The 80783-nt window shown below is 62.3% G+C and carries 88 protein-coding genes and 5 pseudogenes (1 of these 93 running past the window's edge); 25 read left to right on the plus strand and 68 right to left on the minus strand.

The annotated features are described in order from the left end of the window. On the plus strand, positions 1 to 1045 hold the 3' portion of the coding sequence (locus X757_RS146695) for a SulP family inorganic anion transporter (RefSeq protein WP_023726769.1). It extends 677 nt beyond the left edge of the window; 1045 of the gene's 1722 nt are visible here — the last part of the coding sequence; its start codon lies beyond the left edge, outside the window; it ends in the stop codon at positions 1043 to 1045. 18 nt (positions 1046 to 1063) lie between these two features. On the opposite strand, the gene X757_RS146690 is transcribed toward X757_RS146695, so the two are convergent. Beyond that, entirely contained in the window at positions 1064 to 1921 is an 858-nt protein-coding gene (locus X757_RS146690) for an SMP-30/gluconolactonase/LRE family protein (protein ID WP_023726770.1), read from the minus strand. 115 nt (positions 1922 to 2036) lie between these two features. On the opposite strand from X757_RS146690, the gene X757_RS146685 reads away from it, so the two are divergent. Beyond that, positions 2037 to 2837, plus strand: coding sequence for a helix-turn-helix transcriptional regulator (locus X757_RS146685; RefSeq protein ID WP_023726771.1), 801 nt, complete (start codon positions 2037 to 2039; stop codon positions 2835 to 2837). Between the two features lie 174 nt (positions 2838 to 3011). Continuing rightward, complete coding sequence (locus X757_RS146680; protein ID WP_023726772.1) at positions 3012 to 4388, plus strand: adenylate/guanylate cyclase domain-containing protein; 1377 nt, start codon at positions 3012 to 3014, stop codon at positions 4386 to 4388. A gap of 50 nt (positions 4389 to 4438) precedes the next feature. Here X757_RS146680 and X757_RS146675 read toward each other — a convergent pair whose 3' ends face one another. The 3 genes from X757_RS146675 to X757_RS146665 form a co-directional block, all read right to left on the minus strand. Further along, entirely contained in the window at positions 4439 to 5266 is an 828-nt protein-coding gene (locus X757_RS146675; RefSeq protein WP_023687509.1) for a hypothetical protein, read from the minus strand. Between the two features lie 41 nt (positions 5267 to 5307). Continuing rightward, positions 5308 to 6246 (minus strand): CHAD domain-containing protein, encoded by a 939-nt coding sequence (locus tag X757_RS146670; RefSeq protein WP_023726773.1) that lies wholly within the window; start codon positions 6244 to 6246, stop codon positions 5308 to 5310. A gap of 86 nt (positions 6247 to 6332) precedes the next feature. Then, a complete protein-coding gene (locus X757_RS146665) occupies positions 6333 to 6830 on the minus strand; it encodes a CYTH domain-containing protein (protein ID WP_023726774.1) in 498 nt (165 codons plus the stop codon). A gap of 92 nt (positions 6831 to 6922) precedes the next feature. Between X757_RS146665 and X757_RS146660 the strand changes: the two genes are divergently transcribed. The 4 genes from X757_RS146660 to X757_RS146645 are packed head-to-tail and all read left to right on the plus strand — an operon-like array spanning position 6923 to position 10627. Beyond that, positions 6923 to 7627, plus strand: a complete 705-nt coding sequence (locus tag X757_RS146660; protein WP_023726775.1) for a CerR family C-terminal domain-containing protein — start codon at positions 6923 to 6925, stop codon at positions 7625 to 7627. Next, complete coding sequence (locus X757_RS146655; RefSeq protein ID WP_023726776.1) at positions 7624 to 8577, plus strand: HlyD family secretion protein; 954 nt, start codon at positions 7624 to 7626, stop codon at positions 8575 to 8577. Before X757_RS146660 ends, X757_RS146655 begins: the two co-directional genes overlap by 4 nt. Further along, positions 8574 to 9494 carry an ABC transporter ATP-binding protein gene (locus tag X757_RS146650; RefSeq protein ID WP_023726777.1) on the plus strand — a complete coding sequence of 307 codons (921 nt, stop codon included), beginning with the start codon at positions 8574 to 8576 and terminating at the stop codon, positions 9492 to 9494. Before X757_RS146655 ends, X757_RS146650 begins: the two co-directional genes overlap by 4 nt. Continuing rightward, positions 9491 to 10627 carry an ABC transporter permease gene (locus tag X757_RS146645; RefSeq protein ID WP_023726778.1) on the plus strand — a complete coding sequence of 379 codons (1137 nt, stop codon included), beginning with the start codon at positions 9491 to 9493 and terminating at the stop codon, positions 10625 to 10627. The genes X757_RS146650 and X757_RS146645 overlap by 4 nt, the downstream gene beginning before the upstream one ends. 4 nt (positions 10628 to 10631) lie before the next feature. Here X757_RS146645 and X757_RS146640 read toward each other — a convergent pair whose 3' ends face one another. The 3 genes and pseudogenes from X757_RS146640 to X757_RS146635 all read right to left on the minus strand — a co-directional run bounded on the left by X757_RS146640 (position 10632) and on the right by X757_RS146635 (position 12614). After that, entirely contained in the window at positions 10632 to 11231 is a 600-nt protein-coding gene (locus tag X757_RS146640) for a DNA-3-methyladenine glycosylase (protein WP_023726779.1), read from the minus strand. A gap of 17 nt (positions 11232 to 11248) precedes the next feature. Continuing rightward, positions 11249 to 11628, minus strand: a pseudogene (locus tag X757_RS01000000164960) (nuclear transport factor 2 family protein). Positions 11629 to 11636: 8 nt separating this feature from the next. Further along, positions 11637 to 12614, minus strand: coding sequence for a threonine/serine dehydratase (locus X757_RS146635; RefSeq protein ID WP_023673293.1), 978 nt, complete (start codon positions 12612 to 12614; stop codon positions 11637 to 11639). 195 nt (positions 12615 to 12809) lie between these two features. On the opposite strand from X757_RS146635, the gene X757_RS146630 reads away from it, so the two are divergent. Continuing rightward, positions 12810 to 14831 carry a hydantoinase/oxoprolinase family protein gene (locus X757_RS146630; RefSeq protein ID WP_023726780.1) on the plus strand — a complete coding sequence of 674 codons (2022 nt, stop codon included), beginning with the start codon at positions 12810 to 12812 and terminating at the stop codon, positions 14829 to 14831. Positions 14832 to 15077: 246 nt separating this feature from the next. Here the strand turns inward: X757_RS146630 and X757_RS146625 are convergent. The 5 genes and pseudogenes from X757_RS146625 to eno all read right to left on the minus strand — a co-directional run. Then, positions 15078 to 15381 (minus strand): annotated as a pseudogene (locus X757_RS146625) (biotin/lipoyl-containing protein); the annotation flags it as partial. An 18-nt stretch (positions 15382 to 15399) separates the two neighbouring features. Beyond that, entirely contained in the window at positions 15400 to 16824 is a 1425-nt protein-coding gene (locus X757_RS146620) for a pyruvate dehydrogenase complex E1 component subunit beta (protein ID WP_023726782.1), read from the minus strand. A gap of 15 nt (positions 16825 to 16839) precedes the next feature. Beyond that, positions 16840 to 17886, minus strand: a complete 1047-nt coding sequence (gene pdhA, locus X757_RS146615; RefSeq protein ID WP_023682559.1) for a pyruvate dehydrogenase (acetyl-transferring) E1 component subunit alpha — start codon at positions 17884 to 17886, stop codon at positions 16840 to 16842. A gap of 195 nt (positions 17887 to 18081) precedes the next feature. Continuing rightward, positions 18082 to 18405 (minus strand): septum formation initiator family protein, encoded by a 324-nt coding sequence (locus X757_RS146610; RefSeq protein WP_023706543.1) that lies wholly within the window; start codon positions 18403 to 18405, stop codon positions 18082 to 18084. A 138-nt stretch (positions 18406 to 18543) separates the two neighbouring features. After that, positions 18544 to 19818: a phosphopyruvate hydratase gene (gene eno / locus X757_RS146605; protein ID WP_023706542.1), complete on the minus strand. Its 1275-nt coding sequence runs from the start codon at positions 19816 to 19818 to the stop codon at positions 18544 to 18546. A gap of 309 nt (positions 19819 to 20127) precedes the next feature. Here eno and X757_RS1000000168560 point away from each other — a divergent pair, with 309 nt between their 5' ends. Then, complete coding sequence (locus X757_RS1000000168560; protein WP_198020369.1) at positions 20128 to 21495, plus strand: hypothetical protein; 1368 nt, start codon at positions 20128 to 20130, stop codon at positions 21493 to 21495. A 109-nt stretch (positions 21496 to 21604) separates the two neighbouring features. Beyond that, on the plus strand, positions 21605 to 21727 hold the full coding sequence (locus X757_RS1000000169420) for a hypothetical protein (protein ID WP_023668910.1): 123 nt from the start codon (positions 21605 to 21607) through the stop codon (positions 21725 to 21727). A gap of 82 nt (positions 21728 to 21809) precedes the next feature. On the opposite strand, the gene X757_RS146600 is transcribed toward X757_RS1000000169420, so the two are convergent. The 7 genes from X757_RS146600 to X757_RS1000000169425 form a co-directional block, all read right to left on the minus strand. Further along, on the minus strand, positions 21810 to 22175 hold the full coding sequence (locus X757_RS146600; RefSeq protein ID WP_023668909.1) for a PRC-barrel domain-containing protein: 366 nt from the start codon (positions 22173 to 22175) through the stop codon (positions 21810 to 21812). Positions 22176 to 22259: 84 nt separating this feature from the next. Then, positions 22260 to 22463: a dodecin family protein gene (locus X757_RS146595; protein ID WP_023668908.1), complete on the minus strand. Its 204-nt coding sequence runs from the start codon at positions 22461 to 22463 to the stop codon at positions 22260 to 22262. Between the two features lie 97 nt (positions 22464 to 22560). Next, positions 22561 to 23439 carry a 3-deoxy-8-phosphooctulonate synthase gene (gene kdsA / locus X757_RS146590; RefSeq protein WP_023706540.1) on the minus strand — a complete coding sequence of 293 codons (879 nt, stop codon included), beginning with the start codon at positions 23437 to 23439 and terminating at the stop codon, positions 22561 to 22563. Continuing rightward, positions 23436 to 24308, minus strand: a complete 873-nt coding sequence (locus X757_RS146585; protein ID WP_023726783.1) for a VOC family protein — start codon at positions 24306 to 24308, stop codon at positions 23436 to 23438. The genes kdsA and X757_RS146585 overlap by 4 nt, the downstream gene beginning before the upstream one ends. Positions 24309 to 24363: 55 nt before the next feature. Beyond that, entirely contained in the window at positions 24364 to 24501 is a 138-nt protein-coding gene (locus X757_RS1000000169015; RefSeq protein WP_373432845.1) for a Dabb family protein, read from the minus strand. Then, complete coding sequence (locus X757_RS1000000165790; protein WP_155922396.1) at positions 24473 to 24730, minus strand: Dabb family protein; 258 nt, start codon at positions 24728 to 24730, stop codon at positions 24473 to 24475. The genes X757_RS1000000169015 and X757_RS1000000165790 overlap by 29 nt, the downstream gene beginning before the upstream one ends. Positions 24731 to 24844: 114 nt before the next feature. Continuing rightward, positions 24845 to 24979 carry a hypothetical protein gene (locus X757_RS1000000169425; RefSeq protein WP_023688440.1) on the minus strand — a complete coding sequence of 45 codons (135 nt, stop codon included), beginning with the start codon at positions 24977 to 24979 and terminating at the stop codon, positions 24845 to 24847. A gap of 260 nt (positions 24980 to 25239) precedes the next feature. Between X757_RS1000000169425 and X757_RS146580 the strand changes: the two genes are divergently transcribed. Beyond that, a complete protein-coding gene (locus X757_RS146580; protein WP_023726784.1) occupies positions 25240 to 26490 on the plus strand; it encodes a cyclopropane-fatty-acyl-phospholipid synthase family protein in 1251 nt (416 codons plus the stop codon). 60 nt (positions 26491 to 26550) lie between these two features. Here X757_RS146580 and X757_RS146575 read toward each other — a convergent pair whose 3' ends face one another. Together X757_RS146575 and X757_RS146570 are read right to left on the minus strand one after the other, a co-directional pair. Next, on the minus strand, positions 26551 to 28530 hold the full coding sequence (locus tag X757_RS146575; RefSeq protein WP_023726785.1) for a bifunctional 2',3'-cyclic-nucleotide 2'-phosphodiesterase/3'-nucleotidase: 1980 nt from the start codon (positions 28528 to 28530) through the stop codon (positions 26551 to 26553). 141 nt (positions 28531 to 28671) lie between these two features. Continuing rightward, entirely contained in the window at positions 28672 to 29937 is a 1266-nt protein-coding gene (locus X757_RS146570; protein WP_023691271.1) for an NAD(P)/FAD-dependent oxidoreductase, read from the minus strand. Positions 29938 to 30118: 181 nt separating this feature from the next. Between X757_RS146570 and X757_RS146565 the strand changes: the two genes are divergently transcribed. Continuing rightward, positions 30119 to 30784, plus strand: coding sequence for a 5-formyltetrahydrofolate cyclo-ligase (locus X757_RS146565; protein WP_023726786.1), 666 nt, complete (start codon positions 30119 to 30121; stop codon positions 30782 to 30784). Here X757_RS146565 and X757_RS146560 read toward each other — a convergent pair. Continuing rightward, positions 30781 to 31254 (minus strand): Lrp/AsnC family transcriptional regulator, encoded by a 474-nt coding sequence (locus tag X757_RS146560; protein ID WP_023668897.1) that lies wholly within the window; start codon positions 31252 to 31254, stop codon positions 30781 to 30783. The two genes, X757_RS146565 and X757_RS146560, sit on opposite strands and share 4 nt — an antisense overlap. Before the next feature lie 155 nt (positions 31255 to 31409). Here X757_RS146560 and ald point away from each other — a divergent pair, with 155 nt between their 5' ends. Further along, on the plus strand, positions 31410 to 32537 hold the full coding sequence (gene ald / locus X757_RS146555) for an alanine dehydrogenase (protein ID WP_023726787.1): 1128 nt from the start codon (positions 31410 to 31412) through the stop codon (positions 32535 to 32537). A 387-nt stretch (positions 32538 to 32924) separates the two neighbouring features. On the opposite strand, the gene X757_RS146550 is transcribed toward ald, so the two are convergent. The 3 genes from X757_RS146550 to sseA form a co-directional block, all read right to left on the minus strand. After that, positions 32925 to 33392 carry a DUF1203 domain-containing protein gene (locus X757_RS146550; RefSeq protein WP_023726788.1) on the minus strand — a complete coding sequence of 156 codons (468 nt, stop codon included), beginning with the start codon at positions 33390 to 33392 and terminating at the stop codon, positions 32925 to 32927. 172 nt (positions 33393 to 33564) lie between these two features. Continuing rightward, entirely contained in the window at positions 33565 to 34128 is a 564-nt protein-coding gene (locus tag X757_RS146545) for a GNAT family N-acetyltransferase (protein ID WP_023726789.1), read from the minus strand. A 5-nt stretch (positions 34129 to 34133) separates the two neighbouring features. Next, positions 34134 to 34985: a 3-mercaptopyruvate sulfurtransferase gene (sseA, locus tag X757_RS146540; RefSeq protein ID WP_023701756.1), complete on the minus strand. Its 852-nt coding sequence runs from the start codon at positions 34983 to 34985 to the stop codon at positions 34134 to 34136. Positions 34986 to 35191: 206 nt separating this feature from the next. On the opposite strand from sseA, the gene X757_RS146535 reads away from it, so the two are divergent. Genes X757_RS146535 through X757_RS146525 form a run of 3 tightly spaced genes read left to right on the plus strand, consistent with a single transcriptional unit; the run spans position 35192 to position 37310 of the window. Then, positions 35192 to 35623: a hypothetical protein gene (locus X757_RS146535; RefSeq protein ID WP_023672793.1), complete on the plus strand. Its 432-nt coding sequence runs from the start codon at positions 35192 to 35194 to the stop codon at positions 35621 to 35623. Further along, a complete protein-coding gene (locus X757_RS146530) occupies positions 35623 to 36489 on the plus strand; it encodes an alpha/beta fold hydrolase (protein WP_023701757.1) in 867 nt (288 codons plus the stop codon). The genes X757_RS146535 and X757_RS146530 overlap by 1 nt, the downstream gene beginning before the upstream one ends. Before the next feature lie 32 nt (positions 36490 to 36521). Beyond that, positions 36522 to 37310, plus strand: a complete 789-nt coding sequence (locus X757_RS146525) for a Stf0 family sulfotransferase (RefSeq protein WP_023701758.1) — start codon at positions 36522 to 36524, stop codon at positions 37308 to 37310. 9 nt (positions 37311 to 37319) lie between these two features. Here the strand turns inward: X757_RS146525 and X757_RS146520 are convergent, their stop codons facing one another. Continuing rightward, on the minus strand, positions 37320 to 38432 hold the full coding sequence (locus X757_RS146520) for a cytochrome P450 (protein ID WP_023726790.1): 1113 nt from the start codon (positions 38430 to 38432) through the stop codon (positions 37320 to 37322). Between the two features lie 219 nt (positions 38433 to 38651). On the opposite strand from X757_RS146520, the gene X757_RS146515 reads away from it, so the two are divergent. Both X757_RS146515 and X757_RS146510 read left to right on the plus strand, forming a co-directional pair. Continuing rightward, entirely contained in the window at positions 38652 to 39578 is a 927-nt protein-coding gene (locus X757_RS146515) for an Lpg1974 family pore-forming outer membrane protein (protein WP_156933445.1), read from the plus strand. 51 nt (positions 39579 to 39629) lie between these two features. After that, a complete protein-coding gene (locus X757_RS146510; RefSeq protein ID WP_023701761.1) occupies positions 39630 to 40487 on the plus strand; it encodes an alpha/beta fold hydrolase in 858 nt (285 codons plus the stop codon). 53 nt (positions 40488 to 40540) lie between these two features. Here the strand turns inward: X757_RS146510 and X757_RS01000000164965 are convergent. Both X757_RS01000000164965 and X757_RS146505 read right to left on the minus strand, forming a co-directional pair. Then, a pseudogene (locus X757_RS01000000164965) lies at positions 40541 to 41284 on the minus strand (alanyl-tRNA editing protein). Further along, on the minus strand, positions 41284 to 42318 hold the full coding sequence (locus X757_RS146505) for a cysteine synthase A (RefSeq protein ID WP_023726793.1): 1035 nt from the start codon (positions 42316 to 42318) through the stop codon (positions 41284 to 41286). The pseudogene X757_RS01000000164965 and the gene X757_RS146505 overlap by 1 nt, the downstream one beginning before the upstream one ends. 214 nt (positions 42319 to 42532) lie before the next feature. On the opposite strand from X757_RS146505, the gene X757_RS146500 reads away from it, so the two are divergent. After that, a complete protein-coding gene (locus tag X757_RS146500) occupies positions 42533 to 43354 on the plus strand; it encodes an SDR family oxidoreductase (RefSeq protein ID WP_023726794.1) in 822 nt (273 codons plus the stop codon). Positions 43355 to 43418: 64 nt separating this feature from the next. Further along, positions 43419 to 44492 (plus strand): carboxylesterase, encoded by a 1074-nt coding sequence (locus X757_RS146495; protein WP_023726795.1) that lies wholly within the window; start codon positions 43419 to 43421, stop codon positions 44490 to 44492. Here X757_RS146495 and X757_RS146490 read toward each other — a convergent pair whose 3' ends face one another. Beyond that, positions 44493 to 45929, minus strand: coding sequence for a DEAD/DEAH box helicase (locus X757_RS146490; RefSeq protein ID WP_031251372.1), 1437 nt, complete (start codon positions 45927 to 45929; stop codon positions 44493 to 44495). 410 nt (positions 45930 to 46339) lie between these two features. Between X757_RS146490 and X757_RS146480 the strand changes: the two genes are divergently transcribed. Both X757_RS146480 and X757_RS146475 read left to right on the plus strand, forming a co-directional pair. Further along, positions 46340 to 47872, plus strand: coding sequence for an acyl-CoA carboxylase subunit beta (locus X757_RS146480; RefSeq protein WP_023726798.1), 1533 nt, complete (start codon positions 46340 to 46342; stop codon positions 47870 to 47872). A 6-nt stretch (positions 47873 to 47878) separates the two neighbouring features. Beyond that, on the plus strand, positions 47879 to 48949 hold the full coding sequence (locus tag X757_RS146475; RefSeq protein ID WP_023726799.1) for a M48 family metallopeptidase: 1071 nt from the start codon (positions 47879 to 47881) through the stop codon (positions 48947 to 48949). Between the two features lie 25 nt (positions 48950 to 48974). Here X757_RS146475 and X757_RS146470 read toward each other — a convergent pair whose 3' ends face one another. Beyond that, positions 48975 to 50975 carry a hypothetical protein gene (locus X757_RS146470; RefSeq protein ID WP_023726800.1) on the minus strand — a complete coding sequence of 667 codons (2001 nt, stop codon included), beginning with the start codon at positions 50973 to 50975 and terminating at the stop codon, positions 48975 to 48977. Next, positions 50972 to 52525 carry a bifunctional ADP-dependent NAD(P)H-hydrate dehydratase/NAD(P)H-hydrate epimerase gene (locus X757_RS146465; RefSeq protein WP_023726801.1) on the minus strand — a complete coding sequence of 518 codons (1554 nt, stop codon included), beginning with the start codon at positions 52523 to 52525 and terminating at the stop codon, positions 50972 to 50974. The genes X757_RS146470 and X757_RS146465 overlap by 4 nt, the downstream gene beginning before the upstream one ends. A 384-nt stretch (positions 52526 to 52909) precedes the next feature. On the opposite strand from X757_RS146465, the gene X757_RS146460 reads away from it, so the two are divergent. Both X757_RS146460 and glnA read left to right on the plus strand, forming a co-directional pair. Further along, a complete protein-coding gene (locus tag X757_RS146460; RefSeq protein ID WP_006205430.1) occupies positions 52910 to 53248 on the plus strand; it encodes a P-II family nitrogen regulator in 339 nt (112 codons plus the stop codon). A gap of 58 nt (positions 53249 to 53306) precedes the next feature. Further along, positions 53307 to 54716, plus strand: coding sequence for a type I glutamate--ammonia ligase (gene glnA / locus X757_RS146455; RefSeq protein ID WP_023672775.1), 1410 nt, complete (start codon positions 53307 to 53309; stop codon positions 54714 to 54716). A gap of 137 nt (positions 54717 to 54853) precedes the next feature. Here the strand turns inward: glnA and X757_RS146450 are convergent, their stop codons facing one another. Next, the gene (locus tag X757_RS146450; protein WP_023691256.1) at positions 54854 to 55894 is read right to left on the minus strand and encodes a glutamine synthetase beta-grasp domain-containing protein; all 1041 of its coding nucleotides are present in this window, start codon (positions 55892 to 55894) and stop codon (positions 54854 to 54856) included. A gap of 316 nt (positions 55895 to 56210) precedes the next feature. On the opposite strand from X757_RS146450, the gene X757_RS146445 reads away from it, so the two are divergent. Continuing rightward, positions 56211 to 56408 (plus strand): DUF2735 domain-containing protein, encoded by a 198-nt coding sequence (locus X757_RS146445; protein WP_023726802.1) that lies wholly within the window; start codon positions 56211 to 56213, stop codon positions 56406 to 56408. 93 nt (positions 56409 to 56501) lie between these two features. Here X757_RS146445 and X757_RS146440 read toward each other — a convergent pair whose 3' ends face one another. The 36 genes and pseudogenes from X757_RS146440 to tuf form a co-directional block, all read right to left on the minus strand. Next, the gene (locus X757_RS146440; protein WP_023726803.1) at positions 56502 to 58388 is read right to left on the minus strand and encodes an MFS transporter; all 1887 of its coding nucleotides are present in this window, start codon (positions 58386 to 58388) and stop codon (positions 56502 to 56504) included. Between the two features lie 177 nt (positions 58389 to 58565). Then, the gene (locus X757_RS146435; protein WP_023691254.1) at positions 58566 to 59357 is read right to left on the minus strand and encodes an ATP12 family chaperone protein; all 792 of its coding nucleotides are present in this window, start codon (positions 59355 to 59357) and stop codon (positions 58566 to 58568) included. A gap of 11 nt (positions 59358 to 59368) precedes the next feature. Further along, complete coding sequence (locus X757_RS146430; RefSeq protein ID WP_081726945.1) at positions 59369 to 60226, minus strand: DMT family transporter; 858 nt, start codon at positions 60224 to 60226, stop codon at positions 59369 to 59371. Positions 60227 to 60288: 62 nt separating this feature from the next. Next, positions 60289 to 61269 carry an RluA family pseudouridine synthase gene (locus tag X757_RS146425; protein WP_023726804.1) on the minus strand — a complete coding sequence of 327 codons (981 nt, stop codon included), beginning with the start codon at positions 61267 to 61269 and terminating at the stop codon, positions 60289 to 60291. 133 nt (positions 61270 to 61402) lie between these two features. Then, positions 61403 to 61777, minus strand: a complete 375-nt coding sequence (gene crcB, locus X757_RS146420; protein ID WP_023726805.1) for a fluoride efflux transporter CrcB — start codon at positions 61775 to 61777, stop codon at positions 61403 to 61405. 53 nt (positions 61778 to 61830) lie between these two features. Next, positions 61831 to 62661 (minus strand): aspartyl/asparaginyl beta-hydroxylase domain-containing protein, encoded by an 831-nt coding sequence (locus X757_RS146415; protein WP_023726806.1) that lies wholly within the window; start codon positions 62659 to 62661, stop codon positions 61831 to 61833. 183 nt (positions 62662 to 62844) lie between these two features. Next, positions 62845 to 64155, minus strand: coding sequence for a replication-associated recombination protein A (locus X757_RS146410; RefSeq protein WP_023726807.1), 1311 nt, complete (start codon positions 64153 to 64155; stop codon positions 62845 to 62847). Positions 64156 to 64202: 47 nt separating this feature from the next. Then, positions 64203 to 65696, minus strand: a complete 1494-nt coding sequence (locus tag X757_RS146405; protein WP_023726808.1) for a DegQ family serine endoprotease — start codon at positions 65694 to 65696, stop codon at positions 64203 to 64205. A 197-nt stretch (positions 65697 to 65893) separates the two neighbouring features. Continuing rightward, complete coding sequence (gene rplQ, locus X757_RS146400; protein WP_023682598.1) at positions 65894 to 66325, minus strand: 50S ribosomal protein L17; 432 nt, start codon at positions 66323 to 66325, stop codon at positions 65894 to 65896. Positions 66326 to 66430: 105 nt separating this feature from the next. Further along, positions 66431 to 67441 (minus strand): DNA-directed RNA polymerase subunit alpha, encoded by a 1011-nt coding sequence (locus X757_RS146395; protein ID WP_023682599.1) that lies wholly within the window; start codon positions 67439 to 67441, stop codon positions 66431 to 66433. A 102-nt stretch (positions 67442 to 67543) separates the two neighbouring features. After that, complete coding sequence (gene rpsK / locus X757_RS146390; RefSeq protein WP_006205444.1) at positions 67544 to 67933, minus strand: 30S ribosomal protein S11; 390 nt, start codon at positions 67931 to 67933, stop codon at positions 67544 to 67546. A 127-nt stretch (positions 67934 to 68060) separates the two neighbouring features. Beyond that, a complete protein-coding gene (rpsM, locus tag X757_RS146385) occupies positions 68061 to 68429 on the minus strand; it encodes a 30S ribosomal protein S13 (protein WP_006205445.1) in 369 nt (122 codons plus the stop codon). 211 nt (positions 68430 to 68640) lie between these two features. Next, a complete protein-coding gene (locus X757_RS146380; protein ID WP_023726809.1) occupies positions 68641 to 69249 on the minus strand; it encodes an adenylate kinase in 609 nt (202 codons plus the stop codon). Continuing rightward, a complete protein-coding gene (gene secY, locus X757_RS146375) occupies positions 69246 to 70586 on the minus strand; it encodes a preprotein translocase subunit SecY (protein WP_023672761.1) in 1341 nt (446 codons plus the stop codon). Before secY ends, X757_RS146380 begins: the two co-directional genes overlap by 4 nt. Before the next feature lie 257 nt (positions 70587 to 70843). Beyond that, a complete protein-coding gene (gene rplO / locus X757_RS146370) occupies positions 70844 to 71314 on the minus strand; it encodes a 50S ribosomal protein L15 (RefSeq protein WP_023672760.1) in 471 nt (156 codons plus the stop codon). 22 nt (positions 71315 to 71336) lie between these two features. Next, on the minus strand, positions 71337 to 71534 hold the full coding sequence (gene rpmD / locus X757_RS146365; RefSeq protein ID WP_006205449.1) for a 50S ribosomal protein L30: 198 nt from the start codon (positions 71532 to 71534) through the stop codon (positions 71337 to 71339). Between the two features lie 24 nt (positions 71535 to 71558). Further along, positions 71559 to 72122: a 30S ribosomal protein S5 gene (rpsE, locus tag X757_RS146360; RefSeq protein ID WP_006333394.1), complete on the minus strand. Its 564-nt coding sequence runs from the start codon at positions 72120 to 72122 to the stop codon at positions 71559 to 71561. A gap of 87 nt (positions 72123 to 72209) precedes the next feature. Further along, positions 72210 to 72569: a 50S ribosomal protein L18 gene (gene rplR, locus X757_RS146355; protein ID WP_023726810.1), complete on the minus strand. Its 360-nt coding sequence runs from the start codon at positions 72567 to 72569 to the stop codon at positions 72210 to 72212. A gap of 140 nt (positions 72570 to 72709) precedes the next feature. Beyond that, positions 72710 to 73243 carry a 50S ribosomal protein L6 gene (gene rplF / locus X757_RS146350; protein WP_023682603.1) on the minus strand — a complete coding sequence of 178 codons (534 nt, stop codon included), beginning with the start codon at positions 73241 to 73243 and terminating at the stop codon, positions 72710 to 72712. A 41-nt stretch (positions 73244 to 73284) separates the two neighbouring features. Beyond that, entirely contained in the window at positions 73285 to 73683 is a 399-nt protein-coding gene (rpsH, locus tag X757_RS146345) for a 30S ribosomal protein S8 (protein ID WP_006205453.1), read from the minus strand. 12 nt (positions 73684 to 73695) lie between these two features. After that, positions 73696 to 74001, minus strand: coding sequence for a 30S ribosomal protein S14 (gene rpsN, locus X757_RS146340; protein WP_010909282.1), 306 nt, complete (start codon positions 73999 to 74001; stop codon positions 73696 to 73698). Between the two features lie 27 nt (positions 74002 to 74028). After that, positions 74029 to 74628, minus strand: coding sequence for a 50S ribosomal protein L5 (rplE, locus tag X757_RS146335; RefSeq protein ID WP_023672755.1), 600 nt, complete (start codon positions 74626 to 74628; stop codon positions 74029 to 74031). Next, positions 74621 to 74935: a 50S ribosomal protein L24 gene (gene rplX, locus X757_RS146330; RefSeq protein ID WP_013531428.1), complete on the minus strand. Its 315-nt coding sequence runs from the start codon at positions 74933 to 74935 to the stop codon at positions 74621 to 74623. The genes rplE and rplX overlap by 8 nt, the downstream gene beginning before the upstream one ends. A 12-nt stretch (positions 74936 to 74947) precedes the next feature. Then, the gene (rplN, locus tag X757_RS146325) at positions 74948 to 75316 is read right to left on the minus strand and encodes a 50S ribosomal protein L14 (protein WP_006205457.1); all 369 of its coding nucleotides are present in this window, start codon (positions 75314 to 75316) and stop codon (positions 74948 to 74950) included. Between the two features lie 72 nt (positions 75317 to 75388). After that, positions 75389 to 75628 (minus strand): 30S ribosomal protein S17, encoded by a 240-nt coding sequence (gene rpsQ, locus X757_RS146320; protein ID WP_010909280.1) that lies wholly within the window; start codon positions 75626 to 75628, stop codon positions 75389 to 75391. A gap of 11 nt (positions 75629 to 75639) precedes the next feature. Continuing rightward, positions 75640 to 75840 (minus strand): 50S ribosomal protein L29, encoded by a 201-nt coding sequence (gene rpmC, locus X757_RS146315; RefSeq protein ID WP_006205459.1) that lies wholly within the window; start codon positions 75838 to 75840, stop codon positions 75640 to 75642. Between the two features lie 13 nt (positions 75841 to 75853). Next, positions 75854 to 76267 carry a 50S ribosomal protein L16 gene (rplP, locus tag X757_RS146310; RefSeq protein ID WP_006205460.1) on the minus strand — a complete coding sequence of 138 codons (414 nt, stop codon included), beginning with the start codon at positions 76265 to 76267 and terminating at the stop codon, positions 75854 to 75856. A gap of 26 nt (positions 76268 to 76293) precedes the next feature. After that, positions 76294 to 77019: a 30S ribosomal protein S3 gene (rpsC, locus tag X757_RS146305; RefSeq protein WP_023672753.1), complete on the minus strand. Its 726-nt coding sequence runs from the start codon at positions 77017 to 77019 to the stop codon at positions 76294 to 76296. Continuing rightward, complete coding sequence (rplV, locus tag X757_RS146300) at positions 77019 to 77408, minus strand: 50S ribosomal protein L22 (protein ID WP_006205462.1); 390 nt, start codon at positions 77406 to 77408, stop codon at positions 77019 to 77021. The genes rpsC and rplV overlap by 1 nt, the downstream gene beginning before the upstream one ends. A 2-nt stretch (positions 77409 to 77410) precedes the next feature. Next, positions 77411 to 77689, minus strand: a complete 279-nt coding sequence (gene rpsS / locus X757_RS146295; RefSeq protein ID WP_006205463.1) for a 30S ribosomal protein S19 — start codon at positions 77687 to 77689, stop codon at positions 77411 to 77413. A gap of 16 nt (positions 77690 to 77705) precedes the next feature. After that, positions 77706 to 78469: pseudogene (gene rplB, locus X757_RS146290) on the minus strand (50S ribosomal protein L2). Positions 78470 to 78492: 23 nt separating this feature from the next. Beyond that, positions 78493 to 78786: a 50S ribosomal protein L23 gene (locus tag X757_RS146285; RefSeq protein WP_023672751.1), complete on the minus strand. Its 294-nt coding sequence runs from the start codon at positions 78784 to 78786 to the stop codon at positions 78493 to 78495. Then, positions 78783 to 79403, minus strand: coding sequence for a 50S ribosomal protein L4 (gene rplD, locus X757_RS146280; protein ID WP_023672750.1), 621 nt, complete (start codon positions 79401 to 79403; stop codon positions 78783 to 78785). The genes X757_RS146285 and rplD overlap by 4 nt, the downstream gene beginning before the upstream one ends. Further along, a complete protein-coding gene (rplC, locus tag X757_RS146275; protein ID WP_023682606.1) occupies positions 79403 to 80131 on the minus strand; it encodes a 50S ribosomal protein L3 in 729 nt (242 codons plus the stop codon). The genes rplD and rplC overlap by 1 nt, the downstream gene beginning before the upstream one ends. 61 nt (positions 80132 to 80192) lie before the next feature. After that, complete coding sequence (rpsJ, locus tag X757_RS146270) at positions 80193 to 80501, minus strand: 30S ribosomal protein S10 (RefSeq protein ID WP_010909272.1); 309 nt, start codon at positions 80499 to 80501, stop codon at positions 80193 to 80195. A gap of 69 nt (positions 80502 to 80570) precedes the next feature. Continuing rightward, positions 80571 to 80783: pseudogene (tuf, locus tag X757_RS146265) on the minus strand (elongation factor Tu); the annotation flags it as partial.

Genomic DNA, 80783 nt, shown 5'->3' on the forward strand with positions numbered 1-80783 from the left:
CGGACTGGCCTCCCTTGTCGTGGCGCTGCTTTCGCTGCCGGCGGAAACGATCGGCACCCGCTATGGCGGCATTCCGCGCAGCCTGCCGTTGCCGGCACTGCCGGGACTCAACCTCGACAAGGCGATTGCGGTGCTGCCGGATGCGGTGGCTTTTGCGCTGCTCGGCGCCATCGAATCGCTGCTCTCGGCCGTGGTCGCCGATGGCATGACCGGGCGGCGTCACCGTTCCAATTGCGAACTGGTGGCGCAAGGCTTTGCCAACATCGCGTCTGCCCTGTTCGGCGGCATCTGCACCACCGGCACCATCGCCCGCACCGCCACCAATGTGCGGGCCGGCGCGCATGGGCCGGTTTCCGGCATGCTGCATTCGCTTTTTCTGCTGGTCTTCATGCTGGTGGCCGCACCGCTGGCCAGCTACATCCCGCTTGCCGCCCTTGCCGGGGTGCTGGCGGTTGTCTGCTGGAACATGTTCGAGAAGCAGGCCTTCGCCACGTTGCTGCGCGCTTCGCGCGGCGATGCCCTGGTGCTGATGGCAACCTTCCTGATCGTCGTCTTCCGCGACCTCACCGAAGGCATCGTCGTCGGCTTCGCGCTAGGCTCGATCCTGTTCATCGACCGCATGGCCAAGTCGATCGCCGTGGAGGCGGATTTGCCGCTGGTGCAGGACGATGTCGCCGACAGCAGCGGCCGCGCCTACGATGCAAGCGAGGCAAGCGACGCCGACACCGTCGTCTATCGCATCTCCGGCGCCTTCTTCTTCGGCGCCGCCTCTACTGTCGGCACGGTGCTCGACCGCATCGCCGACCAGCGCAAGAACTTCATCCTCGATTGCTCGGCGGTGCCGTTCTTCGATTCCACCGCGGCCAATGTCATCGAGGGCGCGGCGCACAAGGCGAAGCGCGCAGGGGTGCGTTTCATCATCGCCGGTGCCTCGCCGCAGACACGGCGCATGCTGATCAACCACGGCGTCAAGCGCCCGCTGGTGACCTTTGCCGCTTCGATCAAGGATGCGCGGGCGCAACTCAAAGCCGCGCCCGTTGGCTGAGCCGGCAAATGTGCGCCGTCAGTCCAGGCTCAGCACCACGATCTCGCCCTCATTCATCAGCGGCACGAAAATCCGCGTGCCGTCTGTGCCGATATCGGCGCTGCCCGGCTTGAACTGCTCTACAGCCTCCGGCGCCTCGCCGACTTTGTACCGATAGAGCGTGCCGGTCATGAAGGCGGTGGCGTAGATGCTGTCGCCGATGGCGACGACGCCATCGAGGTCGGCAAAGTTTTGTGCGCCAGGCAGCGGCGTCACTGCTTTCGTCGCGAGATCGACCGACAGCAGGCCCCCGGGCGCGGCAGTGCTGAAGTCCGGCTTGATGCCCTTGCCCCAGGATGCCACGATCAGCCGATCGCGATCGGCAAAGATGCCGTTGGGTGCGGCGAGCTTCGCATCCTTCACGAACAGTTCCGGCTTGTCGCCGTCAATGCGGTAGATCGCATCGGCAAGCATGTCGGTGACATAAACCTTGCCCGAACTGTCCGATGTCACGTCATTGAGGAAAACGGCGCCGGGCACATCGATGGTCGAGATGAGCTTGCCGCTGGCGAGATCGACGATGCGCACCTTGGTGATATCGGCGACGTAGAGCTTGCCGCCGGAGATCGCCAAGCCTTTTGGTGCATCCATGCCGTCGGTCCAGTGCCGGCTAACGACCTTGCCGTCCAGCGACAGCACCGAGAGATAGCCGTTGCCGTCGGCCTCGCCGGGATTGCCGACGATGTTGGAGACGATGATGCGATTGTTGGCGGCATCGAACAGCGCCGATTCGGGTTGCTCGAAGCCCGAGGCGCGCCAGAGTTCGGCGGCCTCGGCCGCAGGCACAAGCGCGATACCGAAGGCGGCGAGACAAATAGAGGGGATGAGGGTTTTCATGGCCAGGTCTCCTGTGGTGGATGGCGGAGAGCTAGGAGTTTCGATACTTTTCCGGAAGGGCGATTCGAGCTAGTATCGGAAACCGATACGAAATGGCGCAAAAGAGGTGCATCCCATGAACGGCCTGATCTTCGAGGCGCTGAAGCGGACGCTGAAGGCCAAGGGCGTCACCTATCGTGAGCTAGCCGGGCGGGTGGGCGTTTCCGAGCCGACGGTGAAGCGCATCTTCCACGAGCGCAACTGCAAGCTCGACCGTCTCGTCGGGATCTGCGCTGCCGCCGGCGTCGAGCTGGAAAACGTGCTGGGGTCGATGAACCGGGGGCCGGGACCGGTCAACCGCATCGCGCCAGAGGTCGAGCGCAAGCTTGCCGGCCGGCCGGCGTTGCTGTTCATCTTCGTCATGCTGTCGGAGAAATTCACGCCCGAGGGCGTCATGCGCTCGCAAGGCTTGAGCGAAGCGTCGATGTTCCTCTATCTGCGCGATCTCGAAGCGCTCGGCCTCATTGCGCTGGGCAGCGGGTTGTCGGCACGGCTGCTGGTCGACACACCGATCCAGTGGAATTTCGAAGGGCCGCTCAGGCCGCTGTTCGAGATGACAAACAAGAATTTCATCGGCTGGGCGATCACCCATCTGGAGCGGGAAGCGACCTTCGTCTCTTTCTCCAGGCGGATGCGGCCGGAGACGGCGGAGATGGTGAAGCGCGAGGCAGAGGAACTGGCCGAGCGCGCCAAACTGCTCGCCCATCACGACCAGCACACGACGCCGGAAGACGGGCTGACCGGCTACAAATGGACATTTGCTTTTGGCGCAACCCCGTTTCCGGCGATCATGCCGATCGGCCCGCACCCCAGGGATGCCGGGGCGTCAGACCGGCCCGCCGCTGCTGCAAAAGGACGCCGTCCTTTGCCGGCTTGAGTGGGCCATCATCCGAGCAGGATTGCATCTGGCGGCTGAGCTTGTCGCGCTCCAGTCCGGAGGTGCTTCAAAAATGAAGCCACATTCATGATAGAGTTCGCGCGCTGATTTGCCAGACTGTACGGGGCGGGTTTGCCGAATGCGTGACCGTCCCCGCAAAATCGAAGTGATCCTATGCCGACCGCGCCAACACTTGAACTTCGCCGCTATTCGCGCCTGAAAAATTTGCGGGAGCGCGCAGAACGCCAGGGTGCTGCATTGCAGTTCTGGGCGCGCACGGCATCGCTCGCCGTGATCTCCTGCTTCTTTTCATTGATCAGCCGCTGGGATGCCTCGCTGCTCTTCGTGCTGGCGGGCCTCGCGCTGTTCCAACTCGTCGGCCTGATCCAGTTTCGCTTTGCGCGCCGTCGCAACGCGCCATGGTGGATCGGTTACCTCGTCGGTACGCTGGACATCATTCTGTTGACCGTTCTGCTGGTAACGCCCAACCCGTTTTCCCTCGAGGTCGCGCCGGCCGCGATGCAACTGCGCGAGGGCAGCTTCAAATTCCTGCTGATTTTCGTATGCCTTGGCGCGCTGACCCTTTCGACACGATTGGCGCTCTATCTCGGCGCGCTCGCGGCCTTGACGTGGACGATCGGGGTGGGATGGGTGGTTTTTCATGCGGGAACCGTCATTCCGGCAACGAACCTCTATTCGCTGCCGATGACAGAGCGACTGAATCTCTATCTCAACCCCAATTTCGTCGATACGTTCGCGCAGGCGACCAATGTGTTGGTTGTGCTGATTATCGGCGCGATCATGGCGCTGGTCGTCTCCCGTTCCCGGCATCTGTCGGAAGACTATGTCAAGGCAGAGCGCGCCCGCGCCAATCTCGCCCGGCATTTTTCGCCCAATGTCGTCGACCAGCTCGCCTCGGATGACGAGCCCTTCGGTCCGGTCCGCCGGCAGGATATCGCGGTGCTGTTCGCCGACATCGTCGGCTTCACACACTATTCCGAGGATCATCCGGCCGAAGCAGTGTTCGAACTACTGCGTCAGTTCCACCGTCGCATGGAGCAGGTCGTTTTCGACCACCATGGCACCGTCGACAACTATATCGGCGATTGCATCATGGCGACCTTCGGGGTTCCGCAAGCCAGCCATGACGACGCAACCCGGGCCATCCGGTGCGCTGAAGCGATGATCGCCGCTATCGAAGACTGGAATGTCCAGCGGGTGTCCAGAGGATATCCGCCGCTGGACGTTCGGATCGGTGCACAATATGGCGCCGTCGTCCTCGGCGCGGTCGGCAGCGAGCGCAACCTGTCCTTCGCGGTGGTGGGCGACACCGTCAACGTCGCCAGCCGTTTGCAGGCGCTCTGCCGTGAGCTTCAGGCGAATATTTGCTTTGGGTCACGACTGATCGAGGCCGCGAAGGCGGAATCGCCAACGACACGGTTGAATGCGCGCGATCATGGGCCGGTGAGCATCCGCGGCCGGGACGAACCGGTCCATATCTGGGTCGAACACAGAGCCGAAAACCAGGGCGCCATTGCGGTTTCGGCGTGATGCCGGCCACCATGTGAAATGCCTGCACCTCATGACTCAGGCCGAACCCATCACGTGTCTGAGGCGATTGCGCCAGCCTTCGCGGCTGCGGCGTCGGTGCCTGCCTTGTCCTCCCAGGTCACCGCCCGGTAGTCGAACCCAAATTCCAGCGTCGGTTTCACGATGCGGAAGAAGGGTGACAGGTCGAAGTCGCGCGGCGTGTAGAGCGAGTGGTGGCGGATGTGCAGGATTTCGCGGCGCGAATAGTTCGACTGCGCCGAGGCGCGGCCGGGCGCGCGGGTGATCTCGGGCAGGATTGGGTAGCGGATCTCGCCATAGGCTTCGGCGATCAGCGTCGAGCAAATGGCGCGCGTCGGATCGCCGGAACCGAAAGCCAGCATGCGGCGGCGCCAGCGCACCGGCACCGGTGGCGTCGGCAGGAAAAAGCGCAGCATGTCGAAAATGTTCTTGAGATCGTATTTCAGGCCGAGCTTGCCGATCATGAAGGCGACGACATGGTCGCGGTCTTCCGGCGCCAGCCCGCTCGCCCGGCAGATACGGGTGTTGTAGGTGCGGTAGCGCGACAGCGGCACGGCGACACAGCCTTCGCCGAGCGTGACTTCGATCAGCCGACGCCGTTCCGATCCGTCCTCCGGTTCGGACAACGCATCGCCGATATAGAAGGCCGCATGCGACCAGGTCGACTGTGTCAGGTATTTGATCGCCGCGGAGATCTTCTGGTTGCCTTCGATGAGCAGGATGTCGCCGGGTTCGAGCGTGCGCCGCAACGTCTCGGCGTCGGACGGCGTGTAGGGCTCATAGCCCGAGGATTCGTCCTGCAGCCGGCCGGCAAGCCAGCGGCCAAGTCGGTCGAGAAGCGTGTCGCGCGGCGCGGTCATGGCAAAGTGTGACTAGCACGAGGTGACGTCCTCGGCCATGATCAACCGACCGGGACCTCTTTCGACAATACCGGGCCGGCGAGGTCGTCGCGCGCATTGCGCGCGAGTTTCTTTGTCGAGCGCTTGGGGCTGTCGCCGAACAGCTCGGCCGCTCCGGCGAGGCAGCTCTTCTTCAGGCTTTTTTCCGAGCGCTTCAAAAGCTTGCCAAGAAGCCTTGTATCCTGCGCATCGCCGAGCGGCTCACCGTCGGCCTCGAGCAACACGCGCATGACGAAGACGTCGTGCAGTTCGCCGAGCCTTTCGCCCAGTTCGTCGACCGCCTTGCGCCGCACCTTGATCGGCGTCGGCCACAGCCGGCCGAGCAGCGACAAATGCATCGAGTGGGTCTTGGCAGCCTTGCGCAGATCGTGGAAATCCTCTGCTTCGCCGCGCGATCCCGCCCGGTCCAGCGCCTTCCTGGCACGGCGCAAGGTCTTGCGAGCGCCTTCCGCAAGCACATCGGCTGCATGCTCAGGCAGATCGGGGAGCAGCAGCCGCTCTATCCTGATGAGGCCTTCCTCGCAGGCGGCGGTGGCCGCGCCTATGGCGGCGTCGAGGCCGGCGCCGGCATGCGTTTCATGCTGGCGGGCAATCAGCCGGTCGCGCACGCTGTCGAGGCCGCCGCCGGCAACCTGCTCGGGAAAGGCGGCTGCCAGCCGGTCGACGGTCTCGACCAGCGCGGTCGCCTCGCGCGGCCCGGCAAGCAGCGCCGCCACCTGACGGTAGCATTGGTTCTCAGTCCGACAGAATGTTTCATTTCCGGAACGGACCAGCCGCAGCAAGGCGCGCGCGCTCTTCAGCCGCTTGCGGCATTTGTGCAATGCCTGCTCCGGCTGGTCGCGCGCGACGGCCAGATGGGCAAGCGCCTTGCCGATGTCCTCGCCAAGGATACGCCTGACCTCGCCGGTCAGCGGCAGGCGCGGATCGATGCGAAAGCTCATGCGGCGATCTCCGGAATCCCCCTAGAGCATGATGCCGAAAAGTGTGAAGCGGTTTTCGGACGACATCATGGTCCATCTCTTTTGATTTAGAGCCGGATTCCGATTTTAGGTCGACCCGACCTAAAATCATCCGGCTCTAGGGCGAGCGACGCGTTGTAAAATCTCTGCTCGCCGGTCACTTCGCGGCCGAGCCAATCAGGCAGCATTTCGTCAGGTACATCCTCCGGCGTCTCCAGTTCGGCCACCACAAGGCCGGCTAGAATCCCGCCGAAAACATCGACTTCGTAGAGATAGCCGCGATGCCTAACATGGTGGCGTGTCTTCTCGATGACATGTCCGACGGCGAAGGCCAGCATCTCCTCTGCGTCCGCCAGTGGAATTTCATATTCGTATTCGTCACGCTCGCGGATCTTGCTGCCGAATTTGAGCGTCAGCTTCGCCGAACTGCCGTCGCTGATGCGCACGCGCACGGTGCGGCCAGGTGCTGCGGCAAGGTAGAACTGGCGAATGCGTATATTTGCCTCGGCCATTTCTAGCCATTCGGCGGTGGAGACCAGGAACTTGCGTTCGACTTCCTTGCCCATGGCCGCGCACTAAAGCGTCTGCGGCCCGACATGGCAAGCGGCCGTAGATAATCAATTTGACTTTAATCAATCGATTGATTAAACACGCCGACATGATCAAATCCGCGCCCGACAAAATGCCCCGCCAGGAGACATCGCCCGCCGAGCAGACGCGCGCCGCACTGGTGCTGGCCGCGCTCAAACTGTTCGGGCGGCAGGGCTTCGACGGCACCTCGACGCGCGAGATCGCGGCGGAGGCGAAGGCCAACATCGGCTCCATCGCCTATCATTTCGGCGGCAAGGAAGGGCTGCGCGGGGCCGCCGCCGACCACATCGTTGAGACCATCCAGGCGGTTGCCGGCCAGGCGCTCGGCGGCATGCAGCTGCAAGGTCAAGCCAGTTCAGAGACGGCGCGGGCGCAGCTCTCGACCGCATTGGAGCGGATGGTAGGATTTGTCGTCGCCAGGCCGGAGGCGGGCGAGATCGTACAATTCGTACTTAGAGAGTTGTCGCATCCGACGGCCGCCCTCGACCGCATCTATGACGGGGTGTTCGAACCGACGCATCGCCGCCTCTGCCAGATCTGGGAACAGGCGACGGGCGAGCCGGCCGAAAGCGAGGCCACCAAGCTCGTGGTCTTCACGCTGATCGGCCAGGTCATCTATTTCCGCATCGGCCGCGAAGCAGTGATGCGTCGTATGGGCTGGCGCGAGATCGGTAACACCGAAGCCGCCAAGGTGGCGGCGGCGGTCACAAGCAATCTTGGCGCCATACTGGCGGCCCGAAATCCGGTCGCCCGCAAGGAGGGCAAGCGATGAGTTTTCTCTGTTCCCTGCCGCTCGCAGCCCAGCTGTTCGGCGCCTGCGCGCCGGCAGCGCCGCTTGCCGTCGGCTATGTCGAGGGCGACTATGTCTTGCTGGCGCCGATCGAAGTGGCGCAGGTCGAGACCGTCGCGGTCAAGCGCGGCGACCGTGTTGTATCAGGCACGCCGGTGGTGACTCTCGAAAGCGCCGACGCAAAAATCGCCGTCGCCCAGGCAGAGGCCGCGCTCGCCCAGGCGCAGGCGCAGCTGGCCGACCTGCAGATCGGCAAGCGGCCGGAGGAGATCGCGGTGCTGAAGGCCGAGGTCGACATGGCCAAGGCCCAGGCCACGGATGCCAAGCGCAAATACGACCGCGCCGCCGACCTGTTCAAGCGCGGTGCCGGCACGCAGGCCGACTACGACACCGCCGCCGCGACGCTGGAGACCGCCAATGCGCAGGTCGGCCAGGCGCAGGCCAACCTCGCCGTCGGCGGTCTGCCTGCGCGTCCCGAAACGATCAAGGCGGCAGACAATCAGGTCAAACAGGCGCAGTCGGCGTTGGAACAGGCTGAGTGGCGGCTATCGAAGCGCGTGCTGGCGGCACCCTCGCCCGGCCGCATCAATGACGTCATCCGCAATCCCGGCGACACCGCCGGTCCGACCGCGCCTGTCATTTCGATGTTGCCGGACGGTGCGGTAAAGCTCAGCGTCTATGTCCCGGAAAGTGCGTTCTCGTCGATCAAGGTCGGCACGCTGCTTGTCGTCCATTGCGACGGCTGCGGGCCGGAGGTGAAGGCGCGCGTCAGCTATGTCTCGCCCGACCCGGAATTCACCCCGCCGGTGATCTACTCGCTCGAGAACCGGCAGAAGCTGGTCTACCTCGTCGAGGCGCGGCCTCAGGGCAAGGCGCAAGCGCTGCAGCCGGGACAGATCGTCGATGTCGAGCTGGCGGCCTCCGCAAAATGAACGCCATCGACGTTCATGGCCTGGTCAAGCGTTTCGGCGACAAGACTGTCGTCGACCATGTGACGATGACGGTGGCCGAGGGCGAGATCGTCGGCTTTCTCGGGCCCAACGGGTCCGGCAAGACGACGACCATCCGCATCATGTGCGGCCTGCTGACGCCCGACGAGGGCGAAGGTACGGTGCTGGGTTTCAACATCCGCACCGAGTCGCTCCTCATCAAGCGCGAAGTCGGCTACATGACGCAGAAATTCTCGTTCTACGAGGATTTGACGATCGGCGAGAATCTCGAATTCGTGGCGCGGCTCTACCGACTGAAGCCGGTCGAGGAGCATGTGTCGAAAACGCTGGAAGAGCTTGGCCTCACGAGCCGCCGCAACCAGCTCGCCGGCACGCTGTCGGGCGGCTGGAAGCAGCGGCTGGCACTGGCCGCCTGCATCATGCACAAGCCGAAGCTGCTGCTGCTCGACGAGCCGACCGCCGGCGTCGATCCGAAGGCGCGGCGCGAATTCTGGGACGAGATCCACCGGCTGGCGAGCGGCGGTCTGACCGTGCTGGTGTCCACCCACTACATGGACGAGGCCGAGCGCTGCCACCGCATCAGCTACATCTCCTACGGCAAGATGCTGGCCACCGGCACGGTGGACGAGGTGGTGACGAATGCCGGTCTGACCACCTTCGTGCTGCAGGGACCGCGCCTCGACCAGGTCGCCGATGCACTCAGGGACCGGCCCGGCGTCGACCAGGTGGCGCCGTTCGGCGCGACGCTGCATGTCGTCGGCTCCGACAAGGCAAAGCTCAAAAAGGCGCTCGCCGATGTCGAGAAGGAGCACAAGGGCGTCAGCGTAAAACCCGGCGAGACCAGCCTCGAGGACGTCTTCATCCAGTTCATGTCCGGCTCGAAGGACAATATGGCATGAACAGCGTCTTCTCCTTCGCCAGGCTCGGTGCGCTGCTGATCAAGGAATTCATCCAGATGCGGCGCGACCGCATCACCTTCGCCATGATGCTGGGCGTGCCGCTTTTGCAGCTGGTGCTGTTCGGCTACGCCATCAACAACGATCCCAAAAGCCTGCCTGCCGCACTGGTGGCGACCAGCAACGACCCCTACACCCGCGCCATTGTCGCGGCCCTGCAGACGACCGGCTACTACCGCTTCGACCATGTTGCGCAAAGTGCCGAGGCTGCCGAATTCCTGATGGCGCGCGGCGATGTCGCCTTCGTCGTCACCATCCCGGCCGATTTCGGCCGCCGGGTGGAGCGCGGCGACAATCCGCAGATACTCATCGAGGCCGACGCCACCGACCCGGCCGCCGCCAGCGGCGCCATCTCGACGCTAAGCAAAGTGGCCAGCCAGGCGCTGCTTCGGGCGCAAGGCATGCAGGAGGCGGCGAGTGAGGCCGCCAGGGGCCAGCTCGATGTGGTGGTGCACCAGCGCTACAATCCGGAAGGCATCTCGCAATACAACATCGTGCCCGGCCTGCTCGGCGTCATCCTGCAGATGACCCTGGTGATGATGACCTCGATCGCGCTGACCCGCGAGACCGAGCGCGGCACGATGGAAAACCTGCTCGCCATGCCGTCCAGCCCGTTCGAGATCATGCTGGGCAAGGTGCTGCCCTATCTTGTGGTCGGTGGCGTCCAGGTGGTGGTGGTGCTGGCGGCGTCGAAGCTCTTTTTCGCCATCCCCTTCACCGGTTCCATGTCGCTGCTGCTTACAGCCGTATTGGTGTTCGTGCTGGCGCTGGTGCTGCTTGGCTACACCATCTCGACCATCGCCCGCACGCAGATGCAGGCGCTGCAGCTGACCTTCTTCTTCTTCCTGCCGTCGATCCTGCTGTCCGGCTTCATGTTCCCCTATCGCGGCATGCCGGGCTGGGCGCAGACCTTCGGCGAGATTTTTCCGCTGACGCATTTTCTGCGCATCACCCGCGCGGTGATGCTGAAGGGCGCCGAACTGCCGGCGGTTGCGGGCGAGATCGCCTGGCTGGTCGGGTTCGTGGCCTTGTTTGCCGGCGTCGCATTGGTGCGGTTCAGGCGCACGCTCGACTGAGCGTTCAGGAATTGAGCGATCGCGGACCGCTGACGAACGGACTGCCCCTGACATAGAACCGCAGCGGGCGGTCCGCATCCTTCGTGATGCCGATGCGGATGCCTTGGCCGATGTCGCCGGGCTCGTGCTCGTCGGCTGCCAGCCATAGCGGGCCTTGGCGGCACAGATCGAGGCCGTCCAGCGAACGGTCGATCCGCAATGCCTGTGCGAGCCGTCCCGGCCCGCGCGCCACGTCGCGCAGGCGTTCGACGCCCCGGTTCTGCCGCATGATGGCAATGCCTTCGAGCGGTTCGAGCGCCCGGATCAGCACACCGGTGCCGGTCCCTGGCCCCTCGCTCGAAACATTGAGCATCCAGGAGACGCCATAGGCGAGATAGACATAGGCGTGCCCGGCCTCAAGAAACATCGAACGGTTGCGCGGCGTCATCCCGCGATAGCCGTGACCGGCGGCGTCGCCGGTGACATAGGCCTCGGTCTCGACGATACGGCCGCCGACGATGCCTTCCGGCAATTCCCGCACCACGAGCTTGCCGATGAGATAGCGGGCGAGATCGGCCGTATCATCAGGCAGTTCGGCACGATCGAGCGGATGGTGGCTGGTCATGCTACCGCCGCCGTGTTTCAAGGTATCCGTTCGACCCATTGCGCGCGCGCTGCCCCGGCTCGAATGGATCGCCGAAATACTGGGTCTCGCGAACCACCTTGCCATCGACGAACTCCATGATGCTCACCGTATAGGACGGAATCCCGTCATAGGTCAGGACATACTCGGTGATCCAGAGGTCGCCTGACCCGGTGATCCGCCGCAAGGCAAAGCGCTTCCGGTTGGGCTGGGCGGCGCGCGACGGCTGGATGTTGTGCCGTCCGCTGATGCGCTCGCCTGACTGCGGATAGTCAAGCACCGCGTCGTCGCGATAAATCTGATGCTCCGTCTCGAAATCATTGGCATCGGAGGCAGCCCAATGGCGATCGAGAGCCGCCCTTATCTCAGCGTCTGCCATATCGGTTCTCAGGCCGCGGCCATGATCTCGGCGTAGGTGGTGAAATCGACATTGCCGCCTGACAGCACGACGGCGACGCATTTGCCCGACAGTTCGATCTCGCCTGACGAGAGCGCCGCCAGCGCCACGCAGCCGCCGGGTTCGACCACCAGCTTGAGATGGGCCATGGCGTCGCGCACCGCCTGTGCGGCCGCCTTGTCGGAGACGGCGATGGCGCCGGCGAGGTTCTTGCGGTTGATCTCGAAGGTGATGGCACCGGGCTCTGCGGTGAGGATGGCATCGCAGATCGAACTGTGGCCGGGCTCGTTGGAAACCCTTTTTCCTTCGATCAGCGAGCGGCGGGTGTCGTCGAAATGCTCGGGCTCAACGGCCCAGACTGCTGTGGCCGGCGAGGCATCCTTGACGGCGATCGAAATGCCGCTCGTCAGGCCGCCGCCTCCACAGGGAATGACGACCGCATCGAGGCTGACGCCGAGCGCTTTTGCCTGGCGCATCAGTTCGAGACCGATCGTGCCCTGGCCGGCGATGATGGCCGGATCGTCGAAAGGAGGCACCAGCACCATGCCCTTGTCCATGTAGGGTCGCACCACCGTCATGCGGTCGTCGCGAAAGCGGTCGAACGGCACCACTTCGGCGCCCATCTTGCGGACATTGGCGATCTTCATCGCCGGCGCGTCGGCCGGCATGGCAATGACCGCCTTGACGCCGAACATGGCAGCCGCCGCGGCGACGCCCTGAGCATGGTTGCCGGAGGAGAAGGCGACGACGCCGCGGCTGCGCTCTTCTTCGCTCAGCGAAGACAGTTTGTTGTAGGCGCCGCGGAACTTGAACGAGCCGGTGCGCTGCAGCGTCTCCGGCTTGAACAGGATGCGGCCGCCGAAGCGTTTGTTGAGTTCCAGCGATTCGATCAAGGTCGTTTCGGCGATCAGGCCGGAGAGCCGCGCGGCGGCGGCATGGATGTCGGCGATGCCGGGAAGCGTGGTCATGGCGAAGTCCTGAAAGGGATGAGATCGGCGCATGGTGCACGCAAAGGCAGGCCACGCACCAATGAAAAAATGTGACCGTTACAAAGTTTGGCGGGCATGAGCGGCGACGAGGGTCAAACTGGCCCACCTCTCCCGCCTTTATCCGCCGGGCCGTATCGGCTAAGGGCGGGGGAGCAGAATCCCGGACCGCCAGACATGACCGCCAAGCCAAAACCCCTGTTCCTCGGTATCGACACCGGTGGCACCTATACCGATGCCGTGCTGTGGTCGGAACAAGGCGGGCCAAAAGGCAAGGTGCTGGCCAAGGCCAAGGCGCTGACCACGCGGCACGATCTTGCTGTCGGCATTTCCGGCGCGGTCGATGCGGTGCTGGGAAAATCCGCCACCGATCCGTCCGCGATCAAACTCGTGTCAATGTCGACGACGCTCGCCACCAATGCGCTGGTCGAGGGCCAGGGTGGGCGTGTGGCGCTCATCATGATCGGCTTTACCGGGGCCGACCTTGCGCGCGACGGGCTGAAGACGGCGCTCGGCACCGATCCGGTGGTGTTTTGTCCGGGCGGCCATGACGTGCACGGCAATGCCGCCAAGCTCGATCTGTCGGGGCTGGAAGCAGCACTCCCTGAACTCGGCGCCTCGGTGTCGGGCTTTGCCGTGTGCGCCTATTTCGCCACCCGCAACCCGGCGCATGAACTCGCCGCGCGCGACCTCATCCGCGAAAAGACCGGCCTGCCGGTGACCGCCAGCCATGAATTGTCGGCCAAGCTCGGCGGTCCGCGTCGCGCGCTCACCACCTTGCTCAACGCCAGGCTGATCTCGATGATCGACCGGCTGGTGGCGGCAACCGAAGGATTTTTGGAAGCCCGCAACATCGCAGCGCCCCTGATGGTGGTGCGCGGCGATGGCGCGCTGGTTTCGGCGGCGTTTGCCCGCCAGCGGCCGATCGAGACCATCCTCTCCGGCCCGGCCGCCAGCCTGGTCGGCGCCCGCCACATGACGGGCCTGGACAACGCCATGGTGTCCGACATTGGCGGCACCACCACCGATGTCGCCGTGCTCGACGGCGGCCGTCCTCGGCTCGATCCCGAAGGCGCCACTGTCGGCGGCTTCCGCACCATGGTCGAGGCGGTCGCCATGCGCACCTTCGGCCTCGGCGGCGATTCCGAAGTGGCGCTGGAAGATGGCGCGCTCAACCCGAAAATCCTGCTCGGGCCGCGCCGCCTGGTGCCACTGGCGCTGGCCGGCATGATGCATGGTGCTTCAGTGACATCCGAACTCGAACGCCAACTGCGCGCGCCCAATCCCGGCCGCATGGATGGCCGTTTCGCGTTGCGCACCGGCGTGCCGGACAGGCTCGCCGCCGGCCTGACCGCGCCCGAGGCGAAACTGTATGAACTGATTGGTGCCGTGCCGCTCGCCATCGACAGGCTGCTCACCTCGAACGCCCAGAACGCCACGCTGAACCGGCTGGTCTCGCGCGGTCTTGTGCATATCTCGGGCTTCACCCCCTCGGACGCCGCCCATGTGCTCGGCAAGCAGGCCAACTGGGACCCGCTTGCGGCCCGGCTCGCCGCCGAACTGTTTGCCCGCAAGCGTGATGGGCGAGGCCAGTACATCGCGCCGTCTCCGGAGGTGATTTCCGAACGCGTGCTGCTGACGCTCACGCGCTGGTCGGCAGAATACATTCTGGAGACAGCCTTTGCCGAGGATGGGCTGGATGGCGCCGCCACCGTCGCGCATGCGCTGGTGCAGCGCGCCGTCGATTCCCATCCCGGCATCGCAAGGCTCAGCGTCGCGCTCGATCGTCCGGTCATTGGCCTCGGCGCCTCGGCGCCGCTGCACTATGCCGGCTTGGCCGAGCTGGTCGGTAATGAGTGCGTGGTGCCGGAGGATACCGATGTCGCCAACGCGCTCGGCGCCGTCGTCGGCCAGGTCCGCGTCTCCGCCGAAGCCCGCGTCAGCCAGCCCAGGGAAGGTTTGTTTCGTTTGGCGTCGGGGCAAACGGTGCGCGACTTCACGGACGAGGCCGAGGCGATCGCGGCAGCGGAGGCTGATGTGCGGGCGATTGTGGCCGAGCGGGCGAAGGATGCCGGCACGGATAATGCCGAGATCGACGTTTCGACCGAGTTCAAGGTGTCTACGGTTGAGGCCCAACGGATGTTTATCGAAGCGCATGTGGTGGCGGTTGCATCGGGTCGGCCGAGGATTGCGGTTTAATGCATGTCGCCCAGAAGTGTGCCGCGGTTCTGGGACAACAACATGCATCAAAACAAAGACTTAAAGCGCGTCGTATGAATCCGTTCAGCGCGACGCGCTTTAGGGTAATCTCCCCCCTTGTGGGGGAGATGGCCGGCAGGCCAGAGGGGGGCGCGACAGACTGAGAGGTCGGCGGGGCAGCGCCCCCCTCTGTCGACTTCGTCGACATCTCCCCCACGGGTGGGGAGATTGACGCCTTATCCTGCTTGGCATCGGCTTTCGCGGGCGCGGCATCGCCACCACCCTTTGCCGCCGCCCCTGCATCCTCGCCTTCGCCGGCGAGAATGGCGATCAGCGCATTGACCTTGACGCCTTCGGTGCCGGCCGGAACGACCAGCTTGGCGACCGTGCCCTCATCGACGGCCTCGACTTCCATCGTCGCCTTGTCGGTCTCGATCTCGGCGATCACGTCGCCCGGCGAAACCTTGTCGCCTTCCTTGACCAGCCACTTGGAAAGATTGCCCTCTTCCATCGTGGGCGACAGCGCCGGCATGGTGATGTTGATTGGCATGATGTCCTCCCGACCGGCTCAGCGATACGTGACGGCTTTGACGGCCTCGATGACCTCGCCGACATTGGGCAAGGCCAGCTTTTCGAGGTTCGCCGCATAAGGCATCGGCACGTCCTTGCCGGCGATGGTGATGACCGGCGCGTCGAGGAAATCGAAGGCGCGCTGCGAAACCTGGTTGGCGATGTGGTCGCCGACCGAGTTCTGCGGGAAACCTTCTTCCACCACGATCAGGCGGTTGGTCTTTTTCACGGAGGCAATGACGGTGTCGAGGTCGAGCGGGCGGATGGTCCGGAGATCGATGATCTCGGCATCGATGCCCATGCCGCGCAGTTCGGCTTCCGCCTTGATGGCATAGGTCATGCCGATGCCGAACGAGACGATGGTGACGTCCTTGCCCTGTTTGTGAATGCGCGCCTTGCCGATCGGCAGCACGAAATCATCGAGCTTCGGCACGTCGAAGGACTGGCCGTAGAGGATTTCGTTTTCAAGGAAGATGACCGGGTTCGGATCGCGGATCGCCGCCTTGAGCAGGCCCTTGGCGTCGGCAGCCGTGTACGGCATCACCACCTTCAGGCCGGGAATATGGCTGTACCAGGCGGCATAGCACTGCGAATGCTGGGCGCCGACGCGGGCGGCCGCACCGTTCGGTCCGCGGAACACGATCGGTGCGCCCATCTGGCCGCCCGACATATAGAGCGTCTTGGCCGCGGAGTTGATGATCTGGTCGATCGCCTGCATGGCGAAGTTGAAGGTCATGAACTCGACGATCGGCTTCAGGCCGGCCATCGCCGCACCGACGCCGACGCCGGCAAAGCCGTGCTCGGTGATCGGCGTGTCGACGACGCGGCGCGGCCCGAATTCCTGCAGCAGCCCTTGCGTGATCTTGTAGGCGCCCTGGTATTCCGCGACCTCCTCGCCCATGACGAAGACATCGCCGTCGCGGCGCATTTCCTCGGCCATGGCATCGCGCAAGGCCTCGCGCACCGTAGTCGAGATCATCTCGGTGCCGGCGGGAATATCCGGATCGGCGGCAGGTTTGGCTGCCGGAGCGGCGGGAACTGCCTTCGGAGCCTCGCCGGCATCCTGGGGAGCCGCCGCCTTTGAGCCTTCCTCGGCTGCATCGGTCCGCTGACCGCCAGCGGAAACGGCATCCTGGGTTGAGGCAGGCTGGCCGCTCTTTTCGACATCGCCTGCACTTTCGCCGTCCTGCAGCAACACGGCGATCACCGCATTGACCTTGACGCCTTCGGTGCCGGCGGGAACCACGATCTTGCCGATCGTGCCTTCATCGACGGCCTCGACTTCCATCGTCGCCTTGTCGGTTTCGATCTCGGCGATGACATCACCGGCGACGACCTTGTCGCCCTCGTTCTTCAACCACTTGGAAAGATTGCCCTCTTCCATGGTCGGCGAGAGAGCGGGCATGAGAATTTCGATCGGCATGTCCTTGCCCTCCCGTTACAATACGATGTCGGTCCAGAGCTCGGACGGATCCGGCTCTGCGTCGTGCTGGGCAAATTCGGCGGCGTCGGCGACGATGTCGCGGACTTCCTTGTCGATGTTCTTGAGCTCGTCCTCGGTCGCCCACTTCTTGGCCGTCAGCCGCGCCTTGACCTGCTCGATCGGATCATGATCCGAGCGCATCTTCTGCACTTCTTCCTTGGAGCGGTATTTCGCGGGATCCGACATCGAGTGACCGCGATAGCGATAGGTCTGCATCTCGAGGATGATCGGACCGTTGCCGGCACGGCACCATTCGGTCGCCTGATCGCCGGCGGATTTGACCGCACGCACATCCATGCCGTCGACCTGAATGCCGGGAATCTTGAACGAGGCGCCGCGATGCGAAAAATTGGTTTCGGCCGACGAGCGCGACACCGAAGTGCCCATGGCGTAGCGGTTGTTCTCGATGATGTAGATCACCGGCAGCTTCCACAGCGAGGCCATGTTGAAGCTTTCATAGACCTGGCCCTGGTTGGCAGCGCCATCGCCGAAATAGGTCAGCGACACATTGTTGTTGTCGCGGTAGCGGTTGGCGAAGGCGAGACCGGTGCCGAGCGAGACCTGCGCGCCGACAATGCCGTGGCCGCCGTAAAAATGCTTCTCCTTGGAGAACATGTGCATGGAGCCGCCCTTGCCCCTCGACAGGCCACCACGGCGTCCGGTCAGCTCTGCCATGACGCCGCGCGGGGAAAGTTCCATCGCCAGCATGTGGCCATGGTCGCGATAGGCGGTGATCATCTGGTCGCCGTTGATCAGCGACATCTTCATGCCGGTGACGACCGCTTCCTGGCCGATATAGAGGTGGCAGAAGCCGCCGATAAAGCCCATGCCGTAGAGCTGGCCGGCCTTTTCCTCGAAGCGGCGGATAAGCAGCATGTGCCGGTACGCGGCAAGCTCCTCGTCCTTGGTGAAGTCAGCCGGCTTGGGGGCGGAAAGCCCCGTTGATTTGGCGGACGTCGATTTAACGGATTTGGCAGGCGCTTTTTTGGCGGCGGTGGCCATGCATCACTCCCTGTTGGCGTCTCTTTGCGGACACTAAAGCAGACCATGTCTGCTCCGGGGAGGATCAGCTCCTCCCCACCGATTGGAGGGAAGCTAACATGCGAGACCGCGTTTCGCCATGCAGAAAAATGCATGGCTGGCATGCGCCTAAACGCCCAGAATCATTAGAGATAACAGCGATTAACTGAAACTTGGTTATTTCGAATTGGCCGGCAGCATGACGGTGATTTCATCGGGCTGGGACAGATTGAGCGCCCGGCGTGCCTGCTCGTCGAGCATATCCTTTTCAAGCGTACCCTCATGCATCAGCTGGACACGCCGCTCCAGATCGACCCGGCGCGCCTTGATGGCATCGTACTTGGCCTGCAATTCGATGGTCTGCGCTTCGAGCTGATATTTGGAATTGATGCCGAACTCGCCATGATAGGCATGGAAGCCGAAATAGGCCAGGAACGCCACGCAAAGGGACGGGATGATCAGCCGGCCGGTGTTTCTCTGCTTGTGCTGGCGTGTCCACATGGTCGCAATCCTTTGACCGCCATTTGTCGCTCGATTGTGCTTAATGGACGGTTACGGACAGGTGCATTAGCCAGCGGCCGCAACGAAAAAGGGCGGGAAAATCCCGCCCTTCCATCGTTTTCGCCAGTTCGGCAGAATTTAGGCTTTGACCACCGACTTGCCAGCGTAGCGCGCCTGCTTGCCGAGCTCTTCCTCGATGCGGATCAGCTGGTTGTACTTGGCCATGCGATCCGAGCGCGACAGCGAACCGGTCTTGATCTGCCCGCAATTGGTGGCGACGGCGAGGTCGGCGATGGTCGAATCCTCGGTTTCGCCCGAACGGTGCGACATGACTGCGGTGTAGCCTGCCTTATGCGCGGTCTCGACAGCGTCGAGCGTTTCGGTAAGCGAGCCGATCTGGTTGACCTTGACCAGGATCGAATTGGCGACACCCATGCGGATGCCGTCGCGCAGCCGCGCCGTGTTGGTGACGAAGAGGTCGTCGCCAACCAGCTGCGTCTTGTTGCCGATCAGGTCGGTCAGGTACTTCCAGCCCTCCCAGTCGTCCTCGGCCAGGCCGTCCTCGATCGAGATGATCGGATAGTCGGCGGCAAGCTTGGCCAGGTACTTGGCCTGCGCCTTGGGATCGCGGGTCCTCTTCTCGCCCTCATAGACGTAATTGCCGTCCTTGAAGAATTCGGTCGCCGCACAGTCGAGACCAAGCGCGATCTCCTCGCCCGGCTTGAAGCCGGCCTTCTCGATCGATTCCATGATGAAATCGAGCGCCACCGGCGCACTCTTCAGATTGGGCGCGAAGCCGCCTTCGTCGCCGACATTGGTGTTGTGGCCGGCATCCTTCAGCTTCTTGCGCAGCGTGTGGAAGATTTCGGAGCCCCAGCGCACGCCTTCGCGCAGCGTCGGCGCGCCGACCGGCAGGATCATGAATTCCTGGAAATCGATCGGATTGTCGGCATGCGCGCCGCCGTTGATGATGTTCATCATGGGCACCGGCAGCAAATGCGCCTTGGTGCCGCCGACATAGCGGTAGAGTGGCAGGCCGGCGGCTTCCGCTGCTGCCTTGGCGACCGCCAGCGAAACGCCGAGAATGGCGTTGGCGCCGAGCCGGCTCTTGTTGGGCGTGCCGTCGAGCTCGATCATGGTCTGGTCGATGTGGATCTGGTTTTCGGCTTCCATGCCGCCGATCGCCTCGAACAGCTCGCCATTGACGGCCTCGACCGCCTTGAGCACGCCCTTGCCGAGATAGCGGGCGCCACCGTCGCGCAGTTCGACGGCCTCATGCGCGCCGGTCGACGCGCCCGACGGCACGGCGGCGCGGCCCATCGAGCCGTCTTCGAGAACGACGTCGACCTCGACGGTCGGATTTCCACGGCTGTCCAGGATTTCACGCCCGACAATGTCGATGATGGCGGTCATTGCGATGTCCCCGATTGATCGATTGAAAGCGTCGCGCCCCTCTTAGCCAAAGTGCCGCAAAAGGCAATCAGGAATGGCATGAAATAATAGTGACGATCGCCCCATGCGCTCAGGCCGTGGGGCATGGGCGACGCCATCTGAACGCAAACAGCCCGCCCAGACGTCATATGTCTGGCGCGGCATGGGGTGGGTGCCCCGCCCCTGCGGCAATGCCTTTGTCACGAAACCAGGCGGCACACAAACTCCACCCGATGCTTCAAAAGAGGCTACCGCCAACGTGACAAACTTCACAATGCAGAGAATTCGAAGATGTTAGGGTCACATCTACAACGCGAACTATTTGGCGACCACAGTGAAATCAACAAACTTGAACTCTTTGGGGAGGCGGCAATGGCAGCGATTTCAGGTACTGGCTGGGAACTTCTTATTAGTCGCCAAGTCGAGCATACGAGGGGCACCAGACGCAGGACAGTTGGTACCTATAAAGTCTTTCACAACGGCACGGCAGTAACGGGTCTATCGGGGTTCGTGTGTGAATCTCGCGGCCCAGGCGACAATTCCAAAGAAGACAATGGCAGGCGCATCGAGCCCGGCACCTATCCACTGGCGACGCAGGCCGGAGGCAAATATGTGACCATCGGCTACACTGGCGGCAAGACGCCACCCAAACCTGGACTCGAACTGCTGAAGACCAACAAGCGCACCGAAATCCTGATCCATCCGGGCGTCAATTTCCTGTCCAGCGTCGGATGCATCAACCCGACGAAGAAGGTGAGCGGTCCTCTTTCCGACATGGATTTCACGGAGAGCCGGACACGCGTAATCGCCCTCATCGACGATCTGAAAACCTTTGCCGGCGGTGGCTTCCCGAAAAGCAACGGCAAGCGAATTCCCAATGCTTCGGTGGTCGTCGAAGGCGAACCGGTGCTGTCGACCGAGAGTGTCGAGAGCGTGCTCGAAGCCGTTGCGGGCGATCCGAGCAAGGGTTTGCCAGCAGCGGTCTTCCAGAAATTCTCGCCCAGACCGGCAAGCGGTTCCAAGCGAACAATCTATGACGGTTACATCGGCGCCTTTACCTCCGAAAAAGGCCTCAAGACACTTGGCGATCATGGGGTGTGCAACAACTATGATCGGCTGATGCATTTCTTCGCTCAAGCGGCGATGGAAACCGGTGGCTTCACCCTCATTCGCGAATCCCTGACCTACACGACCGTGGCGGCAATCCGGAACGCATGGAGGTCGCGAGCCGCGGGCAAGACCGATCAGTGGATCGGGGACAACCTGCTGCGCAAGCCGCAAGCCCTGGGCGACTGGGCCTATGGCGGCCGCATGGGCAATGTGAAAGGAACGTTGGACGGCTTCAATTTCCGCGGCGGCGGCACGTTCCAGACCACCGGGCGCGACGCGTACACGGCCAAGGGCAAGCTCGCCAAGGTTGACCTCGCCAATCATCCTGAACTGATCGAGGATCCGCAGACTTCGCTGCTCGCAGCTTGCGCCGAATGGAAAGGGTCAGGCTGCAATGCCTTTGCCGATGCCGGCCTGATCAAAAAGATCTCGCGCGCGATCAACGTCGGCAACGCCAATTCCGCCACGCAGGCCAATGGCGAAGCGGATCGGATCGCCTGGCACGAAAAGGTTTTCAAGGCGGTGAAGAATGCCGGACTCCTCGGCTGAGCATGCCTCGGATCACGTTCGACAACACCACGTCATCATAATTCAGAGATAACAATCTCTGTGTCGACTAGGATGGTGATGCGCGGGGCGAAACAGGAGGAGTTTCGCCATGTCCGAGTTGAGCGGTATCGTGAGTTTGTTCCTGATCGCGGCGGCGTTCCTGACGTCCTGCGATACGCAGCAGCCGCCAAGGGCGGCGACGCAGCTGTCCACGTTTCATGCGGCAGAATAATTTAGAAACTGTCGGGTTGCACTGAAAAGGCCCCCGTTTCGGAATTCGGGGGCCTTTTCACGTCAGGCGTCAGCGCAGCTGATCAATGCCAATACGGCGTGACCTTGTAGTAATCATAGGAAGCATCACGCGCGGCCTCGCCATCGGCGCCGGCCAGTTCATTGATCGAATAGGCGGGTGCTGCCTTCAGCTGCTCCTTCGAGAACGGCACGACATAGCCGCCCTTGTCCTCGTCATAGTCGAGGCTCGCCCACGGAATGGCGTGATACTTCTCGCCAATGCCGAGAAATCCACCGAACCCGATAACCGCGAACATGATGCCGTTCGACGTCTTGTCGAGCATGATGTCCTCGATGCTGCCGATGCTCGTGCCTTCGGTGTTGTAGACCGACGTGCCGATGACGCGCGAAGCGGCGATGGCTTCGGTGTGGCCTGTCTGGGTGGTCATGGCTGCTGCTCCTCATGTCGTTGATCGATACTTTGACAATGAGGGGCGCGGGCGAAAGTTCCCGTTTTTTCGAGCGGCGGGCGGTTACTCCGCGAGGATGAACGTCACCTTCATGTTGACGCGATAGGCCGCGATCCTGCCGTCCTCGACGACGATCTTCTGGTCCTGGATCCAGGCGCCTTCCACGTTCTTCAGGGTCTTTGAGGCGCGCTCAATCCCCTTCTCGATGGCGTCCTGAAAGCTCTTTTTCGACGACGACGTGATTTCGGTGACGCGGGCGACGGACATGGCTTCCTCCTGCCAAGACGCTCATTTGCAGCAGCGAGCCTACAGCCGGCTTATGCCTTCCACAAGCAGGGCAGCGCGCGCGCCATCGCCGAATCCATCAGCCTCGGTTCAGGTCAGCAGCATTCTTGGCGATGCGGTCGAATGCCATCAGTCTTTCGAGCAGCGCCGGCATGTCCTTCAGCGGCAGCATGTTGGGCCCGTCGGAGGAGGTCGAATTGTCGGGATCCTGGTGGGTCTCTATGAACACGCCGGCGACGCCGACGGCAACGGCAGCCCGCGCCAGCGTCTCGACAAAGCGGCGCTCGCCACCGGAGGAACCGCCCTGCCCGCCCGGCTGCTGCACCGAATGGGTGGCGTCGAAAATCACCGGCGCGCCGATCTCGGCCATCACGGGCAAAGCCCGCATGTCCGACACCAGCGTGTTGTAGCCGAAGGAAGCGCCGCGCTCGGTGGTCAGCACATTGGGGTTGCCGGAGCCGGTGATCTTGGCCACCACGTTCTTCATGTCCCAGGGCGCCAGGAACTGCCCCTTCTTGACGTTGATCACCTTGCCGGTCTTGGCCGCGGCGACCAGCATGTCGGTCTGGCGCGACAGGAAGGCCGGAATCTGCAGCACATCGACATGGTGCGCTACGATCGCGCACTGCTCCTCGGTGTGGACATCGGTCAGAATGGGAAGCGAAAACGCCTTGCGCAACTCGTCGAACACCGGAAGCGCCGCGTCCATGCCGGCGCCGCGCGTTGCCGACAGCGAGGTGCGGTTGGCCTTGTCGTAGCTGGTCTTGTAGACGAGGCCGATGCCGAGCTTGCCGGTCAGTTCCTTCAGCGCGCCGGCCATGTCGAAAGCGTGCTGGCGCGATTCGAACTGGCACGGGCCGGCGATCAACGCCAAGGGCCCGCTGTTGTCGAAGACGACGTTGCCGACGGTTACCGACGAATTCGGCGCCATCGAATTAGGCCCTTGCGGCTTGCTCATGGGGTCTCCCGGAAGGTGAAAGCCGCGCCCTGTCCGGATGCCGGCTGCACGACGATTTCGTTGCCCGCTATATCGTGCCCGACGGCGTTGTCTGCAAGCAGCCTCGCGACAGCGCCGACACTGCGGGCCGAAAAGACGATCGCGGCGAAGCGAAGGTCCGTCGGCGCGCCAGCCGACATGCCGAAGCGCTCAGCGAAAGCCGCGGGCTTGAGAACGCTCAAACGCGCGTTCGCCAGGTCGAACGCCGTGCTGCTCCTCTGCCTCGAACCCGTCGCTGTCTCGATCAGGTGGCGCTTTTCGGATGGCACGCCGCTGACCGCAACGATTTCGGCAATGCCGGTCACGCCATTGGCATGAGCCTGCAGCGCCGTACGGTCGATTTGAGGGGCGTTGATCCGCTCGCAAGCGAACAGAAAGGCGTCCATCGTCTCGGCGCCGGCGGCGAAAGCCAGTTTGAACGAGGCCATGTCGCTCTTTCCGGCCGTGTCGGTGAAGGCGCGGGAAAAGCTCAGTACGTCTCCCGCCGACAGGCCGGCTTTGATAAAGCGCGCATGGTCCGCATCGGCATCGTCGGTGGCCAGCACCACGGCGGAAAAGCCCTCATCGCCCAGCCTGGCGCGATAGAGCCGGTCGCGCGCGACAAAGACATTGCCACCGGCAAATGCCTCGTCTGCAGCCTGTTCATTCCCGACCGCCAGCGGTTCGAGATAGGTGCCGTCGGCAAGGAAGACGCAGCAATTTTCGGTGCCGAAAGGGTGGATGCCGGTTGGTGCGACGATGAAGCCAAGCGATGTCAGCCGCGCCCGCGCCACGGCGAGGCTCGCCGTCGGCAACACAAGATGGTCAAGCGGATGGATCGTGCTGGTCATGCCGGCGCGGTGTGCATCATTCCGGAAATCGGTTCAAGGCCTCTTGCCAGCCCGATCAGGCCATCGCCACGACATCGGCCGAATAGCGCAATTCGCGCAATGGTTTGACCCGGCTGGTCGTCTCGGCATAGAGCGGGTGCGCCTTGTAGGCGGCAAGCGCGGCATCATCCTCGAACTCGGCATAGACGACCACGTCGATCGCATCCGNGCGGGTGCGCCTTGTAGGCGGCAAGCGCGGCATCATCCTCGAACTCGGCATAGACGACCACGTCGATCGCATCCGACAGCGGATCGACCTTGGTGTTGAGCGTCACCTCGAAGAGGCTTGAATGCGGGATCTTGCCCAGCGCGAGCAAGCCCGTGCGCACGGCCTCGACATCGTCCTTGCGCCGCGCGCTGAAGAAAACGATATGCCGGATCACGCCTGCCTCCACGTTCGATTTGCGGCATGTTTTGTGTGAGCGGGACCGTCGCGTCAACCGCCACGATGTCGCGCCCGGCAATGCCGGCAGGCGACTTTGCAGAGGCGCAAAAAGCTAGGCTTTGCCGGTGACGTAGCGCACGACGCGCGACATCTCCCTGACCGTCGTGTCGAGATAGCGGCCCTGATTGTAGAGGCCGTCCCAGATCAGGAAAAAGGCGATGGCGACGATGACGATGACATAACGCATGGCTGAAACTAACGTATGTGGCTGTTCGTAACCATAGCGATTTCACCGGCGGTCGCTCGCCCTCATCGATTCTGGCCTAGGGCACGCCACCTGGGCCAGTGCCGGGCACGGCTTGCCTCTTGAAGTTCCGGTCGATGCGGTGGAAGATTGTGGCGAAAATTTTAAGCAGGCTACGGCGTTCGCGCCTGGCGAATGAAAGTGGAGGATGTGGAGGCCGGCAGATCTTGCGCCGCCCCCGCGGAAGTCCAGGGGGGTGTGAGATGGCTGTCAGGGAATACAAAGGCATCGGCGACGCCATCAGGCTGGACGAACTCAATTTCGCCGAGATGGTCAAGGGCCTGCCGGCCAAGGCGCGCATGGTGCTGTCGGCGGCGATGAAATTGCCGCGCGGTTCGCTGAAGGTGAGGATGCCGGATGGCCGGGCGGTTCTTGTCGGCGGCAACGGACCCGGCCCGGATGCCGAACTGGTGTTGAAGAACTGGCGCCTGCCCGGCCGTGCCTTTTCCGGTGGCACCATCGGCGTTGCCGAATCCTACATGGACGGCGACTGGGAAAGCCCTGATGTAACCAGCTTCCTCGAACTGTTCGTCGTCAACTCGGCTGTTGGCGAGCGCATTGCCGGCGGCGCCAGCTGGCTCATCAACACGGTCCAGCGCATCCGCCACTGGTTCAACGAAAACACCCGCACCGGCTCGAAGCGCAACATCTCGGCGCATTACGATCTCGGCAACGCCTTCTACAAGCAATGGCTCGATCCCAGCATGACCTATTCGTCGGCGCTCTATGCGACCGGCGCCAACGACCTGGAAAGCGCTCAGGCCGCCAAATACCGCGCGCTGGCCAAGGATACCGGCATCGGCAAGAAGGACCATGTGCTCGAGATCGGCTGCGGCTGGGGCGGTTTTGCCGAATTTGCCGCGCGCGAGATCGGCTGCCGCGTCACCGGCCTGACCATCAGCCGCGAACAGCACGATTTTGCCAAGGCGCGCATCCAGAAGGCCGGGCTTGCCGACAAGGTCGACATCAAGCTGCAGGATTACCGAGATGAAACGGGCACTTACGACCGCATCGCCTCGATCGAGATGTTCGAGGCGGTCGGCGAAAAATATTGGCCGGTTTTTTTCGGCAAGATGAAGGCGTGCCTGAGGCCCGGCGGCACCGCCGGCCTGCAGATCATCACCATCAACGAGGCCGCTTACGACACCTATCGGGCGCGGCCGGATTTCATCCAGCGCTATGTCTTCCCGGGCGGCATGCTGCCGACGCCGTCGATCCTGAAGACGCTGGGCAGCGACCATGGCCTTTCCCATCTGCGCGAGCGCGTCTTTCCGGACGACTATGCCCGCACGCTTGCCGAATGGCGCAACCGCTTCTGGGCGTCGTGGGAAAAGATCGTCCCGCTCGGCTTCGACGACCGCTTCAAGAAGCTTTGGGAATTTTATCTCCACTATTGCGAAGCCGGCTTTAGAGCCAGCTACATCGACGTGCGCCAAGTGGTCTACAAAGCCTGATCCGAAGCGTGATTGAGCGGGCGTATGCCCGCTCGTTTTCCCTGTTAGCTGCACGTTGCCTCAAAGCAGGATGCGATACTTCGCAAACCCGGATTCGCCCTCGCCGGCCGGCTCGATCTTGAGCGATTTCACCCCAGATATGAAATCCTTCGCTTTGGGGCCGGTCTCGAACACGACGCTGGTGCCGGGCAGCGGCGTGAACGACCAATTGTCGTCGGCCGAGGGGTTGATCGTGCCTTCGCTGACGACGTAGCGCACGATCACGTCGCGGTTGGTGTCCGGCGCCTCGTAGATGATCTTCGAGGCATTGATGTCGGGGAAATTGCCGCCACCGCCGGCGCGGTAATTGTTGGTGGCGACGACGAATTTCGCTGCCGGATCAATCGGCTTGCCGTCGAAGCTGAGGCCGACGATGCGGTTCGAGCCGGCATTGGCGACGCCACCCTTGGCATCGTATTTCGGCAGCTGCGACAGGTCTATTCCGTAGCTGACGCCATCGATCACATCGAAATTGTAGGACGGGAATTCGGTGTCGATGAGCGCCTGGTCGGCTTTGCCCGGCTCGATCTTCCTGAAAATGCCGGCCGACATTTCCAGCCATTCCTTCACTTGCGCGCCGGTGATTTCGACGGCACGAACCGTGTTCGGATAGAGATAGAGGTCGGCGACGTTCTTGATGGCGATGTCGCCCACCGGCACGTCGGTATAGTAGTCGGCGCCGTTGCGCCCGCCGGCCTTGAAGGGCGCCGCCGCCGACAGCAGCGGCACGTCCTTCCACTGCGTGCTTTTTAATATGTCCTTGAGGTACCAGCTCTGCGCCTGGTTGACGATCTGCACCGACGGATCGTCGGCGACCAGCGCGAAATAGGAATAGAGCGGCGCCGAGGTCTTGCCGACCGGTCGGCGGACATAGGCAAGTGTCGCCTCATGGTCCGCCTTCAGCGCATCGACGACGCGCTGGTCGTCCGCCACCGTCGGCTTGTTTGCCTTGTCGACGCGCTCGTAGATCGGCCTTGCCTCAGATGTGGCCGAGGCTACGCGCCATTTCGATCCGTCCCGTTCCAGAAGCAGATCGATCAGTCCCATATGCGAGCCCCAGAAACCGCCCATCACGGCGGGCTTGCCCTGCAGCGTGCCTTTCTCGGTGTCGACGCCTTCGAGCGCCTGAAAATCCTTCTTGCCGGGGAAGACGAGATGCTGATGGCCGGTGAACACCGCATCGATGCCTTCGACGCCGGCGACGAAGAAGGAGGCGTTCTCCATGCCGTCGCCCTGCTTGATATCGATGCCGGAATGCGAGAGCGCGATGACGATGTCGGCGCCCTCCTCCTTGATCTGCGGCACCCATGCCCTGGCCGCCTCGACGATGTCGCGCGTCCTGACATTGCCTTCCAGGTTCTTCAGGTCCCAGACCATGATCTGCGGCGGCACAAAGCCGATGATGCCGATCTTGATCGGCTGCTCGGCGCCCGACCCGTCCTTGATCTTCTTGTCGAGGATGACATAGGGCTTGAGGTAGAGCTTGTCGTCGCGCGGTTTGGCGGCAAGCTCGGTGCCGCGGATCAGATTGGCGCAGACGAAGGGGAAATTGGCTCCGGCCAGCACCTTGTCGAGGAACGACAGGCCGTAATTGAACTCGTGATTGCCGAGCGTCGAGCATTCATAGCCCAGCAGGTTCATGCCCTTCATGATCGGATGCAGATCGCCTTCCTTGAGGCCCTTCTCATAGGCGATGTAATCGCCCATCGGATTGCCCTGCAAAAGATCGCCATTGTCGATCAGCATCGCATTGGTGGCTTCCTTGCGCACCGCCGCGATCAGTGAGGCCGTCCGTGACAGGCCCATCGTGTCGTTGGCTTTGTCGGCGTAGTAGTCGTAAGGCAGCACATTCACATGGATGTCGGTGGTCTCCATGATCCTCAGATGCGCCTGATTGGCCTGCGCGCGGGCGGAAAACGGATGGAGCATGATCAGCGCCCCGCTGGCGGCCGTACCGGCAAGAAAACTACGGCGGGAGACGGGGTAATTGAGATGCGGCATTGGTTTTCCTTCCCAGCGACGTGACAAGATCCCAGCCCCGGGCGGAAGCTTCGCGCCGAAAACCGGCCATGTCCATCGGGAAGTCAGTCGATCAGCAAAAGGTGACGGCTGGATGAATATCCTTGGCCGCGGTTGAGAACCTCAGCCCTTGTCATCGTCGCCCTGGGTGATCAGCCGCGCGCTGCGCTGGCCGGTGAAATAGATCCATAGCCAGCTAAGCGACACCGAGAGCCGGTTGCGGAAACCGATCAGGAAGTAGATATGCGCCACGCCCCACAGCCACCAGGCAAGCCATCCCGTGAGCTTGATCGAGCCGAAATCGATCGCGGCTGCCCACTTGCCGATCGTCGCCAGGTCGCCGGCATGTTTGTAGCGGAAAGGCCGCGGCGCGCCATCGCCGGCCAGCCGCGCCCTGATCGTCGCGGCGACATGCTTGCCCTCCTGCTTGGCCGAGGGCGCCACGCCGGGCACCGGTTTGCCGTCCGGCCGCAAGACATGCGCGGTGTCGCCGATGACGAAGATTTCAGGACTGTTCGGCACGGTCAGATCGGGCTCGACCATTACCCTGCCCGCCCGGTCCACCGGCGCGCCCAGCCACTCTCCCGCGGGTGAAGCCGCCACGCCGGCGGCCCACAGGATGGTTCGCGCCGGCAGATGCGTATCGCCAAAGACGACGCCTTCGGCATCGAGGCGCGTGACGGCGCGGCCAAGCTCGACCGTGACGCCCCGCCGCTCCAGCGCCTTGCGCGCATAGTCGGACAGCTTTGGCGCGAAATTGGCTAGGATCCTGTCTCCGGCCTCGACCAGCACCACACGCGCCTCACGCGTGTCGATGTTGCGGAATTCGCCGCGCAGCGTTTCATGCGCGAGTTCGACAATGGTGCCGGCAAGCTCCACGCCGGTCGGGCCGCCGCCGACGATGACCAGTGTCAGCAGTGCCTGGCGCTTGGCCGGATCGGTCTCGCGCTCGGCCTGCTCGAAGGCGAGCAGGATGCGCCGCCGAATGGTGGTTGCGTCTTCAAGCGTCTTCAGCCCGGGCGCGAAAGGCTCCCATTCGTCGTGGCCGAAATAAGCATGACGCGCGCCGGTGGCGAGCACCAGCGTGTCGTAGGGAACAGAACTGCCGTCCTCAAGCACCACGCGTTTGCCTGGACGGTCGACGCCGGTGACGTTGCCGAGCAGGGTCGTCACGTCCTCGCGCTTGCGCAGCAGATGACGGATCGGCCAGGCAACTTCCGAGGTCGCCAGCGAGGTGGTCGCCACCTGGTAGAGCAGCGGCTGGAAAAGGTGATGGTTGCGCTTGTCGATCATGGTGATGCGCACGGGTGCGCCGGCCAGCGCCCGCGTGAGTTCGAGACCGCCGAACCCTGCGCCGACGACAACGACATGATGGCTGGTTTCACTCATCGCATTCACCCCTGTTTGTCTCTCTTTATCTAGTGATTTTTGTGCACCGCAACAATGTCGCGGCGCGCTAGACTGCCGCGCGTAAGGCTGCCCAGGACTCGTCGCCGGATGTCGCGAATGCCTATGTCGGCAAGCCTGGACGGGTATAGCCTTGCAGGGGCTGGAACCACGGGAGTGAAGCATGGCCAACGACGATGACAAAGATCGCAAAGGGCGGGCGCAATATTCTTCGCCGCCTTACTTCTTGCACGAACTCGATCCGGAATTTCGCGCGCCATTGACCGACTGGACCGATGTGCGCCGTTGGCGCAAGGCCGAGCGCGAGCGTCTGATCGCGGCACGGTTGGCGGTTTCCGCCGATGCGCGGGTGGCGATGTCGCGGGCTATCGCCGAAGGGCTCGACGCGGCCATCGGCGACATTGCCGGCCGCATGGTCAGCCTCTATTGGCCGTTTCGCGGCGAGCCGGACCTGCGGCCGTGGATGGCGTCGATCAACGAACGCGGCGGCCGCACGGCGCTGCCCATCGTGATCGAGAAGGGCCAGCCGCTGATCTTCCGCGCTTATGTGCCTGGCGACCGGCTGGAAAAAGGCGTCTGGAACATCCCTATCCCCGCCGAAGGCGACCCGGTGCTGCCCGACATCGTCATCTCGCCGGTCGTCGGCATCGACCCGCGAAACTACCGCCTGGGCTATGGCGGCGGCTTCTTCGACCGCACGCTGGCTGCCATGCCGTTCAAGCCATTGGTCATCGGCGTCGGCTACGAACTGCAGCGTATAGCCACCATCTACCCGCAGCCGCACGACATCCCAATGGATAGGCTGGTGACCGAGGCTGCTCAGGGCTAAGCCAGTTCCGGCTTCATGCCCATGGCGGTCCGGTCGACGATCTCGCGCAAGGCAAACGACGAGTTGATCTTGGTCACATGCGGCATCGCCGATAGCCACTCCTTGTGGATGCGCTCATAGTCGACCAGATCCTTGGCGGCGATGCGCAGGATATAGTCGTATTCGCCCGACATCAGGTGGCACGACAGCACATTGGGGCAGCGCTTGATCGCCGCCTCGAAATCCGACAGCGTCTTTTCGAATTGCCCCGACAGCGATATGTGCACGATCGCCGTCATCTGGTGGCCGAGCGCGGCATTCGAAAGCCGGGCGTGATAGCCGCGGATGGTGCCGGATTTCTCCAGATTGTCGAGCCGGCGCGAACAGGCCGACTGCGACAGGCCGACCCTTTCGGCGAGCGCCGCATTGGGTATGCGCCCATCCTTCTGCAGAGCCTCGAGAATGGCGATATCGATCCTGTCGAGCGGCATTTCTCGTGATTCCTGCGAAATTTCCTTGATTTCGCGCAACGATTATCGAAACGCGTGACCCCGCGCAAGCGCATTCGCAAACACCTGCGCAACGATTCGTGGTTCACTCGGTTGATACAGGGAACGAGCCCAAAGGGCCGGATCAGGAGAGAAATATGCGCGTCGGCTGCCCCAAGGAAATCAAGAACCACGAATACCGCGTCGGCCTGACGCCGGGCTCCGTCCGCGAATATGTCGCGCATGGTCATGAAGTGCTGGTCGAAAGCGGCGCCGGCGCCGGCATCGGCGCCGATGACAATGCCTACCGCGCCGCCGGCGCCACCATCGCCAGGACCGCCGCCGACGTGTTCGCCAAGTCCGACATGATCGTCAAGGTCAAGGAGCCGCAGCCCAACGAATGGGCGCAGCTGCGCGACGGCCAGATCCTCTACGCCTATCTGCACCTGGCCCCGGATCCGGAGCAGACCAAGGGCCTGCTCGCGTCCGGCGTCACCGCAATCGCCTATGAGACCGTAACCGACGACCGCGGCGGCCTGNGGGGCGGCCTGCCGCTCTTGGCGCCGATGTCGGAAGTTGCCGGCCGCCTGTCGATCCAGGCCGGCGCGACCGCGCTGCAGAAGGCCAATGGTGGCCGCGGCGTGCTGCTCGGCGGCGTGCCCGGCGTACTGCCCGGCAAGGTCACGGTGCTCGGCGGCGGCGTCGTCGGCCTGCATGCCGCCCGCATGGCGGTCGGCCTCGGCGCCGACGTCACCATCATCGACCGCTCGATCCCGCGCCTGCGCCAGCTGGACGACCTCTTTACCGGCCGCGTCCACACCCGCTACTCCACAGTCGAGGCGCTTGAGGAAGAATGCTTCTCGGCCGACATCGTCGTCGGCGCCGTGCTCATCCCGGGTGCTGCTGCACCCAAGCTGGTGACCCGCGAAATGCTGTCGGGCATGAAGAAAGGCTCGGTGCTGGTCGACGTCGCTATCGACCAGGGCGGCTGCTTCGAGACTTCGCACGCCACCACCCATGCCGAGCCGACCTATGAGGTCGACGGCGTGATCCATTACTGCGTCGCCAACATGCCGGGCGCCGTGCCGGTGACCTCGGCGCACGCGCTCAACAACGCGACGCTGCATTATGGCCTGCAGCTGGCCGACAAGGGCCTGAAGGCGCTGGTCGACGACCACCATTTGCGCAACGGCCTCAATGTCCACAGGGGCAAGATCACCAATCGCGCCGTCGCCGAAGCACTCGGCTATGAGCTGGTCGAACCGAAAGTGGTTCTGGCTGCCTGACCAGACCTAAATCCTGATCTCACCTAAATTGGGAAGACTTGCTCCCGTCAGCCCGCCGGCTCATCCCGGTGGGTTTTTTCTTGCGGGCAAAACACCGGCAACAAAAAGCGGAGCCAAAGCCCCGCTTCCTCGATATCGAGATCCCCGCCGGTTCATCCGCGGTCGGCAACCCATCGACACTCACCTTTGAACGTATGAATGCGACGGCAGTACGACAGTTCGCCGCCAGTCGGCGCGCCACCGTGTGCCGGCGATAGTCGCGGCGCTGTGTGAAGCGTTTCACATCAGCCATCCGAAAAACCTGCACAGACAGGGGTGCCAACTTGACGGATCGAGCCGTCACACGGTTCCCAACTGCCCGCCAGACCAACGGCGGGCATTTTTTTGTCAGGCACGTTCGATTCGGCACTGATAGCAATTGTTGCGTGCCGAGCGGACATGGACGTAGGCGATATCGTCGCGTTCGAGCAGGGTTTCGGCCCGCGCCGTGATTGCTGAGGTCACGATGACGCCGCCACTGCCGTAGACGATGCGATTATCCCCGTCATAGCCACGCACGATGTAGTCGGGGCTTTCGAACACCTCTGGCAGCTGCTCGGTCTCGGCGGCGCGTTCGCATTCTTCCGCATGCAGGAAGATCGGACCAGTTTCAGCGTAAGGCTGCAGATCCGGGAATGGGCGATAGGCCAGAACGAGATAGACGTCGCCCGCGGCGATGTTCTTCAGACAGTGCCGGCAAGGGATGCCGCCGCCGTCGGAAATCTTTCGCTCGGGCGTGTGGCCGTAGGCATCCGGGCCTCCAAACTGCAGGGCTCTGACCTCCTGGGTTGGCAGGGCTTTGAACTGAATGGTCATGGCAGAAATCTCCGGTGTCGTTGACCAGAAATTATGCATCCATGCCGATGCTTCCCACCCGATTCCTGCCAAGTATCGAAGCGTCAATTGGGTATCATCAGCCGGCGCTATCGAAATCTCGATGAATCTGCATGGCGGTCGGTCTCGCAAAACAAGCCGGCTAATTAGGATGTCATGGCCTCATGACGCTGGCCGAGCGCTCGGAGAACGGCAGCGGATGCACGATCTCCTTCTTTTGCGCCACCGGCGCAAAACCGAGCTTCTGGTAGAGCGGCAAGGCCGCCGGATGGTCGAGCGTGCAGGTCTGCACCGTCACCCGCTTCGGCTGATACGACCAGGCGGCGGCGATCGCCGCGCCCAGGAACCAGCGGCCCATGCCTAGCCCGGTCGCATGCTCCATCATGCCGAAATAAGCGAGCTCGACCTCTTCCGGCAGATGCGGCTTGAGGTCGAAGAACCCGGCCGGCGCGCCGTCAAGATAAAGCACCCGGATGTCGCGGTCCTCGCGGTGAATGCCGGCCGCAAGCTCTTCATCGTCCAACCGCAGCACATTGACCCAATGCCATTTGCGCCCCACCCGATCCATCAGATAGCGGTAGAAATGCAGCGGAATGTCCTTGGTCTTCAACAGCGCGATCTGCCTGTTGTAGGGCACCGGCGGCGAATAGGCCGGCGGCACATGCATTTCCAGAAACGTCACCGTGACTTCGATGTCTTCCAGCACACCGTTTTCCATCGCCGTCATTCCTTGCCCGTTGCAACGGGCGTATCGGATAGCCCGCCCCATTCCGTCCATGAGCCGTCATAGAGCCGGTTGTCGGTGTGACCGAGCGTCTCCAGCGCCAGCGTGATGACCGCCGCCGTCACGCCGGAACCGCACGAGGTCACGATCGGTTTCGACAGATCGATGCCGGCATCTTCAATGGCCTTGCGCAACTGGTCCTTCGACAGCAGCGCGCCGTCCTGCGACAGCGCCGAATAAGGCAAATTGTGCGCGCCGGGCATGTGGCCGGAGCGAACGCCGGCGCGAGGCTCAGGCTCGGTGCCGGTGAAACGGCCGGCGCCACGGGCGTCGGCAATCTGGCTTTCTTTCGTTTCGACGATGCGACGCATGTCGGCTAGGCTGGCGACGCGGGCGGCGTCGAAATCTGCGTGGAACACGTTTGGCGCGATCTTGGTCGGCTCCGCCGTCACCGGCCGGCCGGCCGCCTTCCAGCGGTCGAAGCCGCCATCCAGCACATAGACCTGGAACACGCCCATGACACGGAACATCCACCAGGCGCGCGGCGCCGAGAAGAAGCCCGGACCGTCATAGACGACGATGGTGTCGTCGGCCGAAATACCCATGGCGCCGACATATTGCGCGAAATGCTGCGGCGAAGGCAGCGTGTGCGGCAGCTTGGCATCTGGGTCCGAGGCCGCATCCTGGTCGAAGAAGCGCGCACCCGGAATATGCGCTGCCTCATATTCGGCGCGTGCATCGCGCTTCTGCGCCGGCAGGTACCAGGACGCATCGACGATCGTCAGGCCGGGCTCGCCAAGACGGCTCTGCAACCAGTCCGCATCGACTGTGAAAGGGCTGTCATCGGCCATCGTTGTTCTCCTGCCTTGTTGGCCGACTACTATATTTTGGCGGCCATTCGGTTCCGGATCCTGTTTGGCCCGACAATCTGAATGCGCGGCGAGCGCACGACGTAGTCAGCCGCAGCAGTGTGTTGATTCTGATTGTTTTCGTGTTTCGTGGCGAGTACGGAGTGATGGTTATGATCTGGGATGGGCGGGGTCAATAAAATCTCGACATGAGCAATCTCTTGTTTTCCCGAACTCCGAGCAATCCGGCTTCGCTCGGGCTTGTTTGCAATTTTCTTGCACACTATCCGCCTTTCGATGGTTACGAGTTCGGCTTGATGGTGAAGACGCTACGCTATCAAATGGATCAGCAGACACATATGATCGGCTCGATCGACGACGTTATCGTGGCCTACGTTGGATGGATCCAGACCAGTCGCGAGATAGCGGAGGCATGGGCGAAGAATGGCGGTCCGCTCAATCCTTTTCCCGGCGGCGACGCTACCGCCGTCACGGTGCTGGCGACGCGGTCTTCGTCCCATATCCTGCCACTTATCAAGAACGCCAAGCTCATAAACCTTGACAAGTCGGTGTTCTGGAAACGCGACTTCATTGACAACCGCGGCTCGGTCAAGCGTGCCGTCCGCAAGCGCGACATCTGATGAGTTCGGCCAAGCCTGCCGAGGCACTGACGCAAGAAATACTTATCCGGCTGGATGACCGGTATGCCGCAATGTTCGTGCGCATCTGGCGGCCAGCCGGCACGCCTCACGCCACAGTTTTCTGCCTTCACGGCTTCACCGGCAATGGTGCCGATTTTAACTACCTCGCCACATTCTTGTGCCGCAATGGTTTCCTGGTTGTCTGCCCAGACCTGTTGGGGCGCGGGCGTAGCGCCTATCTGGGCTCCGGCTACGACATCAACGTCTATTCCAAGTGCCTGCGCGCGCTTGGCGAGTTCGCCGGCACGGAGAACCACTTCATCGGCACTTCGTGGGGCGGCACGATCTTGCTGTTGTTTCTGCACATGACTCGCTCCAAGGCCACGAAAATCGTTCTCAACGACGTTCCAATGCTCGGCGGCCCTAAGGTCGACGCTATGAGAGACAACGTCATGAAGGAAAGTGCGCTTAAATTTGAGAGCCGTGCGGCTGCCAAGGACTATCTGGCCACCACCAGATCCCTCATGGGGCCGGTCGAGGACGCAGTGTTCAATCGCTATGTGGAGAACCGGATCGCAGCCGGTCCCGAAGGCTTCCGGCTCGCCTATGACCCCGCAACGACGGGAAATTTTGGCGCACTGACCGGCCGCCAATACGATCTTTTCCCAATCGCTGCCAAGATCGACGCCCACGTTCTGTTGATGTACGGCCGCGACAGCCAATTCGTCGACCGGCAGGCCATCGAGCGCACACGGCTCGCACGGCCTGATCTGTGGCTTGTCGACAACATCGATGCTGGCGATCCGCCATCGCTGATGACGCTGGACCAGGCTCTGCTCATCCTGGGGTTCCTGTCTGCGGCCTAAATCTGGCGTGTGATTGTGGGTTGGTTCCGGATATGCATTTCGACGATTTGTACAGTGAATACATCTCGGCGACCTATGATCGCCAAAGCTCAACCGAAAATCCCGCCAAGATCCTGATTTGCACCACTCCGCGAACGGCCGGGCATTCCTATTGCCAAACCTTGCAACAGTTCGGCTTGGGAATCCCAACCGAGTATTTTCAGTGGCAGTATGCCTTGCCGCTGACGATACGCTGGTCGGCCGACAACACAATTGATCTTGAAAAACTCAACGAGCGGGCAATGGCCTATGGTCGCCAGCTCCTGGCGAAAAGGACTGAGAACGGTGTGTTCGCCGCCAAGATCTTTTTTGAAAACCTGCCATTCGCACGCAATTCGATCGGCAACGACGACGGCAACTCGTTCTATGTCTTCCTCTCAAGAAGAAACAAGGTGGATCAAACCATAAGCCTGCTTTCGATGCTCCATACTGGCCAGCCGTTCGACAGTCGGGAGACGCTGCCTGGAATCCCCAAGGTGACAATTTTGACCGAGAGGGTTGCCAGGGATACCGCCCAACATATTTTCGACAGCGAAATCAGGTGGAAAAATTACCTGAACACCCTTGATCAGAGCAGAGTGGCTGAGGTCTGCTACGAGGACTTCGTCGCCAACCAGCAGGAAAACGTTTCCGCCACGATGAGCAACTGGTTCCCAGGTTTCGAGTTGAAATCAAAAGCCGTATCGACGGGTGCGCGCTATGCGCATGATGCCGAACTCAAGGCGATGATCAAAAGGCAATTTGGGGACTATGTCGCTCGGTTTTGGCAGGACCATGCCTGACCCTGCGTTTCATCGACGCGAAACACTGACGGAGGCACCCTGCGCCGGGCGCAGTGCCAGCGCATAGTCGAACCGGATGACATCGTCGGCCCGGCTAAAAGCAAACTGGCGTACAATGGCAAGGACTGCCTCCCGAACTTCCAGCCGGCCGAGACGTGCGCCACCGCACATGCGCGGTCCGGTGAGGAAAGGAATGAAGGCCCTCCGATCAAAGCTGTTGTCGAGGAACTCCTTCCGGCTGGCATCGAAGACACGCGGGTTTGACCAGAAAGCCGGGTTCTGGTGCACGCCGACGACCGACACCATGATCAATTGCCCGGCGTAGAGACGCCGACCTTCGAGAACCGTGTCGGCACCGACTTCCCGGGTCAGGAACGGAATCGGAGGGAAAAAGCGCATCGTTTCGTTGATCATGCAATCGGTATACGGCGTCTGCGCATCGCCCGAGAGAACCTCGGCATGGATACGGTCTTGCACATGCTGGTTTGCCCCGAGTCGATCGATCACCCAAAGTGCGGTCGTCACCGATGTCTCGACGCCTGCGAAGAAGTTCATGACAAACTCCTCCACCGGCGAGAAGCCTTCGATATCTGTGGCTTCGCTTCTAAAGCGGTCCATCTCCGCAGCGGCGCGGGGATCCGCCATCAGCAGCGATGCGAAATCGGCGACCNCCCTGTCGAGCAGCAACAGCGTCGCCGCCATATCGGGAACAAGGCCGAAAGCCCGGTAAAATATGGTCATCGACGCGGCGAACAACGCTTGCTGGATGGCTGGTAGCGTGGCGTCGCTACTGGACAGACAGGTGGCGAAGATTTCCGCAACGGGATGCTGCTGCGCCGGCTTGGCGGCCGCCAAATAGACGTCCTGGGTGATGGTACGCCGGACCGACCAATCCTGATCGTTCGTGTTGAAACGGCTGAAACCGAGCGCCGAGATCAGGGAGAAGTTCTTCCGAAAGAGCTCCGGCGCCTTGACGATTGTGTCGACGGCTTCCGGATTGTCAAAGACAACCAGGTTGCCGAAGTCGCTGGGCCGACCACTCGTTTCCGCCTGCCCGCCATGAGCAAAAAGCGCATAGACGAGGTTGTTGAGAACGCTTTCGATTTGTATCCGGTCGTCCATCGATGCCCCCCGCGCAGCCGTAGACACCAGGCGGCCAGCGCCGACATCTCGACCAGAAACTCCTACGCTATCATATTCGATTCGCAGAGATAAAACGGGTTCTGTGGCAAACGCGTAACACTGCCCGATAAATGATTATGGCAGCTATGACGAAAGGTGCCGCTGCGGTAGTGTGCGAGTGGGCTAATATCAATTCAGTTCGATTCCAGGCGGGGAAAAATGCGAAATCAGGTTTCAAGTAAGCTTCTTGCTACGGTTGCAGCGTCTGCCGCTTCGGTGACATCAGTTGGTGTGGTCGCGGCTCATGCCGCCGATGCACAGGTAACCGATCCTGCAGTGGTCGATTCCCGCATCAAGATTGCCTTCGAAGGCGCGGTCTATCAATCCAACGTCGACAAGCTTGGCGATACCAGCGACAAGCTCGGCAGTGGCAATGATTTCGGCGATCTCTACGGATCAGTGGCGCTCACCAAAGCGATTTCTTCGGATGTGGACTGGAGGCTCGCTGGTACTTTTCACGCCGGCCAGGACAACGACTTTAGTCTGAATGTCCCGCAAAGTGGCGGCGTCATCGGCCTGTCGTTCGGCAACAGCTACAATTTCCAGACGCTCGACTTCGATGTCGGCAAGCATGTCGAGGCGCAGGGCGCCGACATCCGGTTCTTCGGCGGTCTGCGCTTGCTGCACTCCAAGGAGAAGCTGAATTTCAATGTGAGCGCCACTCCCAATGATCCGGCCGACAAGGGCGGCAACGCTGACAAGCTTGGCTCATCCGAGTTCTACGGCATCGGTCCGCGCCTCGGCGCCGAAGTCTACTATCCGCTGGGTGAGACGTGGGGTCTTACCGGTGCGGTTTCGGGCTCGGCTATGTGGGGCCGACGGACGGACAAGTTTAGCCTCCACGAACATGAGAGCGATCCAAGCGATCCTACTCCTGATCCAGATATCAACGTCAGCGAAAGCCAGCATTCCAACAAGGTTGTTACTAGCATAGACCTTTCCGGTGGCGTGACTTTCAAACCGTGGGAAAATACCACGTTCACCGCAGGCTATCGGCTCGAACAGTGGCACAATCTGCTTGAGATGGCGGACAAGAGCACCCAGACATTCAACGGCCCGTTCCTGCGCCTCGAAGTCAAGATGTAGGCCGGCGGTTCGAGCCTCCCAGCTCGGACTACTGCTTCGAATGGATTGCAATTGACGGAACAGGAAGTGGCGTTTGAATCTAGGGTTGCCGTCAATGGCAACGTCAAACTGCACTACACAGCGGCGGGCTCAGGCCCGCCGATTGTGTTTCTGCATGGCATTCCGGATCACGGAATGGGCTGGCGCCGGCAGATGCAAGCGCTCTGCGACCGATATCGGGTGATCGCGCCGGACCTGAGGGGCTTCGGACAAAGCGATGGACCACAAGGCCACGGCAACTATGCGCTGACCCACCTGGTCAACGACGTGCTGGCTGTTCTTGCAGCGGAAAAGCTGACCCAGGCCGCTATTGTCGGCCATGACTGGGGTGGCATCATCGCATGGTGGCTGGCCATACGCGTGCCGCAGGTCGTGCGCCATCTCATCCTGCTGTCGGCACCGCACCCCCGCAACTATCTGCGTGCGGTCGCCGATCCGGCCAATGCCGAGATCATCGGATATGTACGTGGCTTCCAGGTCCCGGGCGCCACCCAGATGCTGGACATCGACAAACTCGCCACCTGGGTCGCCGATCCGCAGGACAGGCAGGCCCTGACAGATTCGCTCAGGCGATCCGATCCGGAAGCGATGCTGGGCTACTACAGGGCCAACATACCGCTTGGCAGGGTGCCGGATCTGGGCCAGCTGCCTTTGGTCAAGGCGCCGACCCTTGTGCTGTTTGGCTCCGACGATCCCTATGTGCCGTCAAGCGCTTTTGACGGGACCTTCCGAGAAGTCGACAACGTTACCGCCGTGATTGCTTTGCCCGGGGCTGGCCACTTCATCCACCATCAAGCAGCCAAGTTTGTCACCGAGCAGATCGAAGCATGGGTTGAGCGATCACCGTCCAGTTTCCGACACCTTGGTTAAGCCAAGGTGTCTCAGACCGGCTGAGCAATATAGAGGCCACGTGCTATTTGACCCTAATTCGCCGGCAGCGGTCCGAAGCGAATGCGAAAACGCCGGTTTTCGCGGCCCTTCTTCTCGATCTTGCCGATATGGATTTCACCGACTTCGCCGGTGCTTTTGACATGGGTGCCGCCGCAGGGCTGGCTGTCGATCGAAGCGTTGTCGCCGATGCAGACCAGGCGGATCTTGCCGGTGCCGGCGGGCGGCCGGACATTCTTGGATTTCACCAGGCCAGGATTGGCTGCCAGTTCCTCGTCGGTGATCAGCCTGATGAAGATCGGATGATCGGCTCGCACCAGTTCCATCAGCCCGGCGGTGACGTCTTCCCTGGTGAAGCCGGCATCGGGAGCGTCGAAGTCGACGCGGCTGTCATCTTCGGAAACCGCAGCACCGGTAATCGGAAACGGACAGACTACGGTGAGCAAATGGCAAGCTGCGTGCATGCGCATCAGGAGATGCCGCCGCTCTCAGCCGATGGCGAGTTTCACCCGCTCGCCGACCTCGGGTGCCGGTTGCTCCGGCGCCGGCACATGGATGATCTCGTCCTTGGTCTCGCCGGTGATGGTGGCGGCAATGGCGATGCGGCTGCCGTCGGCGCGCTCTAATGTGCCGGTATCGCCAGGCTGGCCGCCCGATGTGGCATAGAAGATGGTCCGGTCGAGAATGATGCCGCCGCGCTCGTTGATGGCGACAACAGTGGCGTCAGCCGCTCTGAGATAGGCGTCATCGCGAAACAGCGCTTCTGTTCTGTGCGCCATCAGGCGACCTTCTCATACGGCACCGGAATTGTGCTGCGCTCATCCATCCAGCCCGGCACCGGCAGGTTCTTCTCGCGCAGGAATTCCGGGTTGAACAGCTTCGACTGGTAGCGCGTGCCATAGTCGGCAAGGATGGTCACGATGGTGTGGCCGGGGCCAAGCTCGCGCGCCAGCCGTATCGCGCCGGCAATGTTGATGCCGGTCGAACCGCCGACGCACAGGCCTTCTTCCTGGATCAGGTCGAAGACGATCGGCAGCGCTTCCTCGTCCGGCACCTGGAACGAGAAGTCCGGCGTGAACCCATCGAGATTTGCCGTGATGCGCCCCTGCCCTATCCCTTCGGTGATCGAGCTGCCGTCGGACTTCAATTCGCCACTCGTGTAGAAGGAATAGAGCGCCGCACCTAGCGGATCGGCGAGCGCGATCTTGACGTTGCTGCTCCTGGCCTTCAGCCCGAAGGCGACGCCGGCCAGCGTTCCGCCCGAACCCACCGCCGAGACGAAACCGTCGACCTTGCCGCCGGTCTGCATCCAGATTTCTTCCGCCGTGGTGCGGATGTGGCCGTCGCGATTGGCAACGTTGTCGAACTGGTTGGCCCAGATCGCGCCGTTCGGCTCCGACCTCGCCATCTGCTCGGCCAACCGCCCCGACAGTTTCACGTAATTGTTGGGGTTCTTGTAAGGCACCGCCGGCACCTCGATCAGCTCGGCGCCAAGCAGCTTGATCGTGTCCTTCTTTTCCTGGCTCTGGGTGTCGGGAATAACGATCACTGTGCGATAGCCCAGCGCCTTGGCAACCAGCGTCAGGCCGATGCCGGTATTGCCTGCCGTGCCTTCGACGATGACCCCGCCCGGCTTCAACAGCCCGCGCTGTTCGGCGTCGCGGATGATGAACAGGCCTGCGCGATCCTTGACCGACTGGCCGGGGTTCATGAACTCGGCCTTGCCCAGGATTTCGCAGCCGGTCTGCTCCGAGGCCTTGTTGAGGCGGATCAGGGGCGTGTTGCCGATCGCTTCGATCACAGAACGGGGCATCCGGGATTCCTTATGTAGCTGCGGCGAGACCCTAGAAACCCGAAGCTTGCGTTTCAAGGCAAGAATTCGCCTGGTCCAGTCGCATTTCGGGCACTGCAATCTCCCGCGGCCGGACAACGCGCGATGACGATCATTTCAACCAGTACGGAAAAGCGCTCTTTTCATTCGATTTTTTCACCGCTAGAGCACTAATGACAGATCGGCAGGGCGCAGAATGACACTTTACCGGGCCAACCCGAAGCACGGCGTCGCCTGGATAACCGGCGGCAGCAGCGGCATCGGCCGTGCGCTGGCAAAGGACCTCGCAGCAAAGGGCTTTGTCGTCGCGGTCACCGCACTCGACGGCGACCCACTCGACGCGCTCATCGTCGAGACTGCGCAGATGCCGGGACGTGTCGTCGCCTACCCTTGCGACGTCACCGATGAGCCGCGCATGGCAAGCACGGTGGCGGCGATCGAAAAGGAGCTCGGCCCGATCGTGCTCGCCGTCTTCAACGCCGGCAACTACATCGCCACGCCCGGCGAAGACCTCAGGGTCCGCGACTTTCGCCAGACCTTCGAGGTCAACTATTTCGGTATCATCAATGGCCTCGTCCCGCTCATGGAGCGCATGCGCATCCGTGCGCGCGGCCATATCGTGCTTGTCGGGTCGGTCACCGCCTATTTCGGCTGGCCGACCACGGCGGCCTATGGCGGCTCGAAGGCGGCGATCAACATCTTGGCCGAGTCGCTGAAATACGATTTCGACAAGATGAATGTCCGCATCCAGGTGATGAATCCGGGCTTCATCGACACGCCGTTGACCGAAAAGAACATGCTGCCGATGCCGGGACTGATGCCGGTCAACCGCGCCTCGCGACGCATGCTGCGCGGCATCGAGCATGGCGGCTTCGAGGTTACCTTCCCTCACCGGCTGAGCTGGGGGCTGAAGCTGCTGGCACTGCTGCCAAGGCCAGTCTGCCGGTGGTTCATCAGCACGGCGACCCGCTGGACAGGGCGGCCGCTGAATTTCGACCGCAAGCCGCCGAACCAATAGCTGTCCACAGCCCGGCTGTTGCCTGACTGCACCGGCCGCCATAGGCTTTAGAATGGAGTCTGAGATGGGGCGACGGAACGTGCTTGCGGTGCTGGGCGTCGTCATCATCCTTGTCCTGGCCCTCCTGCTTGGTCCGCGCGTTCCCGTCGACACAACAATCAGCTTCGACCCCAAGGTGATCGGCGACGATCCGCAAGCGTATATCGCGCGTGAAGAGGCTGCCGTGCCCAACGTCCGCGACGGGCTCGAGAAAGAAATCATCTGGGCCGATCCGATGGTTCACGCCAGGACGCCATCGGCGATCGTCTATATCCATGGCTTTTCGGCATCGAAGGGCGAGGTTCGCCCGCTGGCCGACGAGGTCGCCGACCAACTCGACGCCAACCTTTTCTACACCCGCCTCACCGGTCATGGGCAGGACGGCGCTGCTATGGCGCAAGGCAGCGTCAATGCCGGGATCAACGACTATGAGGAGGCGCTCGCCATCGGCCGGGCCATCGGTGACAAAGTCATCGTCGTCGGCACCTCGACCGGTGGCTCGCTGGCGGCATGGGCGGCGACCGAGCCTGGCGCATCGGACGGCGTCGCTGCAATCGCATTCATCTCGCCGAATTTCGGCATCAGGGCTTCAGGCGCCGAGCTGCTGACCATGCCCTGGGGCAGGCAGATCGCCGAGTTCGTCGGCGGCAAGGAGCGCAGCTTTCCGACCCGCAACGCGCTGCACGAGAAACTCTGGACGCACACCTATCCAATGGCGGCCGTGCTACCGATGGCGGCGCTGACCAACCTTGCCTACGCAGCGCCTGTTGAGAAGGCAACCATACCGGCGCTGTTCATCTTCTCGGATTCCGACAAGGTGGTGCGCCAGGATCGCACCCGCGAAATCGCCGGCCGCTGGGGCGCACCGCATGAACTGGTGCCCGTCGACGACAATGGCGATCCCGACAACCACGTCATTGCCGGCGACGCGCTGTCGCCCTCGACCACGGCTTTCCTGGCGCAGCGGATCGTCGTGTGGGTGAAGGCAATTACCGGGCAGCCCCAAACGAAAAGGACGGCCGAAGCATTGCCCCGGCCGTCCTCATATTCAATCGTCAGCAATCAAGCCAGGCTCGACGAGCCTGACCGGTTCGTCTGATCAGGCAGCCCGCGCCGCGGGCCGCTTGCCGCCGAAGCGGCGCTTGTTGTTGCCCTTGAAGGCCTTGGCGCCTTCCGGCTTGCGCTCGCTTGCACCCGCAAAGGCCGGCTTGTCACCAAAACGCTTCTTGGCGAAGCCGTTGTTCTGGCCACCGGGCCGCCTGCCGTCGCGACGGCCATTGCGGTCGTTGCGATCGTTGGCGGGCTCGAAGCGCTCGTTCTTTTCGGCCGGATTGCGCACCGGATCCGGGCTGCCGAGATGGTCGGCAACGATCGGCAGCTTGCTGCGGATGATGCGCTCGACCTGACGCAGCTTGCTGTTTTCGGAAGGATCGCAAAGCGTGATGGCAATGCCGTCCATCCCGTTACGGCCGGTACGTCCGATGCGGTGGACATAGCTTTCGGCCTCATCCGGCAGATCGAAATTCACCACATGGCTGATGCCGGGGACGTCGATGCCGCGCGCCGCGATGTCGGTGGCCACGAGAATGTGCACCGAGCCCTCGCGGAAATCGTTGAGCGCCTTCTGGCGGGCGTTCTGCGACTTGTTGCCGTGGATGACGGCGGCCTTGAAGCCGTCGCGTTCGAGGTCCTTGGTCACCCGGTCGGCGCCATGTTTGGTGCGCGAAAAGATGATGACGGACTTCATCGCTTCGTCGGCGAGCATCGTCGACAGCACCTGGCGCTTCTGCTTTGTGCGGGCAAAGACAACGCCCTGCACGATCTCGGCGGCCGCGGTGCTCTGCGGCGCGACTTCGACGCGGATCGGGTTCTTCAACAGGCCCTTCGCCAGTTCGGCGATTTCGTTGGGCATGGTGGCCGAGAACAGCACCGTCTGACGGTCGGGCGCGGTCGCCTTGGCGATCCGCTTGACGTCGTTGATAAAGCCCATGTCGAGCATGCGGTCACCCTCGTCCAGCACCAGCCATTTGGTGTCGGAGAGAATCAGGTCGCCCTCGCGCACCAGGTCGGTCAGGCGGCCGGGCGTGGCGATCAGGATGTCGACGCCGGGAGCGACCTTCTTCACCTGGCTGAAGCGCGAGACGCCGCCAAGCACGAGAGCGGTCGAGACATGCGCGCCCTTGGCGAGGATCTTGATGGTGTCCTCGATCTGGACGGCGAGTTCGCGCGTCGGCGCCAGGATCAGCGCACGGGTGGTCTTGGCCCGGCGCTTGGTGCCGAGCGCGATGATCTTCGACAGGATCGGCAGCGCGAAGGCAGCGGTCTTGCCGGAGCCGGTCTGGGCGATGCCGAAGATATCACGGCCTTCCATCTGCGGCGGGATCGCCTGCGTCTGGATCGGCTTCGGCTCGGTGAAGCCGGCGCCATGGGTCGCCTTGAGCAGCGCGCCCGTAATTCCAAGGGCTGCGAAACCGGTGAGTTCCGCAGTGCTGCCGGTCACGATGGAATTGCCGGCTGAGGTGTTTTCGTTGGTCAAAATAGTCTTCTTTCACGCGGTCTTGGCCGCAAACATCGATGGCGGCAGGGCGCAACCTGCCGTCGAAAAATTTGATATGAAACGACAAGGCGGGCGGACGGTAACGTCCACTCGGCTGCGCTGTCGTGCCCGCAGGCGTCATGCCACGGGGCTCTTTCGCCACTTCGTGATGATGTATCGGAAAGAGAGGCCGATATACCGGAAAGAGGGAAAACAGACGCAACCAGTCTCATTTGTCGAGAAGGCCGGAATCTCCGGCCCAAGCGCCTATGGGCTGCATATGGCTGAGTTCGCTCCGGAATGCAAGGGGCCACATGTTGCAGCGCAATAATCGAGGCCGAAAGCGGCGCTTGCACACGCCTGCAGCCATCATTACCACAAAGGCAGCTGCCATTTCTGGGGACCGAGTGATGAAGGACGTGCTGAAGGAACTTGAGCGCCGCCGCGAGATCGCCCGCATGGGCGGCGGCCAGGCCCGCATCGACGCCCAGCACAAGAAGGGCAAGCTGACGGCGCGCGAACGCATCGAGGTCTTTCTCGACGAAAGCTCGTTCGAGGAGTTCGACATGTATGTCGAGCATCGCTCGACCGATTTCGGCATGGAGAAGACCAAGATCGCCGGCGATGGTGTCGTCACCGGCTGGGGAACCGTCAATGGCCGTCCGGTCTATCTCTTCGCCAAGGATTTTACCGTCTTCGGCGGCTCGCTGTCGGAGGCTCATGCCGAAAAGGTCATCAAGGTGCAGGAGATGGCGCTACGCAACCGCGCGCCGATCATCGGCGTCTACGACGCCGGCGGCGCCCGCATCCAGGAAGGCGTGGCGGCGCTTGGCGGCTATGCCGAGATCTTTCAGCGCAACGTGCTCGCATCCGGCGTCATTCCTCAGATTTCCGTGATCATGGGCCCGTGCGCCGGCGGCGACGTCTATTCGCCTGCGATGACCGACTTCATCTTCATGGTGCGCGACACCTCTTACATGTTCGTCACCGGGCCGGATGTGGTCAAAACGGTCACCAATGAGACGGTGACGGCCGAGAGCCTTGGCGGCGCGTCCGTCCACACGACCAAATCGTCGATTGCCGACGGCGCCTACGACAATGACGTCGAGGCGCTGTTGCAGATGCGCCGGCTGGTCGATCTGCTGCCGGCGTCCAACACGTCGGAGCTTCCTGAGATCGAGTGCTACCAGTCGGTCACCGACCATGATCTGTCGCTCGACCGACTGATCCCGGACAACGCCAACAAGCCTTATGATATCAAGGAGCTGATCCTCAAAGTTGCCGACGAAGGCGACTTCTTCGAAATCCAGCAGAACTTCGCCAAGAACATCGTCACCGGTTTTGGCCGCGTCGAGGGCCGTACCGTCGGCTTCATCGCCAACCAGCCGATTGTGCTGGCCGGCGTGCTCGATTCCGACGCAAGCCGCAAGGCGGCGCGCTTCGTGCGCTTCTGCGACTGTTTTTCCATTCCCATCGTCACCTTCGTCGACGTCCCCGGCTTCCTCCCCGGCACCGCGCAGGAATATGGCGGACTGATCAAGCACGGCGCCAAGCTCTTGTTTGCCTACGCCGAGGCAACCGTGCCGAAAATCACCGTCATCACCCGCAAAGCCTATGGCGGCGCCTATGACGTGATGGCCTCAAAGCACCTGCGTGGCGACATGAACTATGCCTGGCCGACGGCGCAGATCGCGGTGATGGGGGCGAGAGGCGCGGTCGAGATCATCTACCGCAAGGATATCGGCGACGCCGAAAAGATCGCAGCTCACACAAAGGCTTACGAGGACCGTTTCCTGTCGCCCTTCGTCGCCGCCGAACGCGGCTATGTCGACGAGGTGATCATGCCGCATTCGACCCGCCGCCGCATTGCCCGGGCACTGCGCATGCTGCGCAACAAGGACATGCAGAACCCTTGGAAGAAGCACGACAACATCCCGTTGTAACATCCAATGTCGCGACTGATCATCAGCGCCGGTCGGCGGTTTGGCAGGTTCACGGTCCTGTTTTTCGTTGTTCCCGCCCTCGTCATCTTCTGCGTCTGGATGTCCCTGCTCGACAACCATCCGATCTGGTTTATGGCCAGCGGCTTCGTCGTCATGCCGATCGCCACCACGGCCTTGGCATTTCTGTTCGGCACATTGTTTGCGGGCTTCCGACGCAGCAAGATCAAAGGCGTCAGTGAAGCAGAAGCGCCCGGCCTGTGGGCGCTGTGGCGGAGCGTCGCCGGACCGCGCCGTGCTGCGCGCACGGTTGTCATACTAGAGGGCAACCTGAACGCCAGCGTGCGCGAGGAGCGCACGCTTCTCGGCCTTCTCGGCAATCGGCTGTTTCTAACCATTGGCATCCCTCTCCTCGCAGTGACCGATGAAAGAGCGCTTGCCGCGATCCTTGCCCATGAGGACGCGCATGTGCGCAACAAGGATACCAATGGCAGCCTCAATCTCGCTGAGTTCGAAAACGGTTTCGGATTTGTCTTCGAGTATGCCCCGCCCGGAACCACGATCACAGGCAGCCTGCTCCACGCCGCTATCGGCTGGCTGTCGCAATCGTTCGAGCGGGAAGAAATCCGGCTTTCGCGCGAAGCGGAGATCAAGGCAGATCGACACGCGGCATCCTCCGGCGATGCCGAGCACGCCGCACGCGCGCTGTTGCTTCTTGCCACGGCAGACGTGCATTTCGCGGAGACGGTCTATGACCCTTTGCAGCATGAATTGCGAGGTGCTTTGCGTCCGCCGCGACCGCCGCTCGAGCGCATGCTGGAAGCTGCCGGCCAGCTGCGAGAACCCATTTGCCTCAATGTTTGCGCCCGCAAGGCGTGGGCAAGCCCGGATGACGCAAAGTCCACCCATCCATCATGGGCTCAACGGCTGGCGGCGCTTGGCTACACGGAGCCGCCCGACCTGGACCCGATCGCCGTGACCGCGCTCTCGACGCTGCTGAACTCGAGCGTAGCACAGCGCCACATTTCGGAATTCGACACCAAATGGACTGCGGGGATGGAAGACTATCTCCAGCGCTGAACTGGTGGTCGCCCAACTCGCAGGCTCACTCCTCTTCCGCCGCCCCGAACCCCGCATCCCTGGGGGCGCTGGTCGCGCTCGCCCAGGGCGTCGCGTGATTGTCGATGCGCATCTGGAAGATGAAATAGGTCGGCGAGCAGTAGCCGATGCCTTTCACCTTGGCGGCGCCCGGCGTGTCCGGCGGCAGCGACTGGCACATATAATCCTCGCGGCAGAAATGATCGGCCGAACATGCGGGACGGTTGCCGCGGTTGACCGCGCCGCCGAGGCACTGGTCGAAATTGTTGGTGGCGACGCAGGTGTCGAATTTCTTGCCGCCGACCATGCCGCAAATTTCCGATGGCATCGGCTTGCCCGTCTTGAAGGCGGCGAAGCTGCGGTCCTTGTCGTCGCAGGCGCGATAAGCGATGCCTGCCGGTACGCCGATTTTCGGTGGCCGGCAGGTGTAGGCGGTCCGCGAAAAGGTCGGCGCAAAAGCAGCGAACTGGCCGGTGATCTTGTAGCGGTCGTTGAACGGCTGAGACGGGTTGCTGGCGATCGACCCGGTCAGGCAGGGATGGCCCGAAAACATCTTTGGACTGTCCTTGGGCAACAGACATTGCGCCAGCGTGGTGCGCACGCCTGAGGCCGTCGCCAGCGGCGTGCAGACGGTGCCGCTACCGCATTGCCAGGTCGCGCCGAAGCGTCTTGCATCATCCGGCATCAGGCACGTCATCGCCATCTCGGCCGGGGCGTAGTCGACATCGCCGGCATCGGTCCATGTCGCCGGCGGCGCAAAGGACAGCGGCCGGTAGCGGTTCGGCTCCTTGCCTTCTTCCGTCGCGCGCAGCCAAGCCTCACGTCGCGGAATCTCGGCATGGAGATGCGGCGAGATGCCGACCTCGATCCGGTTGAGAGGCGACGTCGTTTTGTCGTCGAGGCCGATGAAGTGAAAGCCGGCCGTCGAACCCGCCTGGTGGCAGCCCTGGCAGGCGCCATTGTCCAGCCGCTCGACCAGCGCCTCCGGTGTCCGCACCAGCTTTAGCGCCGCATAGTCCAAGCCGGCGAAATCCGCTGGCTGGAACAGCGGCGTGAACGGATGGTTGGCCCGTCTCGCGCTGCCGAAGGTCGACCACGAGATGATTTTCTTGGCCAGGAATTCGTCGGGGATTTCGTAGACGCCGAGATCGACGGCCGCGACATTGGCGCTGACATAGTCGGCGAGCCCTTTCTTCAGTGCGGCATCATCCGAGAGCCGCGCAACGTCAGGCGTATTCTCCAGCGGCTTCTCGCTGATGGCAGCGCCATCGATACCGAAGATCCGCATCAGATAGGCCGCCTGCCCGCCGAATTGGATCTCCTGTCCCGAGGGAAAACGCACCACCTGCGCATTGAGTTCAAGCTGCTTGAACGTCAGTTCCTCCGGTGCCATCGAACCGCCGGCCAGCCAGCCGGCATCGACGTTTTCGTCGATCTGCGGTGTCCAGCGCCCGGCAATGCCGACGCAGCCGCCATCGGCATCCGGCGCCACGCTGTAGACGGCGTTGAAATTGAATGGCAGCCTCGAAGCGAGAAGTTTGCCGTTCTTGCGGAAACTATAGGCCAGGCGATAGATGAAGCGCACCTCGCCACAGCTTTTGTCGCCAGCCAAAACATTGAAATCGCGCCGGTCGAGCCGGTTGACGACGCCGACCAGGCGGAAGCGCGCGGCCTCGGTCTTCAGCCAGCGCATATCCATGATGCGGCCGACATTGCCGTCGGTCACCTCGTAGAGCGTGCGCCCGCCGGCCTTTATCTCGGCCCGTAGCGTGGCAATATCGGCCGCAACCATGTCGACAACAGCACGATAGGCCGGCGCCTCACTGTAGAGCGTCTTCAGATCGTCCGCGCCGTCGACGGCGAAAATGCCGGCGAAGCCAAACCCCTTGGCATCGAGGGCGGCGAGCACCGCCGGATCGTCGACGATGGTCACCGGCTGCTCAGCGCGCACGCCATGCGAGGCGAACAGCGCGATGATGGCTGCAATGGCGAGCGCGAAACGCTTCATCCGATCGGCACCTTCTGCCGTGCCTCGACAAGTTCACGCAGCACCGGCACCAGCGCCAGCGGCAGATCCTCGGCGATCAGACCCGGTCCGAAGCGGCTGCCGGCCTCGGCATGGATCCAGACCGCTGCGCAGGCGGCCTCGAATGCCTGCATGCCCTGCGCCAGCAGCGCGGCGACAATGCCCGCCAGCACGTCGCCGGAACCGGCGGTGGCGAGCCATGGTGCACCATTGGCGTTGATCACCGCGCGGCCGTCCGGCGCCGCGATGACGGTGTCGGCGCCCTTGTAGACCATGATGGCGTTGGCTCGTTCAGCGGCTGCGCGCGCCTTGGCGAGTTTCGACTGCTTCTTGTCCTTCGCGATGTCGGGAAAAAGTCTGGCGAATTCGCCTTCATGCGGCGTCAGCACCAATACCGGCGCCAACGGGAGCAGCGCGGCGTCGAACAGGGCCCGAGGCTGATGCGCCAATGACGTGATGGCGTCAGCATCCAAGACAATGGCAGGGCGCTGAATTCCGAATGAACTCGTCGACGTGCGGTTTAGGTCAGCGACCGTCGCGATCAATTGCAACGCGAAATCCCCCACTTTGGGTTTCGGCCCGAGCCCTGGTCCGAACACAAGTACTTCGGGGTGCCTCGCCGACAAAAATTCCTGCACTTCCTCCATCGAACCGGCCTCGCGCAGCATGATCGATGTCAGATGCGCGGCGTTTACCTGCATGGCATTTTCAGGCGAGAGCACGGTCACCGCCCCTGCCCCGGCTCTGGCTGCAGCCATCGCCGACAGCCGCGCCGCACCTGTCGCGCTCGGCCCGCCGGAAAAGACGCTGACGTGGCCGCGCTTATACTTATGTGTATCGACCGCCGTTTTCGGAAAACTGTATAGCCAGAAGTCAGGCGTGTTCTCGAACGTCTTGATCTTGAACTCATCGACGATCGCATCCGGAATGCCGATATCGGCGATGATGATCTCGCCGCAGAGGCTGCGCCCCGGCATCAGCAGATGGCCGGGCTTTTTCCGCACGAACGTCACCGTCACGTCGGCCTTGAAATAAGCGTTGCTCAAGCCGGTCTCGCCCGACACACCAGAAGGCAGATCGATTGACACCACAGGCACGCGCTCCGCCGCGGCCAATCCTGAGACGGCAGAGGCATGCAGGGATATCTTCTTCGACAATCCCGCACCATAGAGCGCGTCCACGACGACTTCACCCGGTTCCGGGTAGCAGTGTCCGATGTGCTCGACCGGCAGATTGCAGGCCTCGGAAGCTCGCGCCGCATCACTCCCGGGCTTCTGCTTGCCTTCGGCCCAGAGCGCCACATTCACACCAGCCTCGGCCAGCAACCGCGCTACAACATAGCCGTCGCCACCATTATTGCCGGGGCCGCACAGCACGTGCACGCGGCTTGCTGCGGGATAGCGTGCCAGGACCACAGCAGCGACCGCTTCGCCGGCGCGCTGCATCAGGCCATAGCCGTCGAGCGGACCGGCCGCGATCGCCAGCCGGTCGGCCTCGCCCATCTCGGCCGGCGACAGGACTTCATTGCTCATGGATTGCCGATCCGCATTTCGTTCAAGGCCGACCCCTTTGTCCCTATCGAGCATTGTCCAGTTTCGGATTCGAAGCAAACGGCCAGGTGCTGCGTTGGCGTGCGGCCAATCCTTTCGCAGACTGGTGCCACGGATCCGCGCGGGCCTGCAAAATGCGCAATCTGCCTAATTATCGTGCAGACGCCCGAAGCGGCAATGTGTAGGCTTCGGGCAGCTTTGCCGCAGCCGAAGCAGAGGATGACGCGAATGTGCATCCCGGCGCGGCGCGGCATTGGAATTGCGCGAAACCGCTTCGCGTGGGCTGAAATTGGCACAGTTCGTGCTTGATGGAGGCGCAAGCGGGGCGCACAACCCGTTTTTTTGGCAGTGGAGGCCACTTTTTACATGAAAAAGATCGAAGCGATCATCAAGCCGTTCAAGCTAGACGAAGTGAAGGAAGCGCTTCAGGAGGCCGGTCTGCAAGGCATTACCGTCACCGAGGCCAAGGGCTTTGGCCGCCAGAAAGGCCATACCGAACTCTATCGCGGCGCCGAATATGTCGTCGACTTCCTGCCCAAGGTGAAGATCGAAGTGGTGCTGGGCGACGACGCCGTCGAAGGCGCCATCGAAGCCATCCGCAAGGCGGCGCAGACCGGCCGCATCGGCGACGGCAAGATCTTCGTCTCCAATATCGAGGAGGTCGTTCGCATCCGTACCGGCGAAACGGGGATGGACGCCGTCTGAGCTTTCTGATTTCAGATTAACGTCTCCTCGAAACGTCATCACACAGGGAAGAAACGACATGACGACAGCCAAAGACATCATGAAGCAGATCAAGGACAACGACGTGAAATTCGTCGACCTGCGCTTCACCGATCCGAAGGGCAAGCTGCAGCACGTGACGATGGATGTCATCGAGGTCGAGGAAGACATGTTCGCCGACGGCGTCATGTTCGACGGCTCCTCGATCGCCGGCTGGAAGGCGATCAACGAGTCCGACATGGTGCTGATGCCCGATGCGGACACCGTCCACATGGATCCGTTCTTCGCCCAGTCGACCATGGTCATCCTGTGCGACATTCTCGATCCGGTCTCCGGCGAATCCTACAACCGCGATCCGCGCGGCACTGCAAAGAAGGCCGAGGCCTACATGAAGGCCGAAGGCATCGGCGACACCATCTATGTCGGCCCCGAAGCCGAGTTCTTCGTCTTCGACGACGTCAAGTACAAGGCCGATCCCTACAACACCGGCTTCAAGCTGGACTCGACCGAACTGCCGTCCAACGACGACACCGATTACGAGACCGGCAATCTCGGCCACCGCCCGCGCGTCAAGGGCGGCTATTTCCCTGTGCCGCCGATCGACAGCGCGCAGGACATGCGCTCCGAAATGCTGACCGTGCTCGCCGAAATGGGCGTGCGCGTCGAAAAACACCATCACGAGGTTGCCGCTGCCCAGCACGAGCTCGGCATCAAGTTCGACACGCTGGTCCGCAACGCCGACAAGATGCTGATCTACAAATATGTCGTGCACCAGGTCGCCAACGCCTATGGCAAGACGGCCACCTTCATGCCGAAGCCGATTTTCGGCGACAACGGCTCGGGCATGCACGTCCACCAGTCGATCTGGAAGAACGGCAAGCCGACCTTCGCCGGCAATGAATATGCCGGCCTGTCGGAGTCGTGCCTGTTCTACATCGGCGGCATCATCAAGCACGCCAAGGCCATCAACGCCTTCACCAACCCGCTGACCAACTCCTACAAGCGCCTTGTGCCTGGCTATGAAGCCCCGGTGCTGCTCGCCTACTCCGCGCGCAACCGTTCGGCCTCCTGCCGCATTCCGTTCGGCTCGTCGCCGAAAGCCAAGCGCGTCGAGGTCCGCTTCCCCGATCCGGGCGCGAACCCCTACCTCGCTTTCGCCGCCATGCTGATGGCCGGCCTCGACGGCATCAAGAACAAGATCCACCCGGGACAGCCGATGGACAAGGATCTTTACGATCTGCCGCCGAAGGAACTGAAGAAGATTCCGACCGTCTGCGGTTCGCTGCGCGAAGCGCTGCAAAGCTTGGACAAGGACCGCGGCTTCCTGAAAGCCGGCGGCGTCTTCGACGACGACCAGATCGACAGCTATATCGAGCTCAAGATGGCCGAAGTGATGCGCTTCGAAATGACCCCGCATCCGGTCGAATACGACATGTACTATTCGGTCTGAACGATAAGCCTCAGCGACAAGGAAAAACCCCGGCGTCAGTTCAGACGCCGGGGTTTTTGTTTGACCAATAGCAGACCGTAGACGTGGTAGCAGCAGGCTACGGCGCAGGCTTACGAAGCCTGCGCCGCTATAGATGCTTAGGCAGCCGCCGAAACCTGCGCGCTGGTCGAAACCTCCGCGATGGTCTTCAGGATCTGCGAAGCGATCTGGTAGGGGTCGCCTTGCGAGTTCGGACGGCGGTCTTCCAGGTAACCCTTGTAGTCATTGTTGACGAAGGAATGCGGCACGCGGATCGAGGCGCCTCGGTCGGCGATGCCGTAGCTGAAGCGGTTCCACGGAGCGGTCTCATGCTTGCCGGTCAGGCGCTTGTCGTTGTCCGGGCCGTAGACGGCGATGTGGTCCATCAGGTTCTTGTCGAATTGAGCCATCAGCGCTTCGAAATAGGCTTTGCCGCCGACTTCGCGCATATAGGCGGTCGAGAAGTTGGCGTGCATGCCCGAGCCGTTCCAGTCGGTGTCGCCGAGCGGCTTGCAGTGATACTCGATGTCGATCTCGTATTTTTCGGTCAGGCGCTGCAAGAGATAGCGGGCCATCCACATCTGGTCGGCGGCCTTCTTGGAGCCCTTGCCGAAAATCTGGAATTCCCACTGGCCCTTGGCCACTTCGGCGTTGATGCCTTCATGGTTGATGCCTGCTGCGAGGCAGAGGTCGAGATGCTCCTCGACGATCTGGCGCGCGATCGGGCCGACATTCGAATAGCCGACGCCGGTGTAGTACGGGCCCTGCGGCGCCGGATAGCCGCTCTCGGGGAAGCCGAGCGGACGGCCGTCCTTGTAGAAGAAATACTCCTGCTCGAAGCCGAACCAGGCGCCCTCGTCGTCGAGGATGGTGGCGCGCTTGTTGGACACATGCGGCGTCACGCCATCGGGCATCATCACTTCGCACATCACCAGCACGCCATTGCTGCGGGCCGGGTCCGGGAATACTGCGACCGGCTTCAGCACGCAGTCGGAGCTGTGGCCTTCGGCCTGCTGCGTCGAAGAACCGTCGAAGCCCCACAGCGGCAGCTGCTCGAGCGTCGGGAACTCGGCGAACTCCTTGATCTGGGTCTTGCCGCGAAGATTGGGGACCGGCGTGTAACCATCGAGCCAGATATACTCGAGCTTGTATTTCGTCATTCTAGAGCCTCTCGTTGCTTGATCACCGAACCTGGATGACGCCGGCGCGCCGAGCCATCCAGCAGCCCAGCTGCCGGTCGATAAAATGCAAATCGTGTGCCACTTCAGTTGGTCAGGGTGCGGCAAAAATGCCCTTTTATCCCGCCGGTGATGGCAAGCCGCCTAAGCAATGCGCCCGGATCAATCAAAGGCAGAATTTGCTTAAATAACAGGCAAATGCCCATCTTTCCTTAGGCATCTTGCCTAAAAGGATTGCAGGACCTACCTTGATGGAAAGATGAATCGAAGAGCCTCTCCAGAAGAAAGGAGACCGACCATGGAAATCACCTCAGCCCGTCCGTCGGCCAAAATCCTGATGTTCCCGGCGGCATCGCGTGTAACTGCCTCAAATTTAGGCGTAAAGGCCAAGTTTGCGGCAGAGCTTGCTTCGCTGCGCGATCACCCGCTTGCCCATGGCGAGGCCTGGTATCACGAGGCCGCCATTGCGGACGCCGAACAGCCTCGCAAGAGCTAGGCGTCTTCCGCGCTGATAGATCGAACAGGCCCACAAATCAAAAGCCCGGCGCGATCGCTCGCGCCGGGTTTTTGTTTGATACAGAGCCGTCGGCTACTGCTTGGTATGCAGGTCGGTGCCGAGAGTATCCCTGACGAAGATCATGCCGATGATCAGCGTCACCGCCGCGATCACCACCGGATACCAAAGGCCATAGTAGATATCGCCCTTGTAGGCGCTGAACGCGAACACGATCGCGGGCAGCAGGCCGCCGAACCAGCCATTGCCGATGTGATAGGGCAGTGACATGCCGCTGTAGCGGATGCGTGTCGGGAACATCTCGACCAGGATCGCCGCGATCGGCCCGTAGACCATGGTCACGTAGAGGACCAGGATGAACAGGATGCCGATGACCTTTGCCCAGTTGACCTGTGCGGGGTCGGCAAACATCGCGAAGGCGCCCGCTGCCGGAACGCTGTAGACGGTCACCTCGGTGGCGCCCGCGGCTTCGTCCTTGGTCAGCACCTTGTCCTTGATCGCCTGTTCGGTCGGGACCGCGGTCTTTTCGCCGGCGCGGATGGCTGCCGCGTCGAGCTTCAGTTCAGGATTGGCCGCGACAAAGGCGTCGAGCTTCTGGTCGGCAACCTTGGCGGCAGCACGCTTCAGCGGATAACCGCCCCCCTGAAGCGCGAGGTTGATACCCTTCTTGAAGGCAGCGTCACTGGCAGCCTTCTTGTCGCCCGCGGCCTTGGCATCATAAGACGCCACGGTTTCGCTGCCGATCATGACACTCGCCGGGGTCCCCGCCGCCGCCGTCGAGACGATGTCGTAAGGCACCGAGTTCTTGGCAAGGAAATCGGTCGCGATATCGCACGAACTGACCGGTACGCGTGTTCCGGTCGGGTTGAACTGGAAGTTGCAGTCTCCCGGAGCCGCCGTCACCGTGGCGCGCGTGTTCTGCTGTGCGGTGGCGAGCGCCGGATTGGCGGCCCAGGTCAACGCCTTGAACAGCGGGAAGGTGGTGACGACCGCCAGCGCAAGGCCGGCCATGATGATCGGCTTGCGGCCGATCTTGTCGGACAGCCAGCCGAAGAAGACGAAGAAGCCCGTGCCGAGTGCCAGCGCAATGGCGATCATGATGTTGACCGACTGCGCGTCGACCTTGAGCACATTGGCCAGGAAGAACAGTGCATAGAACTGGCCATTGTACCATACCACGGCCTGACCGGCGGTGAGGCCGAACAGCGCCAGGATGGCGATCTTGGCGTTTTTCCACTGGCCGAAGGCTTCCGACAGCGGCGCCTTGGAACTCTTGCCCTCTTCCTTCATGCGCAGGAAGGTCGGCGATTCCGAAAGCGACAGCCGGATCCAGACCGAAATGCCGAGCAGGATAGCCGAGACCAGGAACGGAATGCGCCATCCCCAGGCGTTGAAGGCGTCCTTGCTTACGGAATTCTGCACCAGCAGGATGACAATCAGCGACAGGAAAAGGCCGAGCGTCGCCGTCGTCTGGATCCATGAGGTGTAGAAGCCGCGACGGTCGTCCGGCGCATGTTCCGCGACATAGGTCGCGGCGCCGCCGTACTCGCCGCCAAGCGCCAGGCCCTGCAGCATGCGCAGCGCGATCAACAGGATCGGCGCCAGAATGCCCAGTGTCTCTGAACCCGGAAGCAGGCCGACAAGGAAAGTCGACAGACCCATGATCATGATGGTGACAAGGAATGTGTATTTGCGGCCGACGAGATCGCCGATGCGGCCGAACACCAGCGCGCCGAACGGGCGCACGATGAAGCCGGCGGCGAAGACCAGCAGCGTGAAGATGTAGCGGGTGCCTTCGGGAAACGAGTTGAAGAAGGTCAAGCCGATCGCGCCGGCCAACGCTCCGTAGAGATAGAAATCATACCATTCGAAAACCGCGCCCAGCGAGGAGGCGAAGATGACCTTCTTCTCCTCTCGTGTCATGCCGCGGCTGGCTCCGCCGGCGGTCGATGCCAATGCCATTGAACTGTCCTCCCGTGAATCGTCTGCCTTCGACGCTGGGCGTCATCGTCGGCGTTCCCTCCGAACGCGACTCGAACCAGCCATCAGCGTAAAAAATGACAGAAAGCGACCGCCGGAGGCAGACAGACCTTGGATTTATGACTTTGGTATTAGGTGCAGTGCGGCAAAGGCCGAGGATCAGGTCTTCAGCGCATCGAGCAGGCCGACGGCCGCCATCATGTCGCGTTTGCGGGCCGAGCGGCGTGCGACAGCCTCGGCATCCTGGCCCCAATGCTCGATCTGCCAGTCCTCGTCGACATGGCCGGCGGCCCAAGCCGCATCGCCATCGAGCGCACCGTAATCGACCGCCAGCGCCAGCAGCGCCGACCCGGTCAGCGAAGTCATGACATGGATTGCGGCCAGCCGCAGCGGCTCGGCACGCTGGGCAAGATGAGCGCCGAGCACTGCGATGCTCTCGCGCGGCTGTTCGACATGGATGATGCCCTCGGCGAGGTTGAACCGAGCCCCTAATGTCACCCTCGCCCAGTCGATCACCGGATCCCAATGCTGGTTCTGCCGCTCGACCAGCCCCTGCGGCGCGTCGGCGCGGTAGCAGGTCAGATCGGACGAGGCAAAGCGCAAGACGTCCTCCAGCACCGCCTGCGGGTCGCTGGCGACGCCGTCGATGGCGGTGTTGACCAGACGCAACACCGGCATCGTGACCGGGTCGATGGTCTCGCCCTGTGCAGCGAACTCATTGGCGACCAGGGCGGCGGCCTTCTCGGTCGGCAGCGCCAGCAGCGCCTTGCCCGGCGTGCGCACCGGCTTGCCGTCGAGATGGACGGCAAAACCGTCTTCCACAGCTGCGACCGACACGTCCTTGTAGAAGCGCTTCGGCAGGTGCGTCTTCATCTGGATCTGCGCGCGGCGCACCGGATCCGGATCGGACAGATGCTTTCCCGCTTCGAGGTCGTTGAGGATGTCACGCATGGTCGAACTTTCTATCCAGGTACCTGCTTGCGCGCCGGCCGGTTGACGATGATCAGGCCGACAGCGATCAGCCCAAGCGCCACAAAGATCCTGGTCGTCGGCGCCTCGCCCAGAATGATAGCGCCGCAGAGGACGCCGAACACCGGCGACAGGAAAGCGAAGCTCGACAGGGCCGATGCCGGATAGCGCCTGAGCAGCCAGAACCACAGCACATAGGTGAAGGCAACTATATAGAGCGACTGGAACAGCAGCGCCAATGCCGGCAAGGCACTGACCGCGCGGATCGGCGGGCCGGCGAAAGGCATCACCAGGACACCGACAATGGCCGCACCGGCCAACTGATAAAGCAGCAATTTCTCGGCACTGGTCTCGACCAGTTTCGAACGCTTGATGACGATGCTGGTCGCCGCCCACAGGATACCGGAGCCGAGGCTGAGCAGATCGCCCATCAAGGTCATCTCGGTGCCGCCGGCAATCCCGTCGGAAAACACCGCCACCAGGCCGCAGAAGGCGAGAACGAGCCCGCCAAGCTTGCGCGCGTTGATACGCTCACCGAGCAGGAAATGGCCGCCGATCAGGACCCAGAACGGCATGGTGTTGACCAGCAGTGTGTTGCGAGCAACGGTCGTGTATTCCAGCCCGATATAGAGGCACAGGAACTCGACGCCGAACAGCACGCCGACAATGATGCCGGCGACAAGCGACCCGTCGGCCTTAAACAACCTGATGCCGCGCAGCCAGCACCAGCCGAGCACACAGAGCCCGCCAATGATCGAACGTGCGATCGAGACGAAAACCGGATCGAAGCCGGCATAGGAGATCTTGGCGGCGACGTAGTTCAGCCCCCAGGAAAAGGTCAGCCCGACCATGATGGAAGCAGCCGCCAGATCGACCGCATCGCGGCGATCCAATGCCGAGGCAACGGCCAATGTCAGTCCTCCGCGCTGGCGTCGTCGAAGCCGATCAGGTTCCAGCTCTGGCGCATATGCGGCGGCATCGGCGCGGTGACGTCGATGATGCCCTTGTCCGGGTGCGGAATGACGATGCGGCGCGCATGCAGATGCAGGCGGTTCTGAATGCCGCCCGGAAAGTCCCAGTTGGTGTCGGCCTCGAAATATTTGGGGTCGCCGAGGATCGGGCAGCCGATATAGGCGGCATGAACGCGCAGCTGGTGGGTGCGGCCAGTGTACGGCTCCATTTCCAGCCAAGTCATCGTCTGAGCCGCCTGCTCGATGATGCGATAGTAGGACACGGCGTGGTCGGCGCCCTTTTCGCCATGGGCTGCTACGCGCACGCGGTCGCCGTCCTCGGTCGGCTCCTTGATCAGCCAGGTCGAGATCTTGTCCTCACGCTTGGGCGGGACGCCCTTGACCAGCGCCCAATAGGTCTTCTTGGTCTCGCGCGCCCGGAATGACTCGGAAAGCTTCATCGCCGCAAGCCTGGTGCGGGCAACCACCAGCACGCCCGACGTGTCGCGGTCGAGCCGGTGCACCAGGCGCGGCTTCTCGCCCTTCTGGCTGCGCCAGGCCTCCAGCATGTCGTCGACATTGCGGGTGACGCCCGAGCCGCCTTGCACCGCCAGGCCCGCCGGCTTGTTGAAGACGAAGACTTTTGGATCTTCGTGGATCAGCATCTTGGCCAGCACATCGGCGTCGCCCTGGTTGCGGATCGAGTAACCCGTAAGCGCACTCTCGCCCTTCTTGTCGACCTCGAGCGGCGGCACACGCACCACCTGGCCGGGCTCGACACGGCTGTCGGCCTTGACCCGGCCGCCATCGACGCGGATCTGGCCCGAGCGCAGCAACTTCTGCAGATGGCCAAAGCCGAGACCGGGGAAATGGGTCTTGAACCAGCGATCGAGCCGCATGCCCGCCTCGCCGGCCTCCACCGTGATCTGTTCTACGCCTGCCATGATTTTCGCTTTATCCGTTTCTAACGCGTGACCCCGAAAATCTACTCCGGCTTTCGGAAAGGATCATGCGCAAGATCAAAGTTTCTGCAGCGCGTCCAGGAGGATGCGCCGTGCTCTAGGCCGGGCAATAACACTATGAAACGGTTCTTGCGAGCCAAAGTCCCAGAAACAGGGCGATAATGGCGCCAACGACGCTGGCAAGCGCATATCCCAACGCCGGCAGCGTCGCTCCGCGCTCCCACAGGGTCGCGAAATCGAGCGAAAAGGCGGAGAAGGTGGTGAAGCCGCCAAGGATGCCCGTGGCGACGAACAGCCGGAGCTCATTGGAACCGCCGCGCCGCATCAGCGCGGCGACGAACAGCCCCATAACAAAGGAGCCGAGGATGTTGATCGCCATTGTCCCCCAGGGGTAGTTGGGGCCGACGAGGCGCAAGGCGCCGATGTTGGTCAGGTGGCGGATGCCGGCGCCGATGCCGCCGCCGACCACAACAAGAAGCAGATTGAACATGCCCGTTTACTGCCCGGCCAAGGCAGTGCGGTCAATCCCTTCAGGCCAACGCCTCAGGTCGTCTCGACCTTCTTTGCCTTGCTCGAGCCGATCATCTTCCAGTTCTTGTAGAACATGGAATTGACGCGCTCGACGGTGACCGAAACGATGGCGAGAAGTCCGGCGATGAAGCCGGGGAACGGCGACGGGCGGATTATGTCCATGAACACGCAGTAGCGGCGTCCGTCATACTCGTTGACCGAGCGGTGCAGCAGCGTGTCGTCGAATATATAGAGCGGGTTGTCGTGCCAGTAATTCCTGGCGCCGTTGCATTCGACGAAAACCTCTGCCTTCACCGGCAAGAGATTGTAGAGGATGCGCAGGCTGAGCCGGAGCGGTCCGAAATGCCAGGAAGTCGATTCCTTGCCTCTGAAGACAGACACGGCAATGGTCTTGATGTATTTGAAATCCTTGTTGAATTCCGCGACATTGTCGATCCGGTGCTTGCCGTACCACTGATAGACATACATGCCGCGACGACCGGTGCCGAAATTGGCGTCGATATCGGCGATGATCTCGTCCTTGCGCGCCTTGAAGACGTCAAGAACCTCGTTGACCTCGCGCTGATAATCGGCGGGAAACTGCTCCAGCTTCCACACGCCCGGGTTCCTGTAGCAAACGAGGTCCACCAGCAGATTGAAGGGCGACAGCAGCCAGGTGAAGATGCCATTGCCGAGGAAATAGCCGCGCAACAGCGACAGATCCTTGTTGGCGTTGCGCAGCACATCGATCAGGCCGCAGACGATCCAGATCGTGGTCAGGATCGGAATGAAATAGAAGCCGAGCGCGAGCAGCGGGACAGCAATCACAGCCTGGCGAAGCGTTTTGCGAAGGGATTTTGTCATTTTCTGTTCGCGCGGCGCGCTGTCCCCGTTCCGAATTATCGCCCGTCCTGGCAGCCTCCCGGCCGAGTCATGCGACGTGATAGGGCTTTTTGTCATGCGGTACAATCACACTGCTGTGACTGGCGGGGACAGAATTTCAGTTCATCGCGGGCAGGCCGAGTTCGTCACGTTTGTCCCGCGCACCTATTTTTCCCGCTCGCTGCGCAGCTTTGCCCAATAGTCCAGCCGTTTCTTGATATCGCGCTCGAAACCGCGTTCGGGCGGATCGTAAAAGGTCTGCCGGCCCATCTTTTCGGGGAAATAGTCCTGGCCGGAAAAGGCATCGGGCTGGTCGTGATCGTAGCGGTACCCGGCGCCGTAATCCTCCTCTTTCATCAGCTTGGTCGGCGCGTTGAGGATGTGCTTGGGCGGCAGCAGCGAACCGAACTCCTTCGCCGCCCGCGTGGCTGCCTTGAAGGCGTTATAGACGGCGTTGGATTTGGGCGCGGTGGCGAGATAGACGGTGGCCTCGGCGAAGGCCAGTTCGCCTTCGGGCGAGCCGAGATAGTCGTAGGCGTCCTTGGCGGCGTTGGCGATAACCAGCGCCTGCGGGTCGGCCAGCCCGATATCCTCCATCGCCATGCGCACCAGCCGGCGGCCGAGATAGAGCGGATCCTCGCCGGCGTCGAACATGCGGGCAAGATAATAAAGCGCCGCGTCCGGGTCGGACCCACGCACCGATTTGTGCAGCGCCGAGATCAGATTGTAGTGACCGTCCTGGCCCTTGTCATAGATCGGCGCGCGGCGCTGGACGATGCGCTGCAGCCCTTCGGGATCGAAAACCTCGCCGGGTTTGGCGGCGCGCCAGACTTCCTCGGCCAGCGTCAGCGAGGCCCGGCCGTCACCATCGCTCATGCGGATGAGCATCGCCCGCGCCTGTTCGTCGAGCGGCAGCGCCCTGCCCTCCGTCTCCTCCGCGCGCGTCATCAGCTTGGCGATGCTCTCCTCGCCCAGCGAGTGAAACACCAGTACCCGCGCGCGCGACAAAAGCGCGGCGTTCAGCTCGAAGGACGGATTTTCGGTCGTGGCGCCAACCAGCACGACGGTGCCGTCCTCCATGACCGGGAGAAACGAATCCTGCTGGGCGCGGTTGAAGCGATGGATCTCGTCGACGAACAGCAGCGTCTGGCGGCCATTGGTGCGACGCAGCTTTGCCGCCTCGAACACTTTCTTCAAATCGGCAACGCCGGAAAACACCGCTGAGATCTGCTCGAAGGCAAGGCTGGTCTCGCCGGCCAGCAGCCGCGCCACGGTGGTCTTGCCGGTGCCGGGTGGCCCCCAGAAAATCATCGAGCCGAGCGAACCGGAGTTGATGAGCCGCGTCAGTGCGCCGTCCGGCCCGGTCAAATGCTCCTGGCCGACGACCTCGCCAAGATTTTTCGGGCGCAGCCGATCGGCCAAAGGCCGGCCGGGCGGCGCTCTTTCCGGTTCATCGACGCTGAACAGATCGGCCATCTAGGTCTTCTGGTTGGAGCACGATCCTCAGAAATGGGAAGATCGCCTCAGTAACGCAACACCTGGCGCAGTATCTGCCCGCCGCGCTCGACGGTAAAGCGCCACCAGCGTGTATCCTGCTGGGCAAGCTGCGCCAGTGTCGCCGCCGTATCGACCGTCGTGCCGTTCACCTCGCGCACGATGTCGCCCGGCTGGAAGCCGAAATCGGCGGCCGGCGAATCGCGGTTGATGTCGACCACGGTGACGCCCTTGAGGTCGGTGCGCAGGCCGAGGCGCTGGGCGAGCCTGGGCGACAGTTCCGCGACGTTGGCGCCGGAAAACGGGCTGCGGCCATGCAGCGTCACTTCCGAAGCCTTGGCTCCTTCCGGCGCGCGCTCCAGTGCGATCTCCATCGTCGCCTGCTGGCCCTTGCTCAGGATGGCGAAGGTCGCCTTGGTGCCGATCGACAGGGTCGCCATGCGGTAATCCAGCGCCTCGATGCCTTCGACCGTCGTGCCATTGAGCTGCAGCACGACATCGCCGGGCTTCAGCCCTGCCTTGGCCGCCGGTCCGGCTTCCTCAACCGACGACACCAGCGCGCCGGTCGGCTTCTCCATGCCGAGCGATTCGGCGATCTGCGGTGTGACCGCTTCGAACTCGGCGCCTATATAAGGCCGCTCGAAGAAATCGAGCCCGGCCTTGGCCGCGTCGGCGAAGGCGCGCACCATGTTGGCCGGGATGGCAAAGCCGATGCCGATCGAGCCGCCGCTGCGGCTGTAGATGGCGGTGTTGATGCCGACCAGCTGGCCGCCCATGTTGATCAGCGCGCCGCCGGAATTGCCGGGATTGATGGCGGCGTCGGTCTGGATGAAGTAGCCCGAATCCGAAACGCCGATATGGCTGCGGGCAAGCGCCGACACGATGCCGCTGGTGGTGGTCTGGCCGACGCCGAACGGATTGCCGATGGCCAGCACCAGGTCGCCGACCTCGAGCGCGTCGGAATCGCCGATGGCGATCACCGGAAAGGGCTTGTCGGAGTTGATCTTGAGCACGGCGAGGTCAAGCGTCTCGTCCTTGAGCATGACCTTCGAGGTGAATTCGCGCCCGTCGGCGGTCGCGACCTTGACCTCGTCGGCATCCTTGATCACGTGGAAATTGGTGACGACGACGCCGCTTGGATCGACCAGCACGCCCGAGCCGAGCGAGGATTGCGCGCGCGGCTGCGCGCGGCCGAAGAATTCCTCGAAGAAAGGATCGCCGTCGAAGGGCGACGTGACCTTGGCCGTCTGCGAAGCATAGACATTGACCACCGCCGGCGCCGTCTGCTTGACCAGGGGCGCAAACGACAGCTGTACCTCTTCGCGGCCGAACGGCACGCGCTTGTCGGGACCGGAGGTGCCGTTCTCGCCTTCGACGCCATGCAGGAGGTCGGTCAGCACATCGGAGAGCCCCGGATCGGCTGGCTTGGCGGCGTCCTCGGCCAGAGCCTGCCTGACTGTCGGCGCGGCTGCGAACGCCATCATGGCGAAGAGCAGAACAAGAGACAGTCGGTTGGCGCGCATTCGCGAATCCTCCAAGGCAAGTTCGGGGGCATTGTCCCGACGATTGTGCAGAATGAAAGGCTAATGCACTGAAATGCGGCGATTGTCGTGCAAAAGCACTTGGCCGGCAGGCAAAAAAGCCTGGCGAAGCATGCCCTCGCGACAATGCAAAAAAGGGGCCCGAAGGCCCCTTGAAGTCATTCCTGAAAAACCGAGCCTTATGCGGCAGCGGCTTCCTCGTCGGTGCCTTCGGCCTCGATGCGGGCGCGGTCGCCGGCGCCCTTGGCCGAGGTGTCGCGATCGACGAACTCGATGACTGCCATGGCGGCATTGTCGCCGTGGCGGAAGCCGGCCTTCATGATGCGCAGATAGCCGCCATTGCGGGTGGCGTAGCGCGGCGCGATGGTGTCGAACAGACGCTTGACGACGCCTTCATTGCCGATCTGGGCAATGACCTGGCGGCGCGCATGCAGGTCGCCGCGCTTGCCGAGCGTCACCAGCTTCTCGACGATCGGACGCAAATCCTTCGCCTTCGGCAGGGTGGTGACGATCTGTTCGTGTTCGAGCAGCGACACGGCGAGGTTGGCGAACATCGACTTGCGATGGCTAATGCTTCGGGCGAAGCGGCGGCCTTTAAAACCGTGGCGCATGGCTCTTTTCCTTCTTCAGTTGTTCAAGAGGCCGTGGCCTCTGATGGTTTTCCGCATGACCGTCGGATCGAGCGGCCCACGCCGCCGATCCTTGGAAATTCATGCTCAATATTGGTCTTCGTAACGCTTGGCGAGGTCTTCGATGTTTTCCGGCGGCCAGTCCGGCACTTCCATGCCGAGGTGCAGGCCCATCGCCGCGAGCACTTCCTTGATCTCGTTCAGCGACTTGCGGCCGAAGTTCGGGGTGCGCAGCATCTCGGCTTCGGTTTTCTGGATAAGATCGCCGATATAGACGATGTTGTCGTTCTTCAGGCAGTTGGCCGAACGCACCGAAAGCTCGAGTTCGTCCACCTTCTTGAGCAGCGCCGGGTTGAAGGCGAGCTCTGTGACGGCCTCGGTGGCGACTTCCTTCTGCGGCTCGTCGAAATTGACGAACAGGCCAAGCTGGTCCTGCAGGATGCGGGCAGCGAAAGCCACCGCGTCCTCCCCCGAGATCGAACCGTCGGTCTCGATAGTCATGGTCAGCTTGTCATAGTCGAGAACCTGGCCCTCGCGGGTGTTCTCGACCTTGTAGGAGACCTTCTTGACCGGCGAATACAGGCTGTCGACCGGGATCAGGCCGATCGGCGCGTCTTCGGCGCGGTTGCGGTCGGCCGGCACGTAACCCTTGCCGGTGTCGACGGTGAATTCCATGCGGATTTCAGCGCCCTCGTCCAGCGTGCAGATGACGTGGTCGGGGTTGAGGATCTCGACGTCGCCAACCGTCTGGATGTCGCCAGCCAGAACCGCACCCGGGCCCTGCTTGCGAACGACCATGCGCTTGGGACCATCGCCTTCCATGCGGATGGCGATTTCCTTGATGTTGAGGACGATGTCGGTCACGTCCTCACGCACGCCGGCAATCGACGAGAATTCATGCAGAACGCCGTCGATCTGCACGGCGGTGACAGCCGCACCGCGCAGCGAAGACAAAAGCACGCGGCGCAGCGCGTTGCCGAGCGTCAGGCCGAAGCCACGCTCGAGCGGCTCGGCGACCAGCGTGGTCAGCGTCTTCTTCTTCGACGAGAACTCGATCTTGTTCGGCTTGATCAGTTCCTGCCAATTTTTCTGGATCATGATGCTTTCCTTCCGTTGACCCGCCACCATCCAATCGTGGCGGGCGACCTGGAGTGCCGTGGAGGAGCGCCTTGAGGCGCTCACGCGGCGTTCGGTAATGTCTTAGACGCGGCGCTTCTTGCGCGGGCGGCAGCCATTGTGCGGGATCGGCGTCACATCACGGATCGAGGTGATGGTGAAGCCGGCCGCCTGCAGGGCGCGAAGCGCCGATTCACGACCGGAGCCGGGTCCGCAGACCTCGACTTCGAGCATGCGCATGCCGTGTTCCTGGGCCTTCTTGGCGACGTCTTCGGCAGCCATCTGGGCGGCGAACGGGGTCGACTTGCGCGAACCCTTGAAGCCCTGGGCACCGGCCGACGACCAGGCAATGGAATTGCCCTGCGCGTCGGTGATGGTGATCATCGTGTTGTTGAAGGTCGAATTGACGTGGGCAACGCCCGACGAGATGTTCTTGCGTTCGCGACGGCGAACACGAGCGGCTTCCTTGGCCATGATAGTCCTTTCAGTTGATCTCTACACCGCCGTAATGCCAGCGGCTCCACCTTTGAAAGCGAGTAGTGAGCAGGGACCAGCGAATAGGGAACCCCTACTCGCTAATGGCTACTCGCTATTCGCTCACTTACTTCTTCTTGCCTGCAATCGACTTGGCCGGGCCCTTGCGGGTGCGTGCATTGGTGTGCGTGCGCTGGCCGCGAACCGGCAGCGAACGGCGGTGACGCAGACCGCGGTAGCAGCCGAGGTCCATGAGACGCTTGATGTTCATCGACACTTCGCGGCGCAGGTCGCCTTCGACCTGGTAGTCGCGGTCGATGGTCTCGCGGATCTGCAGCACTTCCGCGTCCGTCAGCTGGTTGACGCGGCGCTCGGCCGGGATGCCGACCTTGTCGACGATCTCCTGGGCGAACTTCTTGCCAATGCCGTGAATGTACTGAAGCGCAATGACGACGCGCTTGTTGGTCGGAATGTTGACGCCGGCTATACGAGCCATATTCTTCTCTTCTCCATGTGGGACCGGCCGGCCTTCAAAACAAGGCATGCGCGGCGCTGTTCAAATTACCCCGCGTCCGGTGGAGGCCGGCCCTTGCGGGAGTTCCCTAGTTTCAATGCGGCTGCCTTGCCCTTGCGGACAAGCAAGCCTCATGCCTGATAGGAAGACGGGCCGCCATAACCCAGCGAACCGTTCCAGTCAAGCGCAATCTTTACTTTGCCGTAACGGTTTCCCGCGTCACCGCCGCGAGCAGCGCTTCAATCTCCGCCGTCACGGTCTCGACAGGGGCCATGCCGTCGACACTCCTAAGCGAGCGTTTGGCATAATAATAGCCGATCAGCGGCGCGGTCTTCTTGTAATATTCCCGCAGGCGCTCTTCGAACACCACCGGATTGTCGTCCTTGCGCACCGGCTGTCCGGCGGCCTTGGCGTCGTCGGCGCGCTTGACGATGCGGCCGACCAGCGCTTTGTCGTCGACGACGAACTCGATCACGGCATCGAGGCCAATGCCGCGCTCGGCGAGCATCGATTCAACCGCATCAGCCTGCACCAGCGTGCGCGGATAGCCGTCGAGAATGAAACCGTTGATGCAATCGGGCTGATCGATGCGCTCGGCCACGATGGCGTTGACGATGGCGTCGGAAACCAGCTCGCCGGCATCCATCACCGCCTTGGCGCGCTTGCCGACTTCGGTGCCGGCCTGCACGGCCGCCCGCAGCATGTCACCCGTCGACAGCTGCGGTATGCCGTATTTTTCTACCAGTCTTTGTGCTTGCGTCCCCTTGCCCGCTCCTGGCGGCCCAAGCAATATCAATCTCATCTGGCCTTCTTCCCCCCGCGCAGCTTCGACTTCTTGATCAGGCCCTCATACTGGTGCGCGATCAGGTGACCCTGGATCTGCGCCACCGTATCGAGGGTTACACTGACCACGATCAGAAGCGATGTGCCACCGAGGTAGAATGGTACGCCAGTCGCCGAAATCAGGAACTCGGGCAGCAGGCACACCAGCACCAGATAGATGGCGCCGACGACGGTGATGCGCGTCAGGACATAGTCGATGTAATCGGCGGTGCGCTCACCCGGACGGTAGCCCGGAATGAAGCCGGAATGCTTCTTGAGCTGGTCGGCGGTGTCCTTCGGATTGAACACGATGGCCGTGTAGAAGAAGGCGAAGAACACGATCATTGCCGCATAGAACAGCATGTAGAGCGGCTGGCCGTGGCCGAGCGAGGCGAGCACGGTGCTTGCCCAGGCCGGCAGGTTTGTCGTCTGCGAGAAGCCGGCGACCGTTGCCGGCAGCAAAAGCAGCGACGACGCGAAGATCGGCGGAATGACGCCCGACGTGTTGAGCTTCAGCGGCAGATGCGAGGTATCGCCCTGGAACATGCGGTTGCCGACCTGGCGCTTCGGATACTGGATCAGCAGGCGGCGCTGCGCGCGCTCGAAGAACACGATCAGCGCGATGACGATGATAGCCAGCACGATGATCGCGAGTATCAGCCCGGTCGATAGGGCGCCGGTGCGGCCGAGCTCCAGCGTGCCGGAGATGGCGCGCGGCAGGCCGGCGACGATGCCGGAAAAGATGATCAGCGAAATGCCGTTGCCGATGCCGCGGGCGGTGATCTGCTCGCCCAGCCACATCAGGAACATGGTTCCGCCAACCAGCGTGACGACGGTCGAGATGCGGAAGAACATGCCGGGATCATTGACGATGCCGTTGCCGCCTTCCAGGCCCACCGAAATGCCGTAGGCCTGCACCAGCGCCAGGAGTACCGTGCCGTAGCGCGTGTACTGGTTGATGACCTTGCGGCCCTGCTCGCCTTCCTTTTTCAGCGCTTCCAGCGACGGAATGACCGAGGTCATCAGCTGCATGATGATGGAGGCTGAGATGTAAGGCATGATGCCGAGCGCGAAGATCGCCATGCGCTGCACGGCGCCGCCGGCGAACATGTTGAACATGCCGAGCACGCCCTTGGCCTGCGAAGAGAAGGCCTGCGCGAATGCATCCGGATTGATGCCGGGCAGCGGGATATAGGTGCCGAGGCGATAGACGAGCAGCGCGCCGACGGTGAACCAGATTCGCTTCTTCAGGTCCTCCGCCTTGGCGAAAGCCGCAAAATTCAGATTCGAGGCTAGTTGTTCAGCAGCCGAAGCCATGCCTGATTCTCCGCTAGAGCATGATGCCGAAAAGTGTGAAGCGGTTTTCGGACAACGTCATGCGCTACTTCTTTGATTTGTATGTCACGCTCGATGCCCGCAGCTCAGGCGGCGCGTGGCACCGAAGCTCACGAAATAAGCTCCGGGCTCTAAACATGCAAGCGGCCGCGTTGACGCGGCCGCCTAATTGATCGGATCAAAGCGCAATCGTGAACAAAAACGGATACCGTTCCTGCCGACCGCGCTTCAAATTGCCGTTACTCCGCTGCCGCTTCCGGCAGCTTGACCGAACCGCCGGCCTTTTCGATCTTCTCGATCGCGGCCTTGGAGGCGCCGGCGACGTCGAAGGCAAGCTTTGCCTTGAGCTCGCCGTCCGAGAGGATGCGCACGCCGTCCTTGACGCGGCGGATGACGCCGGCGGCGACGAGTGCCTCGGCCGTCACGGTCGCCTTGGCGTCGAGCTTCTTGGCATCGAGCGCCGTCTGGATACGAGCCAGCGACACGACGACAAAGCTCTTGGCGAAGATGTTATTGAAGCCACGCTTCGGCAGGCGCCGATAGAGCGGCATCTGGCCGCCCTCGAAGCCGTTGATGGCAACGCCGGAGCGCGCCTTCTGGCCCTTGACGCCGCGACCGCCGGTCTTGCCCGAGCCGGAGCCGATGCCACGGCCGAGACGCTTCTTGGAGTGCGTCGCGCCGTCCTTGTCACGCAGATCGTTGAGTTTCATCTGGGTTCTCCTGCGCTTTTGCTCAGCCCTCGTCCACGACGCGGACGAGATGCTGGACGGCAGCGATCATGCCGCGCACCGAGGGAGTGTCCTCCAGCGTGCGCTGCTTGTGCATCTTGTTGAGGCCGAGGCCGACCAGCGTTGCGCGCTGTTCCTTCGGGCGGCGGATCGGCGAACCGATCTGCTCAACGGTGATGGTCTTGGTTGCTTTCTTGGCCATGGTCAAAATCCCTGGTCAGATCGACTATTCTTCAGCCGCAACGGCGGTGCCGCGGCGGGCCTGAAGGGTCGAATACTTGATGCCGCGTGCAGCAGCCACATCCTTGGGATGCATCTGGCTCTTCAGCGCGTCGAATGTGGCACGAACCATGTTGTAGGGGTTCGACGAACCCATCGACTTGGCGACCACGTCATGCATGCCGAGCGTCTCGAAGACAGCGCGCATCGGGCCGCCGGCGATGATGCCGGTACCCTGCTTGGCAGCGCGCAGCAGCACGCGTCCGGCGCCCCAGCGTCCTTCGACGTCGTGGTGCAGCGTGCGGCCCGAGCGCAGCGGCACGAAAATCATGTCGCGCTTGGCCGACTCAGTTGCCTTGCGGATCGCTTCCGGCACTTCGCGCGCCTTGCCGTGACCGAAGCCGACGCGGCCCTTCTGGTCGCCGACGACGACGAGTGCTGCAAAACCGAAGCGACGGCCGCCCTTGACGACCTTGGCGACGCGGTTGATGTGGACGAGCTTGTCCACCATCCCGTCATCGCGTTCTTCACGATCGCGGCCGCGGCCGCCATCCCTACGTTCCTGTGCCATATCCTGTTCCTTGTTTTTTTCCGGAAGCACGGTTGCTGATAAGATCCGGCACCTCTGTGGGTTGCCGGGGGCGAAGTCTTTTTAGAATTAGAAGCTCAAACCGCCTTCACGGGCAGCCTCGGCCAGCGCCTTGACGCGGCCGTGATAGATGTAGGCGCCGCGGTCGAAGACAACTTCCTTGACGCCGGCCTTGGTGGCGCGCTCGGCGATCAGCTTGCCGATCGCAGCCGCAGCCTCGGTGTCGGCACCGGTCTTGAGCGAACCCTTGATGTCCTTCTCGAGCGTCGATGCAGCCGCGATGGTGTGGCCCTTGGCGTCGTCGATGACCTGCACGTAAATGTTCTTCGACGTGCGGTGGACCGAAAGACGCGGGCGCTCGCCGGCGACCTTCTTGATCTGACGGCGAACGCGGTGCGCGCGGCGCTGGATGGATTCCTTGGTAGCCATGATAGTCTTCCTTGCCTTCAAAAAACGGGGGCCGCCATGTGCGGTAGGCGAAAGCGCCTCCCGCGACCGCTCCCCGCGGCGTTGCACTTCTTTGGCTTGGCCTTTTCCGAAAAGTCTGCAACTTTTCGGGGCCAGGCCTACTACTTCTTCTTGCCTTCCTTGCGGACGATCTTCTCGCCGGCATAGCGGACACCCTTGCCCTTGTAGGGCTCGGGACCGCGATACTCGCGAATCTCGGCGGCAACCTGGCCGACCTGCTGCTTGTCGATGCCGGTCACGGTGATTTCCGTCGGCTTCGGCACAGTGATCGTGATGCCGGCCGGCGTCTCGTAAACGACGTCGTGGCTGAAGCCAAGCGCCAGCTGCAGGTTCTTGCCCTGAAGTGCCGCGCGATAGCCGACGCCGGTGATCTCGAGCTTCTTCTCGAAACCGTCCTTGACGCCCTGCAGGATGTTGACGATCTGCGTGCGCGACATGCCCCACTTGGAGCGGGCGGTCTTGGTCTGGTCGCGCGGCTGGACAGCGATTTCGCTGCCTTCCATCTTGACCAGCACTTCGTCGTTCACCACGAACTTCAGCTCGCCCTTGGGGCCCTTCGCCGTCACGGTCTGGCCGTTGACGGTCGCGGTCACGCCCTGCGGCAGCGAAACGGGTTTCTTTCCAATACGAGACATTTGGTTGTCCTCGTCACTTCTCTTGTTTCAGGTCTGCCGAATTAGAAAATCTGGCAGAGGATTTCGCCGCCGACATTCTGTTCGCGTGCTTCGTGATCGGCCATCACGCCCTTCGGCGTCGAAAGGATGGCGATGCCGAGGCCGTTGGCGACGTGCGGGATCGACTTGGCCGAAACGTAAACGCGGCGGCCAGGCTTCGAGACGCGGGCGATTTCGCGCACGACCGGAGCACCGTCGAAATACTTCAGCTCGATTTCGATTTCGGACTTGCCGTTGTCGAAGTCGGTCTGGCTGTAGTCGCGGATATAGCCTTCAGCCTTCAGCACGTCGAGGACGCGGGTACGCAGGCGCGACGCCGGCGTCGAAACGCTCGACTTCTTACGGCCATACGCGTTGCGGATGCGGGTCAGCATATCGCCGAGAGGATCGCTCAATGACATGTTATGTCCTCCTTACCAGCTCGACTTGACCAGGCCCGGGATCTGGCCGTTATTGCCGAGATCACGAAGCGCGATGCGCGATACTTTGAGCTTGCGATAATAGGCGCGCGGACGGCCGGTAACTTCGCAGCGGTTGCGGATGCGGATCTTGGCCGAGTTGCGCGGCAGGGCAGCAAGCTTCAGCTGAGCGCGGAAACGCTCTTCCATCGGCTTGGACTGGTCCATGATGATCGCCTTGAGCGCTGCGCGCTTGGGACCGTACTGGTCGGCAAGCTTGCGGCGCCTGTTGTTCTTCTCGACTGAGCTGGTCTTTGCCATTTCAGATTTTTCCTTTTCTCGCTGCCGTTACTGGCGGAAGGGGAAGTTGAAGGCCTTGAGCAATGCCCTGGCTTCGTCGTCCGTCTTCGCAGTCGTACAAACGATGACGTCCATGCCCCAGATCTGATCAACCTTGTCGTAGTTGATCTCCGGGAACACGATGTGTTCCTTGATGCCCATGGCGTAGTTGCCACGGCCATCGAAGCTCTTCGGATTCAGTCCGCGAAAGTCGCGGACGCGCGGCAGTGCGATGTTCACGAGACGGTCGAGGAACTCGTACATGCGTTCCTTGCGCAGCGTGACCTTGGCGCCGATCGGCATCTTCTCGCGGACCTTGAAGCCGGCGATCGAATTACGGGCGCGGGTGACGACGGCCTTCTGGCCGGCGATCATCGCCAGGTCTTCGGCCGCGATCGAAGGCTTCTTCGAATCCGCGGTCGCTTCGCCGACGCCCATGTTCAGCACGATCTTGTCGATGCGCGGAACCTGCATCTCGTTCTCGTAGCCGAACTGCTCCTGCAGCGCCTTGCGGATGGTCTCGTTGTAGACCTGCTTGAGGCGCGGCGTGTTCTGGGCCTTGGACTGTTTGCTTTCAGCCTTGGGCTTCGTGGTTTGAGCCTTAGCCATTGATGACTTCTCCCGAGCGCTTGGCGACGCGCACCTTCTTGCCGTCCTTCTGGAAGATGAAGCCGACGCGGGTCGGCTTGCCATCCTTGGGGTCGGCCAGCGCGATGTTCGACAGCTGGATCGGCGCTTCCTTGGTGATGATCCCGCCCTCTTGGGACTGGGACTGCTTCTGGTGACGACGGATCATGTTGACGCCGCGCACCAGCGCGGTGTCTTCCTTCGGCTGAACCGAGAGGACTTCGCCCGAACGGCCCTTGTCCTTGCCGGCCAGCACGACGACCTTGTCGCCTTTTCTAATCTTTTGCATTGGTCCGGCTCCTTACAGCACTTCAGGCGCGAGCGAGATGATCTTCATGTGGTTCTTGGCGCGGAGTTCGCGCGGAACCGGTCCGAAGATACGCGTGCCGATCGGCTCTTTCTTGTTGTCGACGAGAACGGCCGCGTTCTTGTCGAAACGGATCACGCTGCCGTCCGGGCGGCGGATGTCCTTGGCCGTGCGAACCACGACCGCCTTCATCACATCGCCCTTCTTAACGCGGCCGCGCGGAATGGCTTCCTTGATCGACACCACGATGATGTCGCCTACGGAAGCGTATTTCCGCTTCGAGCCGCCCAGCACCTTGATGCACATGACACGACGGGCGCCGGAATTATCCGCGACGTCGAGGTTTGTTTGCATCTGAATCATGACTGGCCGCCTTCTTCTCTTCTAACGGGACGGGCTCAAAGCCCCTCCCCGGTCTGTCCAAAATTCGGTTTGTTACGCCTGGTCCGAAGACACGACGATCCAGCGCTTGTCCTTGGAAATCGGCTTCGATTCCTGGATGAACACCTGATCGCCGACCTTGTGGGCGTTGTTCTCGTCGTGCGCCTTGTACTTCTTGGTCATGCGCACGGTCTTCTTCATCACGGGATGCGTGAAGCGCCGTTCGACCTTGACGACTACCGTCTTCTCGTTCTTGTCGCTGACGACAGTGCCCTGCAGAATGCGCTTTGGCATGATTTTCGTCCTTAAGCCTTCTTGGCCGCGGACTTTTCCGCAGCGATGGTCTTGATACGCGCAATGTCCTTGCGAACCTGCCGCACGCGCGCGGTCTTCTCGAGCTGGCCGGTGGCCTTCTGGAAGCGCAGGTTGAACTGCTCCTTCTTCAGGCTGGCCAGATCGTCGGTCAGCTGGTCCTGGGTCTTGGTCCGGATGTCTTCGGCTTTCATGATCAGCCCGTCCTTATTCTGCGATGCGCTGTACGAAGCGCGTCCTGACCGAGAGCTTGGCCGCGCCGAGACGCAGCGCCTCACGGGCGGTTTCTTCGTTGACGCCGTCGATCTCGAACATGATGCGGCCCGGCTTGACGCGCGCCGCCCAGTAATCGACAGCGCCCTTGCCCTTGCCCATGCGCACTTCGGTCGGCTTCGACGTCACCGGCACATCAGGGAAAATACGGATCCACACGCGGCCGGCACGCTTCATCTCACGAGTGATCGCGCGGCGGGCCGCCTCGATCTCACGCGCGGTGACGCGGTTCGGCTCAAGCGCCTTCAGCCCGAAACCACCAAAATCCAGGTTGGTGCCGCCCTTTGCGGTACCATGGATACGGCCCTTGAACTGCTTGCGGAACTTTGTGCGCTTTGGCTGCAGCATCGTTCTAACTCCAAATTCCTAAATAATCAGGCGTTTTCGCGACGACGACCGCGTTCGCGATCGCCACCACCGCCATGCGCAGCATCACCCTCGGTCGCGCGACGCTCCGAAGCCATCGGATCGTGCTCGAGGATTTCGCCCTTGAACACCCAGACCTTGACGCCGCAGATGCCGTAAGCCGTATGCGCTTCGGCCGTGCCGTAGTCGACATCGGCGCGCAGCGTATGCAGCGGCACGCGGCCTTCTCGGTACCATTCCATGCGCGCAATCTCGGCGCCGCCGAGACGGCCGGCGCAGTTGATGCGGATGCCTTCGGCGCCCAGGCGCATCGCCGACTGAACGGCGCGCTTCATGGCGCGGCGGAACGCGATACGACGCTCGAGCTGCTGGGCGATCGACTGGGCGACCAGGGTCGCGTCGATTTCCGGCTTGCGCACTTCAACGATGTTCAAGTGCGTCTCGGACTTCGTCATCTCCATCAGCTTCTTGCGAAGCTTTTCGATGTCGGCGCCCTTCTTGCCGATGATCAGGCCCGGGCGCGCCGCATGGATGGTGACGCGGCACTTCTTGTGCGGGCGCTCGATCACGACCTTCGAAATCGCAGCCTGCTTGAGTTCCTTTTCAAGATATTTGCGGATCTTGATGTCCTCATGCAGCAGTTTGCCGTACTCGCCGGTGTTCGCGAACCAGCGCGAATCCCAGGTGCGGTTGATGCCGAGGCGCAGACCGATCGGATTGACTTTCTGGCCCATTATGCGGCCTCCCCTTTTTCTTCGACTTCACGAACGACGATCGTGAGGTGCGAGAACGGCTTTTCTATACGGCTGGCGCGACCGCGGCCACGAGCATGGAACCGCTTCATGACGATCGACTTGCCGACATAGGCTTCCGCCACGATCAGCGCATCGACGTCAAGGTCGTGGTTGTTTTCCGCGTTGGCGATCGCCGATTCCAGCGTCTTCTTGACCGTGCCGGAAATCCGCTTGGCCGAGAATTCGAGATCGGAAAGCGCTGTCGCGACCTTCTTGCCGCGGATCAGCGCGGCAACCAGGTTCAGCTTCTGCGGGCTGATACGGATCGTGCGCAGAACGGCGCGCGCTTCGTTGTCAGCAAGCCTGCGCGGAGCTTTGGCCTTGCCCATGATTATTTCCTCTTCGCCTTCTTATCCGCGCCGTGACCGTAATAGGTCCGGGTCGGAGCGAATTCACCGAACTTGTGACCGACCATGTCCTCGTTCACCGAGACGGGAACATGCTTCTGGCCGTTGTAGACACCGAAGGTGAAGCCGACGAACTGCGGCAGGATGGTGGAGCGACGGCTCCACATCTTGATCACCTCATTGCGACCACCTTCACGAACCTTGTCCACCTTCTTGAGAAGGTAGCCGTCGATGAAGGGGCCTTTCCAAATAGAACGAGTCACTTGGCGTTACCTCTTCTTAGCTCTTGCGCTGATGGCGCGAGCGCAGGATGAACTTGTCGGTCGCCNGCGGCCTTCACCACCGCCATGCGGATGGTCGACCGGGTTCATGGTCACGCCGCGATTGTGCGGGCGCTTGCCGCGCCAGACCGTGCGGCCGGCCTTGCCGTCGTTGATGTTGCCGTGGTCGGGGTTCGACACGGCGCCGACGGTGGCCATGCAGGAGCCGTGAACGACACGCTGCTCGCCCGAGTTGAGGCGCAGGATCGCCATGCCCTGATCGCGACCGACCAGCTGGCCGTAGCCACCTGCCGAGCGGGCAACCTGGGCGCCCTTGCCCGGCTTCAGCTCGATGTTATGGACGATCGTGCCGACCGGCATCGAGGCCAGCGGCATCGCATTGCCTGGCTTCACGTCGACCGATTCACCGGCCACGATCTTGTCGCCGGCGGCAAGGCGCTGCGGAGCGATGATGTAGGACAGCTCGCCATCGTCATACTTGATCAGCGCGATGAAGGCGGTGCGGTTCGGATCGTATTCAATGCGCTCGACCGTGCCGACGACGTCGAACTTGCGGCGCTTGAAGTCGATGATGCGGTACGAACGCTTGTGACCGCCGCCGATGAAGCGGGCCGTGATGCGGCCGTGATTGTTGCGGCCGCCCGACTTCGTCAGGCCTTCGGTCAGGCCCTTGACGGGCTTGCCCTTGTAGAGGCCCGAGCGGTCGACGATGACCAGCTGGCGGGTGCTCGGCGTTACCGGGTTGAATTTTTTAAGTGCCATGTTTGTTGTCCTCGCGGCCTAGCTCAGAGACCCGTCGCGACGTCGATCGACTGGCCGTCGGCCAGTGTCACAATCGCCTTCTTGACGTCGCTCTGGCGGCCGATCGTGCCGCGGAAGCGCTTGATCTTGCCCTTGCGGACAAGCGTGTTCACGGCCGTAACCTTGACGCCAAACAGCGCTTCGACAGCGGCCTTGATTTCCGGCTTCGACGCCTTCTTGGCGACGTTGAAAACAACCTGGTTGTTCTCGGAAGCCATGGTCGACTTTTCGGTGATCGCCGGCGAGACGATCACGTCGTAATGACGGAGGTCGGTCATTTAAAGCGCTCCTCGAGAGCCTCGACGGCGGCCTTCGAAAGGACCAGCGTGCCGCGGCGCAGAATGTCGTAGACGTTGATGCCCTGGATGGGCAGCACGTCGATGTTCGGGATGTTGGTCGCCGCCAGCTTGAAGTTCTGGTCTAGCTCGGCACCGCCAATCACCAAGGCGTTGGTCAGGCCTAGCGTCGCGAAATTCGCGATCAGCGCCTTCGTCTTGGCCTCGGTCAGCTTCAGCTCGTCGATGATGATGATCGACGCGCTCTTGGCCTTGGCCGAGAGAGCATGCCGCAAGCCCAGAGCGCGCACCTTCTTCGGCAGATCGTGCTCGTGGCTGCGAACGACCGGGCCGTGGGCCTTGCCGCCGCCGCGGAACTGCGGAGCGCGTGCCGAATGGTGACGGGCGCGGCCCGTACCCTTCTGCTTGTACATCTTGGCGCCGGTGCGCGCGATTTCGGCGCGGCCCTTGGCCTTGTGCGTGCCCTGCTGCCGTTTGGCCAGCTGCCAGCGCACGACGCGCTGCAGGATGTCCTCGCGCGGATCAAGGCCGAAAATCTCCTCGGAGAGTTTCACCTTGCCGGCGTCCTTGCCGCCAAGCGTTGTGATCTTGAGATCCATTATTCTGCTCCCTCTGCGGCCGGAGCCTCGTTCTTGGCGCCACTCTCGGCGGCAACGGCGCGGATCGCGGCAGGCTTCGGCGCGTTGGCCGGCAGTGCCACCTTGGCCGCATCGCGGACCAGGATCCAGGCGCCCTTCGATCCGGGAACCGCACCGCGGATCAGGATCAGGCCGCGATCGGCGTCGGTCGAAACGATCTCGACATTCTGTGTGGTGACGCGGGTGTCGCCCATGTGGCCAGCCATATGCTTGCCCTTGAACACTTTGCCCGGGTCCTGACGCTGGCCGGTCGAACCGTGCGTACGGTGCGAAACCGAGTTACCGTGCGTCGCGCGGCCACCACCCATGTGATGGCGCTTGATGACGCCCTGGAAACCCTTGCCGATCGTCGTGCCCGTCACATCGACCTTCTGGCCGGCGACGAAGTGCTCGACGGTGATCTCGGCGCCGACATCGATCATGTTGTCAGCGGAGACGCGGAACTCGGCGACCTTCGCCTTCGGCTCGACGGAAGCGGTCGCGAAATGGCCGCGCATCGCCTTCGACGTGTTCTTCACCTTGGCAAGGCCAACGCCGAGCTGGACGGCGGTATAGCCGTTCTTCTCCTGCGTGCGCTGAGCCACGACCTGGCAGTTCTCCATCTGGAGAACGGTGACGGGAACATGTTCCCCGGCATCATTATAGATGCGGGTCATTCCCACCTTCTTTGCAATCACACCTGAACGCATCGGTTCAATTCCTTTAGAGTTCCGGGCCAGGGGCACCGCCCCTTACCGCGCTCTCATTCCCTTAGAGCTTGATCTCGACGTCGACACCGGCGGCCAGATCGAGCTTCATCAAAGCATCGACCGTCTGCGGGGTCGGATCGACGATGTCGAGCAGACGCTTGTGCGTGCGCATCTCGAACTGCTCGCGGCTCTTCTTGTCGACGTGAGGCGACCGGTTGACCGTGAACTTTTCGATCCGCGTCGGCAGCGGAATGGGGCCGCGGACGTTTGCTCCGGTGCGCTTGGCCGTCGACACGATTTCTTTCGTCGAGGCGTCAAGCACGCGGTGATCAAACGCCTTCAGGCGGATGCGGATATTCTGTCCGTTCATGCGTCACTTCCTTGTTCTGGCGCGGCGCGGGCAAATCCTGCGCCCGCGACAGATCGGTTTAAGTCTAAATTACTCTTTGATGGTGACGACGATGCCGGCACCGACGGTGCGGCCGCCTTCACGGATGGCGAAGCGCAGCTTCTCTTCCATGGCGATCGGCACGATCAGCTCGACATCGACCGTGATGTTGTCGCCGGGCATAACCATCTCCGTGCCTTCCGGCAGCGACACGATGCCGGTCACGTCGGTCGTGCGGAAGTAGAACTGCGGACGGTAGTTGGT

Origin of the sequence: Mesorhizobium sp. LSHC412B00 (genome assembly GCF_000503035.1) — a bacterium.
GTDB lineage: Bacteria > Pseudomonadota > Alphaproteobacteria > Rhizobiales > Rhizobiaceae > Mesorhizobium.

Coding starts and splice junctions, on each gene's coding strand:
- X757_RS146690 (WP_023726770.1), bottom strand. CDS start 1,921: ATGAAAACCCTCATCCCCTCTATTTGTCTCGCCGCCTTCGGTATCGCG.
- X757_RS146685 (WP_023726771.1), top strand. CDS start 2,037: ATGAACGGCCTGATCTTCGAGGCGCTGAAGCGGACGCTGAAGGCCAAG.
- X757_RS146680 (WP_023726772.1), top strand. CDS start 3,012: ATGCCGACCGCGCCAACACTTGAACTTCGCCGCTATTCGCGCCTGAAA.
- X757_RS146675 (WP_023687509.1), bottom strand. CDS start 5,266: ATGACCGCGCCGCGCGACACGCTTCTCGACCGACTTGGCCGCTGGCTT.
- X757_RS146670 (WP_023726773.1), bottom strand. CDS start 6,246: ATGAGCTTTCGCATCGATCCGCGCCTGCCGCTGACCGGCGAGGTCAGG.
- X757_RS146665 (WP_023726774.1), bottom strand. CDS start 6,830: ATGGGCAAGGAAGTCGAACGCAAGTTCCTGGTCTCCACCGCCGAATGG.
- X757_RS146660 (WP_023726775.1), top strand. CDS start 6,923: ATGATCAAATCCGCGCCCGACAAAATGCCCCGCCAGGAGACATCGCCC.
- X757_RS146655 (WP_023726776.1), top strand. CDS start 7,624: ATGAGTTTTCTCTGTTCCCTGCCGCTCGCAGCCCAGCTGTTCGGCGCC.
- X757_RS146650 (WP_023726777.1), top strand. CDS start 8,574: ATGAACGCCATCGACGTTCATGGCCTGGTCAAGCGTTTCGGCGACAAG.
- X757_RS146645 (WP_023726778.1), top strand. CDS start 9,491: ATGAACAGCGTCTTCTCCTTCGCCAGGCTCGGTGCGCTGCTGATCAAG.
- X757_RS146640 (WP_023726779.1), bottom strand. CDS start 11,231: ATGACCAGCCACCATCCGCTCGATCGTGCCGAACTGCCTGATGATACG.
- X757_RS146635 (WP_023673293.1), bottom strand. CDS start 12,614: ATGACCACGCTTCCCGGCATCGCCGACATCCATGCCGCCGCCGCGCGG.
- X757_RS146630 (WP_023726780.1), top strand. CDS start 12,810: ATGACCGCCAAGCCAAAACCCCTGTTCCTCGGTATCGACACCGGTGGC.
- X757_RS146620 (WP_023726782.1), bottom strand. CDS start 16,824: ATGCCGATCGAAATTCTCATGCCCGCTCTCTCGCCGACCATGGAAGAG.
- pdhA (WP_023682559.1), bottom strand. CDS start 17,886: ATGGCCACCGCCGCCAAAAAAGCGCCTGCCAAATCCGTTAAATCGACG.
- X757_RS146610 (WP_023706543.1), bottom strand. CDS start 18,405: ATGTGGACACGCCAGCACAAGCAGAGAAACACCGGCCGGCTGATCATC.
- eno (WP_023706542.1), bottom strand. CDS start 19,818: ATGACCGCCATCATCGACATTGTCGGGCGTGAAATCCTGGACAGCCGT.
- X757_RS1000000168560 (WP_198020369.1), top strand. CDS start 20,128: ATGTTAGGGTCACATCTACAACGCGAACTATTTGGCGACCACAGTGAA.
- X757_RS1000000169420 (WP_023668910.1), top strand. CDS start 21,605: ATGTCCGAGTTGAGCGGTATCGTGAGTTTGTTCCTGATCGCGGCGGCG.
- X757_RS146600 (WP_023668909.1), bottom strand. CDS start 22,175: ATGACCACCCAGACAGGCCACACCGAAGCCATCGCCGCTTCGCGCGTC.
- X757_RS146595 (WP_023668908.1), bottom strand. CDS start 22,463: ATGTCCGTCGCCCGCGTCACCGAAATCACGTCGTCGTCGAAAAAGAGC.
- kdsA (WP_023706540.1), bottom strand. CDS start 23,439: ATGAGCAAGCCGCAAGGGCCTAATTCGATGGCGCCGAATTCGTCGGTA.
- X757_RS146585 (WP_023726783.1), bottom strand. CDS start 24,308: ATGACCAGCACGATCCATCCGCTTGACCATCTTGTGTTGCCGACGGCG.
- X757_RS1000000169425 (WP_023688440.1), bottom strand. CDS start 24,979: ATGCGTTATGTCATCGTCATCGTCGCCATCGCCTTTTTCCTGATCTGG.
- X757_RS146580 (WP_023726784.1), top strand. CDS start 25,240: ATGGCTGTCAGGGAATACAAAGGCATCGGCGACGCCATCAGGCTGGAC.
- X757_RS146575 (WP_023726785.1), bottom strand. CDS start 28,530: ATGCCGCATCTCAATTACCCCGTCTCCCGCCGTAGTTTTCTTGCCGGT.
- X757_RS146570 (WP_023691271.1), bottom strand. CDS start 29,937: ATGAGTGAAACCAGCCATCATGTCGTTGTCGTCGGCGCAGGGTTCGGC.
- X757_RS146565 (WP_023726786.1), top strand. CDS start 30,119: ATGGCCAACGACGATGACAAAGATCGCAAAGGGCGGGCGCAATATTCT.
- X757_RS146560 (WP_023668897.1), bottom strand. CDS start 31,254: ATGCCGCTCGACAGGATCGATATCGCCATTCTCGAGGCTCTGCAGAAG.
- X757_RS146550 (WP_023726788.1), bottom strand. CDS start 33,392: ATGACCATTCAGTTCAAAGCCCTGCCAACCCAGGAGGTCAGAGCCCTG.
- X757_RS146545 (WP_023726789.1), bottom strand. CDS start 34,128: ATGGAAAACGGTGTGCTGGAAGACATCGAAGTCACGGTGACGTTTCTG.
- sseA (WP_023701756.1), bottom strand. CDS start 34,985: ATGGCCGATGACAGCCCTTTCACAGTCGATGCGGACTGGTTGCAGAGC.
- X757_RS146535 (WP_023672793.1), top strand. CDS start 35,192: ATGAGCAATCTCTTGTTTTCCCGAACTCCGAGCAATCCGGCTTCGCTC.
- X757_RS146530 (WP_023701757.1), top strand. CDS start 35,623: ATGAGTTCGGCCAAGCCTGCCGAGGCACTGACGCAAGAAATACTTATC.
- X757_RS146525 (WP_023701758.1), top strand. CDS start 36,522: ATGCATTTCGACGATTTGTACAGTGAATACATCTCGGCGACCTATGAT.
- X757_RS146515 (WP_156933445.1), top strand. CDS start 38,652: ATGCGAAATCAGGTTTCAAGTAAGCTTCTTGCTACGGTTGCAGCGTCT.
- X757_RS146505 (WP_023726793.1), bottom strand. CDS start 42,318: ATGCCCCGTTCTGTGATCGAAGCGATCGGCAACACGCCCCTGATCCGC.
- X757_RS146500 (WP_023726794.1), top strand. CDS start 42,533: ATGACACTTTACCGGGCCAACCCGAAGCACGGCGTCGCCTGGATAACC.
- X757_RS146495 (WP_023726795.1), top strand. CDS start 43,419: ATGGGGCGACGGAACGTGCTTGCGGTGCTGGGCGTCGTCATCATCCTT.
- X757_RS146480 (WP_023726798.1), top strand. CDS start 46,340: ATGAAGGACGTGCTGAAGGAACTTGAGCGCCGCCGCGAGATCGCCCGC.
- X757_RS146475 (WP_023726799.1), top strand. CDS start 47,879: ATGTCGCGACTGATCATCAGCGCCGGTCGGCGGTTTGGCAGGTTCACG.
- X757_RS146470 (WP_023726800.1), bottom strand. CDS start 50,975: ATGAAGCGTTTCGCGCTCGCCATTGCAGCCATCATCGCGCTGTTCGCC.
- X757_RS146465 (WP_023726801.1), bottom strand. CDS start 52,525: ATGAGCAATGAAGTCCTGTCGCCGGCCGAGATGGGCGAGGCCGACCGG.
- X757_RS146460 (WP_006205430.1), top strand. CDS start 52,910: ATGAAAAAGATCGAAGCGATCATCAAGCCGTTCAAGCTAGACGAAGTG.
- glnA (WP_023672775.1), top strand. CDS start 53,307: ATGACGACAGCCAAAGACATCATGAAGCAGATCAAGGACAACGACGTG.
- X757_RS146450 (WP_023691256.1), bottom strand. CDS start 55,894: ATGACGAAATACAAGCTCGAGTATATCTGGCTCGATGGTTACACGCCG.
- X757_RS146445 (WP_023726802.1), top strand. CDS start 56,211: ATGGAAATCACCTCAGCCCGTCCGTCGGCCAAAATCCTGATGTTCCCG.
- X757_RS146440 (WP_023726803.1), bottom strand. CDS start 58,388: ATGGCATTGGCATCGACCGCCGGCGGAGCCAGCCGCGGCATGACACGA.
- X757_RS146435 (WP_023691254.1), bottom strand. CDS start 59,357: ATGCGTGACATCCTCAACGACCTCGAAGCGGGAAAGCATCTGTCCGAT.
- X757_RS146430 (WP_081726945.1), bottom strand. CDS start 60,226: ATGGTCGGGCTGACCTTTTCCTGGGGGCTGAACTACGTCGCCGCCAAG.
- X757_RS146425 (WP_023726804.1), bottom strand. CDS start 61,269: ATGGCAGGCGTAGAACAGATCACGGTGGAGGCCGGCGAGGCGGGCATG.
- crcB (WP_023726805.1), bottom strand. CDS start 61,777: ATGTTCAATCTGCTTCTTGTTGTGGTCGGCGGCGGCATCGGCGCCGGC.
- X757_RS146415 (WP_023726806.1), bottom strand. CDS start 62,661: ATGACAAAATCCCTTCGCAAAACGCTTCGCCAGGCTGTGATTGCTGTC.
- X757_RS146410 (WP_023726807.1), bottom strand. CDS start 64,155: ATGGCCGATCTGTTCAGCGTCGATGAACCGGAAAGAGCGCCGCCCGGC.
- X757_RS146405 (WP_023726808.1), bottom strand. CDS start 65,696: ATGCGCGCCAACCGACTGTCTCTTGTTCTGCTCTTCGCCATGATGGCG.
- rplQ (WP_023682598.1), bottom strand. CDS start 66,325: ATGCGCCACGGTTTTAAAGGCCGCCGCTTCGCCCGAAGCATTAGCCAT.
- X757_RS146395 (WP_023682599.1), bottom strand. CDS start 67,441: ATGATCCAGAAAAATTGGCAGGAACTGATCAAGCCGAACAAGATCGAG.
- rpsK (WP_006205444.1), bottom strand. CDS start 67,933: ATGGCCAAGGAAGCCGCTCGTGTTCGCCGTCGCGAACGCAAGAACATC.
- rpsM (WP_006205445.1), bottom strand. CDS start 68,429: ATGGCTCGTATAGCCGGCGTCAACATTCCGACCAACAAGCGCGTCGTC.
- X757_RS146380 (WP_023726809.1), bottom strand. CDS start 69,249: ATGAGATTGATATTGCTTGGGCCGCCAGGAGCGGGCAAGGGGACGCAA.
- secY (WP_023672761.1), bottom strand. CDS start 70,586: ATGGCTTCGGCTGCTGAACAACTAGCCTCGAATCTGAATTTTGCGGCT.
- rplO (WP_023672760.1), bottom strand. CDS start 71,314: ATGAAACTCAACGATCTGCGTGACAAGGACGGCGCGACGCACTCCAAG.
- rpmD (WP_006205449.1), bottom strand. CDS start 71,534: ATGGCCAAGAAAGCAACCAAGACCATCACCGTTGAGCAGATCGGTTCG.
- rpsE (WP_006333394.1), bottom strand. CDS start 72,122: ATGGCACAGGAACGTAGGGATGGCGGCCGCGGCCGCGATCGTGAAGAA.
- rplR (WP_023726810.1), bottom strand. CDS start 72,569: ATGGCTACCAAGGAATCCATCCAGCGCCGCGCGCACCGCGTTCGCCGT.
- rplF (WP_023682603.1), bottom strand. CDS start 73,243: ATGTCTCGTATTGGAAAGAAACCCGTTTCGCTGCCGCAGGGCGTGACC.
- rpsH (WP_006205453.1), bottom strand. CDS start 73,683: ATGTCATTGAGCGATCCTCTCGGCGATATGCTGACCCGCATCCGCAAC.
- rpsN (WP_010909282.1), bottom strand. CDS start 74,001: ATGGCAAAGACCAGCTCAGTCGAGAAGAACAACAGGCGCCGCAAGCTT.
- rplE (WP_023672755.1), bottom strand. CDS start 74,628: ATGGCTAAGGCTCAAACCACGAAGCCCAAGGCTGAAAGCAAACAGTCC.
- rplX (WP_013531428.1), bottom strand. CDS start 74,935: ATGCAAAAGATTAGAAAAGGCGACAAGGTCGTCGTGCTGGCCGGCAAG.
- rplN (WP_006205457.1), bottom strand. CDS start 75,316: ATGATTCAGATGCAAACAAACCTCGACGTCGCGGATAATTCCGGCGCC.
- rpsQ (WP_010909280.1), bottom strand. CDS start 75,628: ATGCCAAAGCGCATTCTGCAGGGCACTGTCGTCAGCGACAAGAACGAG.
- rpmC (WP_006205459.1), bottom strand. CDS start 75,840: ATGAAAGCCGAAGACATCCGGACCAAGACCCAGGACCAGCTGACCGAC.
- rplP (WP_006205460.1), bottom strand. CDS start 76,267: ATGCTGCAGCCAAAGCGCACAAAGTTCCGCAAGCAGTTCAAGGGCCGT.
- rpsC (WP_023672753.1), bottom strand. CDS start 77,019: ATGGGCCAGAAAGTCAATCCGATCGGTCTGCGCCTCGGCATCAACCGC.
- rplV (WP_006205462.1), bottom strand. CDS start 77,408: ATGGGCAAGGCCAAAGCTCCGCGCAGGCTTGCTGACAACGAAGCGCGC.
- X757_RS146285 (WP_023672751.1), bottom strand. CDS start 78,786: ATGACCGACCTCCGTCATTACGACGTGATCGTCTCGCCGGCGATCACC.
- rplD (WP_023672750.1), bottom strand. CDS start 79,403: ATGGATCTCAAGATCACAACGCTTGGCGGCAAGGACGCCGGCAAGGTG.
- rplC (WP_023682606.1), bottom strand. CDS start 80,131: ATGCGTTCAGGTGTGATTGCAAAGAAGGTGGGAATGACCCGCATCTAT.
- rpsJ (WP_010909272.1), bottom strand. CDS start 80,501: ATGAACGGACAGAATATCCGCATCCGCCTGAAGGCGTTTGATCACCGC.